The organism is Acetoanaerobium sticklandii, assembly GCF_000196455.1.
In the GTDB taxonomy this organism is placed as follows: domain Bacteria; phylum Bacillota; class Clostridia; order Peptostreptococcales; family Filifactoraceae; genus Acetoanaerobium; species Acetoanaerobium sticklandii.
The window spans coordinates 1676595-1791937 of the sequence record NC_014614.1 but is presented as its reverse complement, the minus strand read 5'-3'; the positions used below and the strand labels follow the sequence as shown (position 1 = coordinate 1791937).

Genomic DNA, 115343 nt, shown 5'->3' with positions numbered 1-115343 from the left:
GGTAGCACTAGGTATAGATATCAGGGGCTATAAATTTTTTAAGGATTTGAACGAAAGCCTTAGATTTATGGAAAAGAATGATTATAAATTTGACATAATATTTTTAGAAGCTGATGATAACACCTTGGTAAGAAGATATAAAATGACTAGAAGAAAGCATCCTTTGGCACTTGAAGACAATATATTTCAGGGTATTCAAAGAGAACGTGCAATGCTAGAGGAACTAAAACAACAATCTGGTTATATTATCAACACTACCAATATGAAGCCAAGTGATTTAAAAGATGAGATAAATAATATATTTAAAGAAGGCAAGGAAAAAACAAATTTGATAATTTCAGTTACCTCATTTGGATTTAAGCATGGTATACCAATAGATGCTGATTTGGTATTTGATGTGAGATTTATGCCAAATCCTTATTATATTGAGGATTTAAAAGAGAAAACTGGTGACGATAAGGAAATCAGAGACTATGTCATGAACTCAAATCAAAGTGTAATATTTAAGGAAAAGCTTCAGGATATGATTGAGTTTTTAATTCCAAATTATATCAAGGAAGGCAAAAATCATTTAGTTATTGCTATTGGCTGTACTGGAGGCAGACACCGTTCTGTTACTATTGCAAACCTGTTGTATGACTTTTTAAAGGATAAAGGGTATAGAGTTTTCAAAAAACATAGAGATTATACTCTAAAATAGGTGAAGTCTATGAAGAAAAAAATAACAGTAATAGGTGGAGGAACAGGTCAAGCTAATCTTCTGAGAGGTCTTAAAAATTACAATATAGATTTGACCGCAGTTGTAACTATGGCTGATGATGGTGGTGGCTCAGGAAAGCTGAGGCAAGAAATTGGAATGCTTCCTCCGGGAGATATAAGAAACTGCATTATAGCTCTATCTGATATTGAACCGGCTATGGAAACTCTTATGCAGCATAGATTCAAAGAGGGAAGCCTAAAAGGGCAAAGCTTTGGTAATTTATTTTTAGCAGCCTTAAATGAAATTTATGGAGATTTTGAATTAGCTATTTCGAAAATATCTGAAATTTTGGCTGTAAGAGGAAGAGTTCTGCCTGTGACACTTGAAGATATACACCTTGTTGCAAAGCTCGCAAATGGAAACCTAGTAAACGGTGAATCTAACATAGCTCAGGAGTGTATCAATCAGTCCACTAGAATTGATAAAATACTTTTAAGACCATCAAATGTAGATGCATTTCCAGAAGTAATAGATAGAATTAATAATTCAGATATTATAGTTTTAGGGCCTGGAAGTCTTTATACTAGCATAATTCCAAATCTTTTGGTTACAGATGTTGCTAAAGCAATATATGAATCTAAAGCTGTAAAAATATATGTATCCAATATAATGACGGAATATGGGGAGACTACTGGCTATAGTATTTATAACCATATGAAGGCTATTCTTGACCATAGTATATTTCCAATTATCGATAAAGCAATTATTAATAAAAAGGATATCCCTGGAAATATATTGCAAAAATATTTATATGAGGGACAAACTCCTTTATTCCTGGATAAAAAGCAAAAAAAACAGATTTTAGAGCTTGGGATAGAGGTCATTCAAGACGACTTAATTACCATAAAAAACGAGCTACTAATTCATGATAGTGATAAAATATCGAAAGTTATTATGGATTTAGCAAAAAAAACTGATAGTTCTAAAATAAATCAAAGTATTTTATAATTTTTATTTATGTAAATTACTATTTTGAATTTGTATAAATACTAATATATAGTATACTATTATAAAGAAACTTGCAGACTAAATTTACAAGGAGTGAGGGGCAGCATGAGGGAAGAAATAAGTTCTGGTGGAGTCATTGTTTTTGGAAACGCCATCCTTCTCCTAAAAAAATATAATGGAGACTGGGTTTTACCTAAAGGTAAAGTAGAACCTGGAGAAAAGAAAGACGAAGCCGCCCTAAGAGAAGTGTTTGAAGAAAGTGGATTGAAAGCTGAGATAATCAAATATCTAGGAGAAATTCATTACACCTATAAAGAAAATTGGGATGAAAATAAAAGAGTCCATAAGACGGTATATTGGTATCTGATGCATTCCAGAAGTATGGATACAGTCCCTCAAAGAGAAGAGGGCTTCATAGAAGCCAAGTTCATTCATATAGATAGAGTGTTAGAGATGGCAAAATATGATGACGAAAAGGAAATAATAAAAGTTGCATTAGATGAAATTAACAAAAAATCATATAATAACTCAGGTGATTAAAGTGTCATTTTCAACTCAAGTTAAAAACGAGCTTTCAAGGATTATTCCTGAAGATAAGAATGTTAGAATTGCTGAATTAGCTGCCTTAATTCGCATGAGCGGAAGCCTGCAGCTAATGGGCTACAATAAATTGTCATTCAAGGTTGTTACTGAAAATGCTGCAATTGCAAGAAAAGTTTTTTCTTTGCTAAAAATGTGTTTTAATATTCATGTAGAAATACAGGTTAAGAAAAATAAGAATTTAAAAAAGAACAATACATATTTCTTGTTTGTATCATATGAACAAGGGGCAAATGATATATTAGTAGAAATAGGTATACTAAAAAAAGACGGTAAGGATTATACTATTCAAAGCGACATACCTGAATCCTTCATCTCTGATGAAAAATCAAAGCGTGCATATATTAGAGGAGCTTTTCTAGGTGGGGGATCGATTTCAGATCCAGAAAAAACCTATCATATGGAATTTGTTACTGTAGATGACGAGCTAAGTACCTACATAAGAAATTTACTAAATACATATGATTTTAATGCTAAAATAGTACCTAGAAAGAACACCTACGTAGTATATATCAAAGAAAGCAATAATATATCAGATTTACTTAACATAATGGGAGCACATAATGCTCTATTTCAGCTAGAGGACGTTAAGATTATGAAGCAGATGAGAAATGATGTAAATAGGATTGTCAATTGTGAGACTGCAAACCTTACTAAGACAGTAAATGCATCTATGAGACAGATAGAAGCTATAAACTATATCATAAATACAGTAGGTATAGACTACCTCCCTGAAAGTCTTCAGGAAATAGCAGAGCTAAGAGTAGAATATGAAGATTTAAGCCTTAAGGAACTAGGCGAAATGCTAGATAAACCACTTGGAAAATCAGGTGTTAATCATAGATTGAAAAAAATAGAAGATATTGCAAACGAACTAAAAGAAGGGAGAAAGTAAAAATGATAACAAAGGAACTTACAATAAAAAATGAAATAGGATTACACGCAAGACCTGCAGCTCTCTTTGTTCAGACTGCAAACAAATTCTTATCAGATATAATGATAAAAAAAGCAGGAAAAACTGTAAACGCAAAGTCAATAATGGGAGTTATGGCTATGGGGATATCTAAAGGTGAGATGATAGAAATAATAATAGATGGCCCAGATGAGGAAAACGCTATCTCTGCCATAGAGGACCTTATCAACGTAAAACTACTAGAGTCATAATATAAAAAAATTAAAAAAATATAGATTAATAGTGTTGACAAACGATATTAATCTATATATAATTCATATTATTCTAAACGATATAAAACAACTGAATCTTATCCAGAGAGGTGGAGGGACTGGCCCTACGAAACCCGGCAACCAGCTGCATTGCAGCATTGGTGCTAATTCCTGAGGTATTATTACATACCTAAAGATAAGAGATAACTGAAATCTTAGTTTATTAATCTCTTTCTTTGTGAAAGAGATTTTTTTATTTTCAAAAAAGATTTCTTATATTCATAAGCAATTTTGGTTAGATTAAGGTGTTGAGCTTTTATTTGTTTAGAAGTGGATTAGTCGACAAAATCCGATTTGCAATTTAATTATCAAAAATTAAGGAGGCTAAAATTGATTGACATTAGAAATCTATCAAAGGTATATAGTGATTCCAAAACACCCATAATTGCTCTGGATAATATAAACATTCAGATTGATAAAGGAGAGATATATGGGATAGTAGGTCTAAGTGGAGCTGGAAAGTCTTCGCTTGTCAGATGCATTAACAGAATAGAAGAGCCAACAAGTGGCGAAATTTATATAGATAAAATAAATATAATGGATTTAAATCAAAAGGATTTAAGGAAAACCAGAAAAAAGATTTCGATGATTTTTCAAGGGTTTAATTTGTTAAATAGCAAAACTGTATATGAAAATATTGCATTTCCACTAAAACTAGATAAGCTTCCAAAATCTGAGATAAATGCTAGAGTAAATGAATTACTAAGCTGGGTTGAGCTTTCAGACAAAGCAAATGCTTATACTTCACAGCTTAGTGGAGGACAAAAACAAAGAGTTGCTATTGCTAGAGCTCTAGCTAGCAAACCAGATATTTTATTATCGGATGAAGCCACTTCAGCTCTTGACCCGAAAACTACAAATCAAATTCTAAGTATGCTTAAAAGGATTAATAAAGAAATGAATATAACTATAGTAGTTATTACTCATGAGATGGAAGTGGTAAAAAGTATCTGCGATAAAACAGTGGTGCTTGAAAATGGAAGGATTATAGCTCAAGGAAATACAATCGATATTTTTTCAAATAAAGATAATTGTAGCCCAGATATATTTTCTAAAGAAGAGTCTTTAGATTATAAAGAGCATTATAAGGGAGAGCTATTAAAGCTTAGCTTTGTGGGAGAGAATGCTAAAAATCCAATAATATCAAATCTCGTAAAGAAGTTTGATTTAGAGCTAAATATTATTTCAGGCAACATTGAATATATACAGGAAAAGCCACTTGGAACTTTGATTGTGGAATTAAAGCGCCATGACAATCTAAGCACAATTATAGATTATTTAAATAATCACGATGTTCGGGCAGAGGTGTTATAAAATGATAGAACTATTAGATTTACTCATACCATCAATTAACGAAACCCTATATATGGTATTCATATCAACTGTATTTACGGTTATCCTGGGGCTACCTCTAGGAATACTTCTAGTGATAACAAGAGAAGACAGTGTACTACCAAACAGCAATATTTATAATAGCTTGTCAATTCTTATAAATATCACAAGATCGATTCCCTTTGTAATTTTAATGATATTTATAATCCCTTTTACTCGGCTAGTTGTTGGAAGTTCAATTGGAACAAATGCAGCCATAGTGCCTTTAGTGGTAGCGGCTATTCCTTTCTTTGCAAGACTAGTAGAAGGCTCAATTTTAGAAGTCAATCCAGGTGTAATTGAAGCTGGAGTATCAATGGGAGCCTCTCCACTAGAAATAGTACTAAAAATATTAATTCCTGAAGCAATGCCTTCGCTTGTATTAAATGTCACAGTGACAATCATAAATATTATAGGCTATAGTGCAATGGCTGGAGCTGTAGGTGGAGGAGGACTAGGATACCTAGCGATTGGATATGGATATCATAGATTTCAGACAGATGTGATGTTTGCAACAGTAATAATATTAATTATTTTAGTTCAGTTAATTCAAATTTCAGGGAATAAAATTTCAAATTCGATATATAGAAAATAGGAGGATAATAAAATGAATATAAAAAAATTATTAGTGTTAATATCAGCTTTAATCGTGGTAGTAGCTTTTGTAGGTTGTGCTTCTCAGCAAGAAGTAGCTAAAAGCGACAATGTAATAAAAATAGGAGCCTCACCAGTTCCTCATGCAGAAATACTTGAAGAAATTAAACCTATATTAAAAGAGCAAGGTATTGAGCTTGAGATAATTGAATTTACGGATTATGTTACTCCAAACCTAGCACTTGACAGTAAAGAAATTGATGCAAATTTCTTTCAGCATCTTCCGTATCTAGAGTCATTTACAAGAGAAAATAATTTAAAGCTATCTAGTATAGGAAATGTTCATGTTGAGCCTCTAGGACTTTATTCAAAAAAACTAGGCTCAATAGAGGAGCTAAAAGATAGCGCTCAGATTGCTATACCAAATGACCCGACAAATGAAGGAAGAGCGCTTATATTACTTGAAAATAACGGCTTAATAAAATTAAAAGAAAACTCTGGACTTGAAGCAACGCTTAAAGATATAGAAAGCAATCCTAAAAACATTGAATTCAAAGAAGTAGAGGCGGCTCAGCTTCCTAGAACCTTAGAAGATGTAGATGCAAGCGTAATAAATACGAACTATGCTATTGAAGCAGGACTGGATTTAACTAAGGATGCCTTATTATCTGAAGGCAAAGAATCTCCCTATGCAAATATTCTTGTAGTAAGACCTGAGGATGAAAAAAATGAAAACCTAATCAAAGTACTAAAGGCACTTCAAAGTGATGAAGTGAAAAGCTTTATAGAAAAGAAATATGGAGGAGCAGTTGTTCCAGCTTTCTAATAAATTTTAAAAATATATCATCTTTATGCTACAATAGAGTTAAAGGAAATCATAAAATGAATTCTTATAAAGTAGTGTTGGATGGTGGTAATTATGGATAAGAAATTTGTGCATCTTCATCTTCATACTCAGTATAGTTTGCTGGATGGATTTGCCAAAATTGATAAACTAATACAACGCGCCAAGGATTACTCAATGGATGCTGTAGCAATAACAGACCATGGAGTTATGTTTGGCGTTATTGATTTTTATAAAAAAGCAAAGGCAAATGGAATTAAGCCTATAATAGGCTGTGAGGTATATACAGCCTCAAGAACATATAAGGACAAAGAAGGAATAGATAAAAAATCAGGGCATCTAATACTTCTTGCAGAAAATGAAAAGGGTTATAGAAATCTAGTAAAGCTAGTATCTATGGGTTTTGTTGAGGGCTTTTATTATAAGCCTAGAATAGACTACAAAATACTAAAGGAGCATTCAGAGGGATTAATTGGACTATCGGCCTGTCTAGCAGGAGAAATCCAGCAAAAGCTTATGAATGGTCAATATAAAGAAGCGAAAGAAATTGCACTGATGCTCAGAGATATATTTGGTGAAAACAATTTTTTTCTAGAGCTTCAAGATCATGGAATAAGAGAGCAGAAAAAGGTAAATATATTTCTTAGAAAGCTTTCTCAGGACACGGGAATACCTCTAGTAGCAACCAATGATGTTCATTATGTGGATAAAGACGATGCTAAAACCCATGATATTCTCTTATGTATCCAAACTGGAAAAACCTTAGCAGATGAGCATAAAATGGAATTTGAAACAGATGAATTCTATTTTAAGTCGCAATCAGAAATGTATGAACTGTTTCCGGATGATGCGCAGGCACTTAGAAATACTTGGGAAATTGCCAATAGATGCAATGTGGATTTTGATTTTAATACTATTCATTTGCCTGAATACAGCGTACCGGAAAACAAAGCTCCTAGCGAGTATCTTAGACAGCTGTGCCAAGATGGCCTCGTAGATAGATATAAAACCATAGATTCTAAGCTTCAAGAAAGACTGGATTTTGAACTTAATGTAATAGAAAATATGGGTTATGTTGAATACTTCCTTATAGTTTGGGATTTTATAGATTTTTCGAAAAGAAGCAATATAATGGTAGGCCCAGGTAGGGGCTCTGCGGCTGGTTCAATTGTAGCCTATACTCTAGGTATTACTGATATAGACCCAATAAAATATGGCTTGCTATTTGAACGCTTTTTAAACCCTGAGAGGGTTTCGATGCCAGATATAGATATAGATTTTTGCTATGAAAAAAGAGAAAAAGTAATTGATTATGTAAGAGAAAAATATGGAAGCGACCATGTATCACAAATCATAACCTTTGGAACCCTTGGAGCTCGTTCATCTATACGAGATGTAGGAAGAGTTATGGGAATAAGCTACAGTGATGTGGATAAAGTAGCAAAGGAAATACCTTTTGCCCTAAACATGACAATTGAAAAGGCGCTTGATTTAAATCCTAATCTAAGAAAAATATACAACGAAGATGAAAAAGCAAGAGAGCTTATAGATGTAGCTAAAAACGTAGAGGGTTTGCCAAGACATGCTTCTACCCACGCAGCAGGAGTTGTTATATCAAAGGAACCCGTAGATCATTATGTGCCTTTATATACTCAAGATAACGCTGTGACTACGCAGTTTCCTATGACCACTCTAGAAGAGCTAGGGCTGCTTAAAATGGATTTCTTAGGGCTTCGTACTCTTACAGTTATCCAAAAGGCAATAGATATAATATTAAGAACAAGAAATATAACCATAGATTTTTCAAATAGCGATTACGATGATAAGGCAGTATATGAGCTTCTTTCGTCTGGAGATACTCTAGGCGTATTTCAGCTTGAAAGCAGTGGCATGAGACAGTTTATGAAAGAGCTTAAGCCAGAGACCTTCGAAGATATAGTAGCTGGGATTTCGCTTTACAGACCAGGACCAATGGATTCTATTCCTTTATATATAAAGAATAAAAACAATCCTGATTCTGTAGTTTACGACCATGAATCAATACGCCCGATATTAGAAGTAACTAGAGGAATATTAGTATATCAAGAGCAGGTTATGCAAGTGGTTAGAGATTTAGCTGGATATTCCTATGGCAGGTCAGACCTAGTTAGAAGAGCTATGAGTAAGAAAAAAATGGATGTCATGGAAGAAGAAAGACGTAATTTTGTATATGGAAAAGAAGACGAAAATGGAAATATAGAAATTAATGGATGTGTAAGAAATGGAATTCCAGAAAAAATAGCCAACAAAATATTTGATGATATGATAGATTTTGCAAATTATGCTTTTAATAAATCTCATGCAGCGGCTTACGCTGTGCTTGCTTATGAAACAGCATATTTAAAGGCGTACTATCCTGTTGAATTTATGGCAGCTATAATGACGAGCGTCATGGGAAATACAGATAAAGTTGTAGAATATATCAGAGAATGCGAAAGGCTAAAAATAGAAGTCCTAAAGCCAGATGTCAACAAAAGCTTCACAGAGTTTGCAGTTGAAAATAACCACATAAGATATAGCCTATGTGCAGTAAAAAATGTAGGGGTACATTTTGTGGAAAATCTGGTAGCTGAAAGAGAAGAAAAGGGCATATATATTGATTTTGATGACTTTGCAAAAAGACTAGATAAAAAGGATATAAACAAAAGAACCATTGAGAGCCTTATAAAATGTGGAGCCTTTGATGAGCTGATACCAAATAGAGCTAGTATCATGGCTGGATATGAAAAAATCCTTTCTAGTATTTCAAATTCAAGGAAAAATAATATAGAAGGACAGGTTTCTCTTTTCGATACTCAGCTTCAAAATGAAGTAAAAGCTAAAATCATAGAGCTTTCGGAGTTTAATGATAAAGAAAAGCTTCAGATGGAAAAAGAAGTACTTGGACTTTACTTAAGTGGCCATCCACTTAATGAATATAAGGATATGCTATCTAGAATAACAACTACAACAACCTTAACGCTAAGAGAAATGAAAGATAATTACATTGAAAACCAATTCAAAGATAATATGAGCGTAAAAATTGGTGGAGTAATAAATAAGAAAAGCATAAAATCGACTAAGAATAAAGACATGATGGCTTTTTTAACCCTAGAGGACATATATGGAACAGTGGAAATAATAGTGTTTCCTAAAATTTTTCTTAAAGAATCTTCTCTTTTGCAAGAAGATGTAGCAATCCTAGTTCATGGAAGATTATCCTTAAAGGAAGATGAAGAACCAAAAATAATTGCAGAAAAAATTGAATCTCTTTCAAATCAAATGGATAATTCTCTATATTTAAGGGTAAATAATATTGAGGACAAAGACTTGTTAAAAGAAATTAAAAAAGTAATAAATCAATATCCTGGAAATACCTATATTTATTATTTTGATAGCAAATCAAAAAAAGTATTTGCTCCTCAAAAAATAGAAGCTGTAGAATTGTGTGAGGAATTGCTCGAAGAGTTAGCAGATATAATAGGTGAAGATAATATTAAGATAAAGTAAAAATAAAATCAAGCACTATGAATAACGGCCCTTATCTGATATAATATTAAAAAATGGTAGGGGCCACCTGCCATATATTTTTATATATAGTGGGATGAAAAATGACAATAAGGGACAAAAACGCTCCCTTGATTTGGAGGGATAGTATAATGAAGAAAATTGCAGTATTAACAAGTGGGGGAGATGCTCCTGGAATGAATGCTGCTATCAGAGCGGTAGTAAGATACTCAATTTATCATGATATTAAGGTATACGGAGTTCAAAGAGGCTATAAAGGTCTCATGGAAGGCGAGCTACAAGAAATGTCAATTTCATCTGTAGGCGATATTATCCATAGAGGAGGTACTATACTTCGCTCAGCTAGATCTTTAGAATTTAAAGAAAAAGAAGGTCAAAAAAAGGCTTTAAATGTTTTAGATGTATTTAAAATAGACGGCTTAGTAGTAATCGGTGGAGATGGTTCATTTATGGGAGCTAAAGCACTCAGTGAACAGGGCTTTCCTGCAATAGGTATTCCAGGAACGATTGACAATGACTTGGCATATACAGATTTTACTATAGGCTTTGATACAGCTGTAAACACTGCTCTAGATGCAATCAGTAAGCTTAGAGATACTACCTCCTCGCATGAAAGAGTGAGCATAATTGAAGTGATGGGCAGAAACTGTGGGGACATAGCATTATACGCAGGACTAGCAGGTGGAGCTGAGGCAATTTTAGTTCCAGAAATGCCTTATGATTTGGATGAAATATGCAAAAAGCTTATAAGCTCAAATAATAGAGGAAAAACTCAAAGTATAATTTTAGTTGCAGAGGGTGTAGGCTCAGCTACAGAAATAGGCCACGTGATACAAGAAAGAACTGGACTAGAGGCGAGATCTACCATACTTGGACATATACAAAGAGGTGGAACACCATCAGCTACAGACAGACTACTTGGAAGCAGGCTAGGAGGAGCGGCAGTTCAGCTTCTAATAGATGGAAAATCTTCTAGAGTTGTAGGAATTAAAGACAATGACATTATAGATTTGGATATACATGAAGCGCTTAGCATGAAAAGACAATTTAATTTAGATATGTACAATCTAGCTCAGATACTTTCTATATAGAAAAAATAAAAGGAGTGATAGTATGTTCAATAAAAAAACAAAAATAGTATGCACTATAGGACCAGCTAGTGAAAGCATAGATACGCTTAAGGAGCTTATAAAAAGCGGTCTAAATGTATGTAGACTTAATTTCTCTCACGGTAATTATGAAGAGCATGGAAAGAGAATAGATAACATAAAAGCAGCTAGAAATGAAATGAAGCTGCCAATTGCAATACTGCTTGATACTAAAGGCCCTGAAATTAGAACAGGTAAATTTTCATCTCCAGAAGTAAATCTAGTAGAAGGACAAAACTTCATCATTACTATGGAAGAGGTTTTAGGCGATGAAACAAAGTGTACAGTTTCATATAAAGAACTAGTTAACGATGTAAAGCCTGGCAACCAAATTCTTATAGACGATGGTCTAGTAGGTCTTGCGGTACAAGAAATCAAAGGACAAGAGATACTATGCATCGTTCAAAATGCAGGCACTATCAAAGACAATAAAGGCGTAAACGTACCTAATGTAAAAATAAATCTTCCTGCAATAACAGCAAAAGATAAAAAAGACATAGAATTTGGTATTGAACAAGGAATTGATTTTATTGCTGCTTCATTTGTGCGTAAAGCATCTGACGTGCTAGCTATAAGAGAAATACTAGAAGAACATAATGCTACTAACATACAGATTATTTCAAAGATAGAAAACCAAGAAGGCGTAGACAACATAGACGAAATATTAGAGGTTTCTGACGGCTTGATGGTTGCAAGAGGTGATTTGGGAGTTGAAATCCCAACTGAAGACATTCCTATAGTTCAAAAAGAGTTAATCAAAAAATGTAATATACTTGGAAAGCCAGTAATAACAGCTACACAAATGTTAGATTCAATGATAAGAAACCCAAGACCTACAAGAGCAGAGGTTACAGATGTTGCTAATGCAATATTTGATGGTACAGATGCTATCATGCTATCTGGAGAAACAGCAGCTGGAAAGTATCCACTTGAATCTGTTAAGACTATGGCATCTATAGCTATAAGGGCAGAGCAAACCTTAGATTATGAAGAATTACTAAAAACTAAAGTTAAGCTACGCCAGCTAAACATCACAAACGCTATCAGTCATGCGACTTGTACGACTGCAATTGATTTAAAAGCAAGTGCAATTATATCAGCTACAGCTTCTGGCTACACTGCTAGAATGGTATCTAGCTATAGACCATCCGCTCCAATAATTGCGGCAACAAACTCTGAAATGGTTATGAGACAAATGGGTCTTGTTTGGGGGGTGTATCCTCTACTTACTGAAAAAGGAATGTCTACAGATGATGTATTCGAAAAATCAGTTCAAAGTGCTTTAGACATGGATTATATCTCATCTGGAGACCTTGTAGTAATAACGGCTGGTGTTCCTGTAGGAATAGCAGGTACAACAAACCTAATCAATGTCCATATTGCTTCTGAAATACTTATAAGAGGAGTAGGTGTTGGAACTACAAATATTTCTGGTAGAGCTAGACTAATTACTGATTCTAATATGGAAATAGAACAAGGTGATATTATAGTAGCATCTAGCACAGATAAAGATATGATGAATATAATAAACAAGGCATCTGCAATTATTACAGAAGAAGGCGGTCTTACTAGCCATGCTGCTGTAGTGGGAGTGAGCCTAGGAATACCTGTAATAGTATCTGCTACAAATGCTCTAAAGATAATAGAAGATAATGAAACTATAACTATAGATGCTCAAAGCGGATTAGTATATAAAGGCGAAGTAAGAATGCTATAAAAAAATCGTTTTTATTATGATGAAAAATATATGTATTATAAAAAACTGTCCAATGGGCAGTTTTTTTGTATAATATAATTAAGACTAATAAAAGGGGGCAAATAGAATGTTTAGATTGGGCAAAACACATATGACGATAAATAAACTGGGATTTGGTGGAATTCCAATACAAAGAGTAGATATTTCAGAGTGCAAACAAATAATAAATCAAGCTAAAAAATCTGGAATTAATTTCATTGATACAGCAGTAGGATACACAGTAAGCGAAGAATACATAGGAGAAGCATTGAAAGAAAATCCTCATAGCTTTTACCTTGCAACCAAGAGCATGGCAAGAACATATGAAGCAATGAAAAAAGATATCTTGGGCTCATTAGATAGATTAAAAAGAAGCTATATAGATTTATACCAAATTCATAATCTAGGAGAAGCTGATTATGAGCTTGTATTTTCTGAAAATGGAGCATTAAGAGCACTCAAAGAGGCGAAGGAGCAAGGCTTAATAAAAGAAATAGGAATTACTAGTCACAGCGTGAGTGTGCTTGACAGGGCAATAGATACAGATGAATTTGCAACAGTTCAATTTCCTTTTAATATAGTTGAAAATCAAGGAGAAGAAGTATTTAGAAAAGCCAAAGCTAAGGGTATGGGAACTATTGTTATGAAGCCACTAGCTGGAGGAGCGTTAGAGGACGCAAGACTAGCGCTTAGATACTTAACAAAGCTCGACTTCTTAGATGTACTTATTCCTGGTATGGCAGACGAAAAAGAAATAAAAGTAAACCAAAGCGCTGTCGAAGATGATTCTCCTCTAACAGAGAAAGAGCTAGCAGATATCAAATACTTAAAGGAAAATATGGGAGATAAATTCTGTAGAAGATGTGGTTACTGCATGCCGTGCACAGTAGGAATAAATATACCTATGCAATTTCTTCTTGAAGGCTATCTTAGAAGATATGATTTGGAAACTTGGGCAGTAGATAGATACAATTCATCTGATAAAAATGCATCAGATTGTATACACTGTAAAGAATGTGAGCCTAGATGTCCATATGGATTATCGATATCTGAAATGATGGTTAGGGTATCTACTGAATTTGACAAATTATAAACAAACAAATTTCATTTTTCTCATTTGCCTTTAAATTATGAATATACAAGAAAACTTATATATCTGATTAATATTTATTATTAAGAACCTTTAGAATTATCAAAAAATTAATTGATTAGATTTTATAAAGGTATTATAATAGGGGATATACTATGATATATTTCAGAGTATACAGAATATTCAATAAAAAGGAGGAATGGAATAATGGCAGAAAACACAAGAGGCAGTTGGGGATCCAAAATAGGACTTATTCTTGCCATGGCAGGTAATGCTGTAGGATTAGGTAACTTCTGGAGATTCCCTTATCAAGCAGCAAGCAATGGTGGTGGAGCATTTATGCTTCCATACTTTGCAGCACTTATTATCCTTGGACTTCCGCTAATGCTTAGTGAGTGGAACCTAGGTAGATATGGTGGTAAATACGGACACGGTACACTTGGACCTATGGTGTACTTACAAGCAAGAGAAGGCGCAAAGCCAAAAACAGCACTTATACTTGGAGCAATTGCTGGAGGTCTAGCATTTGCAGTTACATTACTTGTTAATTCATATTACAACCATCTTATCGGATGGACACTAGGATTTGCGGTATCATCATTTACTGGTGCATACATGGATCAAAGCCAATCTACAGCAGATTTCTTTGTAGGTTATATCCAGGATCCTAAAATGGTATTTACTTTCTGGATAATTGCACTTGTTGGTTTATCATTTGCAGTTATGCGTGGAGTAGAAAAAGGTATCGAGGCTTGGGCGAAGTTAATGATGCCAGTACTTTATGTATTTGGTATAGTACTAGCTATTAGATCTCTTACTATTGGTTCTCCAGTTAACCCTGAGTGGAGCTCACTAAAAGGTCTAAACTTTATCTGGAATCCAGATTTTAGTACACTTACTTGGAGATCAGCTCTTGCAGCAGCAGGACAGATATTCTTTACATTGTCAATTGGTATGGGTATTATTTGTAACTATGCTTCATACTTAAAACCAGATGATGATGTTGTTGTTTCTTCTATAGCTACAATTTCATTAAATGAGTTTGCGGAAATCGTTCTTGGTGGATCTATAGTTATTCCTATAGCTTATGCTTTCCTTGGACCAGATGGTATAGGAGCAGGAGTTGGATTATCATTTATAGCACTTCCTAACGTATTTAGAACTATGGCTGGAGGTCAGTTCTTTGGAGGATTATGGTTCTTACTACTATTCTTCGCTGGATTTACATCAGCTATCGCAATGTACAACTATCTAACAGCTCTAGTTGAGGAAGACTTAGGAATTCCAAGAAAAACTGCAGCTTGGATAATATTTGCGGCTTATGTTGTAGTAGGATTACCAGTTGGTCTAGAGCAAATTATCAACAAGACTGCTGACCTAGCTTATTTCACAGAAATAGATAACTGGGTAGGTTCATACCTTCTTCTAGTTCTAGGACTAATAGAAATTATAGTTGTTGCATTCCTTATGGGAGAAAAAGCTCTTACAGAAATCAACAAAGGTGGAATCTGGCAAATGCCTAAGTGGTTCTACACTGTATTCATGAGAGGACTTACTCCAGCAGCATTAGTAATAGTTTTAGTTTTCTCGACACTAGACTATATCAAAGCTGGATACTTTAAATTTGTTCCTGACTTTGTAGCAGGTACTCCGGTTCTTATTCCTTGGGTTAACGCAGCAAGATTAGTTATCTTAATTGTTGTTGCAGCTGGAGCTATGCAGTCTTACAAATCAATCAAGAATAAATATGGTAAGGAAATTGAAGAAAACGTTGTAAGTATTAGAGTATAATAGGAGGCGATTACATGACAGGTGCAGCTTTAGGATTTTTATTAACAACTTGGGCTATAGTATTTACTGTTGCTGGAATTAGCCTAAGAGCAATACTAAATGCAGAAAAAAAGAAAAAGTAAGAAATCTAATTTATGATTTTTCAAAGGCTTTCGCATTGCGAGAGCCTTTGATTATATACTTACTTAGAGATAGTGATTTATAATATTTATTTTAAGCAGATTATACTTAAAAAAATATAATAAAATAGTCAATAATTATTTCATATGGTATTATAAGTTAAGAATAAATTTATGCAAGGGGGAGTTTTGTGAGTACGAAAGACATCGTAATTGTAATTGATTCACTTCAGAATAGGATTCAAAAATACCCTCAATTAGGTAATAAAAAAGATAAATTCTATAATCTGTTGGAAAATATTAAAAATGAATACAAAAAACTTGAGGTACCAGATAATTTATTAGAGGTTTATAATTCTTTAGTTAAAAAAGGAAAAGAACTAAATAATAAATTTTCAGCCACTGCCAATGCAAAAGAAGTTAAAGATCAAGTGGAATACTACATCAGATATCTTAATGCAGCTCTTGGGGATTTAAGAAATGAAGTAGGCTGGGTAAATGTATACCAAAGATGGTTTTTATTTACATCAATCTTATTTCTAGTACTCTCTCCACAGTGGTTTGGATTTGTACTGCCAGCACTTTTCTTTGTTCCTATATTCTTAGGTTCAAGAGGATTAAAAGCTAGAAGCGTTAATGGATTTTATATGAGTCTATCAGTTGCTCCTATTGGATTCATGACAGGGACCGTATGGGCAAAAAATGGACTATATGTCATGGGAAACATGGCTACTGCTATAGCTAATAATATGACTCAAACTGGAAGAAGCCAAGGCTTTGCTACAGCACTTACAGTAGTTCCACCTATTCTTGGTGTGATACTTGTAATAAGTAGTATAGTTATGGCATATAAAGGTTATAAAGCAAAGCATCTTTTTGTATAGTTAAATATTGAATAATATGGCCGAAAGCCTTGCTTTCGGCTTTATATATGTCATTAAGGAGAAGATTATGTTAAAGCTAGGAAAAGAATATGAAATAGAAATAGTTGATTTAGGTCACTCGGGAGAAGGAATAGGAAAAGTAGATGGCTTTACTGTATTTGTAGAAGGTGGACTTGTGGGAGATATAGTATTAGGGAAGGTAGTAAAATCTAAAAAGAATTACGCAGTTGCTGACCTTAAAAAAATATTGTCTTCATCTGCAGATAGAGTAAAACCAGTATGCCCTATTGCCCATAGCTGTGGTGGATGTCAGATAATGCAGCTAAACTACAGTAAACAGCTAGAAATAAAAAAAGACATAGTAGTACAAAACCTAAGCCGTATAGGAAAAGTGGAAAATCCAAATGTAATGGATACTATAGGAATGGACAATCCATACAACTATAGAAACAAAGCTCAGTTTCCAGTAGGAATAGATAAAAAAGGAAAACCTGTCATGGGTTTTTTCAAAAAAATGTCTCACGAGATTATACCTCTGACTACTTGCTATGTTCAAGACACAGTTAATGATGTTATTTTGGACATAATAAGACAGTACATAGAAAAATACAAAATTTCCTTATATGATGAAAAAACACATAAAGGAAACCTAAGACACGTAGTTACAAAAGTAGGCTTTCATACACATGAAATAATGGTAATACTAGTAACTAAAGAAACTAAGCTGCCTAAAATAGATGCTCTAGTAGAGATGCTAGAGGCAAAACTTCTAGGGCTTAGAACTTTGGTTCAAAATATAAACCCAAACAGAACAAATGTTATTCTTGGAAGAGAAAACAAAATTTTATATGGTGATGGGATAATAGAAGATACAATTGATGATTTAGTTTTTGAAATATCACCATTATCGTTTTATCAGGTAAATCCTATACAAACAAAGGTGCTCTATAATAAAGCCCTAGAGCTAGCAGATATATCAAGTGAAGACGTAGTTTATGATATTTATTGTGGTATAGGTACCATATCTTTATTTCTAGCAAAAAAAGCTAAACATGTATATGGTATAGAGATAGTAAAAGAAGCTATAGAAAATGCAAAGAAAAACGCTAAAAGAAATAATATAGAAAATGCTAGCTTTTACGCAGGAAAAGCCGAGGAAGTAGTACCGGAACTCTATAGCAGAGGAATCACAGCCGATGTAGTAGTTGTAGATCCACCAAGAAAAGGCTGCGAAGAAATAGTTTTAGATACTATAGCAAAAATGAATCCTAAAAAAATAGTATATATTTCATGCAATCCATCTACCCTAGCAAGAGATGTAGAAAGACTTTCAAAGCTAGGGTATGAGATGGATGTGGCTTATCCTGTTGATATGTTTAGTCACACTATGCACGTGGAAGCGATAATTCTGATGACGTATTATGGTTCGAAGGAGAAAAAGTAGGGGTTAACCGCGATATGTTGTGGTTTTGACTGGTTTAGAGGCGAAAAACGGGGCCGAAAATGACGTTTTTTGAGGCCTGAAAATGGGGCAAAATATAGATGATATTTTAAATTTGGACGAAAATGAGTTGTTCAGAGTCACATTATAGATAAGAGATCAATTTGCGAAAAGTTGAGAAAGGAGAACAAAATAATGATGACTAATTGATTTTCGGGTTATAAAATTACCGGGTAATCTTAATCTTGATTTGACTAATACAATGAATTTAGTTTCAGGAGTTCAGGCTCAAATAGATTCAACTCATCCACTGTGGGAGTATGTAAAAGACAAAGGTGGAGATGCAGCAGTAGCGGGAATCACTGCTGGATCACCTATAATATTTGCTTCGATTAAAATGTATTTATCAACAAAAGGAATAAGGTTACCTTAACCAGCATAACATCAAGTGAATTTAATAAAAGTGAAACCATACAACAAGTTTAAGATCAAAACAGTTGATCAATAGACTTGCTGTTTTTTTATACCCCAAAAAGAGAAAGAGAGGACAAAAGAAATGTCAAAACTATTTATGTACGGATCAGAGCTCCAAGAGCTAGAACAAGAATTATACGAATTAATAGAAGATGGAAATCTCGGATATGCCTGTGTTTACTTTAAAGGTGATCAGGGCATGCTACAGATTTTATGTTTCTGATGACAACGGAGAACATAGCTATTTTTATTGAGAAACATGAATTTGACGCGGAGAAGATTATTATGACAGATATGTGTGATTACTTCATCTGTGAATCTGTATTTGGCGAGTTCCTGATGAACTGTCCGGATCAAGATTTGTGTCGCAAAATCATACCACATCTAGCTCGAATAAAGATGGGTGAGGCAGAAACTAAAGACTTTCCTGTGGAAACCAAAGAAGAAATGGAAGAGCTCTGGCATGCTGAAGAAGAAGTAATGCGGGCGGAGTTTGGAATGTTGTAAAATGGGATAAATGGTAAAAAAATTAACAATTTTCTTGTGAATTAAACTTTTCAAGGGTACAATTAAAATGTCAGTGCATTTTACGAATTCTACGGTGCATTAATATTTCAAATGAATCATTCAGTGGGAGGTTTATTGTACAATGATTATTGTATAATAGAACTAATATTGAACAAAGACATAGTAAATCTGAACCAAATTTTTCATTTATAAACTTGTAAGGGGAGAACGGGTTATATGAATACTCATCATCATTTAGATTCAATCAGTGTTTTGAAATTTTCAGCAAGATCATACAATGCTTTGATGAGAGTAGGAATCTGTAGTATTGGTGACTTACTTAGCTGCACAAAAGACGATATCAGCGGTATTCGTCAATTGGGTGCTAAAAGTATTGAAGAAATAACAGGAGTTATTGATGAATTAAGTGCATATAAAACTGGAATTTATTGTGAAATCAAAGATACTCAAGTCGTCCCTAAAAAAAATTTTATTGGGAATGATGGCCAAAAATATCTTGATGTAGAAATTGAGAAGTTATGTCTAAGTGTACGTGCTTACAATTGCTTGAAGTCAGATGGAATCGAATATTATTCTCAGCTAGTTGATAAGTTAGTAGAAGAGTTAATAACAATACCAAATATGGGGCAAAAATCTCTTGTGGAAATTGAAGAGAAACGTGCAAGTTTTCAGCCGGAATTATTTTCAGAAGATAATTGTGAAGTGGATTCGGAGCAAGAAGAAGCCAAGTACAGACTTTTTACTTCAATTACTGACCTAGTTAGCATTAAGCCAAAGGATTTCTTTGAATCTTTTGATGCAATTTACAGCGCATTTATGCAGGAAAAAGAAGCTGACGATATAGAAGATATACTATTAGATAAGAGTTTTATTAAGTTGTTATACAACGATACTTATGTTAATGCGTTTATGGGTCAATATATACTTGGCTTAATAAAGGAACATACATATGGATGTGACGAAGAGTGTTTATTAAGCAATATGCCTGAGTACATAAAATCACTAGATAACCTTTACGACTCATTAAATGATTTACTTGATAGTAAAAAAATAGATTTGGTTTTTGACGATAAGTTTATAGCAATCTATGATGAGTTTCATGAGGGCGCAAAAGAGCATCTAAATGAAAGAGAATATAACGTTCTTTTACAACGCATTCAAGGGAAAACTTTGGAAGATGTTGGCCTTGAAATGAATGTAACGAGAGAAAGAATACGTCAAATTGAAGCTAAAGCAATCAAGAAACTTAATGTTATAAATGCGATATTTGATGAAGATAAATACTCAGATATTTATAAAAGATATGATATATCTAAAGAAGATTTTATCATAGCATTTAATAATAGTAATGCGTATTATTACTTGGCTTTACGATATAACGGCATTGATGATAAATCTAAGGCGTCAAAAATACCTATAGAAGAGATTTTGCATGATAAAACTATACCAGCTCCATATAAGAAATCCTGTGAGAAAGCTATTTACAAGAACTATGTAAAAATAGCCAATGAATATGTGCCATGTACTCGGTCATCAATCGCAAATCATGTGTTGAAAACACGAGCTTTGAATGATCTCACTTTTGAGGAATTTAGTTGTATATATTTTGATATATTACAGGACATAAATAAAAACGATGATCCTCGGTTTTCTGTAATGGATAGAGGATATGAAAATAGACTTGCAGCAAGTAATATGGTTCTTTGGAAGTATGGTAAAAAATTTAGATATTATAACATTAAGTCCTATGATTTTGTTGAACTCTTTGAGATGCTGAGTTTGAAGCAATATCAAGATATTGAATTTTCAACACTTAAGTTTTTTAGGCTATATCCTGAACTTATGAAGGTTTACGATATTAGAGATGAATATGAACTTCACAACCTTCTTAAAAAAATCTGTACTATTGATGAGTACCCCAATATTACATTCAAACGTATGCCAAATATTGAATTTGGTACAGCCAACAGAGATAACCAGGTGCTCGAGCTACTGATTTCATTGGCGCCGATTACAAATAGTGATTTCGCAACTGAATATGAAAAAGAATATGGCGTATCAGCAAATACGGTATTGGCAAATTATATGACAAATTTTGACCTGTACTTTTACAATGGGTTTTACAAAATTGATTTTCCAGCATTACCCAATATTATTGCTGATAAACTTAATATCAAGCTTAATGACGATTTTTATTTGCTTAGCGAAATACGAGACATATATGAAAAGGAATTTCCACATTCGGAGAAAAACTTACTCAATCCATTTTCACTAAAAAGTATTGGATTCAAGGTTTACTCAAGCTATGCTGTAGCGGACAAGTATAGTTCTGCAACAGAGTATTTTAATACACTGCTTACAAGAGAAGATGTTACGAACGTTGAAGTAATTCCATCAAAAGTGAAAGAAATAATTGCATATACAGCACAACTTTATAAGTTAAAGGCAGACTATGAAATCATTGAATTTTCCCCGAATAAGTATATTCATTTTAGAAAGTTAAATGAGTTTGGCATAACAAAAGAAGCGTTACAGCAGTATTGTGAAGATGTTATCAACTTTGTCGGTGAAGGGAAATATTTCACACTGTTTTCATTGAGGAATGAAGGTTTTTCTCATGAATTAGATGACTTAGGATTCGAAGATTGGTTTTATACTTCATTACTTGTTGAGAATAAAGAGAACTTTTCATACCAGCGAATTGGTGGAAACAAAGTAATGATAGCTGGTAATTTTGAGATTCGTTTTGAAGAGTTTTTAGAATCAATTGTCTATAATCAAGAGACATTATCAATTGAAGTTAAAGACTTGGAAGATATATTAAAGCAACAATATAATATAAATATTAACACATGGAAACTAATCCAAACGGTCAAAGACAGCTCGATGTACTATGATCCGATTTCGGAAAAAATATTTGCTGATTACGATACTTATTATGAGGTGGTATAATGATGAATTTATTAAAAGACGGTTTTGAAGAAAAAAGTGTTATCGCAAATGATACAAACAAAAGATTGGTAATTGACAACATTTCGAAGGATTACCCTGTCTATAAAATTCGATTGGATAAATTGTATTATAACGATCAAAATGATCGTATTGCTACTTGGATGGCTCAATATAAGGTTGAGAATAATATTGATTCAGTCGATGTGTCTGATCAAGATAATTACAATAATATTATTCATGAGTTCATTACTGAAAGCAATAAAGAAGCGATTAAAAAAACTCAGTTGAATATTAAGATGGTGGGACAGCAGGAATCTGGTGTTGTTCTTATGGATGGACGAATTATAGATGGAAATCGTAGATTTACATGTTTAAGAAATATTGAAAAAGAAACAGGTAAAACTCAATATTTTGAAGCGGTTGTTTTAGATCATAGTATTAAGACAAATGCAAAGCAGATCAAAATGCTAGAGTTAATGCTGCAGCATGGAGTGGATGAAAAAGTGGGATATAATCCAATCGATAGGTTGGTAGGTATTTACACTGATATTATTGATACAAAACTACTAACTGTAAAGGAATATGCAGATAGTGTAAATATGAGTGAAAGTGATATTCAGCTTGAAGTTGAAAAAGCAAACTTGATGATTGAGTTTTTGGATTTTATTAATGCGCCGAAACAATTTCATATCGCTCGTCACTTTAATATCGTAGATCCATTAAAAGAACTACATATGATGTTGAAAAAGGTAAAAGACGAAGAAAAGAAAGAAGATTTAAAAAACGCAGTATTTGCACAATTCCTGATGCAGCCTTTTGGTGATACAACTAGGTATACACGTAAAATAAAAAAGATTGCATCTAGTAATAGATTTCTAGATGAGTTTTTAGATGAGCAAATGGAAATTGTTGAACGTGTATGTGAAGAACTTGAACAGCATCCGAAGGTTTCAAATAAAGAGATTAATATCATTAGATCAAATGAGAAGATAAAAAGCGATTTCTTGCATTCTACTGAAAAATTTGTTAACAGAGTGGATGGAGATACAACCCGTAATCAACCGATTAAACAAACAGAAAAGGCATTTGATTCATTAGACTTAATCGACACAAAAATACTTAAAAAACTGTCAGAGGAACAAAGAAGTGAAATACGTGAAAAATTAGATATGATTGATCAAATTGTACTTTCAATCAGGAGCGAATTAGATGTTTAGTGATTTGAAATTACAATCAACATATTCAACATATGAAGATGATATTGGAGCTGAATTCTATACGCCAGTTTTAAGCAAATGTACAGAGTACGATAGAGCGTCTGCATATTTTTCTGCAAAATCCTTAGCAAATTATGCAAAGGGATTAGAGGTTTTTGCTCGCAATGGGTATAAATTCAGACTTATTGTATCCTCTGAGTTAGAAGAGAATGATTTTAATGAGATAAGTAAAGGGTATAAACTCAGAAATCATGTGAGGAAAAGTATCGTTTATAAACTAAACGAGCAATTGACAATGGAAGAAGAAGCCAATCTTTCAAATTTAGCTTACCTGATCTCTGTTGGTACTATTGATATTAAAATGGCCTTTACTAAAAAAGGAATATTTCATGATAAGTTTGGTATCATGAAGGATAAATCAGGAAATATAATTTGCTTTCGAGGATCCAACAATGAGACAGATGCTGCATTCCATTCAAACTATGAAGCCTTTGACATAACATGCAGTTGGTTGGCATCTCCGTTTGACTATTCAAAAATTACAAAGAGTATTGAGGCTTTTAATGATTTATGGGAAAACAAAGCACACGGTGTTCACGTTTGCGACGTTGATGAAGTAGTATATAAAAAAATCTTAGAGTACAACAAGGGTAAGATTATTTTCGAACCGGTGTTGCTAGAAGAGGATTGCTTAATATTGGATTACTTCGGTAATACGTTGGAACTAAGCATAAAGATCGACCCACTTTTGATATGTAATAATAAGTTATACAAGTTGCGGCTAAAAAAATATGTTGATCTAGAGCGAAGTGAGCAGGAGAAAATTGTTTTTAAAAAGCGACTAACATATCCTACTTTCAAAAAAATCATAGCTATACTGGAAAGTGATTCGAAATCCAGAGGATATACATTTCATGTTACGAACAGATTGATGAAATATATTAAAGAGCGTGAACTTCATATTAAAGAACGCGCAAATGTTGGAATGGCAATCAAGCAAAATTCTAATGAAATATACGATCAATTCAATCAGTACAAAGCGATTGTCGACCAAGAGATGTCAAGAAAACTTCGGGAGAAACAAGCGTGGGATTCCTTTTATATGTGTGTCATGAGAAAGGCGGCTAATTTCTCAGTCCCAGGATCAGGAAAAACATCATCCGTACTAGGTGTTTATGCCTATTTGAGTAATAAGAATCTTGTAGATAAAATTGTCGTTGTAGGTCCCAAAAACTCATTTGGATCATGGATTGATGAATTCAATCTGTGTTTTGCTGATAAGAAGTTATTGAATCTATTTAATGTCCAAGAATATACTCAATTAGAACATAAAAAGAATGCAATATTATATGATTCAAAACAAAAGAACTTACTTTTATTCAACTACGAGAGCTTAAACTCTATTTTAGGTGAAGTAAAACAGTTAATTGATAAAAGAACATTACTAGTTTTTGACGAAGTGCATAAGGTAAAAGCGCTAGATGGGGTTAGGGCAGCAAATGCTTTAGAGGTTTCTAAAATGGCATATTACACCATTGTTATGACTGGAACGCCTATACCTAATTCATATTTAGATATTAGAAATTTGTTGGAAATTCTGTTTCATGACGAGTACGATGAATACTTTGGCTTTTCGGAATCGCAATTACAACGGCCAACAGAAGTTGATATAGAAGATATCAATAATAAGATAAATCCTTTTTTTTGCCGGACAACAAAAAGGCAATTAAATGTACCTGATGCGAATGATGATATCATTATCATTACTCGAGCAAGTGAAATAGAAAACCGAATATTCCAAATTTTGCTTATGAAATATGCAAAGAATAAGCTGGTTTTGATTATCAGGTTATTACAATTAGAATCTAATCCTAAAATGCTACTAAATTCTATCGATGCAAATGGTGAAGATTTTACAGATATTCTCGATATTTCTGGAGATGTTGATGATTATGACTTCAAAGACTTTTCATCAGAGCTGGTTGCTTTGATTAATTCAGTAGACAAAACTCATAAATTTTCAGCCTGTGTAAATCAAGTGTTGAATATTTGTGCGAAAGATGAAACGGTAATTGTTTGGTGTATATTTGTAGATTCAATAATGAGACTATCAAATGAATTACAAGCACAAGGATTAAATGTAGGTTGTATATATGGATCAACAGATTTTGAGGAAAGAGACTTTCTTTTAAAACTGTTTAAAGAAAAGAAATTGGATGTATTGATTACTAACCCACATACTCTAGCAGAATCGGTTTCTTTGCACCATACTTGCCATAATGCAATTTACTTTGAATACAGTTACAACTTGGTTCATCTATTGCAATCTAAAGATAGGATCCATAGGTTGGGTTTGCCGCAGGATCAATATACCCAATATTATTATTTGCAGAATGAATTTTTTACAATTGATAATGATGCATATTCATTAGATGAAAGAATTTATGAGAGATTGCTTGAGAAAGAAACTACAATGTTACAAGCAATCGAGAATAATAAATTAGAACGTGTGACTTCCGTTGAAGATGATGTGAATTTGATTTTTAGGGATTTGAAGTTCTGATTTCTTACAGCTTCGATAATTGTGCTGATTAAATCTTTCGAGTATGGCATAATTATTCGAAGGTTTTAATGTGTACAATCTTAAGTGAGAAGTAGATTTAAGGTACATGTTTAATGACAAGATCAAGATTATGAGATCACTTTCCAGAAAAATAACCCTCCACCAAGGCTCCACTAGGTCCTCTCGTCATCATTTTTGTCTACTCAAGGCATGTCGAGACTGTGCGTATGTTTGAACTTAAATAGTCAGTAATAAGTATGGGGACAGAGGATACCAGTACCGACAATATTTAGTGTAATTTGTCTTTCTGTTTGAAAACTATATTGATAGGTTAATGATGAATTAAAATCAATCAGTAGGAAATGGCTAATCAAAGATTAAACTATTTGAAGGGAGATTTACTTATGATATATAAAGGATCATGCCTTTGCGGTGAAGTTACTTTCGAAATAGAAGGAGATTTTGATAATTTTTATCTCTGCCATTGTGAGCGATGTCGAAAAGATACAGGTTCAGCGCATGCAGCAAATCTGTTTTCTTCTACAGCCAAGTTAAAGTGGCTATCTGGCCAAGATAAAACTAAAACTTTTAATTTTCGTTTAGAAGGACATATAAAAAGTTTTTGCACTAATTGTGGAGCGGCTTTGCCAAATATACAAATGGATGGAAGATTGTTGGTTGTTCCTGCAGGATGTATGGACAGTGATATAAATATTAAGCCACAGGGACATATCTTTTATGCAAGTAAAGCAAACTGGGATACTGACCTTGAGAAAGCACCAAAGTTTCAAAAACTTCCAAATGGATAAAATAAGAATCAAGGATTGTGAACTTTTATTAATATATTTAGAAAAGCATATTTTCAAAGGAGGGTTTAATCTTGAGTGTATTTTTTTATGGTTGCATAACTATGGATGGTTATCTTGCCGACAAGAATCATAGTTTGGACTGGCTTTATCAGACAGGTTCTGTAGAAGAAACTGACTATGAAAGCTTTTATAGCAATATGGATATTACGTTGATGGGAAAAAGGACATTTAGTGAAATTGAAACTATAGAAAATGTTAGCAGCATTTATGCTACTACTAAAAATTATGTTTTCACTCATGCAGATTCCTTATCAGTAGAGGGGTTTATTCCTGTGAATACAGATGTGGTTGATTTTGTTAATGGAATAAGTCCTGATAAAAATATTTGGGTAGTTGGAGGGAACACTTTATTAGCTCCTCTTTTAGATAATGATATGGTAGATAATATAATAATTCAAATTGCTCCAGTGTTATTAGGAGATGGAGTGCCACTATTTTCGCAAAAAGAATCATTAAAGAGGTTTTATTTGAAAGAAGTAAAAAAATATGGACAGTTTGCTGAGCTCGTTTATAGTAAAATATAAAAATTGGGTTTTGAATATATGTGATTCTATTCCTTTGCTTTAATTATACTATAATTTGCAAATTCTTTATAGTCTACTTTGTTTGTCTTTTCAGTACTATAATGGTATATGCAAATTAAAAATATAAGAGGTGAATCAATATGAATAGTGATGTTATAGATAAAGGACCATTTTTTCATGGTACTAAAGCGGAACTGAACGTTGGGGATTTGTTAAAACCAAATAATTTATCAAATTACCAAAATAAAAAATCTAACTATATATATTTTACTGCGACATTAGATGCAGCTAAATGGGGTGCTGAATTAGCGAAATCTAATTCAAAAGAGAGAATCTATCTAGTAGAACCACTAGGGGAATTTGAAAATGACCCAAACTTAACTGACAAAAAATTTCCTGGAAATCCAACACGTTCCTACAGGTCTAAATATCCTTTGAAAATAATAGCTGAACTCAGCTCATGGGAAAGACATTCTGATGAAGAAATAAATAATATGCTTTCAGCTTTAAAAAAATTGAGCGATGAAGGGAAAAATGTAATTTACGATTAATTACGAGAAGGCTTTTAATCAGTTATTGAAATAGAAAAATATCACATTTTTTAGAAATACTAAATAAGAATTCCGCCCTATTGGTTAACAGGGTGGAATTCTTATTTTAAGACAAGATAAAGCTTATCATTAATCTTTCTTGGATTTTAACAATTGATTTAATTCATGAAGTTTCATTATATCAGATATGTGGTATATTATGTTTATGAATTGCTACAAAATAGATTGGAGAAGGTAAAAATATAAATGAGACCAATAATAGAGGTAAAGAATTTCACAAAGAAATATGGTGATTTCATAGCTGTAGATGATATTTCCTTTACAGTAGAGGAAGGTAGCGTATTTGCTTTTTTAGGCCCAAATGGGGCAGGGAAAAGCACAACTATAAATACCCTGTGTACTATTTTTGAAAAGACCTCAGGGACACTTTTAATTGATGGAAAAGATGTATCTACTCAAAAGGACGAGGTAAGAGCATCTATAGGAGTTGTATTTCAAGACTCCACTCTTGATTCTAAGATGACAATTGAAGAAAATCTCAAAATGCATTGTGTTTTCTATAATATTCCCAAAAATGAAGTAGAAGAAAGGATGCACTTTGTTTTGACTCTAGTAGATTTGTTAAATGAGCGAAAAAAACTAGTAGGAGCTTTATCAGGTGGGATGAAGCGCAGGGTAGAAATTGCAAGAGGATTGATTCATTATCCTAAGGTTTTGTTTTTAGATGAACCTACTACTGGACTAGATCCCCAAACTAGAGCTCATATATGGGAGTATATTTTGAAGCTTCAAAAAGAAAGGAATATCACTATTTTTCTTACTACTCACTATATGGAGGAAGCTGAGATATGCAACAAGATAGCTATAATTGATGGAGGGAAAATAGTTGCTCATGATACGCCATATGCTTTAAAGAAAGAATTTACAAAAGATAAAGCATATATAAATGCCAAGAATGAAGCTGAGCTAGAAGCTTTACTTGAAAAGCATAAGCTAGAATTTGTGAAAAAAAAGGGATACTTTAAGGTCGATGCAGAAAACATACATCAATTATTACAGGTTTTAAGCCTACAAAAAGATAACATCACTGATATTGAGATAAAAAAAGGGACTTTTAATGATGTATTCATAGAAATAACTGGCAAAACAATCAGGGAGGATGCATAATATGAATACAGTATATGCATTGTGGAAGAGAGGACTCAAAGCCTTTGTGAGAAATAGGACAGGACTTGTTTTCTCACTTTTATTTCCATTTTTTTTCGTTTATGTTTTTGGAGCTATATTTAAAAATGATTTTATAGAGGATCCTATTACTTATATGCTTTCTGGAGTAATAATAGCTACAGTGTTTGAGAGCTCACTAAATCTTGCCTCATCGACTGTTGACGATATGGTAAGCGGATTTATGAAGGAGGTTTTAGTTTCACCAGCCAAAAGAATTGCTGTAGCAGTAGGACAGCTCTTATCAGCGGCCACTGTATCGACTGTACAAGGACTTATGATTTTAATAATCGGTTTTTTTGTAGGCATTAGATTTACATCGTGGACTACCCCTGTATTTGTTCTTTTAGCTATGATTTGCGTTGGGCTTGTATTTTCTGGTGTAGGGCTATATCTAGCAACTATAGTTAGAAGTGGCCAAACCTTCCAAATAGTTAAAACTGCAGTGACAATGCCGTTGACATTTTTGTCAGGAGCATATATTCCTATATCAATGCTTCCAACCTCTTTAAAATATATAGCATATCTTAATCCTATGACATATGCGACAGCCTTTTTTAGGATGATAGTATTAGAAAAAACTCATTTATCAACTATCCAGCTTGCAAATGAAGGACTAGTAATTGATGTAAATGGGTTTATTGTTACTCCTTTTATGTCTTTCGTTATTATTGTAGGAATAGGGCTGATTTTTTTACTACTGTCTACAAACTCTTTTATTAAAACAGATTTCTCGAAAATCAATAGAAGCTCTAGTGATGCTAGTGATTTATGGGGCTAACAACTTTAATAAAGTGCAATTAAATTAATGTTGTTATTGAAAATAAATGTTAAAAAAGCATTAAGAGAGTTATATAGTTCTGTAATGCTTTTTTTATATTTATGATATATCTGCTATACTTAGGTTTTATAAAGTAACAGAAAAGGATGATATATATGTCAAAACAATTATGGAAAGCTGGAAATATGGTGTATCCACTACCTGCAGTTATGGTAAGCTGTGGTAATATGGAGCGTCCAAATATTATTACGATAGCGTGGACAGGGACTCTTTGTACTAATCCGCCATTAGTATATGTTTCAATAAGACCTAGTAGATATTCGTATGAACTGATTAAAGACAGTAAGGAATTTGTAATTAATCTAACAACTGATAAGCTTGCAAAAGAAACTGACTTTTGCGGAGTGAAATCTGGTAGAGATTTTGATAAATTCAAAATTAATAAACTTACACCTATAAAAGGAGAGTTTGTAAGTGCTCCTATGATTGAAGAAAGTCCTGTTAATATCGAGTGCAGGGTAATAGAAATTAAGGATCTAGGTTCTCATCATATGTTTATGGCTGAAGTTTTAGGTGTTCATGTTGACGAAAAATATCTAGATGCAAAAGGGAAATTCAATCTTTCGCAAGCAAACCCCATTTGCTACTCTCATGGAACCTACTATGGACTTGGAAATTCACTGGGTACGTTTGGTTATTCCATTGCAAAGAAAAAGAAAAAAAGCACAGATTCAATTGGAAAAAGGAATAAATAAAGTATTGTTGTTTTCGAATTCATCATTTAGCATGCTAAGAACATATTCCTGGGCAAAGCAGCTTGATACATTTTTTAAAATACTAAAGCCTTCAGAAGCTGTGATATTAATTAAAGCATTATTTCTAAAACCAGAGAAATACATTTTATTCATTTCCACTATAACGCTATAAGCTTTTTCCAAATCTTCATCATTTAATTCATCTAGCTCAGCTAGGCAATCCTTATATTGATTGCAGCATTGATCCATGAATAAACTTAGGACATAATTTTCAAAAGCTTCCTTATCGAATTCAGTTTCTAATATATCCAGATTGATGCCTTTTGTATTATAAGTATAGCCGTTGGCTGGGTTAAATCTAAGTGTTCCGTATTGATTGGGATAAACAAGGGCACTGCTAGTTCCGATGTCATAAATTGTAGTTTCATTTTTTGTAAATGATTTGATGTCTTGGATATGGATGTGCCCAGTAAGTACTAGGTCAATATTGGCATTTATAAAGCTATCTAAAACTTCGTCTTTGTTGTTTACAGTATAGCTATCATTGAAAATTTGACTGTGCTCAAGAAGATTATGATGCATTACTGCCATTAGTTTTGCATTATTTTTTTTTGCTAGTTCACTACAGCTATTTATCCAAGTAAGAGTATTTTTTGAAAGCTCTCCACCTTTAATAGGATATAGATTTTTTGATTTTTCATTAGAAATTGTGGAGTCGAGCATAAGAATCCACAAATCTTCAGAGGCAGCAACCAAATAGCTTGCAGAACTTTTATCTGTTGATATTGCTTGGCTGTATCCATATTGATAATAAATATTTTTCCAGTCATTAGATGAAATATTGTCCGTTTTTATGACATCAGAGCCTATAAATTTTCTAGACCATGGGTTTTCTATATCGTGGTTTCCTGGAACGACTAAAACCTGAGTTCCTATTTGTTCTATTTCATTAAGTAATTCTGCTAGCTCAATATGACTTTCTTTATCTCCACTAGTTGTTAAGTCTCCAGGAAGAATAAGAAAATCAGGCTTTTCTTTTTTGATATCTTCTTTGATGCTAGTTATTATTTCTGTGCTGTATTTAATCAATTTTCCGTCGCTAGTTGCAAGAAAATTTTGAAAAGCTTCTTTGTCATCGTAGATTGATTTTGAAAAGTAATGAATATCTGGAACTATAAAAAAATCTATATTTTCTTGAGTTTTTATATAAGCCATATCGCTAGAATAATCAAGCTTATTGCATGCAACTAATAAGCTTGTAATAGTAAAAGCTATTGATAAAAATTTTATGAATTTGAGCATGGATTACACCTCTATTCATTTATAAATCACTCTAAAACCTTCAATTTATTAAACTATGATACTTTGTTATATTATTACCCATACATAAAATTGGGTACTCATATAGTATGCTTAAGTTAAATTTATATGAATAATATTGATGTTCTATTTTTCAGAATTATTTATTGCTTATTTGGGAATTTAAAATATTAAGAAATAGAAGGTGATTTTTATGTCTAAAGAACTAAGCAGGCAATTTAAGCGACTTAACAAAAAAGAAGAAAAGATTTTAAATAAAAAGAAAAATAAGCTCATAAAGTCAAAGGTTACTCCTGTAATGGATAAAGTGCAGGATAAAATCCCTGAAAAGCTTAAGGACACATTGGAATCGGCATTTTTCAAAGGATTTCAGTTAGTTTTTGAAAAAGGAAATATAGTTATAGAAAAAACTTATAACAAAGATAGGCTTATGTCTGATTATGAAGTTAACAATTATATCTTAGATAAAAATCTCAATCGAAAAAGTATAAACAAGCTGGATAAATATGCTAGAGATTCTAAAAGATTAAATACTTCATTATCCTTTGTAGAGGGGAGTGTTTTAGGTTTTTTTGGTGTGGGTCTTCCTGATATTCCTATATTTATTGGAGTGATAATGAAGACTATATATGAGATTGCACTTAATTATGGATATAAATATGATAGTGATGAGGAAAAAGCATTTATTCTTAAGCTAATAGCTGCAGCTATGAGTGAAGGAGAGGAAAAGCTGAGATTAAATGATGAACTATCAATGCTTGGAGACTCTATTGATAAGAATTTAGAAACGAATATTGATTTAGATTTGCTTGTGAAAGATACAGCTAAAACCTTATCTGATGCTTTGCTAGTTGGAAAGTTCATTCAAGGGATTCCTTTGATTGGAGCCTTGGGAGGGACAATCAATTATACGATTATCAAAAAAATTGCAAAATATGCAGAAGTAAAATATAAAAAAAGATACTTATCAAAGAAGATATAAATTAGAGCCAAAATGGTTCTAATTTTTTTGCAAAAAAAAGAAGCTATAGAAATAGCTTGCTAAATCTCGAAAATGAGATATAATTTAAATATATAGAATTGTGAACAAATTAATCCAAATCTATCATAACACATTTATTTTTGTATGTCAATATAATTTATAGGAGAAATTAATATGAATTTTGAACTTTCGTTATTAAACAGTAATTTGCTTCTGAAGCAAGCAGTTTCAGAAGTTTTGTCGTGTAATGATATAACAGAAAAATATAATCTACTATTAACAAACACTCAAGCAGCAGCATTAGTAGAAACGAGAGTAACTGCTTTAAAGGATAACGGAAGAATCGAGTTTGGAGCAGGCGTGATTGAAAAAATCATTTTAGCATTTTGTGATTCTCCATACATTTCCATGCACAATTACGAAGAGACGATCCATGAGTTATTAGAAATATTTTATTATTATAAAAATGAAACTAATGACTTAATGAGCGATGATGAGCTTATAAAATTTATGAAGATTTCATATGATTCAATATGTCAAGGTTCACTCGAGCTATTATCGGGAAGAGAATTAAATAATCTAGCTAGAACACTAAGATATGCGTACAAAGAAAAAATTACAGAGGATAAGACGGATTTGGATGAGGAGGATTCACTTGAATAATATTGAAATAGTTAAAAAAATTAATAGAGACTTCTTAAAAAGCGAGGATTATTTTCAATCTCTTTTAGAAGAGGGTTTTAGAGTTAACCTTCTAACAGCAAATGAGGTAGAGAATATACAAACTGATTGTTTATTGCTATTAGCGAGACAAACAGAGAAGTACAACGGCTCAGAAAGTAGCTCAATAAAAATTGAAGCAGCTTCCCAGCTACTTTCCTCGATTTTATTTACACTCGGAGTATATCTAAAAACCTATGAGAATCCAGATTTAGCCATAGAAGATATTAAAAAAGAAGGAATTTTTAATATTTACACTAAAGGTTTAAAGCAAATCTATAAGCTGAAAATAACTTCAAAATTGCTCCATAAATCAATCTTGAGAAAATTGGTAAAAACAGATAATGTGTTTTATAAATCAACAATTGAAGATGGGATAAATGGTTTTTTTAAGTTATATTACCCAGAATTTGGAGCTCATGAAATTCATATCACTGCAGATTATCCAGTGCATCAGAAAATGGAACCCTTAAAAGGGATTGAATTTATAAATAAATATTTAGAATGGATATACTATGAAAACTTATTTTGTTCTTTTTTTTCAAGCGAAGACATCCATAATCTTTTAAGTGGTTATGATAAAAATTATAGTGATATCCCGTTTAATATCTATGAGAGGGTACTGTTATCAGCTTTAGGATGTGAGCTTGTAGGTAAGGACTATAGACATTTAGAAATAGATGAGAGCTCTTTAGAAAAGCTATTTATTATTTTTAATAAAAAAACTAAAATTCAAATTCAGGATATACTTAAGTCAGGGTTAGAAGGACTTAAGGTGGATCTAAATTTAAATGAATCCTTGATTAAGTATTTAAATAATAGCTTGAATCAACTTGCAGTTTTGATTGAAAATTCAATTATAAACAATACCTTGGATAGAGTTTTTGTTGTTCCTAGATATTATGATAATTCAAACAAGCTTATAGTTTCTTTTGGAATAAAAATGGACGATGAAAAATACAGAAAAATCATAGATGAAATAAGGCAATGCAGACATTTCTCAGATAAGAAAAATATCATAAAGCTAGAGATTAAATCTCTGGGCGATTTAGAGGATGTTTTAATAGATGCGGATTTAACGGAAGATGAAATTCTAAGAATACTAGATGAATTAAATTTAGGAGAAGTAGCGGCACTGGCTAAAAGAAACTCGATTACATCAATTGATTACGAACCGAGTAGTAGAAGCGGCAATAATATATTGGCAGAAGCTTTAGATACCTATAAGGCTATATTATCTACACAAGACCTGGAAAAGTTTACTAAGTTGATTGAAGTAATTGTAATTGGATAAAATCATAATTAAATATATCTATATTGATAAAATAGATTTTCAGTGCATAAATGACAATCTATAGCCTAATACTTTATAAAGACTTAGTCATATTTTTCTTTCGGAAAGGATAATGAAAATGAACATTGAACATATTGCTATTTGGACTTCAGATATTGAAAGGCTAAAGCTTTTTTATACAGAATATTTTGGATGTACTTCAGGAAGTAAATATATCAATTCATCCAAATCCTTTGAATCATATTTTTTGATGTTTGATTCAGGTTGTAGACTAGAGATTATGCAAATGCCAAGTATTCCTTTGAACTTAAATAATAGCTTTTCGCAGTATCTTGGGCTAATTCATTTTGCTGTTTCAGTGGGAAGTAAAGAAAACGTAGATGAGCTTACTGCTAGATTAAGAAGTGATGGGTATGAAATTGTAGGAGAGCCTAGAGTAACAGGCGATGGCTATTATGAGAGCTGCATTTTAGATCCAGATGGGAATAGAATAGAAATAACAATTTAAAGTAAATCAGCAAAGCAGCCTCAAGCATTTGGATATGCTCTCTCTATGGTAGATAGTTTGAATAATAAAACTGTTTCTATGGAGGGAGCATTTTTGTTTTTTGATTAATAAGCTATAAATAAATATTTGGTTGATATATAGTTTCTCAGTGTTGTATCATGATTAATATAGAGATAATCGAAGGAGGGGATAGAATGAAATGCATATCATGTAGCAAGGAAATAAAAGATGGAAGTGTGTTTTGCGAATTTTGTGGATATCAGCAACTAGAAGTCAGTTTACTTGATGAATCTAAGGAAATATCCAAAGGAGAAGATGGAGTATATAGATGGGTTTATGAGCTTAATATGTGGACTAATCCAGGGATATTAATTACTTTGCTAAAGGTAGTTCTACTAGCTACAGCATTTCCAACTCTACTTGTTAGCCTTTTAGAATTATTTGAAAGAGGATTTAGTGAAGCTATTGAGGCTTTTGTAACCGTAGGAGGCATTGCTGGAGGAATTATGGTTGGCCTTGCAATAATTGCTTACATAATAATAGCAGTTCTAAATGGAGGAAAATATTGCGTGGCTTTTGAAATGGATGAAAAGGGAATTAGACATATCCAAATGGATAAACAATTTAAGCGCTCTCAGGTTCTGAGCATGATAACAGTTCTAGCTGGAGCGCTGGCTAATAACCCAACAGCTATGGGAGCAGGCTTGCTTGCAAATGCTAAAAAAACCTCATATAGCCAATTTTCTAAGGTTAAGAATATAAAGGCTAAAAGGAATCTAAATATAATATATGTAAATGAGAGCTTTGAACGAAATCAAATTTATGTAAGTAGAGAAGACTTTAATTCTGTATACGACTATATAGCTAAAAGATGCAAAAAGGCAAATATTAAATAATTTTTACAATTTATTTATTTAATGCTTTTGATAACATTTTTGCTCATCGGATGAGTGGTTTGCAGAAGCTGAAAAAATCAGAGAAGAAGCGATTGAGCTATCAATTGACAATTTAAGTACTATATAAAAAAGTTAAGCCTTTTGGCTTAACTTTTTTATATATAACCCTCTACGAGCTGAATATTCATACCGTTTAAACCTTTATATAAATGAGTTTTATAGAATAATTCTAAAAATCGGCATTATTATAAAGAAGGTTGAGCAAATCTTTAAGCTCTTGCACTTTTTCTGGTGATAAACCATCAGTTAGCTTTTCTGTGATGGAGTAAGCTATAGGAACTAGACTTGTTCTAAGTTTTAGCCCTTCTTCGGTTAAAAAAACATGAAAAGATCTTCTGTCAGTAGGATGGGGAACTTTATATATAAGTTTTTTATCAAATAGCTTTTCTAAGATTCGATTTGTGTTTGGTTTATCTTTATAGATTATATCTGAAATTTCCTTAGGCGTAATGGGTTTATCTATAGAAACGCAATTTAGTAATGACCACTGCTCAGGAGTCACATCATAATTTTTGAATTCTTGGTGAAGCCTATTTTTTAGCTTAGTGTTTGTTCTGTTTAAAATAAATCCAAGCGAATCTTCTAATATGCAATATAACAAAGTTATCCCAACCCATCCTTAAATCAAATTTTAATAATTATTGATTCTACCACACATTTAGTATTATTTTCAAATAAATAATATATAATTTTGAAATTTTTTTTGAATATTTATAATCAATAGAGAATAATTATGCTAGAAGAGGATTTTTATTTCAAATTTTGAGAATAAAGTAGTGTAAATTTTTATGTTATTAGCTTAAAAATCCTGTATAATGGGTATAAAATCACAAGAGTTTATATATAAACATATTTGGTGGGTGGTGGAAGTAATGAGTAAATTAAAAGCAATGATAGTTGATGATTCTAGCTTCTCAATAACAATATTAAAATCATTACTAGAAAAAAAAGGTTTTGAAATAGTATGTGAAGCTCAAAGTATAGCTGAAATTAAGGATGAAATTTTAGATTGTAAGCCTGACTTAGTGACTATGGATATGACTCTTTCAGATGGAGATGGGATAGAGGCCACAAAGCTAATTCTGAATCACAGTCCAAATGCCAAAGTAATGGCTATAAGTGCAATGATGGATGCAGAAATTATAAAGCAAGCTAAGGATGCTGGAGCGAGAGCTTATATACAAAAGCCAATAGACGAAGATGAGTTTAACTCAGCTATAGATAAACTCTTTGCTGGAGAAGAACTATATAGATTGCTTTCTGAGAATTATTTTGGAGCATTCAGGGAAGCTTTAATAAGCTATTTAAAAAAATTGGAAGCAGCTCCCTTAGTTCATAATGAAGAACAAATAAATGAAAATATAAAATCTAAAAAATCTTCAGGTATTTCTGTGACTATTGGTATTATAGGAAGACACTGTGGAAGATTGGTTATTGATATGTCAGATGATACTATTATAGAATTGGCAAAACGAGCATTAAACAAAAGTGAGTTAGCCAAGGATGAAATGATAGCTTTTTTTGGAGAGTTTGGAAATATAGTGGGAGGAAATGCTTGCTCAATGCTTAACACTTTTAATAGAGGTCTGAGCCTTAGAGTTTCTCCGCCTACGATTTTTCATGGGAAGGATTTGACTATCTCAATTGGAGAAATAAAGAGCACATCGTTGGTGTTACAAAGTAATGCGGGAGAGATATTTATGAATATTGGCTTTCAAAGGGGGGATGATGAGTGGATGTAAGATTGATTAACCCCTTTATAGGAGCTGTCACAGGTATAATGCCTCAAGTTGGTTTTTCTAGCATAACTAGAAAAGGAATAAGCCTTAAAGGAAAGAAGTTTACAGTAAGTGGAGTTGTATTAACTCTTGGTATTGTTGGTGATAAAAAAGGTAATGTGGTTTACTCTATTGATATGGATGGGGCTAAAAAAATAGCCTCTACAATGATGATGGGTATGCCGGTAGAGGAATTAGATGACATGTCCAAAAGCGCGCTTTCTGAATTATCAAATATGCTTACTGCTAATGCGAGTATAAATTTTTCAAATGATGGAATTAATGTAGACATATCTGTTCCAACCATGATGTATGGAGAAGAAATTGAAATTAATCTGCAAAAAGATAATATTGTTTGCATCGACTTTGATGTAGATGGAATAGCGCTTTCTGTTAATGTAGCGTTAGATTAAAACACTTTAAAATACCATTAACTAACTTGATTATTTTATTCAAGTTAGTTTTTTATTTAAATTTTTTTATAATTTACTTTATTTTTAGATTAATTATAGTTATAATAAAACTAAATAGTATTTAAAAAAACGTTTATTTTGACAAAATGTATTTTAGACAAACACAATAGTATATGTATAAAATTATGGAGGTTAGGTAATGAGAAAAATACTTATCACAGGTTCATTAGGTCAAATTGGTACAGAACTAACAATGTTTTTAAGAGAGCAATATGGTAATGATAATGTAATTGCAAGTGATTTAACAAATAATGGTCCAGAAAATGTGTTAACAAGTGGCCCATTCGAGTCATTGGATATATTAGATGCTAAGAAAATGGCAGAAATATGCGATAAATACAAGGTTAATACTATAGTAAACCTAGCTGCTTTACTTTCAGCAGTAGCTGAAGCGAAACCACAGCTTGCATATGATATCAATATGAATGGTCTATTCAATATTCTTGAAATCGCAAGAGAAAAAAATATTAGCGTATTTACTCCAAGCTCAATTGCAGCGTTTGGACCAAGCACTCCTCCAGACAATACACCTCAAGATACAATTCAAAGACCAACTACTATGTATGGAGTTACTAAAGTAGCTGGAGAATTATTATGTGACTACTATTACAAAAGATTCGGAGTTGATACTCGTGGAGTTAGATTCCCAGGTCTTATTTCATACAAAGCGCTTCCAGGTGGAGGAACAACTGATTATGCTGTTCATATCTATTATGAAGCATTAAAAGCTAAAAAATATGCATCATTCATAGATAAAGGAACAATGATGGATATGATGTACATGCCAGATGCAATAAAAGCTATTCATGATTTAATGGAAGCAAATCCTGATAAACTAGTTCATAGAAACGCATTCAACGTTACAGCTATGAGCTTTGACCCAGAGATTCTTGCAGGAGAAATCAGAAAACATATTCCTGAATTTGAATTATCATATGATGTAGATCCAGTTAAACAAGCAATTGCAAACTCTTGGCCAAATTCATTAGATGATTCTTGTGCAAGAGAAGAGTGGAACTGGAAACCTGACTATACAATGGAATCAATGACTAAAGATATGCTTGAGAAATTATCTGAAAAATTAGGCATCAAGTTTTAATTATAGTGTATTATATAGGTAGAGTAATTGATTAATTGTTAGGAGGCAAAACAATGTCAAATATACATGAAATGGGATTTATCAAAGAAAAGATTGATGAATTAAAGCAAGCAGGTCTTTATAAAGAGGTAGTAACTCTTGATGGACCAAATGAAGCAGAATGTTCTATCAATGGAAAAATGGCAATCAATTTATCATCAAACAACTATTTAGGATTTTCTAATCATCCTAGATTAAAAAAAGCTGCAATAGAAGCTATAGAAAAATACGGTGCTGGAGCAGGTGCAGTTAGACCAATCATTGGAAACATGAAAATCCATGATGAACTAGAAGCACTTTTAGCAGTGTTTAAAAAAGAAGAAGCAGTTTTAGTTTTCCAATCAGGATTTAACTGTAATGCAGGAACCATTCAAGCTGTTACTGAAGCAGGAGATTTAATTCTTTCTGATGAGCTTAACCATGCTTCAATTATAGATGGAGCAAGATTATCTAAAGCTAAAAAAGCTACTTACAAGCATTCAGATATGGCAGATTTAGAAAGAGTTCTTAAAGAAACTAGATCTGAATACAACAATGTATTAATCATAACTGATGGAGTTTTCTCAATGGATGGAGATATTGCTAAGCTTCCAGAAATTGTTGAGCTTGCTGAGAAATACAACTGTATGACTTATGTTGATGATGCACACTCTTCAGGAGTATTAGGACATAGTGGTAGAGGAACTGTAGATCATTTCGACCTACATGGAAGAGTTGACTTCACTATTGGTACTCTTTCTAAAGCTATCGGCGTTGTTGGTGGATATGTAGCTGGTAAAAAGGTTACTATTGACTGGCTAAAAAACAGAGGAAGACCATTCTTATTTTCTACTGGAATGACACCTTCTGCAGTAGGTTCAATAATAGAAGCTATAAAAATGCTAATGGAAAGTGAAGAATACACTGACAAGCTTTGGGATAACGCTCGTTACTTCAAAGAAAAAATGTCTGTTCTAGGATTCAACACAGGAGAAAGCGAAACTCCAATTACTCCTATTATTATTGGAGAAGAAGCTAAAGCAATAGAGTTCTCTAAAAAATTATTTGAAGCAGGAGTATTTGTAAGTCCAATAGTATTCCCAACTGTTCCTAAAGGAACTGGAAGAGTACGTTGCATGGTTACTGCAGGACATACTAAAGAGCAATTAGACCGCGCGGTAGATGCTTTTACAAAAGTTGGAAAAGAAATGAATATTATCTAATATAAATTGTATGAAATATAGAAAGCTGTATACCTTTGGTATGCAGCTTTTTTACTTAGAAGATAAGCGAACCTTGCTTAATTTGCCTTAGTTTGGATATAAATAGTCATATTACTTATACTTTTATTTGAGGAGGGGAAAATATGCTCAAGGCTTTTGATTTAGAACGAGAGGGAATATTTGAAGCTATTAATACAAGCTACAAAGAATTACAAGCGGAATTAGCCAGATTACAACAAAAAATTAAAGAAGAGCAGTTACCTGTTCTTGTTATTTTTGAGGGCTGGGATGCATCTGGAAAAGGAACTCTTATAAATGAACTAATCCAAGAGCTAGATCCAAGAGGCTATAAGGTTGAGGTTTTCCATGAATCTACAGAGGAGGAAAAAAGAAAGCCATTTCTTTGGAGATTTTGGCAAAAGATACCTAGAAAAGGCGAAATCATGATTTTTGACAGAAGCTGGTATAGAGAGCTAGTTGATGACCTTCCATCAAAATCCAATAAATATAAGCTTGATGTTGATGATATTATTAATTTTGAGGAAATTTTAATTGATGAAGGCATATTGCTTATCAAGATATTCCTACATGTAAGTAAAAAGGAACAGAAATCTAGATTGAAAGCTCTTCTATCTGATGATTCTACTAAGTGGCAAGTAAAAGAAAAGGATATATATCAAAATAAAAATTATAGTGAGTACTATGAGCATTATGATAATTTATTGAGCAAAACAAATACACCAAAATCTCCTTGGCATTTGATAGACAGTAGTGATAAAAAGAATGCATCTAAATTTTTAATCCATACTGCTGTTGAGCTGTTCAAAAATATGCTTATTAAGGAGGATATGAACTTAAGAAGCAGTGAGAATATAGATTTTGATTATCTAAATCAAAAAGTATTGCCACTTTCTAATGTTGACTTAAGCTTAGATATTTCGGATGAGGAATATAAGAAAAAACTAAAGAAACTTCAGGAAAAGATTAAATTGCTAGCATATGACTTGTATAGAGAAAAAATACCTACAATAATAGTTTTTGAAGGCTGGGATGCAGCAGGAAAAGGAGGTAATATAAAAAGACTCACTAAAAGTATAGATCCAAGAGGCTATGAAGTTATACCGATAGCTGCTCCTGATGAAACAGAGAAAAAATACCATTACTTGTGGAGATTTTGGAAGCATCTGCCTAAGACTGGCCATATGACTATTTTTGATAGAAGCTGGTATGGCAGGGTTATGGTCGAAAGAGTGGAAGACTTTGCAAGTGAAAATGAGTGGAGAAGAGCCTATGATGAAATAAATCAAATGGAGTCACATCTTAAAAGCTATAAGGCTATAGTGTTAAAATTTTTCATTCATATAGACAAGGAAGAACAGCTAGCTAGATTTAAAGCAAGAGAAGAGAATCCAGACAAAAGATATAAAATTACCGATGAAGACTGGAGAAACAGAGAGAAATGGAATTTGTATGAAAGTGCAATTAATGAAATGATTTATAAAACAAACACAAGCTATGCACCATGGCATATAGTTCCTGGAAATTCAAAAAAATATGCGAGGGTATTTGTACTAGAAAAAACAATAGAGGAAATGGAATTGGCATTAAAGAAACATAAATAGAATGAGAAAATATGATACAATAATAATGCCCTTACTTAAGGGCATTATTACATTGACATTTAAGGCGGGAAGGTTATGAATAAATCAAAAGCTATAGGACTTATTTTATTAATTATTACAGTTGTGATGTGGGGAATATCTTTTATAAGCATTAAAATATCAATGGATGTATTTCCACCTCTTAGTTTAGCGTTTTACAGATTTGTAATAGCAAGTATAATTTTATTTCCTATTATGAAGTACGCTGCTCCAAAAGAAAAGCTACTAAAAAAAGATATTCCTTTAATGGCGACTGCAGGCATTATTGGAATAACAATATACTTTTTCTTTGAAAATAACGGGATATTGAGAATAAGTGCCAGCGCAGCATCGGTTATAATTGCATTTATGCCAGTGGTTGCAGCATTTGGTGAAATATTTTTTTTAAAAAAAATTCCTAAGTTAACAGCATTGTTCGCAGTAGCGTTATCTATACTTGGAGTATACTTAGTTATAGGAGGAGACTTATCATCAGGAGGAAGCCTTTTAGGATACTTATATATGCTAGGAGCAGCTATATCTTTTAGTATATATCTTATAATTACAAAGCCACTTTTCGATACATATTCAGATGTTACAGTAAGTTTTTATCAGAGCTTGTTTGGCTGCTTAGCCTTCATTCCTTTTTTAGGTTTTGAAAAGGTAAATTGGAGTCAACTTAATCCAGAAATATCAATGCATTTTATATTCTTAGCAGTATTTTGCTCTGGAATAGCAACTTATTTTTATATGTTTGCTCTTAATAATTTAGGGGTTACAATATCAGCTGTTTTTATGAATTTGATCCCTGTAGTAACCTTTATAGTAAGCTATTTTTGGTATGAAGAAATCCCAAGTAGTATTCAGCTTCTAGGTGCAGCTATAGTAATTATATCTGTAAGCATTGTTACCTTAAGCGAGAAGAATAAGGAGATTAATAATTAAATCAAAGATTAATTTTTCATTTCTGAAATAAATGGCCAGTATTTTTTTGGCATAAAGGCCATTTGTCTTTTGGGATTTATTCTTTCTTTTATAGTAAGATGATGCAGATATTCTTTCCACATTTCTTGGTAGTTATTTTCATAATTTGATAATAAATCCAAGTTGAGCTTTTCTAGTCTATGATAGACTATTTCTACTTGATTATATAGTGCAGCATAGGATCTTAAAGTATCGTGAATGACTAGATTTTGATTTGGAAATCTACTGATAAAATGAGGAATAATTAAGTTTGTTAGGTCGAATTTGGGTTCGTAATAAGCATAAAAAGTGTTAGGCTTAACTTCTTTAAATCTTAAAAATCCATACCACCTATGGATATCCCTAGAAACACATTGAATACGCTTATCTAGTAAAGTAAGCTCGACATGGGATAAGGCCTCTAAAGGAGTAGCTTTTTCTTTAGTAAGAAGGTATAGATACTTAAATATTAAAGTCTCCGTTTCTGGATATAAATATGCCTTGTATATGTTTTCGATTGTTAGACTTCCCCAGAGACTTGCAATTCTTTCGTACATTTTTTTTGAAAGAATAGGATCAGTTTCTATATCCATAACCTTATCAATAAGTGATAGCTGACCTAATGATTTATCATTTATAGTTACATCTTCATAATTGTATTTAAATGCCTTAGCAATGGCGCATAGCAGTCCATCGAAGGTAGAATCATATAATAAAATAGGCATAATTAAATCTCCTTAATAATCTTAATATTCACCTGTTACGCTACTCATAATTTCGTAGCTTGGAAGATCGAATATACTTAGCTGAATACCTTCAGATACTTTGTTTTTTATTTTTTCATCCATAATAATATAATCTTTTATCGTCTCCTCTTTGAATTTTAAATCCATAAAATATTTTCCCCTGCAAATTATAAAATATTTTGCTCGTTTCATAACTACTCCAATTTTTACTAAATCCTCAAATCTAAGATTAGTAAATCTTCTAGCTTCGACTATTCTTTTTGCACTTCTTACCCCTATTCCAGGAACTCTGAGCAACAGCTTATAGCTAGCCGTTTGGATATTAACTGGAAATAAATTCATGTTGTTAAGTGCGTAGTTAGCTTTAGGATCAAGTGCTAAATTGAAATTCTGATTGACTGATAAAAGCTCACTTGCTTTGAAGTCATAAAACCTAAGTAGCCAATCAGCTTGATATAGCCTGTGTTCCCTTAAAAATGTGGGCTCTGGTATTGCAGGTAGTAAAGTATCTTCATTTACAGGTATATATGAAGAATAATAAACTCGCTTTAATGAAAATCTATTGTAGAGTTCTTCAGAAAGCCTAATAATATGACCGTCAGCTTCAGGAGATGCGCCTACTATCATCTGAGTGCTTTGACCTGCAGGTACAAAAAGCTCTTTGCTCTTTGTTTTGCTTTGTCCAGATTCTAGGAGCTTCTGGCTTATAGTGTGCATTGGAGTTAGTATATCTTTGTAAGTTTTTTGAGGAGCAAGAATTTTAAGTGAATCCTTACTAGGAAGCTCGATGTTTGCACTAAGTCTATCTACATAAAGACCAGCCTTAGTAATTAAAATTTGATCAGCGCCAGGGATTGCTTTTAGATGTATATAGCCTTTAAAATGATACTCGGTTCTAAGCATTATTACTGTCTGTACGAGAAGCTCCATGGTATAATTAGGATTTTTTACAATAGCAGAGCTAAGAAATAATCCCTCGATATAGTTTCTTTTATAAAAACTTATAGTTAGCTCGCATACCTCTTTTGGCGTGAATGTAGCTCTTTTAATGTCATTTGTAACCTTATTAATACAATATTTACAGTCATAAATACAGGAGTTGGAAAGAAGAATTTTAAATAGGGAAACGCATCTTCCATCTGCTGTAAAGCTATGACAAATACCACTTGTATGAATACTGCCAACGCTTTTATTGTTAGATTTTCTCTTTACTCCTCCGCTTGAAGAACAAGAAATGTCATATTTAGCTGATTCAGCAAGAATTTTTAATTTATCTAATGTTTCCATAGCTTAACCTCACTACATAAATACTAATAATTTATCTTAAGTTATATTACTATAATTACATTATACAACTAAAACTTTAAAAAGAACATATGTTTGGTAAAATAAAAATGAAGTAAGCTAAGTTAAAATTTATATATTAAATTTTTTATTGAGTTGAATTGTATTCAAAATACATGTAATATCAATTGTAAATTCCTCCAATTTTAGATATTATAGTAATATGTTTCTATAGTTTAGCAGATACTAAGGGGCAAGGGTGATGTTATGGAAAGAGCCTTATCTTTCATTGTAGGTTGGATGCTTATTCTTAATCTTATAAATATATTTTATATGTCAATTTCTAAAAGAGCATATTATGAGAATTTCTTTGGTTCAGTATGTGTTTACTTTATTGCATTAATTGAAAAACCCATTATTTATGGGATTCAGTTTAGTAGCAAATACGGCTTGTCTGTAGTAGAGCTGATTTATGGAATGCTAGTTCTTTTTTTTATAGTCAGGTATATACTTAGCAATAACTCAACAGTAATTTTTAATACAGATTGGAAAAGTTTTTGTACTTGTGCTAATAAAGTATTAGCAAGCTATGATATAGAATCATCCTGTTATAAATCATCCCTGCATATAGATAAAGGAATAAGCGAAATTAGCTTATTGTATACTATATCTTACAGAAAAATGATTTTGGTTCATTTTTCAAATATGAGAAGTATATCAGAAAAAATTAATTTTAAAGAAGAGATATCTGAACTGCTTGAAGGAGCAAATCTTATAAGTAAAAAATCCCGCTATGGATATATTTTCGTGAATTTTATTTTCACATTAGCACTTTTAATTCACATCAGAGTTTCTATGTAAGGAGGTTATTCATTGTTAGTTACATCATTAAAAAATGGCTTTAAAAAAGGCCTAGAAACAACTTGGATGTTAGCCAAAATAGTTATTCCCGTATATTTCTTTGTTACTTTTTTAGGGCATACTCCAGTACTGGATTTTATGGCTAAGATTTTTGAACCATTTATGAATTTTTTTAATCTACCGGGTGAAGCAGCGATTGTTTTAGTTATGGGAAATATGCTCAACATCTACGCAGCTATTGGAGCGATAAAAGCCCTTTCTCTTACTCCATTTGAGGTTACGGTTATAGCACTTATGCTTTCATTTTCTCATTCTCTTTTTATGGAGACAGCAGTTGTAAAGAAGCTAAATGTCAGTGCATCTAAAGTAGTTTTAATGAGATTATCATTGATGATTTTAGCTGGATTTATTTATGGGACATTGATTGGAGGTGTTACACTCTAATGAATTTCATTGATATTTTTATTGAGGCGGCATCAGGAAGTATAAACTCTGTATTTAATATTGCACTCATAGTAATACCACTTATGATAGTGATGCAGGTAGCTAAGGATTACAAAGTTTTAGATTATATAAGTGGATTTTTAAAGCCTATAACAAATTTTTTTAATATGTCTCAGGAATCAGCATTTCCATTGCTTATTGGTTTGACATTTGGGCTGTCATATGGAGCAGGAGTAATAATACAAAGCTCAAAAGAAGGAAATCTTTCTAAGAAAGATTTGGTTCTTCTTATAGTATTTTTAGCTAGCTGTCATGCTATTTTTGAAGACACTCTAATCTTTGTGGCTGTAGGAGCAAATGGGTGGATATTGTTTGCGGCAAGGCTTTTTGCAGCAATTCTAGTCACCTATCTAATATCAAGAAGAGCAGATAAAATTCTTGACTTAAATGAGCTTCAAATTAAGAAAGAGGCTATAAAGCAAAAACAAAGCAATTGATACACATTCACAAAGTAATAAAAGGAACAACTATATCTATTAATATGAAAAAATCAAATCAAATAAATTGGTTTGACTTTTTTTATTTCTAAGTGTATTATTTATATTAGTACAGTTAGTACTTATTTGGGAGGTGAATAAATTGTTTAAAATCGATATGAGAAGTCGTACGCCTATATATGAGCAAATAATTGATTCTATAAAGGAACTGGTTGTAAAGGGAGTACTTATTCCTGGAGAAAGGCTTCCATCAGTAAGAGATATGGCTAAGGAAATGACACTCAATCCAAACACTGTTCAAAAAGCATATCAGGAGCTAGAGCGACAAGGAATTATAAGTACATTAAGAGGAAAAGGGACTTTTATTTCTGATGATATACAAGCTAATAATAAAATTTTAAAAAGGAGTCAGCTCATGGAAGAATTAAAAAAATTAGTTGTGGAGGCTATATATTTAGATCTTTCAAAGGATGAACTTATTGATTATATAAAGGATATTTATGATGACATTGTCATAAAGGGGTGAAGAAAATGATAATAGGTAATAATATTTATAAAAGGTATTCTAATGATCCAGTAATAAAAGGAGTAGATATAAACTTAAAAGCGGGCTCGATTTATGGTTTAATAGGCCCAAATGGAGCTGGTAAAACAACTCTTATAAAGTTACTTGCAGGTATATACATGCCAGATGAAGGAAGTGTAACTCTAGACGGAATAGATATTGCATCTTCACATGAAATACGCTCATGCATAGGGTATGTTCCAGATAATTTAAATTTCTATCCTACTTTTACAGTAAAAGAGATGAAGGAATTTTACAAGGGTATGTGCAAAAATTGGAATGAAGAACGCTACCAAATACTTAGAGAGATTTTTACTTTTTCTGAAAAGAAAAGAATCAAACATCTTTCCAAGGGAATGAAAACTCAGCTTTCATTACTTATTAATTTAAGCTGTATGCCAAAGGTAATATTAATGGATGAGCCAACTTCAGGGCTAGATCCTTTTGTGAGAAGAGAAGTACTTAATTTAATTGTTCAGGATGTATCCTCTAGAGATACAAGCGTGCTTATTTCAACTCATAATATTTCCGAATTAGAGCAGGTTTCAGATAGAGTAGGGTTTATGGATAAAGGAAAAATCATTCTTCAAGATGATATGGAAGATTTAAAATATAAATATAAAAAAATTCAGATTGCTTTTGAAACAGCTATGCCTAAAGCATTCGAAGAAGAATTTAAATTACTTTCTATAAAACACTATGGAAAAGTATATGAAATAGTGATTGACGAGCATTATGAAATATTTAAAAGTAATGCAATAAAATATAATCCGATTATTATGGAAAAATTAGATATGACATTAGAGGAGATATTTATACACAGAATGGGAGGAGAAGGATATGCTGTCAAAAATATTGCCATTTAATAAGACCTTGCTAAGAAAAGACTGGCATATAACTAAATGGTTTTTTTATAGCTATTTAATTTTGCTTATCATGGCTGTGCCATATAACGTAGCTAGAAACTTATCAAAATTAAATTCTAACTCTTATGATACTATGAACAATTTACTTTACACTTTAAGAAGAGTTTTGAATTTAGAAAATGAACTGGTTATTATTGCTCTAATTATAATTCCAGTTGCTTTATCAGTTGCTCTTATAGGTGAAGAAAAACGAAAAAAAACAATTGAAATAATGATTTCAGGACCATTTAGTAGATTTGAAATATTTTTTAATAAAATTGTGTTAGGTATATTTATTTTAGTTGTTCCTATCTTAATGTCTGGAATTTCTTTGTTAATTATGAGGTTAACCAGTGATTATGTAGGAATGATGTTTACTAGCAGTCAAATAATGATTTGGATATTTAGTTATTCAGCTTTTGCGATTTCTATGTTTTCGTTTAGCTGTATCATAGGGATGCTGTTTGGATCATCAATAGGCCAATTTATATGCACTTATATTTTTGGGGTATTTCCTATTGTATTTTATGAAATGTTTTATTTGAGTTATAGTTCACTTTATACTTTGATTAACGGGAAAGAGCTTGCCTATGAAAATGCAGTTCGCTCTGTTTCAAAGTATTTCGAAATGATAACTCCGATGCAATTTTTCTTTAGAACATTCGATTATTCTCAATCAGCCCAAATATTTTTTTCGTTTAGATTATTAGCTGTTGCTATTGGAATGCTTTTAATAGCTTTAGTTTTATTCGACCTTTCTAAAATGGAGAAAAATTCAGAGGTATTGACATTTGAATCACTAGAAGGGTTCTTTAGACTTGGGGTATTTTTATCAAGTATTCTAGCTGGAGGAATAATATTTAGTGAAATGATAGAACTTGGAACACCAGGTTTATTTATAGGCTATGTAGTAGGGGGATTTGCAGGATATAAAATACCTCTTTATCTAATTCAAAAAAATAGAGCATCCTAGGAGGTGAAGTTATGAAATTAACAAGTAATCATAAAAAAATTCTACTCATATCTTTGGTTTTTTTATTGATAGGTATGTTTACAGGCAATATGGGTCTTAAATCGCCTTATAGAGAAACAAGCATAGAGACTAATCAAGAAATTGAACTACTTAGCATTAGGCAGGATTTGATTAATAATAAGCTGTATTATGAGAAGGATATCGAAAATAGACCTGAAGATATTGAAAATTACAATAGTAGAGGCTTTTATCCTAGCTTTAGATATAACAACACTTACGATTCATATGAAATTTGGGATAACATGTATGTAAGCAATACTGATGAAGTAGAAAAGGTTATTGAGAAAGCAGGCATTAAGAATTCTGATGTATTAAAAATAGATAAAAATTACGAAACTAGACTTCCGATTGATAATCCTAAAATATTAGGAAAAGAAAATTATTTAAGTGGTAAAGCTGACTCTGTACTAGTTTTTACTAATAATAGGGAAATAGTAAAATATATCCATATAGATTCGAGAATAATTGACTTTAGCAAATTTGAAAGCGACGAAGGATATCGTGTTTATCAGGGTTTTACTGTTAAGCTAGATGATAATAATAAAATTTACATTGATAAAATGGAAAAATAATTTAAAGCGTCAAAATGGAAGTAAAAACTCAATTATATTCATATAAAAAAGCTTTAAGCACATAGATATTAAAATTATAGATGCGCTAAAGGCTTTTTTTTATTATAATCTTATAGAGAAGAGTATAATTTTAAATTTGAAGGGTGGAATTTAGGTGCTAAGACCTATTTTTATTGGAATAACTGGAGGAACTGGTTCTGGAAAAAGTACAGTAGTGAAGACAATTATAGAAAACATACCTCCGTCAGATATAGCTATGATTGAGCAAGATGCATATTACAAGGATCAAACTAATCTTCCTATGGAAGAGAGAATAAAAGCTAATTATGATCATCCTCTTGCATTTGATAACGATTTATTAATTGAGCATTTAAATTTATTGCTAGAAGGACAAACCATAGAAAAGCCTGTTTATGATTTTGAAAATCACACTAGATTTAGAGATAAAACTGTAACTGTTCATCCGAGAAGTATCATAATAGTCGAAGGAATAATGATTTTAGAAGATGAGAGACTGAGAAATCTTCTCGACATAAAAATATTTGTAGATACTGATGCTGATATTAGAATACTTAGAAGAATACAAAGAGACATAAATGAAAGAGGTAGAACAGTTGATTCTGTTATAGCCCAGTACCTTGCAACTGTTAGACCAGCACATTTACAATTTATTGAGCCAAATAAGCGCTATGCGGATATAATAATACCAGAAGGTGGTCATAATGCGGTAGCTATAGATTTAGTAGTTGCTAAGTTAAAATCTATTATCCAAGAGCAAATGATTTAAATTAATTTTAAGATTAAAATTTTAGAATTATAATTTTAGAATTATAATTTTTTTTATAATATTTTTATTTTATAGTTGACAACTCGGTTTGAATTTTGTATCATTGAGAACAAGTTAATAATTATGCAATATGACGTTGACGAGATGAGAATATATAGAAGTCGGTTACAGCGAGTTGGGGATGGTGTGAGCCCAATCGAGAACAACTATATTGAGAGCTTCTCAGAGTCTCTGGCAAGAAAGCTGTAAAGCTCTAAGGTCAGACGGAATCCTACCGTTATCTTGGATAGGTATCGAGAGTTTATCTCCGTACCAAAGAGAGAACCTTGTGTTAATATGGGTGGTACCGCGGAAGTATAACTTTCGTCCCAATTTTTTAAAATTGTGGACGGGAGTTTTTTTTATGCAAAGAAAGCTCATTTTTAGAAAATCGTCTGCATAACCATTGACTAAACAATAATTAAAGGAGGAAATGTTATGAAAAAGAAATTAATGGGATTAGGTGTGGCTATTTTAATGGTTTTAAGCTTTGTTGGGTGTAGCTCTTCAGCCGAGGAAGAGAAAAGTGCTGTTGAAATGATTAAGGAAAAAGGGAAAATCGTTGTGGGAACATCAGCTGATTATCCTCCATATGAATTTCATAAAGAAATAAATGGAGTGGATACTTATGTTGGATTTGATATAGCAATTGCTCAGAAAATAGCAGAGGATATGGGTGTTGAGCTAGAAATTGTAGATATGAAGTTTGATGGACTTCTTGCAGCATTAACTGGTAAAAAAATTGACTTTATAGCAGCGGGAATGAATCCAACTGAAGAAAGAAAAAAATCAGTAGATTTTTCAATTGTTTACTATGATGCTCATTCAACTATGCTTGTTGCAGCAGATAAAGTAGATATGTTAAAAGCCCCTGAAGATTTCAAAGGACTTAAAGTTGGAGTTCAAAAAGGAACGATACAAGAGGAAATAGCAGATACACAGTTTCCTGATTCAGAAAAAGTTGCTATTAGCAAAATTCCAAATCTTATAATGGAATTACAAAGTGGCAAAATTGATGGAATCATCTTAGCGGAGGTAGTTGCTAAATCTTATGCTGATGCAAATGAAAGCATAGCAGTAAACAATCTTGATTTAGGCTCTGAAGGTGGAGTAGCTCTTGCTATTAATAAGAACCAAGAGGATTTACTAAGCCAAATAAATAGCACGCTTGAAACTATTATTGAAGATAAAACATTAGAAAAATATATTATTGAAGCAACGGAATTATCAGCACAGTAATATTTTTACTTAATAAAAGGAGCATAATTATGGATTTTGGATTTCTTGTTGACTACTATAAATTTTTTATATCTGGAACATCAAACACTTTGATGCTAAGCTTTATCACTGTTATTTTAGGATTAATAGGCGGAATAGTTCTATCTATTATGAAGCTGTCAAAATTTAAGATATTACAAAATATTTCTGGAGCCTATATTGCATTTATAAGAGGAACTCCATTATTAGTACAGCTATATATAGTATATTACGGACTAAAGGACATCCCCATGTTTGTAGCTGGAGTAATAGCAATGTCAATTAATTCATCAGCATATATTGCAGAAATAATAAGAGCTGGAATAATGGCTGTAGATAAAGGTCAGTTTGAAGCAACAAAGTCCTTAGGAATGACGGGAGCCATGGCATATAAAGAGGTAATACTTCCTCAGGCTTTTAAAAACATATTACCTGCACTTGGCAATGAATTTATAGTGCTAATTAAGGAATCGGCTATAGTATCAGTTATTGGCCTTCACGACCTTATGTACAATGTAGATACCATTAGGGGGATAACATATAAACCATTTGAACCACTTCTTGTGGCGGCACTTATATATTTTATTTTGACAGCTGTCTTATCAAAAGGATTTGGAGTAATTGAAAGGAGATTACAAGCAAGTGATTAAATTAAATAATATCCACAAAAAATTTGGAGATTTACATGTATTAAAAGGAATCGATGAAGAAATTAATAAAGGCGAAGTATTAGCGATTATTGGACCTAGTGGTTCTGGAAAAAGTACATTGCTAAGATGCATTAATTTTCTTGAACCACCCTGTGATGGGGATGTTCATTTTGAAGGAAAACTAATAACTAAGGATTCAAAAATATTAAATTCATACAGACAACAAATTGGAATGGTATTTCAGCAATTTAACCTTTTTCCAAATAAGACTGTACTTGAAAATATAACTATGGCACCTATACTTCTAAAGAAGTATTCTACTGAAGAAGCAAATGAAATAGGGCTTGCTTTATTAGAAAGAATAGGCTTATCAGATAAGAAAAATGAGTTTCCTAGTAAACTCTCTGGAGGGCAAAAACAAAGGGTTGCTATAGCAAGAGCTCTTGCTATGAAGCCAAAAGCTATGCTATTTGATGAACCAACTTCAGCTCTTGATCCAGAAATGGTGGGAGAAGTGCTTGAGCTTATGAAGAGCCTAGCAAATGAAGATGTAACTATGATTGTGGTAACGCATGAGATGGGATTTGCCCGTGAAGTTGCAGATAGAGTTCTTTTTATGGATGAGGGAGCAGTAGTTGAATCTGGAAGCCCAAAAGAAATATTTACTTGTGCTTCTCATCCAAGAACTATTGATTTTTTAAGTAAGGTACTTTAAAAATACAATTGACAAAGTACTTTTGTGAGTGGTAATATAAACAAACAAAATGTATTCCTATAGAGGGAGTAACTGCCTGCTACAGCAGGATTCAAAGTCGTCATTTCGGATTCGTCCCGGCTTTGCAGACACTATTGTTTAGTGAGACTCTATAGCTAGTTAATTCTAGCTGTAGAGTCTTTTTTGTTTGGAAAATAAGGAGGGAGATTAGCAAGTGAAATTTTATAGGAAAAGCAGTGAAGAAGTAATGGAGATTTTGGATGTAAGTATTGATGGATTATCAGAGCAGGAAGTCCAAAAAAGAAGATTAGAGCATGGATATAACAAGCTAGATGAAGCCAAAGGAGACACTCCGATAAAAGTTTTTATGGACCAGTTCAAGGACTTTTTGGTAATTATGCTTATTTTAGCAGCCATAATTTCAGCAGCTCTAGGAAAATATGAAAGTACTATTGTAGTAATTTTTGTTGTAGTATTAAATGCAATTTTAGGAACAGTTCAACATATTAAAGCAAATAACTCTATTAATTCACTAAAGGCATTGTCTTCACCAGTATCAAAAGTTTTAAGAGATAAAATGAAAAAAGAAATACCATCAAATGAACTAGTTGTTGGAGATATAATATTTTTTGATGCAGGAGATTATATAAGCGCAGATGCAAGAGTAATTGAAGCTCACAGCTTTCAAGTTAACGAAAGCTCGCTTACTGGAGAGTCAGAAAGTGTTACAAAAGAGATTGAAGCAATTAGCCAAGATGATGTTTCAATTGGAGATATGAAGAATATGGTTTTTTCCGGTAGCTATGTAACCTATGGAAGAGGTGTAGCAGTAGTTACTGATATTGGGATGAAAACTGAAATAGGTAAAATTGCATCGATGCTAGAAAATGCTAAAGCAAGAAAAACTCCGCTTCAAGAAACTCTTGATAATTTTGGGAAAAATCTCTCTATAGCAATTTTGATTATATCTGGAATAATATTTATTATTGATATATTAAGAGATAAAGCAATTATTGATTCTTTTATGTTTGCAGTTGCACTAGCAGTAGCGGCTATACCTGAGGCTTTAAGTTCTATTGTTACAATTGTACTTGCCTTTGGAACTCAGAAGATGTCGAAATCAAATGCGATAGTTAAGAAATTGAATGCAGTAGAGAGTTTAGGAAGCATATCAGTTATATGCTCTGACAAGACTGGTACACTTACTCAAAATAAAATGAAAGTTCAAAAGCTATGGGTTGACAATAATATAGTTGATAGTGATGAGGCTACTGACCAAAGCCTTATAAATAAATTAATACAATTTTCGGTATTATGTAATGATGCTATTGTTTCAGGGGACAGTAATATTGGAGACCCGACAGAAATAGCGCTTGTGAATTTAGGAAATGAACATAATATTAATGAGCAAGTGACAAGAAATGCTCATCCTAGAATATTTGAGCTTCCATTTGACTCAGATAGAAAGATGATGAGTACTGTAAATGCTTATGAAAACAGCAATCTTATGATTACCAAAGGAGCTGTAGATACAATAATTAACAAAACTCATAAAATTTTGACTTCGAATGGAGTTGAGATTTTAAATGATGAGGTTAAAGCTAAAATAAAGCATGATAATAATAGTCTAGCTAAAAATGGACTCAGAGTTCTAGCGTTTGCATATAAGGAATACAAAAATGAATCTAGACCTAAATTAGAAGATGAAGATGAACTGATATTCATGGGTATGATTGCTATGATGGATCCACCTAGACCAGAATCAAAAAAAGCTGTGGCTGACTGTATTTTAGCTGGTATAAAGCCAGTGATGATTACCGGAGATCATAAAATAACAGCAATTGCAATTGCAAAGCAGATAGGGATAATTAAAGATGAAACGGAGGCTTTAGAGGGACACGAAATTGAGAAGCTAACAGATGATGAGCTTTATAATATTGTTGAAAATATTAGCGTATATGCAAGAGTATCACCTGAGCATAAGATTAGGATAGTAAGAGCTTGGCAGAAAAAATCTATGGTCGTTGCTATGACTGGAGATGGGGTAAATGATGCTCCAGCATTAAAACAGGCAGATGTAGGAGTAGCAATGGGAATAACAGGCACAGAGGTCTCAAAAGAAGCAGCCTCTATGGTTCTTACTGATGATAATTTTGCCACAATTGTAAAAGCTATATCTAGTGGTCGCTCTATTTACGTAAATATAAAAAACTCAATTAAATTTTTATTATCTGGAAATGCAGCTGGTATTTTTTCTGTGATTTTCGCTTCTGTGGCAGGACTTGCGGCGCCATTTGCCCCTGTACATCTTTTGTTTATAAATTTATTAACAGACAGCTTGCCAGCTATAGCTATAGGCTTAGAGCCTCATGATGAAAGTATTATGAAAGAAAAGCCTAGAAAAAGAACAGACTCAATTATTAACAAGGAATTTATTAAACAGGTATCGACTAAAGGAGCTTTAATTGCATTAGTAACCATGATAGCTTATTATATAGGTTTTTCAAGCGGTAGTCATTTAGTAGGTAGTACTATGGCTTTTGCAACCTTATGTCTATCAAGACTATTTCATAGTTTGAACTGCCGTTCTAAAGCTTCTGTTTTTAAAATCGGAGTTCTTAGCAATATCTATGTAATTTTATCAATTATTGTAGGAAGCTTAATGCTTTTGTTTGTTATGAATTACCCGCCTCTTATGACTATGTTCGAGGTGAGTAAGCTCGATATATCTCAGCATCTATCAGTAATTGGATTGTCCTTAATACCTTTAGTAGCAGTCCAGATTTATAAGCTTATAAAGGATAATAATTCTACATCACATGAACAAATAGATAAAGTTAATCATTTATCCGATGTAGCATAAGGATATCTTAAGATGATTTATTAAAGTCCCCATCAAATTAGATGGGTATTTTAAGTTAGTATAATCATTCTATAAAATTTCTTTATTCTAGCGAATCCTTTGATTTTATAGTATATTTAATCTATTATAAAGTTAAGAGAATTTACTTATATTATAAGGAGAAAAATATTATGAAAATATTAGTTTTGAAAGAAAATCATATGAATCAGGTTTTTACAATGAAGGAAGCGATTAAGGCTGCTAAGGATTCACTTATATCTTATTCAAGCAATGATGCTGAGATACCTCTAAGAACCAATATTAATGTAAAAGAAGCGGGTGGGCAAAGCTTATATATGCCAGGATATGCAGCATCATCAAAGGCACTAGGCATAAAAATTGTATCAGTTATTCCAAATAATATTAATAAAGGGTTGCCGTCAGTACCAGCAACTATGATTCTTCTAGATGAGGAGACAGGTCAGGTTTGTGCTATGATGGATGGAACTTATCTTACTAGAGTAAGAACAGGAGCTGTTTCAGGTGCAGCTACAGAGCTTTTATCGAATGAAGACTCAAGTATATTTGCTATTTTTGGTACAGGTGGGCAAGCTGAAACTCAAGTAGAAGCAGTACTAGCTGTAAGAAATATAAAAGAGCTTAGAATTTATGATATTAATATAGAGAGAGCTAAAGATTTTGCAGCAAAAATGATGGAAAAATTCAATATAAAATGTATTGCTGTAGAAAGCTCTGAGGAAGCTATTGAAAATGCAGATATCATTACTAGTGTTACAACTACAAAGAATCCTGTATTTGATGGAAGACTTGTAAAAAAAGGAGCTCATATAAATGGAGTTGGCTCGTATACTCCTGAGATGCATGAGATTGATGAATACACTGTACTTAATGCTGGCAAGGTATATGTAGATACTAGAGATGGAGTTCTAAGTGAGAGTGCGGATTTAATTAATCCAATTAAAAATAATAAATGTACAGAATCTATAGTAACAGGAGAGCTTGGAGAACTACTTTTAGGAAAAACCAAAGGCAGAGAATCTAGTGACGAAATAACTTTTTTTAAAACTGTTGGAACAGCTGTGCTTGATATTGTAACTGCAAAAATGATTTATATTAAGGCACTTGAGCTAAATATTGGTGATCAAGTAGAGATGTAATTTTGTATCTAGTCTTATGTTATTAACATTCTTTGATTAAATTAGCATAATTTTAACTTCATTTTAAGTTGGAGGCTTAATATATTATGGGATAGATATAAATTTTAATTAAGGATGGTAAAAATGAAGATATTATTGGCTGAAGATGAAAAGGAACTCTCAAATGCTCTTGTTATGCTGCTTTCTCATAATAATTATGTTGTGGACGCAGTATATGACGGAGAGGATGCTCTTTCCTATGCACAAGAAATAGACTATGACATTATTATATTAGATATAATGATGCCAAAGCTAAATGGATACCAAGTTCTAAGCAAGCTAAGAGAAAAAAATTGTAAAGCTCCAATACTAATGTTGACAGCAAAAAGTCATGTAGATGACAAGGTCACTGGCCTTGAGCTAGGAGCAGATGACTACCTTACAAAGCCTTTTGAAATGAAAGAGCTACTTGCAAGAATAAAGGCCCTGCTTAGAAGGCCACAAAATTTTAATGCTGATATACTGGAATTTGGAGATATGTATTTAAATAGAGATACATGTCAAATCATATGCAACAATCAGCAAGTGGTTTTGAACAAGAAGGAATTCCAAACTATGGAGCTACTTATTTTAAATTCTAAACAAATCCTATCTAAAGATTTGATTATGGACAAGATATGGGGATATGAGTCAGATGCAGAAATAAATGTCGTATGGGTAAATATTAGCTCTCTTAGGAAGAAACTTGCAAAGCTAGACTCAAAGGTAACTATTGCTTCAATTAGAGGCTTAGGCTATAAGATAGAGGTGGGCTGTGACTGATAAGTTAAGGTGGAGATTTGTTTTAGTTGCTATGGTTGCAATTGCTACAGTAATGGTAATTGTATTATCTTCCATTAACATGGCAAACATATATAAGACTAATAAAAATAGTGATGAATTACTATCTATAATTAGTGATAACGATGGAAGAATACCTTTTGATGAGCATAAAATACCAGATGACAGACCTCCTAAAAAACCTGAATTAGGACCTGAAGGAAGATATCTCAATAGATACTTTACTGTTAGAATATCTGAATCAGATTCTATTATTTCAGTTGATAATACTAACATAGCCGCAGATGTTTCTAATATAGCCATAGGTTATGTGAACCAAATATTAGAGGATGGACAATCAAAAGGAACTATTGATAATTATAGATATTCACTTAGTACAAAAAATGGTACATCCTTGATTGTGTTTCTAGATATAAGCAAAGAGCAGCATATAAATAAAAGCTTTCTTACAGTTTCTTTGATTGTGCTATTTATATCTTTATTAATAGTATTTTTATTACTGGTTGTTTTATCAAAAAAAGCGATTCAGCCCTTTGTAGATAATCTAAATAGACAAAAAGAATTCATCAGCAATGCTAGCCATGAAATTAAAACTCCATTAGCAATTTTATCTGCCAATAATGAGGTATTAGAGTTGATTTCTGGGGAAAGTAAATGGACTATTAGCAATCACAATCAAATTAGAAGGCTTAAGTATCTTATCGAACAAATGCTTATGCTATCAACCTTTGAAGAAAAAATTGACAACCTTGTGTTTCATGAAATTGATTTAAGTAAGATATTAATAGATGCAATGACAGAGTTTTCAGCCATTTATACTAATATAAAGGTAAAAACAAGCATTCAAGAGGGGGTAATTATTTTAGCTGACAAAGGGAGCATAGTTCAGCTTGTAAACATAATCTTAGACAATGCATTCAAATATGTAACGGATGATGGGAATATTTTTATTGAGCTTTCTCAAAATAAAGATGCTATTTTGTCAGTTTCTAATAGCTGCGAACTAATTAATAAAGAAGATTTAAATAAGATATTTGATAGATTTTATAGACTTGATGAAGCTAGGACAAGACAAAAAGGTGGAAATGGAATGGGTCTATCTATTGCAAAAGCAATAGTAGATAAACATAATGCAAAAATTTCAGCTGAAACAGACGATGATAATAACTTTATCATGAAAGTCAAATTTTATAGAAAAAAATAAGGCTTTAGATAAAAAGCTGTAAACTATTTTGTATTTATAGAAATTTGAAGATAACAAAAGAAGCTATCTGATATGAGCTACAAAGACTAATCTAATTGACAATTAGTTTAGTCTTTGTAAGCATCATACAGCATATTAGCTTCTTTTTTATATTTTTGTAAAGCATAAATTGTTTAGCATTGTTAAGAATTATTATAAAAATATCATTTTTTAAGTTAATTTTAAGTTAAGGGTTTATATTCTAGTTATAAACAGTTATGGCTGCTGATTATTTATAAAGGAATGAGCATACTATGCATCACTGACCATAAGATTTTTATACTAGGAGATGAGTTTATGAGCGCTACTGTATACAATTTTAAGAGATATGAGCTTAAATACATGATATCAAGGACTCAATACGAGGAGTTGCTATATCAGCTAAGAAATCATATTGTTGAGGATAAATTTTTTAAATCTTCAATATCAAATATTTACTATGATACGCCATCATATAAGCTGATTAGGCAATCGCTTGAAAAACCAATTTATAAAGAAAAGTTTAGAATCAGAAGCTACAGTCCTTACCCTAAGGCAGAAGATGAAGTATTTTTAGAGCTTAAAAAAAAGTATAAGAAAGTAGTTTACAAAAGAAGAATAAAGTCTACCGTAAAACAAAGCAAGACTTATCTAAATGATATTTCACTTCTTAAAGAAGAGGGACAGATAGGTAAAGAAATTGAATATTTTTTTAACTATTATAATTTTCTTAAGCCAGCAATGTACATTTATTATGACAGATATTCATATAAAGGAGCTAATGATGAAAGCTTGAGAATAACCTTTGATTACAATCTAAAATATAGAGATTTTGATTTAAGTTTGGAAAATGGTAGCTATGGACTTAACCTCATTGACAAGGAGTTCATGCTTATGGAAATAAAAATATCAGGAGCAATACCAATTTGGCTTAATAAAATATTTGTAGACTTGGAAATATTTCAGCATTCATTTTCAAAATATGGAGAAGCCTATAAAAAAACAATAAAGGAGAGTATTTATGACAACAGAATTATTGTATAGTGCAGCAATTAATAATTTTAACGAATCTTTCAGTGTGATTCAAAATTTTGGCTTAGGAATGGTAGTTTCATGTATTTTAGGTTATTTTATAAGCATAATTTATAAATATAAGAACTCTTATAGTAAGAGTTTTGTTATAACCTTGGCGCTTCTTCCTATGATAGTTCAGACTGTAATAACTCTAGTAAATGGAAATCTAGGGACAGGAGTAGCTGTAATGGGAGCATTCAGCCTTATAAGATTTAGATCAGCGCCAGGAGGAGCTAAAGAAATAACTGCTATTTTTATGGCCATGGCTGTAGGTCTAGCTGTGGGGACAGGGTATTATTTACTGGCTTTTGTATTTGTACTGCTCATAGGCTCAGCAAATATTATTTATGAAAAGCTTGATATAGGCAAAAGCAAAGAGAATGAAAAGCTACTAAAAATAACAATACCAGAGGATTTGGATTATGAGACTCTATTTGATGATATTTTATGTGAATATTTAAATAGCTGGGAGCTTATTCAAGTTAAGACTACTGATATGGGAAGCTTATTCAAGCTCTCTTATCAAGTTTGCTTTAAAGATAATATGAACTCTAAAGCTTTCATTGATGAACTAAGGTGCCGTAATGGAAATCTTGAGATAGCTCTTAGTAGATCGCTAATAAAAGATAACGAACTTTAGCTTTAATTTTCCTTTAGTCAAACTCATTAGCCATATTTGTTACACATAACATCAACATCCTAAAGCTAAGTCTTTGCTGATGAAAAAGTAACAAATATGGGTATGATATAATTAGCTTGAAAAGCATAAAACTGGCTCAAAGGAGAAACTTCATGAAAAACTATACAATACCACGTATTTTATTTTTAGGACTTGCAATAATATTGCAAATAGCTCTTATAATAGGCATGGTTATTAAATTCTATCAGTATTTCACATATTTTTATGCAGTGAATATTTTTATAAGTTCTCTCGTTGTTCTATGGATAGTAAATGACGAAAGCAATCCGGCATATAAAATTGCTTGGATTATACCGATTATGCTGTTTCCTATTTTTGGTGGATTATTTTATATTTTGATAGGAAAAAGTAGTCTTTCTAAAAAAGTAGTAAGTAAAATGAATAAAATAGAAGAAAAGACAAAAGAAGTATTAATTGATAATCAAGAAAAAAATACTATGCTAAAAAAACAAGATATGGACGCAGCAAAGATATCTCATTATATATCAAACTATGCCTATTATCCGCTTTATTACAGTAATAACACTGAATACTATAGACTTGGAGAGGAAAAATTTAAACGCTTGAAAGAGGAATTAAATAAAGCTGAGAGCTTTATATTTATGGAGTATTTTATTATTGAAGAAGGCATGATGTGGAATAGCATATTGGATATACTAAAAGAAAAAGCTTCAAAAGGCGTGGATGTTAGAATTATATATGATGATATAGGCTGTTTAGGAAAGTTAAAAAAAGAATATAATAAACAGCTGGAAAATATGGGAATACAATGCCATGTTTTTAATCCTGTGAGACCAATTCTATCTTTAGCTTTTAATAATAGAGATCATAGAAAGATAACTGTAATAGATGGAAAAGTAGGTTTTACTGGTGGAATAAATTTAGCAGATGAATATATCAATGAGATAGAGCTTCATGGACATTGGAAGGACACAGCGATTCTTTTTGATGGAGAGGCAGTTTGGAGCTTAACGGTTATGTTTTTATCTTTATGGGAGTATTTGGATTCAAGCACTGAGGATTATGAAAAATATAGATATAAAAATGGAATAGATGAGTATAAAGGAGGATTTATTCAGCCGTTTTCAGATAATCCTTTAGATAAAGAGTCAGTGGGAGAAACAGTATATCTAAATATCATTAACAATGCAAAAGATTATGTTTATATAACTACGCCTTATTTGATTATTGACAATGAAATGCTCACAGCCTTATGTATAGCTGCAAAAAATGGTGTGGATGTAAGAATAATAACTCCACATCATGGTGACAAATGGTATGTGCATGCTGTAACTAGATCCTATTATAAGCCCTTGGTAAATAGCGGAGTAAAAATATATGAATATACTCCTGGATTTATTCATTCAAAAACCTATGTAAGTGACGATAAGTTTGGGGTTGTTGGTACTATTAACATGGATTATAGGAGCCTATACCTTCATTTTGAATGTGGAGTGTGGATGTATAATACAACAAGCATAGAAGATTTAAAAACAGATTTTGTTAGTACTCTAGAAAAATGTACTGAGATTGAAAAGTCTTATTTAGATAATATCAAATGGTATAAGACTATTGGACGTTCAGTGCTTAGATTATTTGCTCCTTTGATGTAGTGATGAAGTAATCACTAGAAATTTGAATCTTATATGCTCTAAAAAGGACTGAAGAATGAAGTTAACCTATATTATATTTGATCAAAATCAAATATAATATACTACTTTATTTTCAACAGTCCTTTTATAATTTTAAAAAAGCAAATTATTTAATTTGAAAAATTATTTATTGGCTAGGTTTAAATACGAGCTTCTCTTTTTCTAAGAAAGATTTTAACTATTTCGTTTATCATAAGAGGGATAAGGGCAAATAATATAACTAATCCCCAATCCTGAATACTTATATTATGAACTTTGAATGCATTTGCTAAAAATGGTATAGAAATCACACTGAATTGAAGTATAAAACCTATAATTATAGCTCCAATTAAATAAAGGTTACTAAATATTCCGATTTGGAATATTGATTTTGTTGGATTTCTCATTGCAAGTGAATAAAATAACTGTGAAGCTGCAAGTACAACAAATGCCATAGTTCTAGCATATGTCAAAACATCTTCTGGAATATTTCTAGAGCCGAGTGTATAACCATGCTCGTAAAGTCCATAAAAGAAGGCTCCTAAGGTCAATAGTCCAATTAAAATACCACCCATTATAGCTCTTGGACCAGCTCCGTGGGCAAAAAAGCTTTCTTTAGGGTTTCTTGGTTTTTTGTTCATAACATCTTTATCACCAGGGTCCATACCAAGTGAAATGGCTGGCAAGGTATCAGTTATTAGATTTATCCATAAAATTTGAGTTGGAAGAAGTGGTACAGGCCAGAAAAATAATATGGATAGCAGTATGGTTACGACTTCTCCAAGGTTACAGGATAATAAAAACACTACTGATTTTTTTATGTTGTTATAAATATTTCGTCCTTCTTCTATTGCATGAACTATTGTAGTAAAGTTATCGTCGGTCAATATCATATCACTAGCGCCTTTTGATACATCGGTACCAGTTATGCCCATTGCTACACCTATATCAGCTGTTTTAAGTGAAGGAGCGTCATTTACACCATCTCCAGTCATAGATACGATATTTCCTTGAGATTTAAAAGCTTTAACTATTTTTACTTTGTGCTCAGGAGAAACTCTAGCAAATACTTTAATTTTATTTATAAGCTTTGAAAACTCTTCATCTGTGTATTCATCAATTTCAGTTCCCATAATAGCCTGGGATATATCATCTGCAATACCCAATTCTTTAGCTATTGCAAACGCTGTAGTTTTATGGTCGCCAGTAATCATTATAGGAGTAATTCCAGCTTTTTTAGCTGTTTCAATTGATGATTTTACCTCAAGTCTAGGAGGATCCATCATTCCAACAATACCTATAAGAGTTAAATCATTTTCCATTTCATCAGAGGATATTTCAGTTTCTACCTCTTTATATGCAAGTGCTAATATACGTAGAGCTTTATTTGAAAGCTCCTCGCTTGTTTTTATGAACTCAGATTTATAATTCTCAGTAAGTGGAATGGATTTACCATCTTTAATTACATGAGTTGAAATTTTTAACAAACTATCGAGAGCTCCCTTAGTATAAACAAGAAATTTATCATTTGATTTTACTAATGTAGACATGAGCTTTCTATCAGAGTCAAATGGTTTTTCTCCTACTCTAGGATAGGTTTCGTTTAATTTAGATTTGATTATACCATAGTGGTCGCCTAGTTGAACTAGGGCAATCTCAGTGGGGTCACCAGTGCCTTCGTTATTTTCATAGGTGGCATCTGAGGAAAGTATCATTCCTTGAACTAGTTTTATTGAATCAGGATTATTTATTTCATTATTATCATCAACTTCATTTAAATTATCTAGAGTATAATATTTCATTACTTTCATTTTATTTTGAGTTAAGGTACCGGTTTTGTCTGAACAAATAATGTTTACTGAGCCAAGAGTTTCTACAGCTGGCAGTTTTTTTACTATAGCGTTGATTTTAGACATACGAGTAACGCCTATAGCTAAAACAATAGCTACTATTGCTGGTAATCCTTCTGGTATGGCTGCTACAGCCAAACTAATTGCTGTAAGAAACATTTCAAATAAATCTCTTTTTTGGATTAATGCGATTGCAAATATCAAGATACATATTCCTATAGCAATGTACCCTAGGGTTTTGCCAAGCTCCTCCAGCCTTACCTGAAGAGGAGTTAATTCATTATTATCTTCATCTAGTATTTGAGCTATTTTACCAATTTCAGTATTCATACCAGTCGCGACTACTATTCCTTCACCTCGGCCATAGGTAGCTATCGTAGACATAAATGCCATATTACTTTGATCACCCAGTGGAGTTTTAAGGTTAGGATATATTTCAGATGCACTTTTTTCAGAAGGGACAGATTCACCGGTTAGTGCAGATTCTTCTATTTGAAGATTAGCTGAATCAATTAATCTCAAATCAGCGGGGACGAATCTTCCAGCGTCTAAAATTACTATGTCTCCAGGGACTAATTCAAGGGCCTGGATTTCTAAGGTTTGACCATCTCTTTTAACTAGGGCCTTTGGATTAGATAATTTTTGCAGAGCCTCAACAGCTTTTTCGGCCTTATACTCTTGAACCACACCTATAACTGCATTAAGAATTACAACAAGAAGTATTATCACTGCATCAACATACTCACCAATAAATAAAGTAATAGCGGCTGCTCCTAGCAAAACATATATAAGCATATCCTTAAGCTGAGATAAGAATAGTTGAAAAAAGCTTTTTTTAGGTTTAGATTTTAATTTATTTTCACCATATTTTTCTAATCGAAGCTTTACTTCTTGACTGGAAAGTCCTGTCGCTTCATTCGAATCATATTCCTTTAGAACATCTTGAATTTCTTTTGTAAACCACATAATATCACCTCTTGATTAGTTATATTAATGAGTAAATAAAATAATTTTAGTACATATAATTATATCTACCTTATAGAATAGTTTTTAACCAGATATTTTTAGGGTATTATATAGTTGGATTTATAATGATATTATTTAAGAAACTCAAGAAAAGGAAGGATGAAGGACATGTTAAAGGAATTTAAAACATTTATTATGCGTGGAAATGTTATGGATATGGCAGTGGGGATTATTATTGGAGGAGCATTTGGTAAGATAATTACATCCCTAGTAAATGATATTATAATGCCGGTTATATCAATAATAACAGGAACCGTTGATTTCAAGCATCTTAAATATATAATTGAGCCAGCTCAAGGAGAGATTCCAGAACTGGCTGTATACTACGGTCAATTTATTCAAAATTTAGTTGATTTTGTTATCATTGCTTTTTCTATTTTTATAATGATTAAGATGATAAATAAATTAAAAGCTAAACCAAAAGAAGCAGCACCAGCAAAACCAAGTGAAGAAGTTGTGCTATTAAGTGAAATCAGGGACGAATTAAAAAAGATGGGTCCAAGCTCTCTTTAAATCATCAATTTTGATTTGACCTGGAGCAGTTGAGTCTTTCAAAGAGGCAAAAGTAATGTCAGAGCCAAATTGTCCTGCATATACTCTAGAAATTTTTCCTAGGTCACCCATGGAGATGCTTACTATAGGAGCCTCTAATAATTTTCTACATGAAAGGCTAGCATCTAATAAACAAAGTACATCTTCACTAGAATGTGGCATATATGCTACTTTAGGAATATCGGCCCCTAATTCAAGGGCCTTTTCTATTTTTTGAACTATTTCTTCTTTATTTGGGGTAAACTCAAAGTTGTGATAAGAAAGTATAAGCTTCGTATTAGTGTTGTCAATCATTTGTTTAACTGAAGATATATAATCTTTTCCTTGAATTTGTTCTATATCTAATATATCGATAGTATCTGTTTTTAGGGCGTTTTGAATTATTTTGAGCTTATCTTCTTGAGAAAGAGCGCATTTTCCGCCTTCTTTATTATCTCTTAGAGTCAAGATAAATATTGTATTTGCTAGTTTATATTTAATTGAAGTTAGGGTATTATATACATAATCTAATGAACTGAGATTGCCAAAGTAATCTAATCTCCACTCAACTACATCTGGATTTTGAGATAGAGCATCGTCGATATCTGCAACAAAATCTTCAAGAGTAGAGGGTGTTATAGGAGTACAGATTAGGGTTTTGCTTCCCCCGATTTCAATGTTTTTTATTAGAATTTTTTTAGTAGTTTCGATTTTCATATTATTCTCCTAGATTTACATAAATTTTCATTATTTTAACATGTTAATTTTGATTGGACAATGTTTTAAAAATAATAATTATAAATGAGGTAAAGAAAATGAAAAAAATAGCATTTATAGGAATGATGGGATGTGGAAAAAGCAGTATAGCTAATGACATTTCAAAAGACTTAGCTCTTATGCTTGTTTCTATTGATAAGATGGTGGAAAAGGAACTCAATTTAAGCATATCCGATATATTTGAGAAATTTGGGGAACCGTATTTTAGAAAAATTGAAACAAAAGTATTAAAAAATGCTGTTATTAATGAAAGCTGTATTATAGATTGCGGTGGGGGGATTATTCTTGACTCAAGTAATATTGAAATATTGAAGAATAATGGATACAGTATAATTTTTATTGATAGAAATCCAGAAAAAATATTAGAGGAAATTGATGTTAATAATAGACCACTAGTAAAGGATAATCCAACAGCTCTTATAAAAATATATAACGAAAGAATAGGATTATATAAAAAGTATTCTGATTACATAATTGAAAATAATAATGATTATGATTATGCAATTAACTCAGTGAAGAGCTTAATAATCAATCTTTAATTGCCAAAGAAAAACTATATTTACTATAGGGTTTTATAGATTAGATTTTCATGATAAAATATTAGTTTGAAAAGATATATTTAAGTGTTGATAATTATATTAGAATCTATTTTAGGGGGATTACCGTGTCTAATAAAGCAGTTATTTTAGGTGCTAATTATTATATAGGCTTAAGTACAATAAGATGTCTAGGTGTGATGGGTGTTGAAGTAGCGGCTGTAGATTATAGCTATGAAGGCTCTTATGCTTTTGAATCAAAATATTGTAAGGAAAAATTAATCGGTCCACACTATAAAAAACAACCTAAAGAGTTTTTACAGTTTTTAATAGATTATGCATCAAAGCAAACTCTAAAACCTGTGCTGATTCCTTGTGCTGATCCATATGTTGAGTTTGTAGATGAGTATCTCTACGAGCTTAGAGAATATTACCTTATTCCTCAGAATCAGCAGGGAATTTACACTAATCTTATGGATAAAGAGAAGCTTCACGCTCTTGCAGTAAAAAATTCTGTTAAAGTTCCAGAAACAGTTTATGTAAGCGATGAGGATTATTTAGATAAAGTAGACAAGCAAATTGGCTATCCATGTATTGTTAAGCCTACTGATTCTCCATCATTTGTGTCGGTTTTTAGAAGAAAGATGTTTAAGGTTAATAGCAAGGAAGAATTGCTTGAAGCAGTAAGAAAAGTACATGAGAAAAAGCTGGAAGTAATTGTACAAAGAATAATTCCAGGATTTGACGACCATATGTACACTTTTGATGCTTACTTAAATCAGGATTCAAAAGTTACAAACTGGATGACTTGCCAGAAATTTAGACAGTATCCTATAAATTTTGGAGCCTCTGTATATACTGGGCAGAAATATGTTCAAGAGCTCTATGATATAGGAGCGAAATTCTTAGAAAATGTTGGTTTTAAAGGATTTGCGGAAATTGAGTTTAAAAAAGATGCAGTAACAGGTGATTTTTACTTAATAGAGGTAAATGTAAGAATAACTAATTTAAATAGCTTGCTGTATAAGGCAGGGATAAACATGCCATACTTAACATATTCTGAACTAATAGGAAAGCCTCAGCCACATTTTGAGCTTAAAAAGGATACTGGGCTAGTGTTTTGGTATGCTTACGAGGATTTCTTTGCTGTTAGAGGATATCTAAAGACAAAACAGCTGAAACTATCTCAGGTTATAAAATCATATTTTAAACCTAAAGCATATGCTATATGGGACTATTCAGATCCTAAGCCGTTTTTTGCTTTTAGCAAAAGTATTTCAAAAAAATTAACCAAAAAAATTTTTAGGTAAGCTTAATTTTACGTGAGGAGAATTATAATGATGGACGTTGCTTCTTTATTGAAAGGGATTGAAATTTTAGAGGAAAACAGACCTTTAAGCCATGACCATAATATTCAGGGGATAGCTTATCATTCTGCTAAGGTTAAAGAGGGAGATTTATTCTTTTGTATCAAAGGATATAAGACAGATGGGCATAAGTATTTACTAGATGCTAAAAACAAAGGAGCTGTAGGGGCTGTTGTGGAAAGCATTCAAGATAATATTGACATTCCTCAATATTTAGTTTCAGATGCTAGACATTCTCTAGCTCTATGTGCCTGTAATTTTTATAATCACCCTTCAAAATTTATGAAGATGATTGGAATAACAGCTACTAATGGTAAAACCACAACTGCCTTTATGATTGATAATATTCTAGAAAATAATAATTTTAAAACTGGACTTGTTGGGACAGTGCTTATAAAAGTAGGAGATGAACAAATAGCTTCTGATTTAACAACACCAGAGTCCTTAGATCTTCAAAATTATATATACAGAATGAAAGAAAATGGTTTAACACATGTAACAATGGAAGTGTCTTCGTCTGCTATTGAGCTTGACAGGATTGCTGGGATTGATTACGACATCGTTATTTTTAACAATATTAGCAGAGAGCACATTGATCTTCATGAAACCTTTGAAAACTATGTAGCATTGAAATCGAGTTTGATTACTAATGCAAAGAAGGGTAGCTGGGCTATACTCAATATGGATTGTGAAGAAGCTGCATCTCTTGTTAATAAGACTGAGGCTAATGTACTTACTTATGGAGTTAATAATGATAATGCTATGATACTGTGCAAAAATCTTGATTTATCATCAGGAAGAGGTAAATTTACAGTAGAAATTTCTAAACTATTTTCAATAAATGGATATTTATATATGAATCAGAGCTTCGAGATATCCCTTTCAGTGCCAGGATATCACAGCGTATATAATGCTATGGCGGCAATTGCTGCTGCACTAATTTGCAAGGTACCTATAGATGTAATACAAGAAAGTTTTTTAAACTTTAAAGGCGTAGAAAGAAGATTTGAGTTTATATATGAAAATGATTTTAAAATAATCGATGATCATTTTGCAAATGCTGGAAATATAGATGTTACTATGGAAACACTTAATTTTATGAAATACAATAAATTACATCTTGTATATGCCATAAGAGGTTCAAGAGGGCCTATTGTAAATAATGAAAATGCTCAGGCAATAGTTACATGGGCGAAAAAGCTTAATTTATCTGAAATTATTGCTACTAAAAGTGCAGATTACACAACAGAAAAAGATATAGTGACTGATGAAGAAGAAGCAGTGTTTAGCGAAATTATTAATAGTTCGAAGTTAAAGCTTGAGTTATATGAACATCTTTCTGATGCTATTGGTGAAGCTTTAAATAGGGCTAAAGAAGATGATGTAATTCTTCTTGCTGGTTGCCAAGGAATGGATTATGGCGCTAGTATAGCACTTAAAAAACTAAAAATAATGAATCCATCTATATCTGAGGATGAATTATTTGAACCACTAAAGCATAGAGTGTGTGGAATTGAGTAAAGATAATAAGAAAGAGGTTACAGCAATGAATGATAAAATAATAGGAATTCTTGGAGGGATGGGGCCAGAAGCTACTGCACACTTCTACTTTAAGCTAATAAAAGCTACCCCTTCAAAAACAGATCAAGATCATTTTAGAGTGATTATGGATAGCAATAGTAAAATTCCAGACAGAACTAGTGCAATCTTCGGGAACGGAGAAAATCCAGTTCCAGCTCTTATAGAGACTGCAAAAACACTTGAATGTGCAAAAGTAGATGTTGCTTGTATTCCTTGTATCACAGCTCATTATTTTATAGATGATATTCAAGAAAGTGTAAAATTTCCAATATTAAACGCATTAAGAGAACTTGATATTTATATAAAAACTAACTATCCTGACATAAAAAGTATTGGTATTTTAGCAACAAGCGGAACTCTAAGAACTGGATTGTTCGATAAATATCTAAGTGATTATAATTTAATCTATCCTGATGAAGATATCCAAACAAACAAAGTAATGCAGGCTATTTATTCTCCACAGTACGGAATAAAAAGTGGAGTAATCGAAGGGAAACCAATAGATATGCTAGTTGAAACTGGTGAAATTTTGATAAAAAATGGAGCTCAGATGCTCATAGCTGGCTGTACAGAGATAGGACTTGTTTTAAATTCTTACCATTTTGATATTCCGTTAATCGATCCTATGGATGTAGCAATAGAGGCTATTGTTGAAAATAAATACTAAAGTAAAAAATGGCTTGCATAAATGCAAGCCGTTTTTTACTTTATAAATTTAAATTATGAAATTTTCTTTTTGTATCTAGCAGCGATAACTTTCCAAGTATCTGCGTTTTTAACGCCAAGAGTTTCTGGCTCGTAGATTGGATCTTTTCCTTCTTTTTTCTGTTTTTCGTAGTCCTTAAGGGTACCAACACCTGTCTTAGTTAATAGTATTATTGCTATAATATTTAACCAAGCCATTGCTCCAACACCGATATCACCCATTGCCCAAGCTAAATCAGCTGTTCTAACTGCACCAAAGAATGTCATAGCAAGAAGAGCGATTTTAGTAATTAAGAAATATGTTTTGTGATTTTTTGAACCTTTGAAAAGGTAAGCAACGTTTGTTTCTGCATAGTAGTAGTAAGCTAGTAGAGTAGTAAAAGCAAAGAAGAAAAGTGCGATTGCTACGAAAGCTTGACCAAAACCAGGGATAAGAGTATTTACTGCCATTTGTGTGTAAGCAGGTCCAATCTCTACGCCAGGGAGGTTTTCTACTATGAAGCCATCTGCTCCATCTTTAACATTGTACATACCAGTGATAAGAATCATAAAAGCTGTAGCTGAACAAACAAATAATGTATCAACATATACAGAGAAAGCTTGAACTAAACCTTGCTTTGCAGGGTGAGAAACCTCAGCAGCAGCAGCAGCCATAGGTCCTGTACCTTGTCCAGCCTCGTTTGAGTAGATACCTCTTTTTACTCCCCACTGAATAGCAGTTCCTAAGATACCACCAAATGCAGCGTCAGCTCCAAAAGCTGAACGGAAAATAAGAGAAATTATATCAGGAAGCATAGTGATATTCATGAATATAATAATAAGTGCAACTATGATATAAGCAATAGCCATAAATGGAACTATAAGCTCAGCAGCTTTACCTATACGCTTTGTTCCTCCGAAGATGATGAATCCTAGAAGAGCAACTACGATAGCTCCAGTTATTGCAGGAGAGATTCCAAATGCAGTGTTCATTGAGCTTGCTATACTGTTAGCCTGTACTCCTGGTAAAAATACCCCAACTCCAAATATAGCGCAAATAGCAAATAGAATTGCATACCATTTGATTCCAAGTCCTTTTTCAATATAGTAAGAAGGACCTCCACGATACTCGCCGTCAACTTCTTCTTTATAAACCTGTGCAAGAGCTGACTCTATGTAAGCTGAACCTGCTCCAAGGAAAGCGATTGCCCACATCCAAAATACTGCTCCAGGACCACCAGTTCCGATTGCTGTAGCAACCCCAGCGATGTTACCTGTACCAACTCTTCCACCAAGAGCCATAGCAAAGCCTTGGAATGAAGAAACTCCATTTTCTGATGCTTCACCATTTAACATTTGGTGAATCATGTCCTTGATTAATCTCACCTGTGGGAATTTTAAGATTACTGAAAAATAAACTCCCGCACCAAGACATAAATAAATAAGTGCGTTACTCCAAATAATACCGTTAAGAAAATCTACGATTCCTTGCATACACGTACCTCCTTATAAGTTCAAATTTGTAATAATTATGAAGTGTGCTTTAAGAAAAAATGTCATTTTCTGAAAGTTTTCATAATTGCTACAAGTGAATTCTATCATTTTGTATAAGTATTAGTCAATCAAGTAAGCAAAATTTTTCATAAAAAAACTTTTTTTATGAAAAAAATAGGTACGAAGATATAATAAACTTGACATTTTAATATATTATCTTAACAGTTTTTCATGTAAAATATTATTATATATATTAATATTAAAAAAAGAAACGAGGTTTCATATGTTAGAAATTAAAGTTAAGCTAAAAGAAGGTGTTCAGCAAGAATTTGAATTTATAGAAGGAAAATCAAATTGGATAGATTTGAGAACTGCAGAGCGCATAAAAATGAAACAAGGAGATTTTAAACTCATACCATTAGGATTCGCATTAGAGCTACCTGAAGGATTTGAGGCGCATATACTGCCTAGAAGCTCAACGTTTAAAAATTATGGGATTATACAAACTAACTCAATGGGAATAATTGATAACACATACAGTGGAAATGAAGACTATTGGTTCTTTCCTGCATATGCACTAAGAGATACTGTAATTGAAAAAGGAGATAGGATTTGTCAGTTCCGAATTGTTAGACAAATGGAAGTTGTTAAGGTTTTGTTTGTCAATGAATTACAAAACCAAAATAGAGGTGGTCATGGAAGCACAGGGGTAAAATAATTAAATATGAAATAGTATCTTTAAATAATTTTACTGAAATTTACTGTTGATATAATAAAGAGATTGAAAATTAGCAAGACGCTTAAAATTCAATCTCTTTATTAATGTTAGTAAAACAAGGTTCATGAAGTTTGTAATTAATAAATGATATCTATAATTGATGGAGTTTAAATTACAATGAAATAAGTTTATAAATCAATTTGTTAGCTTTCGTTATTAATTTTTTCTATTAGTTTATCAATAACATTTACTAAGTTTTCAACCTCTGGTTTACTCATCTGAGCATCAGCCTTTACTGATAAGCCTTTATGCTTTAAATCATCAGTTATAAGAGATGAGAATATTATTACAGGAAGCGTTCTTAGTATTTTATGTTCTTTTATTTTTCTTGTAAGTGTATGGCCATCCATTTGAGGCATTTCTATATCTGTAATTAATATTTGAACATCTTCAATAAAACGCTCTCCTTTTTCTTCTACCAAGTTATCTAAATAATGCCATGCTTGCTGACCGTCATTAAAAAATTTCATATTACCAAAGCCTGCTTTAGTTAATACATCATCTAAAAGCTGACGTATCATAGGAGAATCATCAGAAAGAATCAATTTTATACCTAAACGGTCCTTCTTGGTTATATTTCCTATACGGCTTTCGTTTATACCAGTAGAAGGAGCAATATCAGTTACAATTTTTTCGAAGTCTAACAGCATTATGATCCTTTCTCCTAGGGTTATGTTTCCTATTATTAAAGAATCACTATTTTCAATGACCATATCTGGTTTTTTTATTAAATTCCAGCCGATTCTATGAATACCATGAACTTCATCTACGCAAAAAGCAACTTTCAATTGATTGAACTCACAAAGAAGAGTTTTAATTTTTCCATTAATAGGAGTAAATTCCTTTTCAAGTACATAATTCATGTCTATAAGAGGAATTACATCACCACGAACCATAGTTAAGCCTATTAAGGCTGGATTTGATTTTGGAACTTTTGTAACATAATCAATCTCCAATATTTCTTTGATTTTTATTACATTAATTGCATAATGTGTGTTTTTTACAGTAAATTCAAGAATTTCAAGCTCTCCTGTTCCCGTTTCAAGCAATATCCCTTTTTTGTCTTCTGTCATGGTATTCCCTCCTAAATAATAGTTTATTAATTTTTAAAAATGAATTTAGTTGTTTTTTACTATTGATATGATTTAAATATACCCAGTTAATAAATTTTTACAACAAATGTTTAATCTAAATAAAGATTAAACATTTAAGTTATTTTTTAGTGTATAATAGTAATAAATTAATAAATAAAAAAGGTTATGGTAATATTATAATTAATAGTAAAATAAATCAATAGTATAAAATAATAATTACGGATACTAGGATTCTTGACAGTAGATATGCGAAATATATATAATGGATATTGTTCAGAGATGACTGTAACGGTTGTTATTTGAAGTAGACAATTTATTAATGGAGGGGTTTTATTTATGATTTCTGCAAGTGATTTTAGAAAGGGAGTAACTTTTGAAATAGATGGACAACCGTATTTAGTTGTTGATTTTCAACATGTTAAGCCTGGTAAGGGTGCAGCTTTTGTTAGAACAAAATATAGAAATCTTAAGTCTGGAGTTTTAAGAGAAGAAGCTTTTAATCCAAACGATAAATTTCCAAAGGCTACAATAGAAACTAAAGAAATGGAATATCTATACAACGACGGAGAATTATATTACTTCATGGATGCTGAAACATACGAGCAAATTCCATTGAACTATTCTCAGGTTGAAGAAGCAATAAAATTCCTAAAAGAAAACGATAAAGCTTTAATTCGTTTTTATCAAGGAAATGCTTTCCAAGTGGAAGCGCCTAACTTTGTCGAACTTGAGATACTAGACACAGAGCCAGGAGTAAAGGGTGATACAGCTACAAATGTTACAAAAGCTGCTACTGTTGAAACTGGAGCTATTGTCCAAGTACCTCTGTTTGTAAATATTGGAGATAAAATAAAAATCGATACACGTTCAGGAGAATATTTATCCCGCGTGTAAATCGAAAAAAGGAGGCTACCCATGCAGCATTTATATGAAAAGGTTTCTTATCTTAGAGGTCTTTGTGATGGAATGGAATTGTCTAAAGAGAGTAAAGAAGGCAAGGTTTTAGCTGCTGTTATTGAAACTTTGGATGAGTTTGCAGATGCAATAGTTGAGCTGTATGAGGAGCAACAAGAGTTATCTGAGTATGTGGATTCAATCGATGAAGATTTATCTGAAATCGAAGATGAACTATACGAAGATGAAGGCTTGGAATTTGTTCAATTACAGTGCCCTTCATGCGGTGAAGAGGTAGAGGTTGATGAAGACTTACTTTATGACGAAACTCAAGATATTGTTTGTCCTGCATGCAACGAAGTGATTATTCACGCAGAAGATGATAAGGACGAAGAATAGTTTTAGTCTGTGTTCAAAATATCATACTTGTATGAGAAAAGGCTGCCTTTGCAGCCTTTTTTCAAAGTTAAAATTAAAGTCTATATTAATGAGGTCGAGAGATGAAGAGTAAATCATATGAACTTCAAAAAAAAATTAACTATGAGTTCCAGGATTTAAAATTACTTAAAGAAGCGCTTACTCATAGTTCGTATTCTAATGAATATAAAAAAATAAAAAATAGAAATAATGAGCGTTTGGAATTTTTAGGTGACAGTATTTTAGGACTTATAATCAGTAACTATTTATTTAGACTGAAAAAAGAACTTCCTGAAGGAGAATTGACGAAAATAAGAGCAGCTATAGTATGCGAAAGATCGCTTAAAGATATTGCAAAATCCATACATCTAGGAGAATATTTATATTTAGGAAAAGGTGAAGAGTCAACTGGAGGAAGAACGAGAGATTCAATATTAGCAGATGCTACAGAAGCCCTTATAGCTGCAATTTACTTAGATGGAGGCTTTAGAAAAGCTACTGACTTTGTACTTGAGCATATGGGAGATATAATTTCTCAAGCTATTCAAGGTAAGATTATGAGAGATTATAAGACTCAGCTTCAGGAACTAATTCAAAAGGATAATAAAGAAAATATAATTTATAAGTTAGTAGATCAGCTAGGGCCAGATCATGACAAAACCTTTAAAATGAATGTATTTTTAGGAGAAAAGCTCATAGGAACAGGGATAGGAAAAAGTAAGAAAGAAGCAGAGCAAGAAGCTGCAAAAGATGCCATGGAGAAAGAAAATTGATTATGAAAAAGAAAATTATACCGATATTTATTCCACATCAAGGCTGTCCGAATGATTGTGTTTTTTGTAATCAAAAAAGAATAACGGGAAAAGGTGCATCAATAGATTTTGAAGAGATAAAGTCGGATATTGAAGACTCATTAAAAACTATAAAACCCGATACCCTAATTGAAATAGCTTTTTTTGGAGGAAGTTTTACAGCTATAAATACTGAACTTCAAAGAAGATGTTTAGAAATAGCAAATTATTATAAAAGTATGGATGCTAGAATCTGTGATATAAGGATATCCACAAGACCTGATGCTATTTCTAAAGAGAAACTTGAGTTTTTAAAAATGTATAATGTTAGCATAATTGAGCTTGGAGTACAATCTCTAGATGAACAGGTCCTCATTTCCAGCGAAAGAGGGCATGATTCTTTATGTGTCTACAGTTCTTCTTCCCAAATACAACAATATGGTTTTACCTTAGGGCTACAGATGATGGTAGGCCTTCCAAAAGATTCTGAGGAGAAGGTTATTTATACTGCACGTGAATTTATTAAAATTAAACCAGATTATGTTAGAATTTATCCTGTGTTGGTGATTAAGGATACTAAACTTGAAGAGCAAATGCTCCAAGGTGCATACTCACCAATTAGCGTAGAAGAATCAATTGAAATTGTAAAGAAAATATATCTTTTGTTTGTCCAAAATAAAATAAAAGTAATACGTATAGGACTTCAGACAACTCAGGAAATAAATGAAAATGAGTCGGTGATTGCTGGACCTTTTCATCCTGCTTTTGGAGAGCTTGTTTTTTCAAGATTATACAGGGACTACTTGGAAGCTTTTTTAATTGAGAATAAAATTCAGGAGAGTATTGTTGTGCAAGTGAATAAACATCTTGTTTCTCAATTAGTAGGAAATAAAAAAGAAAATATTAGCTATATATATAATAAGCTGAATATAGGTGTCAGAGTAAAGGAAAATAAAGAGCTTAACATTGATGAGTTTCTTTTTGGAAATTCAAAGTTAAGTATAAGTGACATATATAGTAGGCTTTTTCTAATCTATTTTTAAAGTAGGTGACAAAGAATGTATTTGAAAAAAATGGAAATAAAAGGATTTAAATCATTTCCAGACAAAACAGAAATTTTATTTCCTCATGGATTAATCTCTGTAGTTGGACCAAATGGGAGTGGAAAAAGTAACATATTAGATGCCATAAGATGGGTACTTGGCGAGCAAAGTATGAAAAGCCTCAGAGGTGATAAATTAGAAGATGTTATTTTTTCTGGTACAGAGAAAAGAAAGGAAATGAACTATTGCGAGGTTTCAATGCTTATTGATAACCAAGATAAAATGATAGATATAGACTATAGTGAGATAAGCATAAAACGAAAAGCTTTTAAATCTGGAGAAAGTCAGTTTTTTCTCAATAACAAGCAATGTAGGCTTAAGGATATCAAAGAGCTTTTATTAGACACTGGAATTGGAAGAGAAGGCTATTCCATTATAAGCCAAGGTAAAATAGATGAAATAGTAAATGGAAATTCTAACCAAAGAAGAAAAATATTGGAAGAAGCTGCAGGAATAACAAAATTTAGATATAAAAAAGAGGAAAGTGAAAAGAAATTAGATGTAGCAAATGAAAATCTTGAGAGAATAAATGATGTATATAAAGAGGTTGAAAAACAAATCCTGCCTTTAGAAATCCAAAAAACTAAGGCTGAAAAATATCTATTGTTAAAAGAAGAGCTTCTTGCTTCTGATGTGAATAGACTGCTAAGCTCATATTTTTCTATGGATTCAGATTTAGAAAAAATTAATAGCTTAATATTAGAAACAGATGAAAATAATGCAAAACTCAGCGAACAGCTGGTATCAGAGGAAACTGAGTTAAATGAATTAGAAAACAAACTCAAAGAATTAGAGCAAGATAAACAAATTCTTTCTAATGAAAATACTGAGCTGGAAAGAAAAATGAATGAGTATGTCAGAAACAAGGATGTAGATAGCCAAAAAATAATTAACTTGGATGAAAATCTTGAGAAAAGCTATTCTCAGAAAGAAAAAATAATTTTTGAAATTAATTCTAATAAAGTAAATCTAGATAGTATTCAAAAAACTCATGACGATTTACTCAAACAAAAAAAAGTTTTAGAGGATAGTCATAGCAATAAACGTGAAAAGTATGAAACTCTAGAGATAGAGCTAAAAAAATACGATGAAGAAATTGAAAATAATAGAAATAAAATTCTAGAGCTTATGAATGAACAATCTAGATTAATATCTAGAAATGAAATCTTAAGTGAGAATATTAATGACTTAGAAAAGAAAATGAGTTCATGGCAAAATGATCATCAAAATATTTTAAATCAGATTGAAGAAGTTCAAAAAAGTATAATTGAAAATGAAACTAAAATTAAGCTAACTGTAAATCAAATTGAGAAATTAGATGAAGAAAAATCATTATTATCTTTAAGGATTACCGAAAATACTAATAAAATAGAAGCACTTAAATCTCAAAATAATAAAAACAACATAGATATATCAGAATGTTCATCGAAAGTCGGACTACTAAAAAAAATGGAAGCAGATAACGAAGGGTTATCTAAAGGGGTAAAGGAAGTAATCTTAAATAGGAATTTAAATGGTATCTGTGGAGCAGTTGCTAATCTAATAACAGTTAAGCCAGGATATGAAAAAGCATTAGAAGCAGCGCTTGGAAGTCAAATGCAAAATATCATAATTAAATCTTCAAATGATGCGAAAAAATGTATTGAGTTTCTTAAAGAAAAAAAATTGGGAAGAGTAACTTTTCTTCCGATAGATTCAATCTCGGGAAAGGTATTATCGTATTCTGATGATGGTATTATTGCTCTAGATGCAATTGAATACAATGATGATTACAAGGATATAACAGCTTATTTGCTTGGAAGAACAGTGATAGTAGAGGATATTGATAAGGCGCTTGAGATATCTAAAAAATATAAAAATTCATTTAGGATAGTTACCAAAGATGGAGATATTTTTAATGCAGGAGGCTCTATAACAGGAGGAAGTATTTTCACATCTAATAGCATTTTTACTAGAAGAAAGCAAATTTCTGAATTAGAAGAAATGCTAAAAGGTTTAGAATTAAAAAAATATGATATAGAGCTTGAAATTAAGGAATTACTTGTAGTAAATGAGGATTTATTAGTAGAATTAAGTAATAAAGAAAAAGAATTTAAAAATAAATCAGATGTAAAGATGGATTTACTTCAGAATCATAAAACTCACGTAATCCAGATGGAGCATTTAGAAAGCAAATCAAAAAACTCCATAAGCGATTCTGCTTTAATTAGCAAGTCGCTAGAGGATGCTAAAATTACATATAATAGAGAAAAAAATGAAGTTGAAGAATATGAAAAAACTCTAAATAGTCTTAAGCTTCTTACAAATGATTTAATCAATAAGAAGAATAGTATTTCTAAAGTGTTTTCCGACGAGGATAGCGAGCTTAGAAATTTGGATATGGAAAATGTCAGGCTAAATGAGCTTTTAAATTCTAAGCAGAGAGAATTAAATTCTCTTAATAGTTTAATTGAAAAAAATTCTAAGCTTTTAAATGATTTAGAAAGTGAAATCGCTTTTAATGAGAAACTGAAAAACCAAATGATAGATGATAATGCTTCTTTAGATGAGGAAGTAAATAAGTTATCAGAGCAGATTATTATAGTAAAAGATAAGATATATGTATGCAGTAATCAAGAAGATACTGTGAAAAAAGCATTAGTTCAAAAAAGAGAAGACTATAGGAATTTGGAAAAGGATTTAATAAGTTTACAAGCTAAAATCTCAAAGCTGGATTCGGATAAAGCAAAAATAGATTTTCAAAAGAACTCTATAATTGAAAAAATTAGAGATGATTATAGTATGGAGCTAGATGATGCAATAAAGCTTCTAGATGACACCATAGACACTTCTAAAACTAAAATAGATAACCTGAAAAAATCTATTCAAGATCTTGGAAATATAAATGTAGATGCAATAGAGCAGTATAATGTAATTAAAGAGAGATATGATTTTTATAAGGAGCAAAAAGAAGATTTAGAGGATTCTATAAAGCAAATTAATCAGATAATTATAAACCTAGAGCAAAATATGGTAGTGGAATTTGAAAAAAGCTTTTGTGAGATTAATTCAAAGTTTGACGAGGTATTCAAAATACTATTTGGAGGAGGAAGTGGAAAGCTAATTTTAACTGACAAATCCAATATGCTGGCTTCTGATATTGATATAAACGTCCAGCCACCAGGGAAAAAAGTAAAATCTATCTCGGTTTTATCTGGAGGAGAAAAAGCTCTATCAGCTATTGCAATATTATTTTCTATACTTATGAGAAAACCCGTTCCTTTTTGCGTTTTAGATGAAATTGATGCGCCACTTGATGATGCGAATATAATAAGGTTTATTACTTTATTAAATATTTTATCAAAGCAGACACAATTCATTACTATAACTCATAGAAGAGGGACTATGGAGGCTTCTGAATATATTTATGGTGTAACTATGCAAGACAAAGGAGTTTCAAAAATAATCAGCCTTAAGCTTGAAGAAGCGAAAGAATATATTGAAAATTAATTAGGAGGACATTAGATGTTAAAGAAATTTTGGAACAGTCTAAATAAAAAAAATGATAACACAAATGAAGAGATAGTTGAGAAAGATGACTTAAAAGCTGAAGAGGAAAATTTGGAGAACGCAAAGACGGATGAAGATATAAATGCTAATGATATGAATGAAGATGATAAAGAAGTGATTGAGGAAGAAAGCATAGTAGAAAAAAGCGTAGAAGAAAATATAGAAGAAAATATAGAAGAAACTACTTTAAATGATAATGTTGAAGCTGATGAAATAGAGGAATTAAGCTTAAGTCAAGCTGAGTCTGATATGGATGAGGATGAAGAACAGCCTCAAAAGAATCTTGGCTTTTTTGCAAAGCTTAAAGAAGGCTTAAGTAAAACCACTCAAAATTTAACAGGTAAACTAGATGAGCTTTTCAAAGGTCATATAGAGATAGATGAAGAACTTTATGAGGAAATAGAGGAAATACTCATTACTGGTGATGTAGGCTTTGAAACTACATTGAAAATCGTTGATATGCTAAGAAAAAATGTAAAGAAAAAATCTATTCAGGATGTCAAAGATGTAAGAGAAGAGCTTAAATTAATAGTAGAAGAAATTTTATCTGGGGATGACAGCAACTTGAAATTAGAACCTAAGCCAGCTATTTTAGTAATAGTAGGAGTAAATGGAGTAGGAAAAACAACTTCAATAGGCAAAATAGCAATGAGGCTGAAATCTGAAGGTAAAAGTGTACTTTTAGCTGCAGGAGATACATTTAGAGCGGCAGCAGCAGAGCAACTTGAAGTATGGGCAGACAGGGCAGGAGTGGAGCTTATAAAGCATCAGGAAGGGTCAGATCCTTCAGCTGTAATTTTTGATGCCATAAGTGGTGCAAAAGCCAGAAATACTGATGTACTGATTTGCGACACAGCTGGAAGACTTCACAACAAAAAGAACTTGATGCAAGAACTAGCAAAAATATTTAGAATAATTGATAGAGAGTACCCAGAGGCGACGAAGGAAGTTCTTCTCGTTATAGATGCTACAACTGGTCAAAATGCCATTAATCAAGTGAAAATATTTAAAGAGGCTGCTCCGCTTACAGGTATAATTTTGACAAAGCTCGATGGAACAGCTAAGGGTGGAGTTGTATTATCTATAAAATCTGAGCAACAGCTTCCTATTAAACTAATAGGGGTTGGAGAAAAAATTGAAGATTTACAAGATTTTAATGCAAAGGAGTTTGCAAAAGCTCTTTTCAGTTCGAATTAGTATCAAAAATAGCTTGACTTTTAATCGTTGGTGAGATAAACTACATTAGTGTAAAGTTGATAACCTTTACAGGGGTGAAAATATGGAACTAAAAAAAATCGTAGAAATTGCCCAATTGTTAGATTTATATGGGAATCTTCTAACAAAGAAACAAAAAGATGTAATGGAGCAATATTATAATGAAGATTTGTCGCTGAGCGAAATCAGTGAGAACTTAGAAATATCACGTCAGGCCATATATGACACCATTAAACGATCAGAAAAACTTTTATATCAATATGAAGAACAGCTGAAATTTAATGATTTAATTTTACAGAAAAAGCATGATTTTAAAAATCTTATAAATGGTTTAGAAAATCTTAAGACAAGTATAATGTCTAAAGATGAAGTGAAAATGTTAACTAAGATTAATGAATTAATAGATTATTGCAAGGAGTTATCAGAATGATATTTGAAAATCTTGCTGAAAAACTTCAAAGTACTTTAAAAAATCTCAAAGGTAAAGGGAAGCTTACTGAGAAAGATGTAGACCTTGCAATGAGAGAAGTGAAGTTAGCATTATTAGAAGCAGACGTACACTATAAAGTGGTTAAGGATTTCATAAAAAAAGTTAAGGAACGCTCTATTGGCTCGGAAGTTATGGAAAGTCTTACGCCGGGACAACAGGTTATTAAGATTGTAAATGAAGAACTCTCAGAGCTTATGGGAGGAGTTCAAAGTAAAATCAATATATCCTCAAAGCCTCCTACTGTTATTATGCTAGTAGGTCTTCAAGGGGCAGGTAAGACGAGTACTGCAGGTAAACTAGCTCTTAATCTAAAAAAACAAGGTAAGCAACCAATGCTTGTGGCTTGTGACGTTTATAGACCAGCGGCTATAAAGCAGCTAGAAATAGTAGCAAGTGGTGCAGGAGCAATATTTTACTCTGAAGAGGGTAATACGAACCCTGTTGAAATAGCAACTAAAGGATACGAAAAAGCTAAAACTTTAGGTTATGATATTGTTATTATAGATACGGCAGGTAGACTTCACATAGACGAAAACCTTATGGATGAGCTCAAAAATATTAAGTCATCTATTAAGCCTCACGAAATTATGCTTGTAGTAGACTCGATGACAGGTCAAGATGCTGTAAATATTGCTGAATCCTTTGACCAAACGCTGGGTATAGACGGAGTTATACTTACTAAACTAGACGGTGACACAAGAGGTGGAGCGGCTTTATCTATTAAGGCAATAACTAAGAAACCTATCAAATATGCTGCGGTTGGAGAAAAACTCGAGGATTTAGAACAATTCTATCCAGACCGTATGGCATCTAGAATTCTGGGTATGGGCGATGTAATGAGCCTTATCGAAAAAGCTCAAAGTGCTTTTGATGAAGATAAAGCAAAAGAGATGCAAGCTAAGATGAAGTCTGCTGATTTTACATTTGATGATTTCTTAGATCAAATGCAGCAGATTAAAAAAATGGGACCTTTAAAAAATCTTTTGGAAATGATTCCTGGCATGTCGCAGATGAAACAACTAAAAGATGTAGATATAGACGATAAGGAACTTGTGAAGATTGAGGCAATAATTCAATCTATGACAAAAAAAGAAAGACAAAATCCAAGTATTATTAATGCAAGTAGAAAAAAACGTATTGCAATGGGTAGTGGTACTCATGTAAGTCAAGTTAATAGGCTGTTAAAGCAGTTTGAAGAGTCAAAGAAAATGATGAAGCAATTTACTAATATGAGCAAATCTATGAAAAAAGGAAAAATGAAATTTCCTTTTCCAGGATTATAGATATACACTTTTAAGGAGGTGAAAAAATGGTAAAGATTAGATTAAGAAGAATGGGTTCTCATAAGAAACCTTTCTACAGAATAGTTGTATCTGATTCTCGTTCTCCAAGAGATGGTAGATTTATCGAGGAAATAGGTTACTACAATCCAGTTTCAGAACCTAAGGTGGTTAAGATAGATAATGAAAAAGCTGCAAAATGGTTATCAACTGGTGCACAACCTACTGAAACTGTAAGAACACTTTTCAAAAAGAATGGAATCATGGAGTAATCTGTAGCCAAGTTTTTATATCAGTAGGAGGGAATGAATATGGGAGAATTAGTAGCATTTATTGCGAGATCCCTAGTTGACCATCCCGATGAGGTTTCAGTTAATGAAAAACATACTGAATATTCGATAGTAGTCGAATTGAAAGTAGCCTCTGAAGATATGGGCAAGGTTATTGGCAAGCAAGGGAGAATTGCAAAAGCGATTAGAACTGTTGTCAAAGCTGCAGCCGTTAAAGAAAGCAAAAGAGTAGTTGTAGAAATTATTCAGTAAGGATTAGAGACTTCTCTAATCCTTTGCTTTTTTTACAAGATTTTCAAGAAATATAATAAATTCTGATTGCTTTTATAAATCAGAGCCATTATTTTATTTTTTGGTATTGCGATGTTTATGATTTGTAGTATCAATAAAGTTATGAGGTGAAAACTTGAAATCTAATAAATTGAGAATAGGAAAAATAGTAAATACTCATGGATTAAAAGGAGAGGTAAAAGTATATCCATATACGGATTACCCAGAGAGATTTAAAGAAATACAATATTTATACATGGAAAATAGCGATGAAAAAATATCAGTTGAAAATGTGAAGATAAGCAAAAATATGGTTATATTGAAACTGAGTAATATTTTGACTATTGATGATGCAGAAAAAAATAGAAACAACTATTTATTTATAGATAGAGATAATGCAAGAAAACTGGACGAAGATGAACATCTTATAGCTGACTTAATAGGATGCAAGGTTTATGATGTAAGTGAAAAATATATAGGTGTATTAGAAGATGTACTTCAGTATAGTGCTAATGATGTCTACTCCATAAAATCAGAAAATGGAAAAACCTACCTTGTTCCTGCGATTAAGAAATTTGTTCCAGTTATTGATATTGATAATAAGAAGATTATAATAGATCCTATTGAAGGAATGATTGAGTAATGAAATTTCATATTATGACCTTATTTCCTCAAATTATTGAAGCATATATGAGTGAAAGTATTATGAAAAAAGCTGAAGAAAAAGGTAACATAGAATATAAGACTTGGAATATAAGAGATTACTCAGAAAGCAAACATAAAAAAGTAGATGACTATCCATATGGCGGGGGAGCAGGAATGGTTATGACTCCTCAGCCTATAGTAAGCTGTTATAATGCTGTAGTTGATGATTTAGATGAATCTTTGAAGCAAGATAAGAAGCCTAAAGTTATCTACCTTACTCCTAAAGGAAAAGTATTTAATAATGACATGGCAATAGCTCTTGCAAAAGAAGAAAGCTTGATATTGCTTTGTGGTCATTATGAAGGAGTAGATCAAAGAGTTATTGATTTGATTGTGGATGAAGAAATATCTATTGGAGACTATGTTTTAACAGGAGGGGAGCTACCGGCTCTTATACTTATAGATAGTATATCAAGGCATGTTAAGGGGGTTTTAGGACACGAAGAATCCTTGGATGAAGAATCATTTACAAATGGATTGCTAGAATATCCTCATTACACTAGGCCTGAAGTTTTTATGGAAAAGGAAGTGCCTAAGGTTCTGTTATCAGGTCATCATAAAAATATTGAATCTTGGAGAAAGTTAGAATCTATAAAATTAACTATGAAGCTAAGACCTGATTTGTTTGACTATGAAGCTCTGTCTAAGGAAGATAAAAAATTACTTAAAAAACACAATGTTATTGACAAATAGATAGTATTAAGATATAATTTTATAGGTTATAAATACGAACGTTCCTCTGGTGAATTGCATTAAGAACGTTTTATGAGGAGGAAGAAAAATGGAAATTATTAAGGCAATTGAGCAAGAGCAATTAAAATCAGATTTACCTCAGTTCTCAGCTGGTGATACTGTTAAAGTACATATCAGAGTAAAAGAGGGAAAAAGAGAGAGAATTCAGATCTTTGAAGGCGTTGTGCTTAAAAGACAAAATGGTGGAGTAAGAGAAACTTTTACAGTAAGAAAGATTTCTTTTGGTGTTGGAGTAGAGAAGATTTTCCCAGTTCATTCTCCAAGCATTGAAAAAATTGAAGTTACTAGAAAAGGTAAAGTAAGAAGAGCTAAACTTAACTACCTAAGAGATAGAGTAGGTAAAGCAGCTAAAGTTAAAGAAGCTAAATAGTAGTTTTGATAAAGGGACTGTTTATTCAGTCCTTTTTATTGTATATACAAAAAGCTTTGAGATGAGGGATAACATGAAAAAAAATAATAGTAAAGTGAACAAGCCTGTTATAAAATCATCACGCAAGCCTAGTACGAAAAATAACAAGGTAAAAGATTTAAAGGCGGATGAAGCTAATAAATCTAGTTCTCAGGATTCTGATTTGAATATAAACTGGTATCCTGGACATATGAAGAAAACTAAAGAACAAATTTTAGAAAATATTAAATTAGTAGATGTAGTTTTAGAAATTGTAGATGCTAGAGCGCCATACAGCACAAGTAATCCTGATATTGATGACATGGTAAAAAATTTACCGAAGGTCGTAGTATTAAATAAGGAAGATTTAGCTGATTCTAATAAAACACAGCAATGGATTGAGTACTATAAGACAAAAGGGCATGAATCTGCTATGATAAATTCCTTAACAGGTAAGGGACTTAACGAATTGCTGGCATCTTTAAATAATAAATCCAAGGACTTATATAAGAAGCTAGAAAGCAAAGGTCGAAGAAAAAGAGCATTGAGGGTAATGGTAGTAGGTATTCCTAATGTTGGAAAGTCTTCAATTATAAATAGAATCGTAGGAAAGAAAAGTGCTCAAACTGGTGATAGACCAGGGGTTACAAAAGGCAAGCAGTGGGTTAAACTAAAAGGAGATTTAGAACTTTTAGATACTCCAGGAGTCCTATGGCCTAAGATTGAAGACCAAAGTGTGGCTATGAAACTAGCTTTTCTTGGTTCTATAAAAGATCAAGTCATGGAAATAGAAGAAATAGCTATGGAATTAATTAAGTACCTAAAAGAAATTAAACCTCAAATTTTCAGCGAAAGATTTGAACTTGATAAAGATATAAGCGATATGGAGGCTATAGCAATAGCAGATTTTATAGCTTTTAAGCGAGGTTATATCCTACCTGGAAATCAAGTGGATTATTTTAGACTATCGTCTTCATTACTAATGGAGTTTAGAGCTGGAAAGCTAGGGACAATAACACTTGAAACACCTAAATCAATTTAATATTTGTATAAATAAGATAAGCCTTAATTAAAGTGAGGCTTTTTTTTATTGGCTTTTATTGATAATATTGTTATAAGACTAAAAAATGAGGTATATTATGGAAAACTTAAGTGTAAAAGAAATTAAAGATATAGTGCAAACCAGTAGCTACGATCAATATTTGAGTTATATTAATATTTTATCTAAAGATAAAAGAGAATCAGTAAAGAAACTTGCGATGTCTTTATCAAAAAAATTGGATGCGGTTAGAAAAGAAGAAGAGCGCTTAAAAAATATGTTTATTATTGAAGAAACTCTATTTGCAGAAGGCTATAAAAAAATTGGAGGAGTTGATGAAGCTGGAAGAGGACCCCTTGCTGGGCCAGTAGTGTCAGCTTGTGTTATTTTAGATAAAAATCCTATGATTGATGGAATTGACGATTCAAAAAAAGTCAGTGAAAAAAATAGAGATAGGATTTTTGATACTATCGTAAATTCTGATATTATATATGGAATTGGAATTTCAGATAGCAATGAAATAGATGAATATAATATACTAAATGCAACGTTTCTAGCTATGAAGCGTTCTATTGCAATGGCTTCACAAAGGCCTGATTTTATTATTGTGGATGGGAATCAGCAAATAACTGATATAAATCATCCTCAAAGATGTATAGTTCAAGGAGATTCAAAATCTATAAGTATTGCATGTGCTAGCATTTTAGCAAAAGTGACAAGAGATAAAATTATGAAGCAATATGCAGAGATTTATCCCCAGTATGGATTTGATAAACATAAGGGCTATGGCACTAAAGAACACATTGAAGCTATAAATAAATATGGAATTACGCCGATTCATAGATTAAGCTTCTTGAAGAATATATATTAAGAAAAAGGTGATATTTTGAGAATAGATATAGGTTCTAACAGTATACGCCCAGAACTAATACTAAATAAGAGTAATATTGATTCTTTTGAATTTAATAATAGAGGAGAAAACGTAAGGGGTAGAGTAATTGATGTAAACCAAAATATGGTACTTATTCAAACGTCGACTGGTAAAGAATTTGTTGCGAACACTACTATTCCAATGGAAAATTTCATTGGGGAAGAAATGCTATTTACTGTATTATTTAATGAAGAAGGTCAAATCTTTTTAAAACCTCAACTAGATGAAAAAAAGCAGAATCTTATAAAGGATTTAAAGGTCGAAGATTTACTGACTAAGCTTGGAAAAACTGTTAATTCAGAAAACAAAGAAATAGTAAGACAAATGATTAAATCTGGAATCCCAGTTACAATAGATAGCTTTAAGGAAGTTAAGGATTTATCCTTATCACTTAAAATGCTTCAAAATCTACAAGGAGAGCTATCTGCAGGGCAAGAGGATATGCCATTAGATAACATTGTTAGATTGTTCCAAGACGGTAAAGAAGCTACTGCTGTCAATAAGTCATCTCAGCAATCAGCCTTACCGAAAGAATTGGGATTAAAAGATATTATCATACTAAAAAGCTTAAATTTAGAAGTGAATCCCAAGAATTTAAAGGCTATGGCTAATATAGAGCAAAAAATTGCTGATAAGGATATAGATATTTTAGATATAAAACCCTTAGTAATAGATAATAAAAATGTGCAATTAAATTTAAATACGAAGTCAGAGGAAGGAAAAGCTTTAGAAGTGAGTAATATAGCTCCAAAAGCTCAAGAGGACTTATTTAAAGAATTAGCTTTCAAACCTAAGGACGATATCTTGGGTAAAGATAATGCTTTAAATAAATTATCAGATAAAGAAAATGATAGCATTAAAATCCAACAGCAGCCTGATTTAGTGGATATGGTCGTAAAAAAACTAGATTTAAAAACTAAGCTTGGATCAGAGGATATAAAACTAGACTTAAATAAAATAGAATCTGAGCTTGAGAAGATATTAGCTTCACTGGAGCCGGGCTCAAAAGAAGCTACAAAGCTGGAGAAGGAAATTATGCCGAAATTAGAGCTTTTAAAGGATTTATCGAAGAATATCTTCTATCAAGTTGTTCCTTTTCAGATTGATAAATACGAAAATATAGCTCAGTATTATATGAAAAAAAATAAAAAAAGTAAGACTAGAGAAGAAGGAATAACTGTTGCATTTTCAATTGAAACTCACAAGCTAGGGAATGTTAAAGCGATGTTAAACTACAAAGATATGAACAATATTTCTGTTAATATAGCTACAAAAAGCAAAGAAGTCGAAGATAAATTTAAAAAGGCTATCCCTATACTGAAAGAACGATTAAATTCTATAGGATTTACAGGTGTTTTATTGTCAACGGAAATTCAAAATATCAATGACTCGCAAATCCTAGATGATGTGGTGTATAAAAATATTGACTCAAAATCTTTTGAAACTTGGGTGTAATTTATGAAAAGAAAAATTAAAGGCAAGGAAACTGCTGTTGCATTAAGATACGATATGAATGAGTTTATAGCCCCAAAGATTGTAGGAAAAGGGCAAGGAGAAGTAGCTAAACGAATAATTGAAAAAGCAAAGGAGAACGATATACCTGTATATCAAGATGAAAAACTAGCAGGTCAGCTAAGTGCAATGGAAATTGATTCATTTATTCCAGAAGAGCTCTATGAAGCTGTGGCGCAAATTTTAGCTTTTATTGCAGGAGTTGATGCTGATGAAATCCAATAATTACGCAAAAGGAAAGCTAGGAGAAGATATTGCAGTAAACTATCTCAAAAACTGTGGATTTGAGATACTAGATAGAAATTTTGCAATAAAGGCAGCAGAAATTGATATCATTGCCTATAAAAATAATATAGTGAATTTTATTGAGGTGAAGTCTAGAACCACAATAGATTTTGGGTATGCTCATGAAGCTGTAGATGCTAGGAAACAAAATAAGATTAGATTGGCAGCCGAGGTTTACCTAAACCAAACTAACCTAATATATGAAGAAATATCATTTGACGTTGTTGAAATATATTTTGATACTAAAAATATCAATCATATAATTGGTTGCTTTTAAGGGGGCGGATATGTTTTTTAAAATTATTTCTGCAGGAACATCTGGAATAGAAGGGTATATAGTAGAAGTAGAAGCGGATATGACCAAAGGCTTACCGGGGTTTTCTTTAGTTGGCTTGCCAAACGCAGCAGTTAAAGAATCAAAAGAGAGAATTAAATCAGCAGTGTGCAACAGTGGATTTAGATATCCAAATAAAAAAATTATAGTCAACTTATCTCCAGCTGATATAAAAAAGGAAGGCTCTCACTATGACTTAGCTATTGCTTTAGCCATTCTAAGAGAAGTCGAAAATATAGCTGAAGATAAGTTTGAGGATATTGCTTTTATAGGAGAGCTATCACTAGATGGAAAATTAAAACCTATAAAGGCGTGCACTGCATTAATCCTTGGATTACTAAAAAACTCAAAAATAAAAAAGGTTATTATCCCTTTTGAAAATTTTCATGAAGCCTCAATGATTCCGGGTATAGAGATATTACCTTTAAAAACCCTAAAAGAAGTTTATGATTATTTGGTGGAGAAGAAATCAATAGAATATGAAATTAATTTAAATGAAAAAATCCACGAAGAACCTGATAATCTTCTTGATTTTAAAGATGTGAAAGGCTGTCAATTAGTAAAAAGAGCAGCAGAAATATCGGCTGCGGGATTTCATAATTTGCTTATGATAGGACCACCTGGCTCTGGCAAGACAATGATAGCAGCAAGATTTAACACTATAATGCCAGAGCTTAATAATGAGGAATTTATTCAAGTAAGCCAAATTTATAGCTTTTTAGGTCATATTCCATCAGAAATTAAAATGAGGAAAAGACCATTTAGACAACCTCATCATACAATAACCTATGCCTCTCTTATAGGGGGAGGGCACAATAGCAATCCTGGAGAAGTAGTATTATCTCATAATGGTGTATTATTTATGGATGAGTTTCTAGAATTTGATAAAAAATTAGTAGAGGGCCTTAGGCAACCACTAGAAGACAAAAAGGTTTCAATTTCAAGATTAAATAATAAATATACTTACCCTTCGGATTTTATTTTGATTGCCGCTATGAATCCATGTCCGTGTGTGTAACACCCTCGATTTTTTCCACACTATAATTATTATTGCCAGAAAAATTGTACTCAATTTGAAGAGTAGCTGTTTTTCTTGGCAAGTCATGATTAGTAATTACTGTTACTTTTTTTATTAGTGATTTAATAATCTCTCGCTTAGTTTTAAAGTCAGCATCAATAGATTTCTCTTTAAGTGAGTTTAAGAATTCAGTTGCAGAATTAACGGATGCTAGCATTTGATTAGTAGTATCTTTAATTTGATTTAGCTCTTTAATTTTTTCTTCTATCTGAGCTTTTTCACTTTGAATATTTAATAATTGAATTTCAACATCTTTTGAATCGATAAGTTTTTTTCTATATAAGTCTAATATCGATTCTTTTTCATTTTCTTTTTTTAATAGAGATGCATTTAGCATATTTATTTCAACTTCTGTATTAACAAATTTCTCTTTATTAGATTTAATATTTTTCTCTATTTCTACTACAGCCTTGCCTGGATCATTAATAAAATTCAAGCAGCCTTCCCAAACCATATTCTCAGAATAATCTGCAGGGATATTTTTAGATTCGCACTTTTTATTCTCTATAGGATTTTTATAGTTCTGCTTTCCAATACATTTATAAAAAGCTCTATTGGTCTTTCTATCGTTGCTACCAATAAACGTTAGTCCGCAATCTCCACATTTAACGATACTTGATAATAAAAAGTCTCTACTTTTATTTTTAAAACTTTCCGCTTGATTATCTTTCAATTGTTTCTGAACTTTTTCCCAAAGCTCAGTATCCACTATGGCAGGTACTTCTCTTTCAATCAGTTCTCTTTCTTTTTTACTTCTTTTGCCATAGGTGTGTATTCCTTTGTAAGTAGTATTCTTTGATATCCTTAAAACTTGTCCTGGTCGCCATAAATTAGCCGTAGCTACTTTTCTTTTACCATCTTTACTATTTATCTTACGATTTGCTTTTGCGTAGCTTGTAGGGACTCCTAGAGCATTTAAGTAGTCACACACTTTTATGGTGGACCATTTTTCATTTCCAATCTTATCGAAAATAATTTTAATTACCTGAGTTTCAGACATAGAAAAACCTTCGAGTAAATTATTGTTTATCTCTAATTCTTTATTTTCATTTACAAAATATCCATAGGGTACAATTCCACCTAGCCATTTTCCATCTCTTGCAGCTCTATTTGCACCATGCCACATTCTTTCAAGTATAGTTTCTCTTTCAAGGTCAGCAACACCAGCAAGCATTGTAATCATAAATCTACCTGCAGGAGATGAAGTATCAAAGGGCTCTGTCATGGATTTGATTTGAATACCAAGAGCCTCAAGCTCATGAATACTGTTTAAAATGATTCTAGCGCTTCTTCCTAGCCTGTCTAGTTTATATATGAGCAAAGTATCAAACTTCTTTTCTTTTGCATCTTGGAGCAACCTAGTTCCTTCTGGCCTTTCATAAAGAGGTATAGTTCCTGTAATACCATCTTCACGGTAGTAAGTGAATACATCCATCTCATGTAAATCCACATACTTTTCAGCAAATACTATCTGATTTTCAATTGTTTGCCTTTCGGCTTGATCTTCAGTGGATACTCTGCAGTAAATTGCTATTTTCATTTTATTCTCCTTTCGAATAAACGTATGTTCGGGGTGAAGTTAAAAAGAAAAGCCCTAGGGCTTTTAAATTAATAATATATTAAAAAATTAATCAATAGTTTTGCGCTAACTAGTATCTATATTATTTAAATGAAGCGTTAATAAATTTATTTTTTTATCAATCTCGCTTTCTTCATTATCAACAATTAACATAACAAAATAAACCCAAATATAAAAGAAAGCGCTAAATATAGTTATTGTAAGGATAGGTAAAAGTAAATTCACTAAAAAATCATCAGTTATAAATTCAGATAAATTTTCATTAATAGGATTACCCATAATTGATCCTATCATTAAAAAAATTAGAGCCATTATAGTTGAATTATTATTATTTGAATATGATTTTAGATTTTCTAAAAAGAAGATTATAACATGCTCAGGGTATTTATATAGTTTTGTTATATAATCTTGATTTTTATAAGTATCTTCATAAGTATAATTTTTTATATGAATATTTAATATCCTATTTATATATTCACAGTCTCGATAAATATAATACAGTTTTTTGATTTTTAAATTAATATATGATTTTTTTACAAATTTCGCTATTGAAAATATAATGTAAAATACTAAGTAGACAAATATAATAACAAAAGAGTTCGAAACCCAATTTGTAAAGTAAAAATTAAGAAATAACACTATAAAAGAAAATAATATAGCAAATAAAATCTCTCTTTGTGAGCAGAGTCTTTTTAACAGAGTTATTATAGACTCTTTTTTTAAAATAATAGTTTTCAGAATTTCTAATAATAATAATAAAATTATCGGTAAAGCAAAAAGATATAAGAATGATATAATATTATTTAAAATTTCTTTAGGCATAATAAACCTTCTCGTTTTAAATTTGAACTTTTTAGTTTTCCTTAAAAATCATAAAATTATGTTTGTAATCAAACTTTATAATATAATCCTACCATTCTAGTTTACTGAAATCTGGAGGATTTGATTTTATAGAGGTTTCCCAAGCGTTTATAAATAAATCTGAAATGTTAGGATCGTCATTATCTGTGCCAATTAAATATTTAGACATATTATTTTTGTCTATTGAATATAAAAAAACACAATTTTTATCATAATACTCATATAAATCATATTCAAAATTAAAAAATTTAAGTATTAAATCAATCTTAAAAAGATAAAAGTCAAAATTTTTATTTTTTAAATGATAGATATTTCCACTATATAAGTTCCATTCTTGAATTTTATTACCTTGATGTAGGTATTTTATTGAATAATATTTAAAAGCATCTTCTTTTAGTATTAAAGAAATATTATCTAAACTATCTATTTGGTTCCATAATAAATCATTATTTTTAGTTGAAGACAACATTTTTAAAACTAAATCTTGATGTTTGAACATTTATAATTCTCCTTTCTTTTTGTCTAATATACCTTTTAAATTATAAATTTTGTCCTAAATTCTTCTAAATTTATTTTATGTAGTTCTTTATTAGATATATTATCAAAGTATTGAATCAAATCAGTAAATTTTTTATAAATAAATTCTTGGGATTTAAACTCATCTTTATAAATATTAAAAGAAGATATTTTTCTTGCTATGTCTATGTTATTCACAAGTTCTTCTGAATCGTTTATATATATATTTATATCAGAAATTAATGAATTTAGATTTGCTATAAACGTAGCATTGTACTTATATTCTACTAATTTGTCCTGAAGACTATTTGAAATTATTGCAATATACCACGATACGCCTATTCCTATCAAGCTAAGTACTAAAGATATACAAAATTGATAATTATTATGGATATATCTAATAATCATTATAGCACCTCTAATTTAATGAATGTTATCATGAAAAGTAAATTTTAACTGATATTTTGATAATTTTTATGGTCACTTTAAATTTATTTGGCTAAATTTTGTTATGTTAATACTAATGTATAGAGTAAATTATTAATATTATAATGATTGATTAACCAAGAGCAACGTCTAGAATCATCATGATAGTAAATCCAATCATACAACCTATTGTGGCTATATCAGTTTTTGAGCCACCTTCTTCACGTTGGGCTTCTGGAATAAGTTCTTCAATAACAACATAAATCATAGCTCCAGCTGCAAATGCTAGCGCATAAGGCAAAATAGGCTGCATCTTCACGACAGCAAAGGCTCCGATTACACCTGCAATAGGCTCAACTATCCCAGATGCTTGACCATATAAGAATGATTTTGTTCTGCTAAAACCTTCTCTTCTGAGTGGTATTGAAACAGCAGCTCCTTCAGGAAAGTTCTGTAAACCTATACCAATTGCAAGAGCTATAGCTCCAGCTAGTGAAGCTGAACTGCCAGTTCCTGCAGCTACGGCTCCAAATGCAACTCCAACAGCAAGTCCTTCTGGAATATTATGAAGGGTAATTGCTAAAACTAACAATACACTTCTTTGCCAATTTGTTTTAACACCTTCAGCTTGTGAAGTTTCTAATCCCATATGTAGATGGGGTAATAATTTATCAACTAAATATAAAAATGCTCCTCCGCCTAAAAATCCAATTGCAGCAGTAAGAAATGCTATTTGTCCGAGTTCTTCAGCCATAGTTATTGCAGGAGAAAGTAATGACCAAAAGCTTGCTGCTATCATAACCCCAGCAGCAAATCCAAGCATTCCATTAAGAATAGTTTTATTTATTGATTTAAAAAAGAAAACAAGTGATGCGCCAAGCGCTGTAACGCCCCAAGTGAATAGAGTTCCTATTAGGGCTTGTTCAACTGGACCGAATTTTTCAAAGAAAAGTATCAATTGATTTCCTCCTAGTAGTATATTTATATAGATGAATACTCGCTGTTGAGTCTAAAAATAAATTTTTAGTGACATTGGAGATATTTCTATTATGTTTGCTTATTATATAAGTTGACTAGCTCTATTGATTAAATTATCAGCCAAATTATAAATATCATCCACTGATGAAATTTGATATTTTATATTTTGCTTGTCATTATCAGGAATTATGATAAATTTCACATTTTCTTTTAAGAATACTCTACATACCCATTTAGTAACTTTTCCATCGATTAATATTGCGAAATAAGAAAGAGTATCTTTAAATTGGACTCTTTGTACATCTATAGAATTTCTTAAGATTGATTTTACTATATAGAAAGATTCTAATTCTTCTTCTGTAGTAAGTATTTGATCGTAATCATCGATATTCTCAGGAATATTTTCTACTTCAAAATCTTCACTAATTATTTTTGTTTGATTTTCATCTTTATTTAGGGCGCTTTGAATTCTATCATTTACTAGTTCATTTATATATGAGTTTAAAGATTTTTTTACTAAAGGAGTATATCTATCAACCACATTTTGAGTTTTAACTCCTTCGTATACACCAGAATTCAAAACAAAACGAACAAAATCCTCTGATGGATTACTAAATTCATTTTTTAATATATTTCTTATTAATCCAAGGTATTTTAATTCTGAAGCTGTATCCATAATCCTTTCCACGCTAAAGTTTTCTTTATGAAATTTTTTCAATTCGACTATGTGAGAATCTTTTAAATCAAGCATATTTAACTCAAAAAAAGGATTTTCATCCATTATATTTTGTTGATCTAAATCTGTATAAAATCTATATATAATTCCATTTGTTAATATGGCAAATTTAGCTTTTGTAGTTCCAAAATATCTAAACAGTTGAGAATCATGTTTAGTTAAAATGTCATTAACAGATTTTGCTTCAATAAGTAATACTGGTTCTCCATTATTATCCAAAATTGCATAGTCAACTTTTTCTCCCTTTTTTATACCAACATCTGCTACATATTCTGGGGTAAATTCTTGAGGATTGAAGACATCGTAACCTAGAATTTGAAAGAAAGGCATAATAAGTGATGTTTTAGTAGCTTCCTCAGTTAGAATATTATTCTTTATTGCGTTAGTCCTGTCAGCAAAACTTTTAATACTTTCTTCGAATCCCATATAAATCTCCTCCTATTATTTTTATATAAAATAAACAATTAATAAACTATTCAGATAATTTTTCTATTGTACATATGTTAGGCAAAGTAGTAAGTAATATTGCTTTCTTGTCATCTAAGTCAATGTAATCGAACTTATGAGATAGAAACTTAAGTCTAGCCAGTAGAAACTCATGGGGAACCTCAAGCTCCTGAGTCACACTATCAATCTGTCTATTATGCATTTTTAAGAAAGCTTCTTTTAGTCTGTCGATAGGAAGTAAAAACTCAGTGGCCCATTTTAAAGCTGTTATTTCTGATTTATCCAGTTGCAATCTTCTAGTATAAGAGTTAAACATAACTCTAGAGTCACCAACGGATGTAAAATGATGGCCAAGTTCTTCAGCTAAAACTATTTTAAATTTCATGGAGTCATTTTCTAATTTTTTATTTATCACAATTATTGGATAGCTAAATTCAGATTTTAAATACATTCCATCTATATGATCAGGAAGAGAATCTAAAATCTCTAGCTTGATATTTTCTTCTTCAATTAGTTGATATAATTTTTCTAATTGTCCCATAATGCACCTTACCTTTAGGTAAATTTACCTAATATATGTTTAAAAAAAATAACATTAAGCTATTTTTCTTTTCTATGCTTCTCTAACAAGTTTTTAGCCAGATTAGATATTAATTCTCTATCTTCTTCCGGAAGCTCTTTATATCCATCTGTTTTAGAAAGCCAAAGGTCAATATCTTCATCTGTTTTTTCGGGAGCTTCTTTGTATGGGTTTTTTATGTCGGAGTTACCTAAGAGATAATCAAGAGCAACTTGAAAAAACTCTGCCCATTTTTTTAATACATCTACTTCTGGTACCTGTTTATCATTTTCATACATAGAAATTGAAGATTTAGTAAAATTATAAAAATATTTTTCATTAAATTGTTTTACAAGTTCGTCTTGAGTTATTCCTTTTTCAACTCTTAAACTTTTAAATCTTTTTCCAAATGTATCATTCATCCAAAAAACTCCTTTTAAATATCTATATTAATCATTATAAGTTAATTTAAAATAAATAGTAACAAAGTTAATTTCAAATTAATATTTTTACTGTTTTAGTATTGACAGTTAATTTAAAATGAACTATACTAAATTCAAAGTTAATTTAAAATAAACATTAGAGGAGGATAGAAATATGCCTGAGCAAGTAAAACTAAAAGGATTAATGACTGAGAATAAAATGTTTCAGAAAGATTTAGCAAAAATAATAGGAGTATCAGAAAAGACAGTCAACGATAAGGTTAATGGGAATATTGATTTTAAATTAAGCGAAGCTTTGTCAATTGCAAATTATTTTGGGAAAAGTATTGAAGAAATTTTTTTAGGACAAAAGTTAATTTAAAATTAACAAATAAGAGAGGAGCTTAAAAATGAATTTCCAATTGTTAGAAAAAGGATTAGTGCCTATTTATTCAGATGAGAATTCAGAAACCTTGGTAAGTGGTAGAGAGTTGTGGGACTTTTTAGAAATTAAAGAGCCATATACTCAATGGTTTGACAGAATGATTGAGTATGGATTTGCTGAAAGTGTTGATTTTTCCGTTTTTCATAATTTTGTGAATGACGATACAGCCTTCGGTGGCAAAAGAAAAATAACAGATCATGCAATGAAACTTGATATGGCAAAAGAACTTGGCATGATACAAAGAACTGAAAAAGGTAGACAAGTTAGAAAGTACTTCATAGAAGCAGAAAAAAGATTCAAGTCAAATCACATAGACTTTGAAAAGCTAAGTCCAGAACTAAGAATGTTTGCAAATGTATTCACTTCATTAGCCAAAATTGAACTTGAGCAAAATGAAACTAAACGATTAGCTCAGGAAGCAAATGAAACTATCAAAGATATAAAAGAAACTATTATAACTGAATCTGATAACTGGAGAAAAGATGTAGTAGGAAAAATTAGAGCTATTGCAGATGCAGGTAAGAATTATTCAGACTTACAAAGAGAAAGCTATAAGATGCTAGAGGAAAAAGCAGGATGCAATTTAAAACAAAGAGTAGAGAACATGAGAATGAGAGCACTTACTAACGGAATGTGCAAAAGCAAGGTTGATAAAATCAACGCTTTAGATGTTATTGCGGAAGATAAAAGGCTTAAAGAGATTTATATAGGTATAGTTAACAAGCTTTATTTAAAACACAAATAGAGAAGATTATTTACTTGAAAGATTTGATAAGGGATTACAAGAGCACAGCTACAACTGCACTCTTGTATACATCAATATTAATTACTAAAAAAAATACATTGTATTTCATTGCCTGATACTAATAAAGTTTCATTGCCTTGAAATGAATAAGTATAACCACTATAGAAAGTAAAGGCTTTTAAATCTAGAATTTCTTTTGGACCAGAATCTGTTATTTTTACTATTTTGTTTAGATTATTTATGTCAAAGTGAATGTCTGATTTTAATTTAATTCTTGCGTTCATGTTTTCACCTCCTCTCTAAGAGGAGTTTATCACATACATTATTTGGAAGAAAGGAGCATAATCATGGATTTGAAAAGTATAAGTATTAAAGAATTAGTACTGGAACTAGCAACTAGAAAAGGAATAGTAGACATTCTAGAAGTGTCAGGTAATCAAGAATTCAAAATTAAGATAGGTGCTAATGAATATTTATATGAAGGACCACTTAGCATAGTTGTTATTGATAAGAGCAACTAGGAAAGGAGAGCGAAATGGATAACACAATTACAAAAACAATGACTGTAAGAGAAAGAACAGTAAGATGGGGAAGATGCGATTTTATTATAAGAGAAATTTTTCATGATGGACCAGAAGAAAGAGAAATGCAAAAAAGGGCATTGGAGATTTTGAGGGATGCACCAATGCCAGCTAAGCAAAGAGAGGGGGATTAGATGTTTTTCTATGAGAAGGTTGATTGGATAGGAGTAGCTAACTTTTTATCGGCATACTTTGGAAATGGAGGGATAATAATAGCTGGATTTTTGAGGTTTATATCCATATGGATATTATCTCCGATTATTTTTTTTCTTATTTATATTGTACCGATTTTAGTTCTTATTTTAATTATATCAAGACTGAAAGGAGATATTAATGCGAAGAGATTTCTTAAATTTCTATCAGGTAGCCAGGAATAATGCTGGTTTGACACAAGAACATGCAAGTGAGCTGCTACACATAAGTATTAGGACATTATCTGATTACGAGAATAACAAATATAAGGTTCCGGATGAAATAGTAGTGGCTATGACTGAAAAATACAATGCATCATGGTTGCCTCTAATGCATCTTAAAAATATTTCTCCTGGTATAAACCTTGAGGAATTATGCCTTAAAGAGCTATCTGGAAGTACAATTTCATTTCAAAGTTCACTAGGTCATATCCAAGACGTGCTAAGGCATTTGATAGATGTAGTTTCAGATGAAGTAATAGATGATAAAGAAGTTGCTACTGTAAAAGTTATACAAGAAAAATTATTTGATTTATTAATATCAACACTAAATCTAATCGTTTCATTGCAAGAAAAAAGCCCATCGCGAGCGGCAACTCACAAAAGGGCATAAGAAAAAAACTCTAAAAATATTATACCACAGGAGGTCCAAAATGATAATAGGTATTGAGAATCTAACTGAAGATCAAAAGAAATTGATGCATAGAGTAAACAAGAAACACACCGATTGTGTAGGAAGCGAATATAAGGCTGGAATGAAAATCACTAAAGTTTGGTTAGATGAAAATAATACAGTATGTGTAAAGCTAAGAAATGGGGAATGGTACCACTACTATGAAAACGGTACATGGGCCTAAAAATAAATTATAAATACAGGAGGAATATAAAATGAAACTTATTAACCTAAGACTTAGAAATTTCAAGGGCATTAAAGATTTGTCACTTGAGATAGATGGAAAAGACCTAAATGTATACGGAGAAAATGGTACAGGAAAAACAACTATCTTTGATGCTTTTATGTGGTTACTATTCGATAAAGATAGTCAAAACTCTAGTCAGTTTAATGTAAAGCCACTGGATATACTTGGAGAACCAAATCACATGATGGAGCACGAAGTAATAGCAGTTATTGAACTTGATGGTAAGCATGTTGAACTTCAAAAGACATATAAAGAAAAATGGACTAAAAAAAGAGGTCAAGCTGATTCTGAGCTTACTGGCCATACAACAGAGTACTTTATAAACGGAGTTCCTAAGAAGCTTAAAGAATATAAAGATTTCTTAGCTGAAATCATAGATGAGGATACTTTTAAAATCATAACTAACCCGCTGCACTTTAACACTAAAGTGGACTGGAAGAAAAGAAGACAGATAGCACTTGAAATATGTGGAGAAGTACAGCTTGAAGAAATATTTGATAAAAATTCTAAGCTTTTAGAGCTTAAGGATCTCTTATCAGATAAATCCATAGAGGATATACAGGCGGAGATGTCAGCTCGAAGAAGAAAACTCAATGAAGAGATTAAATCAATCCCTTATCGAATAGACGAACTCTCACGCATTGATGAAGATGTTCAAGATATAAATACATTACTTGAAAGTAAAAAGGCTTTAGAAGGAGAAATAAGAGCTTTAAAAGATTCAAGTCCTGAGGATTATGAATTTAGAATCAGAAACATTAAAGGTTCAATATCTCTATATAAAAATCAACTTGTAGAACTAGAGCAAAATGCCACAAAGGATTTAAGAGAAAAAATTGATTCAGCAATGGAAGAAGGAGCTGCTATTAAAAAAGCATACCTTCAAAATAAAGACACTTTAGAAGATGAAGCAAGAAAAGTAAAGACTCTAACTGAAGATATAAAAGAATTTGATAAAAAGCTGTCCGATTTAAGAGCTGAATTTGAGAAAGTTAAAAATCTAAAGTTTGATGAAAGCTCAAATATTTGCCCTACATGCCATCAAGTTCTTCCTGAAGAAGAGATTCAAAAGCATATAGATGAGTTTAATTCTAATAATCAGAAAAAGCTTATCTCTATAAATCAATTAGGCAAGGACATAAAGGCAGATAAGCTAAAAGCAGAAGAAGCATTAAATGCAATAGATTTAAAAGATAAAGAAGAAATTGTAACTGCTCTAAAAAATGAAATGCATGCCAAAGCTGACCTTGTAAAAAGCCTTGAAGAACAGCTTAAAGTAATTGATATTTCGGAGTCTAAAGAATACAAGGATATACTTCTTCAAATTCAAATTAAAGAGCAAGAAATTAAAGATATCCTTGAGCTTCAAAGTGCTAATGATAACTCAGAAAAAGTAAAAGAACTTAATGATCAGCTAGATAAAATATCAAAGCAGATTGCTAAAATTGACATTGCTAAAGACAACGAGAAAAGAGTAACTGAGCTTAAAGAAAGAGAAAGAGAACTATCAAATATGATTGCAGAGCTGGAAAAGAAAGAGTTCTTATGTGAGCAATTCATAATCACAAAGTCAGATTTACTGGAAGAAAAGCTAAATAACAAGTTCAGACTAGTAAAATTCAAGCTATTTGAAACTCAAGTAAATGGCGGAATAAATGAAACCTTCATAGCAACTGTAAACGGAGTACCTTTTGAGGATTTAAATAATGCTATGAAGATAAATGCAGGCCTAGATATCATAAATACTCTTACAGATTACTACAAGTTCCAGGCACCAATTTTTATTGATAATAGAGAGTCAGTAAATGAAATTGTAGATATTAAAAGCCAAGTAATTAATTTAGTTGTAACCAAGGATGAAAAATTAAAATTTGAACTAATTGAAAATAGGGAGGTAGCTTAACATGGCAGAGGTAAAAAAAGATTTAGTGGAACAAAAAGAAACGGTAAATGAGTTTATTGGAAAGGTTCAAGAAAATTTAAAGGTTCTTAATGAGGAAAGTACTATTAATTTACCTCCTAATTACAGCCTAGGAAATGCAGTTAGAAGTGCTTATTTAAAACTTTTAGAAACAAAGGATAGAAATGGAAAGAAAGCTCTTGAAGTATGTTCTAAAACTTCAATAACTAATGCAATGCTAAGCATGGTTATTCAAGGATTATCTCCAGCAAAGAACCAGTGTTATTTCGTAGTGTACGGTGACCAGCTTACTCTTATGAGAAGTTACATGGGAACAGTAGCAGTTACTAAGAGAATCAAAGGTGTGGTTGATGTAAAAGCCTACTGCATATATGAAGGTGATGAAATAGAAACAGAATTTGATATAGCAACTGGTACTATTCGGATTAAAAAGTTTAACCCTAAGTTTGAGAATATTGATAATAAGAAGATTTTAGGTGCATTTGCAATGATTATGGGTGATAACGGTCCTATTCATACAGAAATAATGACACTAGCTCAAATACAAGCAGCATGGAATCAAGGAGCTACTAAAGGTTCAAGTGGAGCTCATAAAAACTTTAGTGAAGAAATGGCAAAGAAATCTGTAATTAATAGAGCTTGTAAGATGTTTGTTAATACCTCAGATGATGCTGATATCCTTCTAGAAGAGTTTAACAAGACCACTGATAACGAGGATATTGATCCAGTGAAAAAAGAGATATCAAGTAATGCAAATAGGGAACTTATAGATTTTGAAGAAGATAAACCTGATAAGCCTGAGCCTATTGTAGATGTTGAATATACAGAATCTAATGAATCAGCTGAGCAAATACAAATAGAACCTGAATTCTAAAGGAGTATCTTATGGAATTTCAAATATTAGCAAGTAGTAGTAAAGGTAATTCATATTTAGTAAAAGGAAGTGAAGGGAGCCTGCTTTTAGAAGCAGGTATCCCATTTAAAAAGATTAAAGAAACTCTAGATTTTGATTTATCAGATATAAAAGGATGTCTAATAACTCATGAGCATCAGGACCACTCTAAATCAATAAAGGATATAGCAAAAGCTGGTATTGATGTATATGCATCTAAAGGGACATTTGAAGGGTGTAAAGTTTCTGGCCATAGATATATAAAAGTTATGGATAAGCAGCAGATAAGCATAGCAGGATTCAATATATTAGCGTTTAAAACAGAGCATGACTGTAATGAGCCACTAGGGTTCCTCTTATATGAAAAAGAGACTAAAGAGAAACTCTTATTTGCTACAGACACATATTACATCAGATACAAGTTTGCTGGACTTAATCATATAGCAGTTGAATGCAATTACTGTGAAGAGGTTCTAACTAGAAATATTAATAGCGGATACATGTTACCTGAGCTTGCAAATAGAATTAGAAGGTCACATTTTGGCCTTGATAATGTAATTGAGTTTCTTAAAGCAAATGGTACCGAAAGTTTAAAGAATCTATATCTACTTCATCTAAGTGATGGAAATTCAGATGTAAATATTATTGAAAGCGAAATCAAGAAAGTTTACCAGGGAAATTTTATAATAGCTCAATCATAAGGAGGAGGTGATAAGGGATATGGCTAGACCGCTTAAAGTTGGCTTAGATTATTTTCCACTAGATGTAAATATAGATGATGATGTAGAACTTTTAGAAGCAGAATGTGGTTTAGATGGGTTTGCAATTCTAATAAAATTATGGCAGAAAATTTATGCTAATGGATATTTCATTGAATGGAATGATGATATAGAGCTTTTATTCAGTCGCAAAATTAACGCAGATAAAAACAGAGTTAACTCCGTAATTAATGCATGTTTAAGAAGGAATTTATTCGATAATGAGATTTATGAAAGACATGGAATATTAACTAGTAGAGGTATTCAAAAGAGATATATAACAGCATGTGTCAGTTCTAAGCGAAAAAATATAGTTATGGAAAAACGCTACTTATTAGTAAATTCACAGTTTACTCCGTTAATAACTGAATTAATTCCAGAGGAAACTGAGTTTACTCAGGAAGAAAGTACACAAAGTAAAGTAAAGGAAAGTAAAGTAAAGGAAAGTAAAGAAGATAAGGCAAACTCGAATGAGTTTTCCATCAGCTCAGAAGAGCTGAACAGCATAATAGTAGCATGGAATTCATTAAATTTACAAAATTTAACTCAAATAAGAGATAAAAGACTATTGCTTCTAAAGGCAAGACTCAAAGAACATAGCAGAAATAGTATTTATATATGCATCGACAAGATTAAAGCATCCACTTTCTTAAATGGCCAGAATCCTAAATCATGGATAATAACCTTTGATTGGCTAATTAAACCAGCTAATTATATTAAAGTACTTGAAGGCAACTATGATAATAAGAAACCTAAAAATACAAAGAACTCTTTAAAATTACAAGGTTCTTATACAGATGTTACTGAAGAATCAATGGAGGAAATGCTTTTAAATAAAAGAGATCGTTCAAGGAGTGAGGATTCTATATGAGTAATTTAGATAAGGCACTTAGATATATAGACAAACTGTATTTCAAGAAGAATTTACCGCTAGATAAAGCAATTCAGGCAGGGAAAGCTTATTTATCAGCGATTAATAGATTAAATTAGAATTTCGTAACAGTTTGAGGAGGGAATTTATGTGAGAGCAATTTTAAAGTATCCAGGAAGCAAATGGAGTACTGCAGACTGGATAATATCAAATTTTCCAAAGCACCACACATATATTGAACCTTATTTTGGAAGTGGAGCAGTACTTTTTAATAAAAAAATAAGTGCTATAGAGACAGTAAATGATTTGGATGATGAAGTAGTTAACCTTTTTAATTGCATAAAGAAAGATAGCGACAGGCTGGCCAGATTAATATCACTTACTCCATACAGTAGAAAAGAATATGATAATTCATTTATAGCACAGGAAAATGATGAGTTTGAAAAAGCATTAAGATTTTTGGTTAGATGTTGGCAAGGGCATGGATTTAGGACAAACGGATACAAAGTAGGATGGAAAAATGATGTCCAAGGTAGAGAAAATATGTATGCTGCCTATAACTGGTACAGACTACCTGAGTGGATTGCTGGAATTGTTGACAGGTTAAAACAGGTTCAAATCGATTGCCAACCTGCAATAAAATTTATAAAGCGTCATAAATACCAAAATGTTTTAATATATGCTGACCCCCCGTATTTATTAAGCACACGAAGTGGAAAACAATACAAACACGAAATGAATGAACAAGATCATATTGAATTACTTGAATTATTAATTGAACATCCAGGACCAGTTATAATTTCTGGATATCAATCTGAAATTTATGATGAAATGCTTACTGGCTGGAATAAGAAAACTACTAAGGGAATGGCAGAATACTTTGGTGAAGATAGAAACGAAGTGATTTGGATGAACTATGAACCACCAAATGAACAGATAAGCTTTGATACTGCCATATAGGTTGAGAAAGCGAGGAATATATGAGAAAAAGCATTAAAAAATCAGACAGGATAAAAGTACACGAAAAATATAATGGGCATTGCGCATATTGTGGCAAGCTTATTGAATATAAGGATATGCAAGTAGACCATATAAGACCTCATAGAGAGTGGATAGATGCACTTGTAGAAGGAGAGAATATAGATTCTTTATCTAATTTAAATCCAAGCTGTAAAAGGTGTAATCACTATAAGAGAAGTTTGAATTTAGAAAAGTTTAGAAATTATATAAAAACCCTGCATGAAAGAATATCTAAAGATTATATAGTCAAAGTCGGACTAGATTATGGAATTGTTAATATAACTCCTTTTGATGGCAAATTTTATTACGAGAAAATAGAAAGCGAGGGAGAGTAATGGCTAGAATAGATCATGAATATACAAAAGAAATAGTATGTCCCTATTGTGGCTATGAGTTTTCAGATAGCTGGGAAATTAACAGCAATGAAGAAGATATAGGATTAGTGGAATGCGGGGAATGTGAAAAAGAATTTTACGCCAGCAGAATTATAACAGTAGATTATTCTACCGAAAAAGCAAGATATGGGACTTGCGAAAAATGCAAAACAGAAAATGTTGTAATAGAAGATTATCGAAACTCTTTATGGAGTTATGTAAACCTTTGTGTCAGCTGCGGAAAATCAGAGAAGGATAAGTTCTTAAAAGAATATTTTGAAAGCAAATAAATAATTCAGTACGCAATATAACCAGATTGTGAAGGAGGATAAAAGAATGAAAATAGAAAAGCAAAAACAAAATATAAATCATTTATTTGAATTGATTAAGGATAATCCAGATTTACCAATAGTGCCTTTAGTAGCAACAGAGTGCGTTCACGATGATAGTTATGGTTACTGGTTAAATAAATGGGGAAGCGCTGAAATTGATGAGTATTATGTCGAAGATGGGCGATTCTATTTATCTGACGAATTTGAAGAGCTTGTAGACGAATGGATAGATAACAATTTTCAAGAGTATTCAGATTTAACACAAGAAGATTTAGAGGATTTAGCAGTAGAAGAAGTTAAAAAATATGATTGGATAAAAGCAATTGTTGTTTGTATAGAGCCAGCATAGGAGAAGGCGAGGGAAAATTTAATGAATGTCTATGTTGAAGGATATACTGCTGATCATGTGGAAAATTGTCCTTTTTGTGGAAGCGATTATATATCCTATAAGCCTTTAAAAGCAAAACACAGATGTGAAGAGTGCAAGAAAGAATTTTATGTTATTGAAGACGAAGAGTAAAGCAATAACCAGAATGTGAATTATCGTTTTGCTAACATCAGCAAAATGATAGAGGGAGGCAAAGCATGGGATTAATAATTGACAACTTTGCGGGAGGTGGAGGAGCTAGTACAGGAATAGAAGCAGCTCTTGGAAGATATATAGATATAGCAATAAACCATGACCCAGATGCAATACTTATGCACAAAACTAATCATCCAAATACAAAGCATTATTGTGAAAGTGTATGGGATGTAGATCCATTAGAAGTTACTCAGGGAAATTCAGTTGACCTAGCATGGTTTTCTCCAGATTGTAAACATTTTAGTAAAGCAAAAGGTGGTAAACCAGTTGATAAAAATATAAGAGGGCTAGCTTGGATAGCTGTTAAGTGGGCAAAGCTAGTTAAACCCAAAATAATCATGTTAGAAAATGTAGAAGAATTCAAAACCTGGGGACCTATAAAAGATGGATATCCAGACCCCAAAAGAAAAGGTGAAACTTTTGAATTATTTATAAAGGCTTTAGAAAAGCAAGGGTATGAGATTGACTTTAGAGAACTAAGAGCGTGTGATTATGGAGCTCCTACAACTAGGAAGAGATTTTTCATGATAGCAAGATGTGATGGACAGCCTATTGTATGGCCAAAACCTACTCATAGTGACCCAGAACAGATTGAAGCAAGAATGGGACTGCTTAATCCATGGAGAACAGCTGCAGAATGCATTGATTGGTCTATTCCATGTCCTTCTATCTTTGATAGAAAAAAGCCACTTGCTGAAAATACTCTTAGAAGAATAGCAAAAGGATTTCAGAAATTTATAATAAATAATCCTACACCTTTTGTAGTAAGGATAGGTCAGACAGGCTTTGCAAAAGATGGTCTACAGTATGAATTAGATACTCCACTTACTACTATTACTACAAAAGCAGAACATTGTTTAATTACTCCATATATTGCGACTTACTATACAGAAACAAGTGAAGACGGTGTAAGAGGTCAAAAGTTAAATGAACCTATAGCTACAATACCGACTAATAATCGTTTTGGCTTAGTAACTGCATTTATAGCGAGACATTTTAAAAGCTCAGTTGGACATGAAATAGATATGCCTTTAGCAACGATAACAACTATTGATAAGTCGAACCTAGTGATGGCATTCTTGCTAAAGTATTATGGTGCAGATATTGGACAACGATTAACTGAACCTCTTCACACCATTACTTCGAAAGACAGATTTGGATTAGTAACTATACAAGGAGAGGACTACAAAATAGTTGACATAGGAATGAGAATGCTTCAACCACACGAGTTATTCAAAGCTCAAGGCTTTCCAGATAGCTATATCATAGATAGGGATTATACAGGTAAAACATATCCTAAAACAAAACAAGTAGCAAGAGTAGGTAACAGTGTTTGTCCTCAGCTTGCTGAAGCTCTAGTAAGAGCAAATGTACATGAGTTTGATATAAGAAAACAAGCTTAAGTAAATTAATTTGATTAACAAAAATTAACATTGAGGAGGTTTCTATGAACATAGTAATACTTATAGGAAGGCTAACGAGGGACCCAGAGCTTAGATACATTCCTTCATCAGGCAACGCTGTTACTAATTTTGATATAGCTGTTGACCGCTCATACCAGGGCAGTGATGGAAATAAAAAGACTGATTTTTTTAAGATTCAGGTGTGGGGTAAAAAGGCTGAAAGCTGTGCTAACTATCTTGCTAAAGGAAGACTGGTAGCAGTAAAAGGCTCTATACAAAATAGGAGCTATGATACTACTGAAGGAGAAAAGAGATACATTACCGAGATAGTTGCCGAAAATGTACAGTTTCTAGAATGGGGAGATAAGAATAAGGCTCCTGAAACAAATAACACATATGAACCTGAGGGTTTAGATTCAGATGGATTTCGTGCTCTTGATGATGCTGATGTACCTTTTTAGATAAGGAGTAGAATATATGGACCTTAATCAATTAGTTGTAAAACAGAAATACCTGGATGATGTTGTTATTAAGAATTACAACAGTAATCACTCGGATAAACTAGGATTTTATTTAGATCATAAAGATTTTATAACTCATAGACTTCTTGGGCTTGTAGTAGAACTTGCAGAAGTGTGTAATGAGCAGGATTTACACAAATATTGGAAAAATAATAAAAAAGTAGGCGGTAATACCTTGGAAGAGTTAGCAGATGTTCTTCACTTTCTATTATCGATAACTCACACATTAGGATATTCAGGAGCAGACTTAGAAACAGCTTACCTAGAAAAGTTTCAAGAAAACCTCAGAAGACAGGAAAACGGATACTAGGAGGATATCATGAACAGAACCCAGAAGAGAGAGAAAACAAGAAACTGGTATAAGCAAATAAACAAAATGTCTTTAGGACAGTTTGAAATATTTCTTGAATCATTAGTACAGCAACATGTCGATGAGACTGAGGAACTTATCGAAGCTGCACTAAGAAAAGAATTTAAATTTGGTGATAAAAGAATTACTAAGCTAAGAGAAACTGCTCAGGCTATGTATGACAGTAAATCAGAGGTGAATACAAATGACTAAAGAAGAATTTGTTTCTAGAGTTTCACATATGCAGTACTTAAATAAGCTAAATAAAAGAATGATTGAAAGAGAGATAGAACACTATACAAGAGAATCAAAGTGCACTAAGTTCACTCATAAATTCAAACATGCTAGGAGGAAATGAAATGATTAGTGTTAAGACTAAGAGTTTTGAATATAGAATCAGCAAGGTTTCAATCTTAGAAAATGGAAAGCCAGACTGCTTCGCACAAAGAAAAAGAGAAGATGGCAGCTGGGGCAAAGTGGAAAGTACTACTCTTAGAAGGTTACTAGCAGAATTAGCACTTAAGCAAACTAGAGGGGTGAGAAACATTGGCCATAAGAATGACAATGGAAGAATATCAAGATTATCTAAAAAGAAAAAAAGAGCCTGCTAATAAAACCGTTGCAGCGGTAAAGCAGACTCAAAATAAAAAAGGCGGGGGAGCAATCCCCCATAAACAAAATAACACAAAAAGCAAATATAGTAATAAAAAAGTACTTATTGATGGAATAACTTTTGACAGCATGAAAGAAGCTAATAGATACAGAGAGCTTAAGCTATTAGAGAAGGTAGGAGAAATTAGTAACCTTGTACTACAGCCTATATATGTACTTCAAGAAAGTTTTGAGTATAAGGGTGAGAAGATAAGAGCTATAAAATATATTGGAGACTTTGAGTATAGAGAGGTTAAGACAGGAAACAAGGTGCTAGAAGATACCAAGGGATTTAAGACAAAGGACTATCTTATTAAAGTTAAATTACTTAAAAACAAGTATCCAGACATAGATTTTAGAGAACTATAGGAGGTTATATGACACAGGAAATTCGCTGTAAGTCTTGTAACAAGCTATTAGGAAAAGTAAGTATAAAAACTGAGCATGGAGATTTTGATATTAATCTTAAATGTGCAAGGTGCAAGCATCAACAAACATACACAGTAAAAATAAATAATGTAGAGGACCAAGAGTCCCAGGATAAGTAATTCTTCCTGGGATTTTTCTTTTTTGAGGGAGGGCTAGATATGATGGAAAAACATGATTACTTTGAATTAACTGAAAAACTATTATATTCATATCCGTGCTTAAAGTTAAATCTAATAACACTTAATCAAGAACTTATGAACTTTGAACACGATAATATTAAAGGAATAGATTTTGATAGAGTAAATGTAAGTAAAACATATTCTATATCAAAAAATACTGAGGATAAGGCTGTTTTAAATATCGAAAGGATAGATAGTATTAAAAGAGATATATTAAGGCTAAAAACTAAAATAGATATGATAGAGCGTTCTCTAGATGAGCTTTCTGAAATTCAAAGAAAGATTATAGATCTAAAATACTTTAAGGATGAAAGCCGGGATTGTATATGCTTCTCCGTAAATCTGTCACCTAGTCAGGTGAATGTACTTAGAAAAAGAGCTGTACACAAAATAAAACTATGTTTTTTCGGTTTGAATGCATTAAATAAAGATTGTCCACGACTTCAGACAATACTTTTATAATACATTTTCAACACAAATATGATACTTTTTTTAGATTATAAGGAGTTATAATTGTAAGTGGGATTCTATATTTTAACAAATATTGTAAAATATTTCTTATTTGATATAATTATACTAATTATATAAATAGGGGGAGATTTTATGACAGAATATGAGAGAGAAAGTTTAGAAATATTAAAGAATATTCAAAGGACTGTGAATGATATTTATAATATGAATATTGAAAGAAAAATTGATAAGCTTGATAAGGATATACAATATAACAAATCGCTTTTAGATGAAATAACTAAAACTTTAAATGAAGTAAAAGACAATGTAGAAAACATAATATAATAATAATTTAAAAGAAGAACCTTCGGGTTCTTTTTTAATTTCTGAATTAATGAGGTGGTGATGTGGCAGATATAAGAGCCCCAGCAGAACTAGCAGAAAATGATTATATGCTAGGTATGAAATATAAAGAGATAGCAGAGAAATATAATGTCTCAATTAATACAGTAAAAAGCTGGAAAAAAAGACACGATTGGAATAGAACAGGGGTGCACACAAAAAGCGAAAGGGTGCACCCTAAAAAAGAAGTAGAAAAACCACAACTTGAAGTCGAGTCAGAAGATGATTCTAACCTTACAGATAAGCAAAAGTTATTTTGCCTTTACTATGTTAAGTACTGGAATCAAACTAAGGCAGCTTTAAAAGCTGGATATGGTAAAGATACAGCTAGGTTTACAGCTTCAAATCTTATGAAAAAACCTCATATCAAAAAAGAAATAGACCGACTTAAAAAAAGTATTAGAGATGGTCTTTCCTTTGAACCTATGGCTATATTCCAGAAATACTTGGATATAGCCTTTTCTGATATTACAGACTATCTAGAGTTTGGTAGAGAAGAGGTTCCTGTTATGGGAGCTTTTGGCCCGATAGAAGTTTCAGTTGATGGCGATATGGTTCCGCTTACTAAAATTGTGAATACTGTAAAGTTCAAAGAATCATACGAAGTAGATGGAACTATACTCTCTGAGGTTAAACAGGGAAAAGATGGTGTGTCTATCAAGCTCTTAGACAAGATGAAAGCTCTTGAGTGGTTATCTGATAGGCTTGATTTTCTTACTGATGAAGTTAGAAGAAAACTTGAAATTGAAACCGAGAAAGTTAATATTGCTAGAGAAAAGCTTCAACTTGAAAAGAATAAACTTGAGGGTGAAGAAGAATTAGAAGATGATGGATTCTTAGAAGCTCTTAAAGGTGAAGTAAATGAGGTATGGGACGATGAAGACTAGAAAAGCAGCTTTTAAGTTCATGCCTTTTAGTAAAAAGCAAAAGAAAATACTAACTTGGTGGATGAAAGAATCACCTGTGTCAGATATGGATGGAATTATTGCAGATGGAGCTATAAGAAGCGGTAAGACTTTATCTATGTCACTTTCATATGTTATATGGGCAATGACAGAGTTTCAAAATCAAAACTTTGGCATGTGTGGAAAGACAATAGGCTCTTTCAGGCGAAATGTTTTGTTCTGGCTCAAGCTAATGCTTAAATCAAGAGGTTATAAAGTCCAGGATAAAAGAGCGGACAACTTGCTCATAGTATCTAGAAAAAATATAACTAATTTCTTTTATATATTTGGTGGTAAAGATGAACGCTCGCAGGATTTAGTACAGGGTATTACATTAGCTGGATGTTTCTTCGATGAGGTTGCACTTATGCCTGAGAGTTTCGTTAATCAGGCAACTGGTAGATGCTCGGTTGATGGGTCTAAGTGGTGGTTCAACTGTAACCCTAATGGACCTTTTCACTGGTTCAAGACCGATTGGATAGACAAAGCTATAGATAAGAACATTCTTTATCTACACTTTACTATGGATGACAATCTTTCTTTATCTGAGAAGATTAAGGAAAGATATAGAAAGATGTATTCAGGTGTATTCTTTAAGAGGTATATCCTTGGACTATGGGTACTAGCCGAGGGAATCATATATGATATGTTCACAGAAGATGATCATATAGTTCCATCAAAAGATAGAACCTACTCAAAGTTTTATGTATCTTGCGACTATGGTACTCAGAATCCTACTACATTTGGTATGTATGGTGAGTATTTAGGTAAATGGTACAAGGTTAAAGAATACTATTACTCTGGAAGAAAAGAAGGAAAGCAAAAGACAGACTCAGAGTTTGCAGATGATTATGAGAAGTTCATAGAAGGTTATGAGGTTGAAGGTATAATTGTTGACCCTTCGGCAGCATCATTTATAGCTGAGCTTAGAAAAAGAAATCACAGAGTTATAAAGGCTAAGAATGATGTATTAGATGGAATAAGAAGCGTGGGCACCCTTTTAAAGATGGGTGTTTTTCTATTCAATGACTGCTGTAAAGAAACTTTTAGAGAGTTTTCTTCATATTCATGGGACCCTAAAGCAGCGGCAAAAGGAGAAGATAAACCACTAAAAGAAAATGACCATGCCATGGATGCAGACAGATATTTTGCTTTTACAATATTAAGACCAATATTCCTTAAGAAGAAGGTTAAATTATTTGTTTCTAGCACTGATAGATAGATGAAAGGGGGTGTTATGAAAAATGAATTTCTTCAGAAAAAAGAAAAAGGAAACAAGTACTCGTTCAGTTACAGTTCAAACTAGAACTACATTTAGTCACCCTTTTCAAATCCTCGATTCATATGTACCTAAGAATGCAGAGTATGAGCTTTATAGGATTATGAGAGAAGCAGTTCCAGTTATAGATACTGCTATAAATAGACTTACTAGGCTTATAGGTGAATTTGACATTGATTCTACAGATGAGCAAGGAAAAGCTCTTATTG

Annotated in this window: 127 protein-coding genes and 1 riboswitch (2 of these 128 cut by a window edge); of the genes, 110 read left to right on the top strand and 17 right to left on the bottom strand. The window is 31.9% G+C overall.

Going from position 1 to position 115343, the window contains the following annotated elements; translation table 11 throughout:
- From rapZ to CLOST_RS08280, 26 genes are all read left to right on the top strand, one after another.
- On the top strand, positions 1-700 hold the 3' portion of the coding sequence (rapZ, locus tag CLOST_RS08400; RefSeq protein ID WP_013361870.1) for an RNase adapter RapZ. The gene continues 158 nt to the left of window position 1, outside the view; 700 of the gene's 858 nt are visible here — the last part of the coding sequence; its start codon lies beyond the left edge, outside the window; it ends in the stop codon at positions 698-700.
- Between the two features lie 9 nt (positions 701-709).
- Positions 710-1708, top strand: coding sequence for a gluconeogenesis factor YvcK family protein (locus CLOST_RS08395; protein ID WP_013361869.1), 999 nt, complete (start codon positions 710-712; stop codon positions 1706-1708).
- 105 nt (positions 1709-1813) lie between these two features.
- Complete coding sequence (locus tag CLOST_RS08390; RefSeq protein ID WP_013361868.1) at positions 1814-2248, top strand: NUDIX hydrolase; 435 nt, start codon at positions 1814-1816, stop codon at positions 2246-2248.
- Position 2249: 1 nt separating this feature from the next.
- Positions 2250-3203: a DNA-binding protein WhiA gene (whiA, locus tag CLOST_RS08385; RefSeq protein WP_041487162.1), complete on the top strand. Its 954-nt coding sequence runs from the start codon at positions 2250-2252 to the stop codon at positions 3201-3203.
- A 2-nt stretch (positions 3204-3205) separates the two neighbouring features.
- Positions 3206-3472 (top strand): HPr family phosphocarrier protein, encoded by a 267-nt coding sequence (locus CLOST_RS08380; protein WP_013361866.1) that lies wholly within the window; start codon positions 3206-3208, stop codon positions 3470-3472.
- A gap of 95 nt (positions 3473-3567) precedes the next feature.
- A riboswitch (SAM riboswitch) is annotated at positions 3568-3675 on the top strand.
- Between the two features lie 187 nt (positions 3676-3862).
- On the top strand, positions 3863-4846 hold the full coding sequence (locus tag CLOST_RS08375) for a methionine ABC transporter ATP-binding protein (RefSeq protein ID WP_013361865.1): 984 nt from the start codon (positions 3863-3865) through the stop codon (positions 4844-4846).
- 1 nt (position 4847) lies between these two features.
- The gene (locus CLOST_RS08370; protein WP_013361864.1) at positions 4848-5498 is read left to right on the top strand and encodes a methionine ABC transporter permease; all 651 of its coding nucleotides are present in this window, start codon (positions 4848-4850) and stop codon (positions 5496-5498) included.
- Positions 5499-5510: 12 nt separating this feature from the next.
- Positions 5511-6323 (top strand): MetQ/NlpA family ABC transporter substrate-binding protein, encoded by an 813-nt coding sequence (locus CLOST_RS08365; protein ID WP_013361863.1) that lies wholly within the window; start codon positions 5511-5513, stop codon positions 6321-6323.
- Positions 6324-6416: 93 nt separating this feature from the next.
- Positions 6417-9869 (top strand): DNA polymerase III subunit alpha, encoded by a 3453-nt coding sequence (locus CLOST_RS08360; RefSeq protein WP_013361862.1) that lies wholly within the window; start codon positions 6417-6419, stop codon positions 9867-9869.
- A gap of 149 nt (positions 9870-10018) precedes the next feature.
- Positions 10019-10978: a 6-phosphofructokinase gene (gene pfkA / locus CLOST_RS08355; protein ID WP_013361861.1), complete on the top strand. Its 960-nt coding sequence runs from the start codon at positions 10019-10021 to the stop codon at positions 10976-10978.
- Positions 10979-11000: 22 nt separating this feature from the next.
- Positions 11001-12752, top strand: coding sequence for a pyruvate kinase (gene pyk / locus CLOST_RS08350; RefSeq protein ID WP_013361860.1), 1752 nt, complete (start codon positions 11001-11003; stop codon positions 12750-12752).
- Between the two features lie 106 nt (positions 12753-12858).
- Complete coding sequence (locus CLOST_RS08345) at positions 12859-13863, top strand: aldo/keto reductase (RefSeq protein ID WP_013361859.1); 1005 nt, start codon at positions 12859-12861, stop codon at positions 13861-13863.
- 204 nt (positions 13864-14067) lie between these two features.
- Entirely contained in the window at positions 14068-15651 is a 1584-nt protein-coding gene (locus tag CLOST_RS08340) for a sodium:neurotransmitter symporter family protein (protein ID WP_013361858.1), read from the top strand.
- 310 nt (positions 15652-15961) lie between these two features.
- On the top strand, positions 15962-16654 hold the full coding sequence (locus CLOST_RS08335; protein ID WP_013361857.1) for a hypothetical protein: 693 nt from the start codon (positions 15962-15964) through the stop codon (positions 16652-16654).
- Between the two features lie 67 nt (positions 16655-16721).
- The gene (gene rlmD, locus CLOST_RS08330; RefSeq protein WP_041487161.1) at positions 16722-18098 is read left to right on the top strand and encodes a 23S rRNA (uracil(1939)-C(5))-methyltransferase RlmD; all 1377 of its coding nucleotides are present in this window, start codon (positions 16722-16724) and stop codon (positions 18096-18098) included.
- A gap of 259 nt (positions 18099-18357) precedes the next feature.
- The gene (locus CLOST_RS13905; RefSeq protein ID WP_013361855.1) at positions 18358-18528 is read left to right on the top strand and encodes a hypothetical protein; all 171 of its coding nucleotides are present in this window, start codon (positions 18358-18360) and stop codon (positions 18526-18528) included.
- A 254-nt stretch (positions 18529-18782) separates the two neighbouring features.
- Positions 18783-19076 carry a hypothetical protein gene (locus CLOST_RS08325; protein ID WP_013361853.1) on the top strand — a complete coding sequence of 98 codons (294 nt, stop codon included), beginning with the start codon at positions 18783-18785 and terminating at the stop codon, positions 19074-19076.
- Between the two features lie 237 nt (positions 19077-19313).
- Positions 19314-22049, top strand: coding sequence for a DNA-directed RNA polymerase subunit alpha C-terminal domain-containing protein (locus CLOST_RS14345; RefSeq protein WP_013361852.1), 2736 nt, complete (start codon positions 19314-19316; stop codon positions 22047-22049).
- A gap of 2 nt (positions 22050-22051) precedes the next feature.
- Positions 22052-23266: a hypothetical protein gene (locus tag CLOST_RS08315; RefSeq protein WP_041487160.1), complete on the top strand. Its 1215-nt coding sequence runs from the start codon at positions 22052-22054 to the stop codon at positions 23264-23266.
- Complete coding sequence (locus tag CLOST_RS08310; protein WP_013361850.1) at positions 23259-25829, top strand: SNF2-related protein; 2571 nt, start codon at positions 23259-23261, stop codon at positions 25827-25829. The genes CLOST_RS08315 and CLOST_RS08310 overlap by 8 nt, the downstream gene beginning before the upstream one ends.
- Before the next feature lie 404 nt (positions 25830-26233).
- On the top strand, positions 26234-26638 hold the full coding sequence (locus CLOST_RS08305; protein WP_013361849.1) for a GFA family protein: 405 nt from the start codon (positions 26234-26236) through the stop codon (positions 26636-26638).
- A 71-nt stretch (positions 26639-26709) separates the two neighbouring features.
- Complete coding sequence (locus CLOST_RS08300) at positions 26710-27222, top strand: dihydrofolate reductase family protein (RefSeq protein WP_013361848.1); 513 nt, start codon at positions 26710-26712, stop codon at positions 27220-27222.
- Between the two features lie 140 nt (positions 27223-27362).
- Complete coding sequence (arr, locus tag CLOST_RS08295) at positions 27363-27773, top strand: NAD(+)--rifampin ADP-ribosyltransferase (protein WP_013361847.1); 411 nt, start codon at positions 27363-27365, stop codon at positions 27771-27773.
- A gap of 246 nt (positions 27774-28019) precedes the next feature.
- The gene (locus CLOST_RS08290) at positions 28020-28940 is read left to right on the top strand and encodes a daunorubicin resistance protein DrrA family ABC transporter ATP-binding protein (RefSeq protein WP_013361846.1); all 921 of its coding nucleotides are present in this window, start codon (positions 28020-28022) and stop codon (positions 28938-28940) included.
- A 1-nt stretch (position 28941) separates the two neighbouring features.
- Positions 28942-29778: an ABC transporter permease gene (locus tag CLOST_RS08285; protein WP_013361845.1), complete on the top strand. Its 837-nt coding sequence runs from the start codon at positions 28942-28944 to the stop codon at positions 29776-29778.
- A gap of 155 nt (positions 29779-29933) precedes the next feature.
- Positions 29934-30533 (top strand): flavin reductase family protein, encoded by a 600-nt coding sequence (locus CLOST_RS08280; RefSeq protein ID WP_013361844.1) that lies wholly within the window; start codon positions 29934-29936, stop codon positions 30531-30533.
- Here the strand turns inward: CLOST_RS08280 and CLOST_RS08275 are convergent.
- Complete coding sequence (locus CLOST_RS08275) at positions 30510-31835, bottom strand: metallophosphoesterase (protein WP_013361843.1); 1326 nt, start codon at positions 31833-31835, stop codon at positions 30510-30512. The genes CLOST_RS08280 and CLOST_RS08275 overlap by 24 nt on opposite strands.
- 211 nt (positions 31836-32046) lie before the next feature.
- On the opposite strand from CLOST_RS08275, the gene CLOST_RS08270 reads away from it, so the two are divergent.
- From CLOST_RS08270 to CLOST_RS08250, 5 genes are all read left to right on the top strand, one after another.
- Positions 32047-32835, top strand: coding sequence for an EcsC family protein (locus CLOST_RS08270; protein WP_013361842.1), 789 nt, complete (start codon positions 32047-32049; stop codon positions 32833-32835).
- Positions 32836-33009: 174 nt separating this feature from the next.
- Entirely contained in the window at positions 33010-33498 is a 489-nt protein-coding gene (locus tag CLOST_RS08265; protein WP_013361841.1) for a DUF6323 family protein, read from the top strand.
- Positions 33491-34849, top strand: a complete 1359-nt coding sequence (locus tag CLOST_RS08260) for a DUF6179 domain-containing protein (protein ID WP_013361840.1) — start codon at positions 33491-33493, stop codon at positions 34847-34849. The genes CLOST_RS08265 and CLOST_RS08260 overlap by 8 nt, the downstream gene beginning before the upstream one ends.
- A 118-nt stretch (positions 34850-34967) precedes the next feature.
- Positions 34968-35357: a VOC family protein gene (locus CLOST_RS08255; protein ID WP_013361839.1), complete on the top strand. Its 390-nt coding sequence runs from the start codon at positions 34968-34970 to the stop codon at positions 35355-35357.
- 194 nt (positions 35358-35551) lie between these two features.
- Entirely contained in the window at positions 35552-36253 is a 702-nt protein-coding gene (locus tag CLOST_RS08250; protein WP_013361838.1) for a zinc ribbon domain-containing protein, read from the top strand.
- 229 nt (positions 36254-36482) lie between these two features.
- Here CLOST_RS08250 and CLOST_RS08245 read toward each other — a convergent pair whose 3' ends face one another.
- Positions 36483-36914, bottom strand: a complete 432-nt coding sequence (locus tag CLOST_RS08245; protein ID WP_013361837.1) for a MarR family winged helix-turn-helix transcriptional regulator — start codon at positions 36912-36914, stop codon at positions 36483-36485.
- A gap of 271 nt (positions 36915-37185) precedes the next feature.
- On the opposite strand from CLOST_RS08245, the gene CLOST_RS08240 reads away from it, so the two are divergent.
- The 6 genes from CLOST_RS08240 (at position 37186) to CLOST_RS08215 (ending at position 43489) form a co-directional block, all read left to right on the top strand.
- Positions 37186-38055, top strand: a complete 870-nt coding sequence (locus tag CLOST_RS08240; RefSeq protein WP_013361836.1) for a response regulator — start codon at positions 37186-37188, stop codon at positions 38053-38055.
- The gene (locus tag CLOST_RS08235) at positions 38046-38504 is read left to right on the top strand and encodes a chemotaxis protein CheX (RefSeq protein ID WP_041487158.1); all 459 of its coding nucleotides are present in this window, start codon (positions 38046-38048) and stop codon (positions 38502-38504) included. The genes CLOST_RS08240 and CLOST_RS08235 overlap by 10 nt, the downstream gene beginning before the upstream one ends.
- Positions 38505-38703: 199 nt before the next feature.
- Positions 38704-39663 (top strand): L-threonine 3-dehydrogenase, encoded by a 960-nt coding sequence (locus CLOST_RS08230; protein WP_013361834.1) that lies wholly within the window; start codon positions 38704-38706, stop codon positions 39661-39663.
- Positions 39664-39716: 53 nt separating this feature from the next.
- A complete protein-coding gene (locus CLOST_RS08225) occupies positions 39717-40904 on the top strand; it encodes a glycine C-acetyltransferase (RefSeq protein WP_013361833.1) in 1188 nt (395 codons plus the stop codon).
- A gap of 143 nt (positions 40905-41047) precedes the next feature.
- Positions 41048-42526, top strand: coding sequence for a hypothetical protein (locus CLOST_RS08220; RefSeq protein WP_013361832.1), 1479 nt, complete (start codon positions 41048-41050; stop codon positions 42524-42526).
- A gap of 75 nt (positions 42527-42601) precedes the next feature.
- On the top strand, positions 42602-43489 hold the full coding sequence (locus CLOST_RS08215; RefSeq protein WP_013361831.1) for a DMT family transporter: 888 nt from the start codon (positions 42602-42604) through the stop codon (positions 43487-43489).
- Between the two features lie 8 nt (positions 43490-43497).
- Here the strand turns inward: CLOST_RS08215 and CLOST_RS08210 are convergent, their stop codons facing one another.
- Positions 43498-44232, bottom strand: coding sequence for a TIGR03915 family putative DNA repair protein (locus CLOST_RS08210; RefSeq protein ID WP_013361830.1), 735 nt, complete (start codon positions 44230-44232; stop codon positions 43498-43500).
- A gap of 21 nt (positions 44233-44253) precedes the next feature.
- Positions 44254-45540 carry a putative DNA modification/repair radical SAM protein gene (locus CLOST_RS08205; protein WP_013361829.1) on the bottom strand — a complete coding sequence of 429 codons (1287 nt, stop codon included), beginning with the start codon at positions 45538-45540 and terminating at the stop codon, positions 44254-44256.
- Between the two features lie 264 nt (positions 45541-45804).
- Here CLOST_RS08205 and CLOST_RS08200 point away from each other — a divergent pair, with 264 nt between their 5' ends.
- The 18 genes from CLOST_RS08200 (at position 45805) to cls (ending at position 63310) form a co-directional block, all read left to right on the top strand.
- Positions 45805-46398 carry a hypothetical protein gene (locus CLOST_RS08200; RefSeq protein WP_013361828.1) on the top strand — a complete coding sequence of 198 codons (594 nt, stop codon included), beginning with the start codon at positions 45805-45807 and terminating at the stop codon, positions 46396-46398.
- A gap of 12 nt (positions 46399-46410) precedes the next feature.
- Complete coding sequence (locus CLOST_RS08195) at positions 46411-46842, top strand: nucleoside recognition domain-containing protein (RefSeq protein ID WP_013361827.1); 432 nt, start codon at positions 46411-46413, stop codon at positions 46840-46842.
- Positions 46842-47339, top strand: a complete 498-nt coding sequence (locus tag CLOST_RS08190) for a nucleoside recognition domain-containing protein (RefSeq protein WP_013361826.1) — start codon at positions 46842-46844, stop codon at positions 47337-47339. The genes CLOST_RS08195 and CLOST_RS08190 overlap by 1 nt, the downstream gene beginning before the upstream one ends.
- Before the next feature lie 142 nt (positions 47340-47481).
- Complete coding sequence (locus CLOST_RS08185) at positions 47482-47865, top strand: GntR family transcriptional regulator (protein WP_013361825.1); 384 nt, start codon at positions 47482-47484, stop codon at positions 47863-47865.
- A gap of 5 nt (positions 47866-47870) precedes the next feature.
- Positions 47871-48770, top strand: coding sequence for an ABC transporter ATP-binding protein (locus CLOST_RS08180; protein ID WP_041487157.1), 900 nt, complete (start codon positions 47871-47873; stop codon positions 48768-48770).
- Positions 48745-49782, top strand: a complete 1038-nt coding sequence (locus tag CLOST_RS08175) for an ABC transporter permease subunit (protein ID WP_041487156.1) — start codon at positions 48745-48747, stop codon at positions 49780-49782. The genes CLOST_RS08180 and CLOST_RS08175 overlap by 26 nt, the downstream gene beginning before the upstream one ends.
- 11 nt (positions 49783-49793) lie before the next feature.
- Positions 49794-50414, top strand: a complete 621-nt coding sequence (locus CLOST_RS08170; protein ID WP_013361822.1) for a hypothetical protein — start codon at positions 49794-49796, stop codon at positions 50412-50414.
- 154 nt (positions 50415-50568) lie between these two features.
- Positions 50569-51201: a uridine kinase gene (gene udk / locus CLOST_RS08165; RefSeq protein ID WP_013361821.1), complete on the top strand. Its 633-nt coding sequence runs from the start codon at positions 50569-50571 to the stop codon at positions 51199-51201.
- A gap of 477 nt (positions 51202-51678) precedes the next feature.
- Positions 51679-52479 carry a transporter substrate-binding domain-containing protein gene (locus CLOST_RS08160; protein ID WP_013361820.1) on the top strand — a complete coding sequence of 267 codons (801 nt, stop codon included), beginning with the start codon at positions 51679-51681 and terminating at the stop codon, positions 52477-52479.
- 29 nt (positions 52480-52508) lie between these two features.
- Positions 52509-53147, top strand: coding sequence for an amino acid ABC transporter permease (locus CLOST_RS08155; RefSeq protein WP_013361819.1), 639 nt, complete (start codon positions 52509-52511; stop codon positions 53145-53147).
- A complete protein-coding gene (locus CLOST_RS08150; RefSeq protein WP_013361818.1) occupies positions 53140-53862 on the top strand; it encodes an amino acid ABC transporter ATP-binding protein in 723 nt (240 codons plus the stop codon). The genes CLOST_RS08155 and CLOST_RS08150 overlap by 8 nt, the downstream gene beginning before the upstream one ends.
- Before the next feature lie 214 nt (positions 53863-54076).
- Positions 54077-56725, top strand: a complete 2649-nt coding sequence (locus CLOST_RS08145) for a cation-translocating P-type ATPase (protein WP_013361817.1) — start codon at positions 54077-54079, stop codon at positions 56723-56725.
- 170 nt (positions 56726-56895) lie between these two features.
- Positions 56896-57882: an ornithine cyclodeaminase family protein gene (locus CLOST_RS08140; protein ID WP_013361816.1), complete on the top strand. Its 987-nt coding sequence runs from the start codon at positions 56896-56898 to the stop codon at positions 57880-57882.
- Between the two features lie 123 nt (positions 57883-58005).
- Positions 58006-58683, top strand: a complete 678-nt coding sequence (locus CLOST_RS08135; protein WP_013361815.1) for a response regulator transcription factor — start codon at positions 58006-58008, stop codon at positions 58681-58683.
- Entirely contained in the window at positions 58676-59905 is a 1230-nt protein-coding gene (locus CLOST_RS08130) for a sensor histidine kinase (RefSeq protein ID WP_013361814.1), read from the top strand. The genes CLOST_RS08135 and CLOST_RS08130 overlap by 8 nt, the downstream gene beginning before the upstream one ends.
- Positions 59906-60241: 336 nt before the next feature.
- Positions 60242-60967, top strand: a complete 726-nt coding sequence (locus CLOST_RS08125; RefSeq protein ID WP_013361813.1) for a polyphosphate polymerase domain-containing protein — start codon at positions 60242-60244, stop codon at positions 60965-60967.
- On the top strand, positions 60945-61637 hold the full coding sequence (locus CLOST_RS08120; protein WP_049779776.1) for a DUF4956 domain-containing protein: 693 nt from the start codon (positions 60945-60947) through the stop codon (positions 61635-61637). Before CLOST_RS08125 ends, CLOST_RS08120 begins: the two co-directional genes overlap by 23 nt.
- Before the next feature lie 152 nt (positions 61638-61789).
- The gene (cls, locus tag CLOST_RS08115) at positions 61790-63310 is read left to right on the top strand and encodes a cardiolipin synthase (RefSeq protein WP_013361811.1); all 1521 of its coding nucleotides are present in this window, start codon (positions 61790-61792) and stop codon (positions 63308-63310) included.
- A 179-nt stretch (positions 63311-63489) separates the two neighbouring features.
- Here the strand turns inward: cls and CLOST_RS08110 are convergent, their stop codons facing one another.
- A complete protein-coding gene (locus CLOST_RS08110; RefSeq protein ID WP_013361810.1) occupies positions 63490-66144 on the bottom strand; it encodes a calcium-translocating P-type ATPase, PMCA-type in 2655 nt (884 codons plus the stop codon).
- Positions 66145-66312: 168 nt separating this feature from the next.
- On the opposite strand from CLOST_RS08110, the gene mscL reads away from it, so the two are divergent.
- Positions 66313-66717, top strand: a complete 405-nt coding sequence (gene mscL, locus CLOST_RS08105; RefSeq protein WP_013361809.1) for a large-conductance mechanosensitive channel protein MscL — start codon at positions 66313-66315, stop codon at positions 66715-66717.
- Here the strand turns inward: mscL and aroD are convergent.
- Positions 66688-67452, bottom strand: a complete 765-nt coding sequence (aroD, locus tag CLOST_RS08100) for a type I 3-dehydroquinate dehydratase (RefSeq protein ID WP_013361808.1) — start codon at positions 67450-67452, stop codon at positions 66688-66690. The two genes, mscL and aroD, sit on opposite strands and share 30 nt — an antisense overlap.
- Positions 67453-67550: 98 nt before the next feature.
- Between aroD and CLOST_RS08095 the strand changes: the two genes are divergently transcribed.
- The 4 genes from CLOST_RS08095 to cuyB all read left to right on the top strand — a co-directional run bounded on the left by CLOST_RS08095 (position 67551) and on the right by cuyB (position 71663).
- Entirely contained in the window at positions 67551-68051 is a 501-nt protein-coding gene (locus tag CLOST_RS08095; protein WP_013361807.1) for a shikimate kinase, read from the top strand.
- 125 nt (positions 68052-68176) lie between these two features.
- The gene (locus CLOST_RS08090; RefSeq protein WP_013361806.1) at positions 68177-69358 is read left to right on the top strand and encodes a carboxylate--amine ligase; all 1182 of its coding nucleotides are present in this window, start codon (positions 68177-68179) and stop codon (positions 69356-69358) included.
- A 27-nt stretch (positions 69359-69385) separates the two neighbouring features.
- Positions 69386-70936, top strand: a complete 1551-nt coding sequence (locus tag CLOST_RS08085; RefSeq protein WP_013361805.1) for a Mur ligase family protein — start codon at positions 69386-69388, stop codon at positions 70934-70936.
- Positions 70923-71663 (top strand): cysteate racemase, encoded by a 741-nt coding sequence (cuyB, locus tag CLOST_RS08080; protein ID WP_013361804.1) that lies wholly within the window; start codon positions 70923-70925, stop codon positions 71661-71663. Before CLOST_RS08085 ends, cuyB begins: the two co-directional genes overlap by 14 nt.
- Before the next feature lie 53 nt (positions 71664-71716).
- On the opposite strand, the gene CLOST_RS08075 is transcribed toward cuyB, so the two are convergent.
- Entirely contained in the window at positions 71717-73174 is a 1458-nt protein-coding gene (locus CLOST_RS08075) for an alanine/glycine:cation symporter family protein (RefSeq protein WP_013361803.1), read from the bottom strand.
- Positions 73175-73457: 283 nt separating this feature from the next.
- Here CLOST_RS08075 and CLOST_RS08070 point away from each other — a divergent pair, with 283 nt between their 5' ends.
- Positions 73458-73892, top strand: coding sequence for a dUTP diphosphatase (locus CLOST_RS08070; protein WP_013361802.1), 435 nt, complete (start codon positions 73458-73460; stop codon positions 73890-73892).
- A gap of 203 nt (positions 73893-74095) precedes the next feature.
- On the opposite strand, the gene CLOST_RS08065 is transcribed toward CLOST_RS08070, so the two are convergent.
- Positions 74096-75025 carry a chemotaxis protein gene (locus CLOST_RS08065; RefSeq protein ID WP_013361801.1) on the bottom strand — a complete coding sequence of 310 codons (930 nt, stop codon included), beginning with the start codon at positions 75023-75025 and terminating at the stop codon, positions 74096-74098.
- Between the two features lie 357 nt (positions 75026-75382).
- Here CLOST_RS08065 and efp point away from each other — a divergent pair, with 357 nt between their 5' ends.
- The 19 genes from efp to CLOST_RS07970 all read left to right on the top strand — a co-directional run bounded on the left by efp (position 75383) and on the right by CLOST_RS07970 (position 92310).
- Positions 75383-75940: an elongation factor P gene (efp, locus tag CLOST_RS08060; protein ID WP_013361800.1), complete on the top strand. Its 558-nt coding sequence runs from the start codon at positions 75383-75385 to the stop codon at positions 75938-75940.
- 21 nt (positions 75941-75961) lie between these two features.
- Positions 75962-76339 carry a CD1247 N-terminal domain-containing protein gene (locus CLOST_RS08055; protein ID WP_013361799.1) on the top strand — a complete coding sequence of 126 codons (378 nt, stop codon included), beginning with the start codon at positions 75962-75964 and terminating at the stop codon, positions 76337-76339.
- Between the two features lie 101 nt (positions 76340-76440).
- Positions 76441-77130, top strand: a complete 690-nt coding sequence (gene rnc / locus CLOST_RS08050) for a ribonuclease III (protein ID WP_013361798.1) — start codon at positions 76441-76443, stop codon at positions 77128-77130.
- A 2-nt stretch (positions 77131-77132) separates the two neighbouring features.
- A complete protein-coding gene (locus tag CLOST_RS08045; RefSeq protein WP_013361797.1) occupies positions 77133-78191 on the top strand; it encodes an elongator complex protein 3 in 1059 nt (352 codons plus the stop codon).
- 15 nt (positions 78192-78206) lie between these two features.
- On the top strand, positions 78207-81740 hold the full coding sequence (gene smc / locus CLOST_RS08040) for a chromosome segregation protein SMC (protein ID WP_013361796.1): 3534 nt from the start codon (positions 78207-78209) through the stop codon (positions 81738-81740).
- Between the two features lie 15 nt (positions 81741-81755).
- Complete coding sequence (gene ftsY, locus CLOST_RS08035) at positions 81756-82997, top strand: signal recognition particle-docking protein FtsY (RefSeq protein ID WP_013361795.1); 1242 nt, start codon at positions 81756-81758, stop codon at positions 82995-82997.
- A gap of 82 nt (positions 82998-83079) precedes the next feature.
- Positions 83080-83445, top strand: coding sequence for a YlxM family DNA-binding protein (gene ylxM / locus CLOST_RS08030; protein ID WP_013361794.1), 366 nt, complete (start codon positions 83080-83082; stop codon positions 83443-83445).
- On the top strand, positions 83442-84788 hold the full coding sequence (gene ffh / locus CLOST_RS08025; RefSeq protein WP_013361793.1) for a signal recognition particle protein: 1347 nt from the start codon (positions 83442-83444) through the stop codon (positions 84786-84788). The genes ylxM and ffh overlap by 4 nt, the downstream gene beginning before the upstream one ends.
- A 26-nt stretch (positions 84789-84814) precedes the next feature.
- Positions 84815-85057 carry a 30S ribosomal protein S16 gene (gene rpsP / locus CLOST_RS08020; RefSeq protein WP_013361792.1) on the top strand — a complete coding sequence of 81 codons (243 nt, stop codon included), beginning with the start codon at positions 84815-84817 and terminating at the stop codon, positions 85055-85057.
- Between the two features lie 39 nt (positions 85058-85096).
- Positions 85097-85327 (top strand): KH domain-containing protein, encoded by a 231-nt coding sequence (locus CLOST_RS08015; protein WP_013361791.1) that lies wholly within the window; start codon positions 85097-85099, stop codon positions 85325-85327.
- 154 nt (positions 85328-85481) lie between these two features.
- On the top strand, positions 85482-85988 hold the full coding sequence (gene rimM / locus CLOST_RS08010; protein ID WP_013361790.1) for a ribosome maturation factor RimM: 507 nt from the start codon (positions 85482-85484) through the stop codon (positions 85986-85988).
- On the top strand, positions 85988-86743 hold the full coding sequence (gene trmD / locus CLOST_RS08005; protein WP_013361789.1) for a tRNA (guanosine(37)-N1)-methyltransferase TrmD: 756 nt from the start codon (positions 85988-85990) through the stop codon (positions 86741-86743). Before rimM ends, trmD begins: the two co-directional genes overlap by 1 nt.
- 88 nt (positions 86744-86831) lie before the next feature.
- Positions 86832-87173, top strand: coding sequence for a 50S ribosomal protein L19 (gene rplS, locus CLOST_RS08000; protein ID WP_013361788.1), 342 nt, complete (start codon positions 86832-86834; stop codon positions 87171-87173).
- A gap of 73 nt (positions 87174-87246) precedes the next feature.
- Positions 87247-88233 carry a ribosome biogenesis GTPase YlqF gene (ylqF, locus tag CLOST_RS07995; RefSeq protein ID WP_013361787.1) on the top strand — a complete coding sequence of 329 codons (987 nt, stop codon included), beginning with the start codon at positions 87247-87249 and terminating at the stop codon, positions 88231-88233.
- Between the two features lie 97 nt (positions 88234-88330).
- Complete coding sequence (locus tag CLOST_RS07990; protein ID WP_013361786.1) at positions 88331-89101, top strand: ribonuclease HII; 771 nt, start codon at positions 88331-88333, stop codon at positions 89099-89101.
- Between the two features lie 15 nt (positions 89102-89116).
- Positions 89117-90616 (top strand): DUF6240 domain-containing protein, encoded by a 1500-nt coding sequence (locus CLOST_RS07985; protein ID WP_013361785.1) that lies wholly within the window; start codon positions 89117-89119, stop codon positions 90614-90616.
- A 3-nt stretch (positions 90617-90619) separates the two neighbouring features.
- Positions 90620-90898 carry an EscU/YscU/HrcU family type III secretion system export apparatus switch protein gene (locus CLOST_RS07980; protein ID WP_013361784.1) on the top strand — a complete coding sequence of 93 codons (279 nt, stop codon included), beginning with the start codon at positions 90620-90622 and terminating at the stop codon, positions 90896-90898.
- The gene (locus CLOST_RS07975; RefSeq protein WP_013361783.1) at positions 90885-91235 is read left to right on the top strand and encodes a YraN family protein; all 351 of its coding nucleotides are present in this window, start codon (positions 90885-90887) and stop codon (positions 91233-91235) included. The genes CLOST_RS07980 and CLOST_RS07975 overlap by 14 nt, the downstream gene beginning before the upstream one ends.
- A 10-nt stretch (positions 91236-91245) precedes the next feature.
- Positions 91246-92310, top strand: a complete 1065-nt coding sequence (locus tag CLOST_RS07970) for a YifB family Mg chelatase-like AAA ATPase (protein WP_013361782.1) — start codon at positions 91246-91248, stop codon at positions 92308-92310.
- Here CLOST_RS07970 and CLOST_RS07965 read toward each other — a convergent pair.
- The 8 genes from CLOST_RS07965 to CLOST_RS07930 all read right to left on the bottom strand — a co-directional run bounded on the left by CLOST_RS07965 (position 92285) and on the right by CLOST_RS07930 (position 98894).
- Positions 92285-93910 (bottom strand): recombinase family protein, encoded by a 1626-nt coding sequence (locus tag CLOST_RS07965; protein ID WP_013361781.1) that lies wholly within the window; start codon positions 93908-93910, stop codon positions 92285-92287. The two genes, CLOST_RS07970 and CLOST_RS07965, sit on opposite strands and share 26 nt — an antisense overlap.
- Before the next feature lie 105 nt (positions 93911-94015).
- Positions 94016-94771 carry a hypothetical protein gene (locus CLOST_RS07960; RefSeq protein ID WP_013361780.1) on the bottom strand — a complete coding sequence of 252 codons (756 nt, stop codon included), beginning with the start codon at positions 94769-94771 and terminating at the stop codon, positions 94016-94018.
- Positions 94772-94859: 88 nt separating this feature from the next.
- Positions 94860-95309 carry a hypothetical protein gene (locus CLOST_RS07955; protein WP_013361779.1) on the bottom strand — a complete coding sequence of 150 codons (450 nt, stop codon included), beginning with the start codon at positions 95307-95309 and terminating at the stop codon, positions 94860-94862.
- Between the two features lie 35 nt (positions 95310-95344).
- A complete protein-coding gene (locus CLOST_RS07950) occupies positions 95345-95734 on the bottom strand; it encodes a hypothetical protein (protein ID WP_013361778.1) in 390 nt (129 codons plus the stop codon).
- Positions 95735-95885: 151 nt separating this feature from the next.
- Positions 95886-96710, bottom strand: a complete 825-nt coding sequence (locus CLOST_RS07945) for a ZIP family metal transporter (protein WP_013361777.1) — start codon at positions 96708-96710, stop codon at positions 95886-95888.
- A gap of 102 nt (positions 96711-96812) precedes the next feature.
- Positions 96813-97892: a type I restriction endonuclease gene (locus tag CLOST_RS07940; RefSeq protein WP_013361776.1), complete on the bottom strand. Its 1080-nt coding sequence runs from the start codon at positions 97890-97892 to the stop codon at positions 96813-96815.
- 46 nt (positions 97893-97938) lie between these two features.
- On the bottom strand, positions 97939-98454 hold the full coding sequence (locus tag CLOST_RS07935; protein WP_013361775.1) for an ImmA/IrrE family metallo-endopeptidase: 516 nt from the start codon (positions 98452-98454) through the stop codon (positions 97939-97941).
- A gap of 59 nt (positions 98455-98513) precedes the next feature.
- Positions 98514-98894: a helix-turn-helix domain-containing protein gene (locus tag CLOST_RS07930; RefSeq protein WP_013361774.1), complete on the bottom strand. Its 381-nt coding sequence runs from the start codon at positions 98892-98894 to the stop codon at positions 98514-98516.
- Positions 98895-99069: 175 nt separating this feature from the next.
- Between CLOST_RS07930 and CLOST_RS07925 the strand changes: the two genes are divergently transcribed.
- Entirely contained in the window at positions 99070-99276 is a 207-nt protein-coding gene (locus tag CLOST_RS07925; protein WP_013361773.1) for a helix-turn-helix transcriptional regulator, read from the top strand.
- Positions 99277-99304: 28 nt separating this feature from the next.
- A complete protein-coding gene (locus CLOST_RS07920; RefSeq protein ID WP_013361772.1) occupies positions 99305-100084 on the top strand; it encodes an antA/AntB antirepressor family protein in 780 nt (259 codons plus the stop codon).
- 77 nt (positions 100085-100161) lie between these two features.
- Here the strand turns inward: CLOST_RS07920 and CLOST_RS07915 are convergent, their stop codons facing one another.
- Positions 100162-100368 (bottom strand): hypothetical protein, encoded by a 207-nt coding sequence (locus CLOST_RS07915; RefSeq protein ID WP_013361771.1) that lies wholly within the window; start codon positions 100366-100368, stop codon positions 100162-100164.
- Positions 100369-100431: 63 nt separating this feature from the next.
- Between CLOST_RS07915 and CLOST_RS13900 the strand changes: the two genes are divergently transcribed.
- The 28 genes from CLOST_RS13900 to CLOST_RS13585 all read left to right on the top strand — a co-directional run.
- Positions 100432-100605: a hypothetical protein gene (locus CLOST_RS13900; protein WP_013361770.1), complete on the top strand. Its 174-nt coding sequence runs from the start codon at positions 100432-100434 to the stop codon at positions 100603-100605.
- 14 nt (positions 100606-100619) lie between these two features.
- The gene (locus CLOST_RS07910) at positions 100620-100799 is read left to right on the top strand and encodes a hypothetical protein (RefSeq protein WP_013361769.1); all 180 of its coding nucleotides are present in this window, start codon (positions 100620-100622) and stop codon (positions 100797-100799) included.
- Entirely contained in the window at positions 100800-101042 is a 243-nt protein-coding gene (locus CLOST_RS07905; protein ID WP_013361768.1) for a hypothetical protein, read from the top strand. It begins immediately after the preceding gene.
- On the top strand, positions 100999-101469 hold the full coding sequence (locus tag CLOST_RS07900) for a helix-turn-helix domain-containing protein (protein WP_049779775.1): 471 nt from the start codon (positions 100999-101001) through the stop codon (positions 101467-101469). The genes CLOST_RS07905 and CLOST_RS07900 overlap by 44 nt, the downstream gene beginning before the upstream one ends.
- Positions 101470-101509: 40 nt before the next feature.
- The gene (locus CLOST_RS07895) at positions 101510-101713 is read left to right on the top strand and encodes a hypothetical protein (protein WP_013361766.1); all 204 of its coding nucleotides are present in this window, start codon (positions 101510-101512) and stop codon (positions 101711-101713) included.
- A 31-nt stretch (positions 101714-101744) separates the two neighbouring features.
- A complete protein-coding gene (locus CLOST_RS07890; RefSeq protein ID WP_013361765.1) occupies positions 101745-103679 on the top strand; it encodes an ATP-binding protein in 1935 nt (644 codons plus the stop codon).
- A gap of 1 nt (position 103680) precedes the next feature.
- Positions 103681-104571, top strand: coding sequence for a recombinase RecT (locus tag CLOST_RS07885; protein WP_013361764.1), 891 nt, complete (start codon positions 103681-103683; stop codon positions 104569-104571).
- Between the two features lie 11 nt (positions 104572-104582).
- On the top strand, positions 104583-105290 hold the full coding sequence (locus CLOST_RS07880; protein ID WP_013361763.1) for an MBL fold metallo-hydrolase: 708 nt from the start codon (positions 104583-104585) through the stop codon (positions 105288-105290).
- Between the two features lie 19 nt (positions 105291-105309).
- The gene (locus CLOST_RS07875; RefSeq protein WP_013361762.1) at positions 105310-106218 is read left to right on the top strand and encodes a DUF4373 domain-containing protein; all 909 of its coding nucleotides are present in this window, start codon (positions 105310-105312) and stop codon (positions 106216-106218) included.
- Complete coding sequence (locus CLOST_RS14160) at positions 106215-106337, top strand: hypothetical protein (protein ID WP_013361761.1); 123 nt, start codon at positions 106215-106217, stop codon at positions 106335-106337. The genes CLOST_RS07875 and CLOST_RS14160 overlap by 4 nt, the downstream gene beginning before the upstream one ends.
- A gap of 31 nt (positions 106338-106368) precedes the next feature.
- Positions 106369-107178, top strand: coding sequence for a DNA adenine methylase (locus CLOST_RS07870; protein WP_013361760.1), 810 nt, complete (start codon positions 106369-106371; stop codon positions 107176-107178).
- Between the two features lie 20 nt (positions 107179-107198).
- Positions 107199-107573 carry an HNH endonuclease gene (locus tag CLOST_RS07865; protein ID WP_013361759.1) on the top strand — a complete coding sequence of 125 codons (375 nt, stop codon included), beginning with the start codon at positions 107199-107201 and terminating at the stop codon, positions 107571-107573.
- Positions 107573-107902: a hypothetical protein gene (locus CLOST_RS07860; RefSeq protein ID WP_013361758.1), complete on the top strand. Its 330-nt coding sequence runs from the start codon at positions 107573-107575 to the stop codon at positions 107900-107902. Before CLOST_RS07865 ends, CLOST_RS07860 begins: the two co-directional genes overlap by 1 nt.
- Positions 107903-107930: 28 nt before the next feature.
- Positions 107931-108293, top strand: a complete 363-nt coding sequence (locus CLOST_RS07855) for a hypothetical protein (protein WP_162091644.1) — start codon at positions 107931-107933, stop codon at positions 108291-108293.
- A 21-nt stretch (positions 108294-108314) separates the two neighbouring features.
- Positions 108315-108464: a hypothetical protein gene (locus CLOST_RS13895; RefSeq protein ID WP_013361756.1), complete on the top strand. Its 150-nt coding sequence runs from the start codon at positions 108315-108317 to the stop codon at positions 108462-108464.
- A gap of 65 nt (positions 108465-108529) precedes the next feature.
- Positions 108530-109930, top strand: coding sequence for a DNA cytosine methyltransferase (locus CLOST_RS07850; protein WP_013361755.1), 1401 nt, complete (start codon positions 108530-108532; stop codon positions 109928-109930).
- Between the two features lie 44 nt (positions 109931-109974).
- The gene (locus CLOST_RS07845; RefSeq protein WP_013361754.1) at positions 109975-110391 is read left to right on the top strand and encodes a single-stranded DNA-binding protein; all 417 of its coding nucleotides are present in this window, start codon (positions 109975-109977) and stop codon (positions 110389-110391) included.
- A gap of 16 nt (positions 110392-110407) precedes the next feature.
- A complete protein-coding gene (locus CLOST_RS07840; protein WP_013361753.1) occupies positions 110408-110761 on the top strand; it encodes a dUTPase in 354 nt (117 codons plus the stop codon).
- Positions 110762-110770: 9 nt separating this feature from the next.
- Positions 110771-111013 carry a hypothetical protein gene (locus CLOST_RS07835; protein ID WP_013361752.1) on the top strand — a complete coding sequence of 81 codons (243 nt, stop codon included), beginning with the start codon at positions 110771-110773 and terminating at the stop codon, positions 111011-111013.
- Complete coding sequence (locus tag CLOST_RS13890; protein WP_013361751.1) at positions 111006-111158, top strand: hypothetical protein; 153 nt, start codon at positions 111006-111008, stop codon at positions 111156-111158. The genes CLOST_RS07835 and CLOST_RS13890 overlap by 8 nt, the downstream gene beginning before the upstream one ends.
- A 1-nt stretch (position 111159) precedes the next feature.
- Positions 111160-111411 (top strand): hypothetical protein, encoded by a 252-nt coding sequence (locus tag CLOST_RS07830; RefSeq protein WP_041487154.1) that lies wholly within the window; start codon positions 111160-111162, stop codon positions 111409-111411.
- Positions 111365-111820, top strand: a complete 456-nt coding sequence (locus tag CLOST_RS07825) for a DUF1064 domain-containing protein (protein WP_081455104.1) — start codon at positions 111365-111367, stop codon at positions 111818-111820. The genes CLOST_RS07830 and CLOST_RS07825 overlap by 47 nt, the downstream gene beginning before the upstream one ends.
- A gap of 8 nt (positions 111821-111828) precedes the next feature.
- Positions 111829-111999: a hypothetical protein gene (locus CLOST_RS13885; RefSeq protein WP_013361748.1), complete on the top strand. Its 171-nt coding sequence runs from the start codon at positions 111829-111831 to the stop codon at positions 111997-111999.
- Between the two features lie 39 nt (positions 112000-112038).
- A complete protein-coding gene (locus tag CLOST_RS07820; RefSeq protein WP_013361747.1) occupies positions 112039-112521 on the top strand; it encodes an RNA polymerase sigma factor sigma-70 region 4 domain-containing protein in 483 nt (160 codons plus the stop codon).
- A 141-nt stretch (positions 112522-112662) separates the two neighbouring features.
- Positions 112663-112854: a hypothetical protein gene (locus tag CLOST_RS07815; RefSeq protein ID WP_013361746.1), complete on the top strand. Its 192-nt coding sequence runs from the start codon at positions 112663-112665 to the stop codon at positions 112852-112854.
- A gap of 62 nt (positions 112855-112916) precedes the next feature.
- Positions 112917-113798, top strand: coding sequence for a terminase small subunit (locus CLOST_RS07810; protein WP_013361745.1), 882 nt, complete (start codon positions 112917-112919; stop codon positions 113796-113798).
- On the top strand, positions 113788-115077 hold the full coding sequence (locus CLOST_RS07805; protein WP_013361744.1) for a PBSX family phage terminase large subunit: 1290 nt from the start codon (positions 113788-113790) through the stop codon (positions 115075-115077). The genes CLOST_RS07810 and CLOST_RS07805 overlap by 11 nt, the downstream gene beginning before the upstream one ends.
- A gap of 22 nt (positions 115078-115099) precedes the next feature.
- Positions 115100-115343 carry the 5' portion of a hypothetical protein gene (locus CLOST_RS13585; RefSeq protein ID WP_013361743.1) on the top strand. The gene runs 1856 nt beyond the window's last position, so only the first 244 of its 2100 coding nucleotides appear in the window; the start codon lies at positions 115100-115102; its stop codon lies beyond the right edge, outside the window.

Excerpts from the sequence above, each read along its gene's own strand:
- CLOST_RS08395 (WP_013361869.1), top strand. The coding sequence starts at position 710 with ATGAAGAAAAAAATAACAGTAATAGGTGGAGGAACAGGTCAAGCTAAT.
- CLOST_RS08390 (WP_013361868.1), top strand. The coding sequence starts at position 1,814 with ATGAGGGAAGAAATAAGTTCTGGTGGAGTCATTGTTTTTGGAAACGCC.
- CLOST_RS08380 (WP_013361866.1), top strand. The coding sequence starts at position 3,206 with ATGATAACAAAGGAACTTACAATAAAAAATGAAATAGGATTACACGCA.
- CLOST_RS08370 (WP_013361864.1), top strand. The coding sequence starts at position 4,848 with ATGATAGAACTATTAGATTTACTCATACCATCAATTAACGAAACCCTA.
- CLOST_RS08365 (WP_013361863.1), top strand. The coding sequence starts at position 5,511 with ATGAATATAAAAAAATTATTAGTGTTAATATCAGCTTTAATCGTGGTA.
- CLOST_RS08360 (WP_013361862.1), top strand. The coding sequence starts at position 6,417 with ATGGATAAGAAATTTGTGCATCTTCATCTTCATACTCAGTATAGTTTG.
- pfkA (WP_013361861.1), top strand. The coding sequence starts at position 10,019 with ATGAAGAAAATTGCAGTATTAACAAGTGGGGGAGATGCTCCTGGAATG.
- pyk (WP_013361860.1), top strand. The coding sequence starts at position 11,001 with ATGTTCAATAAAAAAACAAAAATAGTATGCACTATAGGACCAGCTAGT.
- CLOST_RS08345 (WP_013361859.1), top strand. The coding sequence starts at position 12,859 with ATGTTTAGATTGGGCAAAACACATATGACGATAAATAAACTGGGATTT.
- CLOST_RS08340 (WP_013361858.1), top strand. The coding sequence starts at position 14,068 with ATGGCAGAAAACACAAGAGGCAGTTGGGGATCCAAAATAGGACTTATT.
- rlmD (WP_041487161.1), top strand. The coding sequence starts at position 16,722 with ATGTTAAAGCTAGGAAAAGAATATGAAATAGAAATAGTTGATTTAGGT.
- CLOST_RS13905 (WP_013361855.1), top strand. The coding sequence starts at position 18,358 with ATGAATTTAGTTTCAGGAGTTCAGGCTCAAATAGATTCAACTCATCCA.
- CLOST_RS08325 (WP_013361853.1), top strand. The coding sequence starts at position 18,783 with ATGTTTCTGATGACAACGGAGAACATAGCTATTTTTATTGAGAAACAT.
- CLOST_RS14345 (WP_013361852.1), top strand. The coding sequence starts at position 19,314 with ATGAATACTCATCATCATTTAGATTCAATCAGTGTTTTGAAATTTTCA.
- CLOST_RS08315 (WP_041487160.1), top strand. The coding sequence starts at position 22,052 with ATGAATTTATTAAAAGACGGTTTTGAAGAAAAAAGTGTTATCGCAAAT.
- CLOST_RS08310 (WP_013361850.1), top strand. The coding sequence starts at position 23,259 with ATGTTTAGTGATTTGAAATTACAATCAACATATTCAACATATGAAGAT.
- CLOST_RS08305 (WP_013361849.1), top strand. The coding sequence starts at position 26,234 with ATGATATATAAAGGATCATGCCTTTGCGGTGAAGTTACTTTCGAAATA.
- arr (WP_013361847.1), top strand. The coding sequence starts at position 27,363 with ATGAATAGTGATGTTATAGATAAAGGACCATTTTTTCATGGTACTAAA.
- CLOST_RS08290 (WP_013361846.1), top strand. The coding sequence starts at position 28,020 with ATGAGACCAATAATAGAGGTAAAGAATTTCACAAAGAAATATGGTGAT.
- CLOST_RS08285 (WP_013361845.1), top strand. The coding sequence starts at position 28,942 with ATGAATACAGTATATGCATTGTGGAAGAGAGGACTCAAAGCCTTTGTG.
- CLOST_RS08280 (WP_013361844.1), top strand. The coding sequence starts at position 29,934 with ATGTCAAAACAATTATGGAAAGCTGGAAATATGGTGTATCCACTACCT.
- CLOST_RS08275 (WP_013361843.1), bottom strand. The coding sequence starts at position 31,835 with ATGCTCAAATTCATAAAATTTTTATCAATAGCTTTTACTATTACAAGC.
- CLOST_RS08270 (WP_013361842.1), top strand. The coding sequence starts at position 32,047 with ATGTCTAAAGAACTAAGCAGGCAATTTAAGCGACTTAACAAAAAAGAA.
- CLOST_RS08265 (WP_013361841.1), top strand. The coding sequence starts at position 33,010 with ATGAATTTTGAACTTTCGTTATTAAACAGTAATTTGCTTCTGAAGCAA.
- CLOST_RS08255 (WP_013361839.1), top strand. The coding sequence starts at position 34,968 with ATGAACATTGAACATATTGCTATTTGGACTTCAGATATTGAAAGGCTA.
- CLOST_RS08250 (WP_013361838.1), top strand. The coding sequence starts at position 35,552 with ATGAAATGCATATCATGTAGCAAGGAAATAAAAGATGGAAGTGTGTTT.
- CLOST_RS08240 (WP_013361836.1), top strand. The coding sequence starts at position 37,186 with ATGAGTAAATTAAAAGCAATGATAGTTGATGATTCTAGCTTCTCAATA.
- CLOST_RS08230 (WP_013361834.1), top strand. The coding sequence starts at position 38,704 with ATGAGAAAAATACTTATCACAGGTTCATTAGGTCAAATTGGTACAGAA.
- CLOST_RS08225 (WP_013361833.1), top strand. The coding sequence starts at position 39,717 with ATGTCAAATATACATGAAATGGGATTTATCAAAGAAAAGATTGATGAA.
- CLOST_RS08220 (WP_013361832.1), top strand. The coding sequence starts at position 41,048 with ATGCTCAAGGCTTTTGATTTAGAACGAGAGGGAATATTTGAAGCTATT.
- CLOST_RS08215 (WP_013361831.1), top strand. The coding sequence starts at position 42,602 with ATGAATAAATCAAAAGCTATAGGACTTATTTTATTAATTATTACAGTT.
- CLOST_RS08210 (WP_013361830.1), bottom strand. The coding sequence starts at position 44,232 with ATGCCTATTTTATTATATGATTCTACCTTCGATGGACTGCTATGCGCC.
- CLOST_RS08205 (WP_013361829.1), bottom strand. The coding sequence starts at position 45,540 with ATGGAAACATTAGATAAATTAAAAATTCTTGCTGAATCAGCTAAATAT.
- CLOST_RS08200 (WP_013361828.1), top strand. The coding sequence starts at position 45,805 with ATGGAAAGAGCCTTATCTTTCATTGTAGGTTGGATGCTTATTCTTAAT.
- CLOST_RS08190 (WP_013361826.1), top strand. The coding sequence starts at position 46,842 with ATGAATTTCATTGATATTTTTATTGAGGCGGCATCAGGAAGTATAAAC.
- CLOST_RS08180 (WP_041487157.1), top strand. The coding sequence starts at position 47,871 with ATGATAATAGGTAATAATATTTATAAAAGGTATTCTAATGATCCAGTA.
- CLOST_RS08175 (WP_041487156.1), top strand. The coding sequence starts at position 48,745 with ATGCTGTCAAAAATATTGCCATTTAATAAGACCTTGCTAAGAAAAGAC.
- CLOST_RS08170 (WP_013361822.1), top strand. The coding sequence starts at position 49,794 with ATGAAATTAACAAGTAATCATAAAAAAATTCTACTCATATCTTTGGTT.
- CLOST_RS08160 (WP_013361820.1), top strand. The coding sequence starts at position 51,679 with ATGAAAAAGAAATTAATGGGATTAGGTGTGGCTATTTTAATGGTTTTA.
- CLOST_RS08155 (WP_013361819.1), top strand. The coding sequence starts at position 52,509 with ATGGATTTTGGATTTCTTGTTGACTACTATAAATTTTTTATATCTGGA.
- CLOST_RS08140 (WP_013361816.1), top strand. The coding sequence starts at position 56,896 with ATGAAAATATTAGTTTTGAAAGAAAATCATATGAATCAGGTTTTTACA.
- CLOST_RS08135 (WP_013361815.1), top strand. The coding sequence starts at position 58,006 with ATGAAGATATTATTGGCTGAAGATGAAAAGGAACTCTCAAATGCTCTT.
- CLOST_RS08125 (WP_013361813.1), top strand. The coding sequence starts at position 60,242 with ATGAGCGCTACTGTATACAATTTTAAGAGATATGAGCTTAAATACATG.
- CLOST_RS08120 (WP_049779776.1), top strand. The coding sequence starts at position 60,945 with ATGACAACAGAATTATTGTATAGTGCAGCAATTAATAATTTTAACGAA.
- cls (WP_013361811.1), top strand. The coding sequence starts at position 61,790 with ATGAAAAACTATACAATACCACGTATTTTATTTTTAGGACTTGCAATA.
- CLOST_RS08110 (WP_013361810.1), bottom strand. The coding sequence starts at position 66,144 with ATGTGGTTTACAAAAGAAATTCAAGATGTTCTAAAGGAATATGATTCG.
- mscL (WP_013361809.1), top strand. The coding sequence starts at position 66,313 with ATGTTAAAGGAATTTAAAACATTTATTATGCGTGGAAATGTTATGGAT.
- aroD (WP_013361808.1), bottom strand. The coding sequence starts at position 67,452 with ATGAAAATCGAAACTACTAAAAAAATTCTAATAAAAAACATTGAAATC.
- CLOST_RS08095 (WP_013361807.1), top strand. The coding sequence starts at position 67,551 with ATGAAAAAAATAGCATTTATAGGAATGATGGGATGTGGAAAAAGCAGT.
- CLOST_RS08085 (WP_013361805.1), top strand. The coding sequence starts at position 69,386 with ATGATGGACGTTGCTTCTTTATTGAAAGGGATTGAAATTTTAGAGGAA.
- CLOST_RS08075 (WP_013361803.1), bottom strand. The coding sequence starts at position 73,174 with ATGCAAGGAATCGTAGATTTTCTTAACGGTATTATTTGGAGTAACGCA.
- CLOST_RS08070 (WP_013361802.1), top strand. The coding sequence starts at position 73,458 with ATGTTAGAAATTAAAGTTAAGCTAAAAGAAGGTGTTCAGCAAGAATTT.
- CLOST_RS08065 (WP_013361801.1), bottom strand. The coding sequence starts at position 75,025 with ATGACAGAAGACAAAAAAGGGATATTGCTTGAAACGGGAACAGGAGAG.
- efp (WP_013361800.1), top strand. The coding sequence starts at position 75,383 with ATGATTTCTGCAAGTGATTTTAGAAAGGGAGTAACTTTTGAAATAGAT.
- CLOST_RS08055 (WP_013361799.1), top strand. The coding sequence starts at position 75,962 with ATGCAGCATTTATATGAAAAGGTTTCTTATCTTAGAGGTCTTTGTGAT.
- rnc (WP_013361798.1), top strand. The coding sequence starts at position 76,441 with ATGAAGAGTAAATCATATGAACTTCAAAAAAAAATTAACTATGAGTTC.
- CLOST_RS08045 (WP_013361797.1), top strand. The coding sequence starts at position 77,133 with ATGAAAAAGAAAATTATACCGATATTTATTCCACATCAAGGCTGTCCG.
- smc (WP_013361796.1), top strand. The coding sequence starts at position 78,207 with ATGTATTTGAAAAAAATGGAAATAAAAGGATTTAAATCATTTCCAGAC.
- ftsY (WP_013361795.1), top strand. The coding sequence starts at position 81,756 with ATGTTAAAGAAATTTTGGAACAGTCTAAATAAAAAAAATGATAACACA.
- ylxM (WP_013361794.1), top strand. The coding sequence starts at position 83,080 with ATGGAACTAAAAAAAATCGTAGAAATTGCCCAATTGTTAGATTTATAT.
- ffh (WP_013361793.1), top strand. The coding sequence starts at position 83,442 with ATGATATTTGAAAATCTTGCTGAAAAACTTCAAAGTACTTTAAAAAAT.
- rpsP (WP_013361792.1), top strand. The coding sequence starts at position 84,815 with ATGGTAAAGATTAGATTAAGAAGAATGGGTTCTCATAAGAAACCTTTC.
- CLOST_RS08015 (WP_013361791.1), top strand. The coding sequence starts at position 85,097 with ATGGGAGAATTAGTAGCATTTATTGCGAGATCCCTAGTTGACCATCCC.
- trmD (WP_013361789.1), top strand. The coding sequence starts at position 85,988 with ATGAAATTTCATATTATGACCTTATTTCCTCAAATTATTGAAGCATAT.
- rplS (WP_013361788.1), top strand. The coding sequence starts at position 86,832 with ATGGAAATTATTAAGGCAATTGAGCAAGAGCAATTAAAATCAGATTTA.
- ylqF (WP_013361787.1), top strand. The coding sequence starts at position 87,247 with ATGAAAAAAAATAATAGTAAAGTGAACAAGCCTGTTATAAAATCATCA.
- CLOST_RS07990 (WP_013361786.1), top strand. The coding sequence starts at position 88,331 with ATGGAAAACTTAAGTGTAAAAGAAATTAAAGATATAGTGCAAACCAGT.
- CLOST_RS07980 (WP_013361784.1), top strand. The coding sequence starts at position 90,620 with ATGAAAAGAAAAATTAAAGGCAAGGAAACTGCTGTTGCATTAAGATAC.
- CLOST_RS07975 (WP_013361783.1), top strand. The coding sequence starts at position 90,885 with ATGAAATCCAATAATTACGCAAAAGGAAAGCTAGGAGAAGATATTGCA.
- CLOST_RS07970 (WP_013361782.1), top strand. The coding sequence starts at position 91,246 with ATGTTTTTTAAAATTATTTCTGCAGGAACATCTGGAATAGAAGGGTAT.
- CLOST_RS07965 (WP_013361781.1), bottom strand. The coding sequence starts at position 93,910 with ATGAAAATAGCAATTTACTGCAGAGTATCCACTGAAGATCAAGCCGAA.
- CLOST_RS07960 (WP_013361780.1), bottom strand. The coding sequence starts at position 94,771 with ATGCCTAAAGAAATTTTAAATAATATTATATCATTCTTATATCTTTTT.
- CLOST_RS07955 (WP_013361779.1), bottom strand. The coding sequence starts at position 95,309 with ATGTTCAAACATCAAGATTTAGTTTTAAAAATGTTGTCTTCAACTAAA.
- CLOST_RS07950 (WP_013361778.1), bottom strand. The coding sequence starts at position 95,734 with ATGATTATTAGATATATCCATAATAATTATCAATTTTGTATATCTTTA.
- CLOST_RS07940 (WP_013361776.1), bottom strand. The coding sequence starts at position 97,892 with ATGGGATTCGAAGAAAGTATTAAAAGTTTTGCTGACAGGACTAACGCA.
- CLOST_RS07935 (WP_013361775.1), bottom strand. The coding sequence starts at position 98,454 with ATGGGACAATTAGAAAAATTATATCAACTAATTGAAGAAGAAAATATC.
- CLOST_RS07930 (WP_013361774.1), bottom strand. The coding sequence starts at position 98,894 with ATGAATGATACATTTGGAAAAAGATTTAAAAGTTTAAGAGTTGAAAAA.
- CLOST_RS07925 (WP_013361773.1), top strand. The coding sequence starts at position 99,070 with ATGCCTGAGCAAGTAAAACTAAAAGGATTAATGACTGAGAATAAAATG.
- CLOST_RS07920 (WP_013361772.1), top strand. The coding sequence starts at position 99,305 with ATGAATTTCCAATTGTTAGAAAAAGGATTAGTGCCTATTTATTCAGAT.
- CLOST_RS07915 (WP_013361771.1), bottom strand. The coding sequence starts at position 100,368 with ATGAACGCAAGAATTAAATTAAAATCAGACATTCACTTTGACATAAAT.
- CLOST_RS13900 (WP_013361770.1), top strand. The coding sequence starts at position 100,432 with ATGGATTTGAAAAGTATAAGTATTAAAGAATTAGTACTGGAACTAGCA.
- CLOST_RS07910 (WP_013361769.1), top strand. The coding sequence starts at position 100,620 with ATGGATAACACAATTACAAAAACAATGACTGTAAGAGAAAGAACAGTA.
- CLOST_RS07905 (WP_013361768.1), top strand. The coding sequence starts at position 100,800 with ATGTTTTTCTATGAGAAGGTTGATTGGATAGGAGTAGCTAACTTTTTA.
- CLOST_RS07900 (WP_049779775.1), top strand. The coding sequence starts at position 100,999 with ATGCGAAGAGATTTCTTAAATTTCTATCAGGTAGCCAGGAATAATGCT.
- CLOST_RS07895 (WP_013361766.1), top strand. The coding sequence starts at position 101,510 with ATGATAATAGGTATTGAGAATCTAACTGAAGATCAAAAGAAATTGATG.
- CLOST_RS07890 (WP_013361765.1), top strand. The coding sequence starts at position 101,745 with ATGAAACTTATTAACCTAAGACTTAGAAATTTCAAGGGCATTAAAGAT.
- CLOST_RS07885 (WP_013361764.1), top strand. The coding sequence starts at position 103,681 with ATGGCAGAGGTAAAAAAAGATTTAGTGGAACAAAAAGAAACGGTAAAT.
- CLOST_RS07880 (WP_013361763.1), top strand. The coding sequence starts at position 104,583 with ATGGAATTTCAAATATTAGCAAGTAGTAGTAAAGGTAATTCATATTTA.
- CLOST_RS07875 (WP_013361762.1), top strand. The coding sequence starts at position 105,310 with ATGGCTAGACCGCTTAAAGTTGGCTTAGATTATTTTCCACTAGATGTA.
- CLOST_RS14160 (WP_013361761.1), top strand. The coding sequence starts at position 106,215 with ATGAGTAATTTAGATAAGGCACTTAGATATATAGACAAACTGTATTTC.
- CLOST_RS07865 (WP_013361759.1), top strand. The coding sequence starts at position 107,199 with ATGAGAAAAAGCATTAAAAAATCAGACAGGATAAAAGTACACGAAAAA.
- CLOST_RS07860 (WP_013361758.1), top strand. The coding sequence starts at position 107,573 with ATGGCTAGAATAGATCATGAATATACAAAAGAAATAGTATGTCCCTAT.
- CLOST_RS13895 (WP_013361756.1), top strand. The coding sequence starts at position 108,315 with ATGAATGTCTATGTTGAAGGATATACTGCTGATCATGTGGAAAATTGT.
- CLOST_RS07850 (WP_013361755.1), top strand. The coding sequence starts at position 108,530 with ATGGGATTAATAATTGACAACTTTGCGGGAGGTGGAGGAGCTAGTACA.
- CLOST_RS07845 (WP_013361754.1), top strand. The coding sequence starts at position 109,975 with ATGAACATAGTAATACTTATAGGAAGGCTAACGAGGGACCCAGAGCTT.
- CLOST_RS07840 (WP_013361753.1), top strand. The coding sequence starts at position 110,408 with ATGGACCTTAATCAATTAGTTGTAAAACAGAAATACCTGGATGATGTT.
- CLOST_RS07835 (WP_013361752.1), top strand. The coding sequence starts at position 110,771 with ATGAACAGAACCCAGAAGAGAGAGAAAACAAGAAACTGGTATAAGCAA.
- CLOST_RS13890 (WP_013361751.1), top strand. The coding sequence starts at position 111,006 with ATGACTAAAGAAGAATTTGTTTCTAGAGTTTCACATATGCAGTACTTA.
- CLOST_RS07830 (WP_041487154.1), top strand. The coding sequence starts at position 111,160 with ATGATTAGTGTTAAGACTAAGAGTTTTGAATATAGAATCAGCAAGGTT.
- CLOST_RS07825 (WP_081455104.1), top strand. The coding sequence starts at position 111,365 with ATGGAAGAATATCAAGATTATCTAAAAAGAAAAAAAGAGCCTGCTAAT.
- CLOST_RS13885 (WP_013361748.1), top strand. The coding sequence starts at position 111,829 with ATGACACAGGAAATTCGCTGTAAGTCTTGTAACAAGCTATTAGGAAAA.
- CLOST_RS07820 (WP_013361747.1), top strand. The coding sequence starts at position 112,039 with ATGATGGAAAAACATGATTACTTTGAATTAACTGAAAAACTATTATAT.
- CLOST_RS07815 (WP_013361746.1), top strand. The coding sequence starts at position 112,663 with ATGACAGAATATGAGAGAGAAAGTTTAGAAATATTAAAGAATATTCAA.
- CLOST_RS07805 (WP_013361744.1), top strand. The coding sequence starts at position 113,788 with ATGAAGACTAGAAAAGCAGCTTTTAAGTTCATGCCTTTTAGTAAAAAG.